The organism is Cryptosporangium sp. NPDC051539, from assembly GCF_044454545.1.
Lineage (GTDB): Bacteria > Actinomycetota > Actinomycetes > Mycobacteriales > Cryptosporangiaceae > Cryptosporangium.
On the sequence record NZ_JBITDV010000001.1, the window covers coordinates 766340 to 878875 of the forward strand.

At 72.0% G+C, this 112536-nt stretch carries 101 protein-coding genes, 1 tRNA gene and 3 pseudogenes (2 of these 105 only partly in view); 40 read left to right on the forward strand and 65 right to left on the reverse strand.

The features are described 5' to 3' along the window. On the reverse strand, positions 1–1240 hold the 5' portion of the coding sequence (locus tag ACIBZJ_RS03630; protein ID WP_395925060.1) for an ABC transporter substrate-binding protein. It extends 284 nt beyond the left edge of the window; the window shows 1240 of its 1524 coding nt (coding positions 1–1240); its start codon is at positions 1238–1240; its stop codon lies beyond the left edge, outside the window. Between the two features lie 175 nt (positions 1241–1415). Here ACIBZJ_RS03630 and ACIBZJ_RS03635 point away from each other — a divergent pair, with 175 nt between their 5' ends. Both ACIBZJ_RS03635 and ACIBZJ_RS03640 read left to right on the forward strand, forming a co-directional pair. Beyond that, positions 1416–2159 carry a FadR/GntR family transcriptional regulator gene (locus tag ACIBZJ_RS03635; RefSeq protein ID WP_395925062.1) on the forward strand — a complete coding sequence of 248 codons (744 nt, stop codon included), beginning with the start codon at positions 1416–1418 and terminating at the stop codon, positions 2157–2159. Positions 2160–2259: 100 nt separating this feature from the next. Next, positions 2260–3576, forward strand: coding sequence for an IS701 family transposase (locus ACIBZJ_RS03640; RefSeq protein WP_395925064.1), 1317 nt, complete (start codon positions 2260–2262; stop codon positions 3574–3576). Positions 3577–3600: 24 nt separating this feature from the next. Here the strand turns inward: ACIBZJ_RS03640 and ACIBZJ_RS03645 are convergent, their stop codons facing one another. The 10 genes from ACIBZJ_RS03645 to ACIBZJ_RS03690 all read right to left on the reverse strand — a co-directional run bounded on the left by ACIBZJ_RS03645 (position 3601) and on the right by ACIBZJ_RS03690 (position 13852). Then, positions 3601–4482, reverse strand: coding sequence for an alpha/beta fold hydrolase (locus ACIBZJ_RS03645; protein WP_395925066.1), 882 nt, complete (start codon positions 4480–4482; stop codon positions 3601–3603). A 193-nt stretch (positions 4483–4675) separates the two neighbouring features. Next, a complete protein-coding gene (locus ACIBZJ_RS03650) occupies positions 4676–5455 on the reverse strand; it encodes an HpcH/HpaI aldolase/citrate lyase family protein (RefSeq protein WP_395925068.1) in 780 nt (259 codons plus the stop codon). A 41-nt stretch (positions 5456–5496) separates the two neighbouring features. After that, on the reverse strand, positions 5497–6354 hold the full coding sequence (locus tag ACIBZJ_RS03655; protein ID WP_395925070.1) for a Gfo/Idh/MocA family protein: 858 nt from the start codon (positions 6352–6354) through the stop codon (positions 5497–5499). 72 nt (positions 6355–6426) lie between these two features. Then, entirely contained in the window at positions 6427–7674 is a 1248-nt protein-coding gene (locus ACIBZJ_RS03660; protein WP_395925072.1) for a DUF3500 domain-containing protein, read from the reverse strand. Positions 7675–7710: 36 nt separating this feature from the next. Then, on the reverse strand, positions 7711–8925 hold the full coding sequence (locus tag ACIBZJ_RS03665) for an acyl-CoA dehydrogenase family protein (protein WP_395925074.1): 1215 nt from the start codon (positions 8923–8925) through the stop codon (positions 7711–7713). Positions 8926–8930: 5 nt separating this feature from the next. Continuing rightward, a complete protein-coding gene (locus ACIBZJ_RS03670) occupies positions 8931–9425 on the reverse strand; it encodes a flavin reductase family protein (protein WP_395925076.1) in 495 nt (164 codons plus the stop codon). A gap of 119 nt (positions 9426–9544) precedes the next feature. Next, positions 9545–10882 (reverse strand): PucR family transcriptional regulator, encoded by a 1338-nt coding sequence (locus ACIBZJ_RS03675; protein ID WP_395925078.1) that lies wholly within the window; start codon positions 10880–10882, stop codon positions 9545–9547. 136 nt (positions 10883–11018) lie between these two features. Continuing rightward, positions 11019–12389, reverse strand: coding sequence for an amidohydrolase family protein (locus ACIBZJ_RS03680; protein WP_395925080.1), 1371 nt, complete (start codon positions 12387–12389; stop codon positions 11019–11021). Between the two features lie 89 nt (positions 12390–12478). Further along, a complete protein-coding gene (locus ACIBZJ_RS03685) occupies positions 12479–13588 on the reverse strand; it encodes a response regulator transcription factor (protein ID WP_395925082.1) in 1110 nt (369 codons plus the stop codon). A 54-nt stretch (positions 13589–13642) separates the two neighbouring features. Then, positions 13643–13852: a hypothetical protein gene (locus ACIBZJ_RS03690; RefSeq protein ID WP_395925084.1), complete on the reverse strand. Its 210-nt coding sequence runs from the start codon at positions 13850–13852 to the stop codon at positions 13643–13645. A gap of 103 nt (positions 13853–13955) precedes the next feature. Between ACIBZJ_RS03690 and ACIBZJ_RS03695 the strand changes: the two genes are divergently transcribed. Beyond that, complete coding sequence (locus tag ACIBZJ_RS03695) at positions 13956–15005, forward strand: aldo/keto reductase (protein ID WP_395925086.1); 1050 nt, start codon at positions 13956–13958, stop codon at positions 15003–15005. A gap of 90 nt (positions 15006–15095) precedes the next feature. On the opposite strand, the gene ACIBZJ_RS03700 is transcribed toward ACIBZJ_RS03695, so the two are convergent. The 4 genes from ACIBZJ_RS03700 to ACIBZJ_RS03715 are packed head-to-tail and all read right to left on the reverse strand — an operon-like array spanning position 15096 to position 18238. Continuing rightward, entirely contained in the window at positions 15096–15464 is a 369-nt protein-coding gene (locus ACIBZJ_RS03700) for a cupin domain-containing protein (RefSeq protein WP_395925088.1), read from the reverse strand. Positions 15465–15483: 19 nt separating this feature from the next. Then, positions 15484–16392 carry an alpha/beta fold hydrolase gene (locus ACIBZJ_RS03705; protein ID WP_395925090.1) on the reverse strand — a complete coding sequence of 303 codons (909 nt, stop codon included), beginning with the start codon at positions 16390–16392 and terminating at the stop codon, positions 15484–15486. Positions 16393–16404: 12 nt separating this feature from the next. Beyond that, positions 16405–17364 (reverse strand): alpha/beta hydrolase, encoded by a 960-nt coding sequence (locus ACIBZJ_RS03710; protein ID WP_395925092.1) that lies wholly within the window; start codon positions 17362–17364, stop codon positions 16405–16407. 40 nt (positions 17365–17404) lie between these two features. Continuing rightward, a complete protein-coding gene (locus ACIBZJ_RS03715) occupies positions 17405–18238 on the reverse strand; it encodes an alpha/beta fold hydrolase (RefSeq protein ID WP_395925094.1) in 834 nt (277 codons plus the stop codon). A gap of 176 nt (positions 18239–18414) precedes the next feature. Here ACIBZJ_RS03715 and ACIBZJ_RS03720 point away from each other — a divergent pair, with 176 nt between their 5' ends. Next, a complete protein-coding gene (locus ACIBZJ_RS03720; RefSeq protein WP_395925096.1) occupies positions 18415–18792 on the forward strand; it encodes a response regulator in 378 nt (125 codons plus the stop codon). Beyond that, positions 18776–19465, forward strand: coding sequence for a LuxR C-terminal-related transcriptional regulator (locus ACIBZJ_RS03725; protein ID WP_395925098.1), 690 nt, complete (start codon positions 18776–18778; stop codon positions 19463–19465). The genes ACIBZJ_RS03720 and ACIBZJ_RS03725 overlap by 17 nt, the downstream gene beginning before the upstream one ends. An 11-nt stretch (positions 19466–19476) precedes the next feature. Here ACIBZJ_RS03725 and ACIBZJ_RS03730 read toward each other — a convergent pair whose 3' ends face one another. The 5 genes from ACIBZJ_RS03730 to ACIBZJ_RS03750 form a co-directional block, all read right to left on the reverse strand. After that, complete coding sequence (locus ACIBZJ_RS03730; protein ID WP_395925100.1) at positions 19477–21648, reverse strand: GAF domain-containing protein; 2172 nt, start codon at positions 21646–21648, stop codon at positions 19477–19479. A gap of 88 nt (positions 21649–21736) precedes the next feature. After that, positions 21737–22126 (reverse strand): hypothetical protein, encoded by a 390-nt coding sequence (locus tag ACIBZJ_RS03735; RefSeq protein ID WP_395925102.1) that lies wholly within the window; start codon positions 22124–22126, stop codon positions 21737–21739. Between the two features lie 106 nt (positions 22127–22232). Then, positions 22233–23390 (reverse strand): serine hydrolase domain-containing protein, encoded by a 1158-nt coding sequence (locus tag ACIBZJ_RS03740; RefSeq protein WP_395925104.1) that lies wholly within the window; start codon positions 23388–23390, stop codon positions 22233–22235. Positions 23391–23465: 75 nt separating this feature from the next. Next, positions 23466–24047: a QsdR family transcriptional regulator gene (locus tag ACIBZJ_RS03745; RefSeq protein WP_395925106.1), complete on the reverse strand. Its 582-nt coding sequence runs from the start codon at positions 24045–24047 to the stop codon at positions 23466–23468. A 59-nt stretch (positions 24048–24106) separates the two neighbouring features. After that, positions 24107–24928, reverse strand: coding sequence for an SAM-dependent methyltransferase (locus ACIBZJ_RS03750; protein WP_395925107.1), 822 nt, complete (start codon positions 24926–24928; stop codon positions 24107–24109). A gap of 214 nt (positions 24929–25142) precedes the next feature. On the opposite strand from ACIBZJ_RS03750, the gene ACIBZJ_RS03755 reads away from it, so the two are divergent. Beyond that, the gene (locus tag ACIBZJ_RS03755; RefSeq protein WP_395926009.1) at positions 25143–25949 is read left to right on the forward strand and encodes a MarR family transcriptional regulator; all 807 of its coding nucleotides are present in this window, start codon (positions 25143–25145) and stop codon (positions 25947–25949) included. 291 nt (positions 25950–26240) lie between these two features. Continuing rightward, positions 26241–27596, forward strand: coding sequence for an MFS transporter (locus ACIBZJ_RS03760; protein ID WP_395926011.1), 1356 nt, complete (start codon positions 26241–26243; stop codon positions 27594–27596). Here ACIBZJ_RS03760 and ACIBZJ_RS03765 read toward each other — a convergent pair. The 6 genes and pseudogenes from ACIBZJ_RS03765 to ACIBZJ_RS03790 all read right to left on the reverse strand — a co-directional run bounded on the left by ACIBZJ_RS03765 (position 27590) and on the right by ACIBZJ_RS03790 (position 34428). Continuing rightward, positions 27590–28483: a TIGR03854 family LLM class F420-dependent oxidoreductase gene (locus ACIBZJ_RS03765; RefSeq protein WP_395925109.1), complete on the reverse strand. Its 894-nt coding sequence runs from the start codon at positions 28481–28483 to the stop codon at positions 27590–27592. The genes ACIBZJ_RS03760 and ACIBZJ_RS03765 overlap by 7 nt on opposite strands. Beyond that, entirely contained in the window at positions 28480–31326 is a 2847-nt protein-coding gene (locus ACIBZJ_RS03770; protein ID WP_395925111.1) for a glycoside hydrolase family 2 TIM barrel-domain containing protein, read from the reverse strand. Before ACIBZJ_RS03770 ends, ACIBZJ_RS03765 begins: the two co-directional genes overlap by 4 nt. A gap of 84 nt (positions 31327–31410) precedes the next feature. Next, positions 31411–31977, reverse strand: a pseudogene (locus tag ACIBZJ_RS03775) (class I SAM-dependent methyltransferase); the annotation flags it as partial. 35 nt (positions 31978–32012) lie between these two features. Beyond that, positions 32013–32450 carry an N-acetyltransferase gene (locus ACIBZJ_RS03780; protein WP_395925113.1) on the reverse strand — a complete coding sequence of 146 codons (438 nt, stop codon included), beginning with the start codon at positions 32448–32450 and terminating at the stop codon, positions 32013–32015. A 17-nt stretch (positions 32451–32467) separates the two neighbouring features. Then, a complete protein-coding gene (locus tag ACIBZJ_RS03785) occupies positions 32468–32596 on the reverse strand; it encodes a hypothetical protein (protein ID WP_395925115.1) in 129 nt (42 codons plus the stop codon). Between the two features lie 65 nt (positions 32597–32661). Next, positions 32662–34428 (reverse strand): thiamine pyrophosphate-dependent enzyme, encoded by a 1767-nt coding sequence (locus tag ACIBZJ_RS03790; RefSeq protein WP_395925117.1) that lies wholly within the window; start codon positions 34426–34428, stop codon positions 32662–32664. A gap of 73 nt (positions 34429–34501) precedes the next feature. Between ACIBZJ_RS03790 and ACIBZJ_RS03795 the strand changes: the two genes are divergently transcribed. Then, the gene (locus ACIBZJ_RS03795) at positions 34502–34939 is read left to right on the forward strand and encodes an RDD family protein (protein ID WP_395925119.1); all 438 of its coding nucleotides are present in this window, start codon (positions 34502–34504) and stop codon (positions 34937–34939) included. A gap of 22 nt (positions 34940–34961) precedes the next feature. Here ACIBZJ_RS03795 and ACIBZJ_RS03800 read toward each other — a convergent pair whose 3' ends face one another. Both ACIBZJ_RS03800 and ACIBZJ_RS03805 read right to left on the reverse strand, forming a co-directional pair. Beyond that, complete coding sequence (locus ACIBZJ_RS03800) at positions 34962–36545, reverse strand: diguanylate cyclase domain-containing protein (RefSeq protein WP_395925121.1); 1584 nt, start codon at positions 36543–36545, stop codon at positions 34962–34964. Positions 36546–36617: 72 nt separating this feature from the next. Continuing rightward, entirely contained in the window at positions 36618–37001 is a 384-nt protein-coding gene (locus tag ACIBZJ_RS03805; protein WP_395925123.1) for a hypothetical protein, read from the reverse strand. Between the two features lie 165 nt (positions 37002–37166). Between ACIBZJ_RS03805 and ACIBZJ_RS03810 the strand changes: the two genes are divergently transcribed. Next, positions 37167–38477 (forward strand): citrate synthase, encoded by a 1311-nt coding sequence (locus ACIBZJ_RS03810; RefSeq protein ID WP_395925125.1) that lies wholly within the window; start codon positions 37167–37169, stop codon positions 38475–38477. A gap of 192 nt (positions 38478–38669) precedes the next feature. On the opposite strand, the gene ACIBZJ_RS03815 is transcribed toward ACIBZJ_RS03810, so the two are convergent. Continuing rightward, on the reverse strand, positions 38670–39302 hold the full coding sequence (locus ACIBZJ_RS03815) for a GntR family transcriptional regulator (RefSeq protein WP_395925127.1): 633 nt from the start codon (positions 39300–39302) through the stop codon (positions 38670–38672). Between the two features lie 73 nt (positions 39303–39375). On the opposite strand from ACIBZJ_RS03815, the gene ACIBZJ_RS03820 reads away from it, so the two are divergent. From ACIBZJ_RS03820 to ACIBZJ_RS03835, 4 genes are all read left to right on the forward strand, one after another. Then, positions 39376–39876: a YbhB/YbcL family Raf kinase inhibitor-like protein gene (locus ACIBZJ_RS03820; protein WP_395925129.1), complete on the forward strand. Its 501-nt coding sequence runs from the start codon at positions 39376–39378 to the stop codon at positions 39874–39876. A 1445-nt stretch (positions 39877–41321) separates the two neighbouring features. Continuing rightward, a complete protein-coding gene (locus tag ACIBZJ_RS03825) occupies positions 41322–42194 on the forward strand; it encodes an amino acid ABC transporter permease (protein ID WP_395925131.1) in 873 nt (290 codons plus the stop codon). Continuing rightward, a complete protein-coding gene (locus ACIBZJ_RS03830) occupies positions 42191–42970 on the forward strand; it encodes an amino acid ABC transporter ATP-binding protein (RefSeq protein ID WP_395925133.1) in 780 nt (259 codons plus the stop codon). The genes ACIBZJ_RS03825 and ACIBZJ_RS03830 overlap by 4 nt, the downstream gene beginning before the upstream one ends. A gap of 9 nt (positions 42971–42979) precedes the next feature. After that, positions 42980–43972 carry a transporter substrate-binding domain-containing protein gene (locus tag ACIBZJ_RS03835; protein WP_395925135.1) on the forward strand — a complete coding sequence of 331 codons (993 nt, stop codon included), beginning with the start codon at positions 42980–42982 and terminating at the stop codon, positions 43970–43972. Here the strand turns inward: ACIBZJ_RS03835 and ACIBZJ_RS03840 are convergent. The 8 genes and pseudogenes from ACIBZJ_RS03840 to ACIBZJ_RS03875 form a co-directional block, all read right to left on the reverse strand. Beyond that, a pseudogene (locus ACIBZJ_RS03840) lies at positions 43938–45001 on the reverse strand (LLM class flavin-dependent oxidoreductase). The gene ACIBZJ_RS03835 and the pseudogene ACIBZJ_RS03840 sit on opposite strands and share 35 nt — an antisense overlap. Beyond that, positions 44998–45867 (reverse strand): alpha/beta fold hydrolase, encoded by an 870-nt coding sequence (locus ACIBZJ_RS03845; RefSeq protein WP_395925137.1) that lies wholly within the window; start codon positions 45865–45867, stop codon positions 44998–45000. The pseudogene ACIBZJ_RS03840 and the gene ACIBZJ_RS03845 overlap by 4 nt, the downstream one beginning before the upstream one ends. 66 nt (positions 45868–45933) lie before the next feature. Further along, positions 45934–47514 carry a Na+/H+ antiporter gene (locus ACIBZJ_RS03850; RefSeq protein WP_395925139.1) on the reverse strand — a complete coding sequence of 527 codons (1581 nt, stop codon included), beginning with the start codon at positions 47512–47514 and terminating at the stop codon, positions 45934–45936. A 40-nt stretch (positions 47515–47554) separates the two neighbouring features. Beyond that, a complete protein-coding gene (locus ACIBZJ_RS03855) occupies positions 47555–49267 on the reverse strand; it encodes an allophanate hydrolase (protein WP_395925141.1) in 1713 nt (570 codons plus the stop codon). Next, a complete protein-coding gene (uca, locus tag ACIBZJ_RS03860) occupies positions 49264–52806 on the reverse strand; it encodes an urea carboxylase (RefSeq protein WP_395925143.1) in 3543 nt (1180 codons plus the stop codon). Before uca ends, ACIBZJ_RS03855 begins: the two co-directional genes overlap by 4 nt. Next, positions 52803–53426 carry an urea amidolyase associated protein UAAP2 gene (locus ACIBZJ_RS03865; RefSeq protein WP_395925145.1) on the reverse strand — a complete coding sequence of 208 codons (624 nt, stop codon included), beginning with the start codon at positions 53424–53426 and terminating at the stop codon, positions 52803–52805. The genes uca and ACIBZJ_RS03865 overlap by 4 nt, the downstream gene beginning before the upstream one ends. Further along, a complete protein-coding gene (locus tag ACIBZJ_RS03870) occupies positions 53423–54244 on the reverse strand; it encodes an urea amidolyase associated protein UAAP1 (protein WP_395925148.1) in 822 nt (273 codons plus the stop codon). The genes ACIBZJ_RS03865 and ACIBZJ_RS03870 overlap by 4 nt, the downstream gene beginning before the upstream one ends. A 127-nt stretch (positions 54245–54371) precedes the next feature. Further along, positions 54372–55043, reverse strand: coding sequence for a helix-turn-helix domain-containing protein (locus ACIBZJ_RS03875; RefSeq protein WP_395925150.1), 672 nt, complete (start codon positions 55041–55043; stop codon positions 54372–54374). 144 nt (positions 55044–55187) lie between these two features. Between ACIBZJ_RS03875 and ACIBZJ_RS03880 the strand changes: the two genes are divergently transcribed. Further along, entirely contained in the window at positions 55188–56747 is a 1560-nt protein-coding gene (locus tag ACIBZJ_RS03880) for an APC family permease (protein WP_395925152.1), read from the forward strand. Here the strand turns inward: ACIBZJ_RS03880 and ACIBZJ_RS03885 are convergent. The 5 genes from ACIBZJ_RS03885 to ACIBZJ_RS03905 all read right to left on the reverse strand — a co-directional run bounded on the left by ACIBZJ_RS03885 (position 56744) and on the right by ACIBZJ_RS03905 (position 61541). Beyond that, positions 56744–57121, reverse strand: coding sequence for a peptidoglycan-binding protein (locus ACIBZJ_RS03885; protein WP_395925154.1), 378 nt, complete (start codon positions 57119–57121; stop codon positions 56744–56746). The genes ACIBZJ_RS03880 and ACIBZJ_RS03885 overlap by 4 nt on opposite strands. A 109-nt stretch (positions 57122–57230) precedes the next feature. Further along, a complete protein-coding gene (locus tag ACIBZJ_RS03890; RefSeq protein ID WP_395925156.1) occupies positions 57231–58070 on the reverse strand; it encodes a hypothetical protein in 840 nt (279 codons plus the stop codon). 152 nt (positions 58071–58222) lie between these two features. Further along, on the reverse strand, positions 58223–59221 hold the full coding sequence (gene gap, locus ACIBZJ_RS03895; protein WP_395925158.1) for a type I glyceraldehyde-3-phosphate dehydrogenase: 999 nt from the start codon (positions 59219–59221) through the stop codon (positions 58223–58225). 69 nt (positions 59222–59290) lie between these two features. Beyond that, positions 59291–60244: a GlxA family transcriptional regulator gene (locus ACIBZJ_RS03900; RefSeq protein WP_395925160.1), complete on the reverse strand. Its 954-nt coding sequence runs from the start codon at positions 60242–60244 to the stop codon at positions 59291–59293. Next, complete coding sequence (locus ACIBZJ_RS03905; RefSeq protein ID WP_395925162.1) at positions 60237–61541, reverse strand: MFS transporter; 1305 nt, start codon at positions 61539–61541, stop codon at positions 60237–60239. The genes ACIBZJ_RS03900 and ACIBZJ_RS03905 overlap by 8 nt, the downstream gene beginning before the upstream one ends. A gap of 60 nt (positions 61542–61601) precedes the next feature. Between ACIBZJ_RS03905 and ACIBZJ_RS03910 the strand changes: the two genes are divergently transcribed. Next, on the forward strand, positions 61602–61919 hold the full coding sequence (locus tag ACIBZJ_RS03910) for an ArsR/SmtB family transcription factor (protein ID WP_395925164.1): 318 nt from the start codon (positions 61602–61604) through the stop codon (positions 61917–61919). Position 61920: 1 nt separating this feature from the next. Here the strand turns inward: ACIBZJ_RS03910 and ACIBZJ_RS03915 are convergent, their stop codons facing one another. Together ACIBZJ_RS03915 and ACIBZJ_RS03920 are read right to left on the reverse strand one after the other, a co-directional pair. Further along, positions 61921–63138, reverse strand: coding sequence for an MFS transporter (locus ACIBZJ_RS03915; RefSeq protein WP_395925166.1), 1218 nt, complete (start codon positions 63136–63138; stop codon positions 61921–61923). A gap of 50 nt (positions 63139–63188) precedes the next feature. Beyond that, positions 63189–63854, reverse strand: coding sequence for an ankyrin repeat domain-containing protein (locus ACIBZJ_RS03920; protein ID WP_395925168.1), 666 nt, complete (start codon positions 63852–63854; stop codon positions 63189–63191). Positions 63855–63985: 131 nt separating this feature from the next. On the opposite strand from ACIBZJ_RS03920, the gene arr reads away from it, so the two are divergent. Further along, positions 63986–64438, forward strand: coding sequence for an NAD(+)--rifampin ADP-ribosyltransferase (gene arr, locus ACIBZJ_RS03925; protein WP_395925170.1), 453 nt, complete (start codon positions 63986–63988; stop codon positions 64436–64438). A 277-nt stretch (positions 64439–64715) separates the two neighbouring features. Here the strand turns inward: arr and ACIBZJ_RS03930 are convergent, their stop codons facing one another. Both ACIBZJ_RS03930 and ACIBZJ_RS03935 read right to left on the reverse strand, forming a co-directional pair. Beyond that, on the reverse strand, positions 64716–65195 hold the full coding sequence (locus ACIBZJ_RS03930; protein WP_395925172.1) for a Pycsar system effector family protein: 480 nt from the start codon (positions 65193–65195) through the stop codon (positions 64716–64718). Between the two features lie 247 nt (positions 65196–65442). Further along, positions 65443–66588, reverse strand: coding sequence for a cellulase family glycosylhydrolase (locus tag ACIBZJ_RS03935; RefSeq protein ID WP_395925174.1), 1146 nt, complete (start codon positions 66586–66588; stop codon positions 65443–65445). A gap of 241 nt (positions 66589–66829) precedes the next feature. Between ACIBZJ_RS03935 and ACIBZJ_RS03940 the strand changes: the two genes are divergently transcribed. Further along, entirely contained in the window at positions 66830–69091 is a 2262-nt protein-coding gene (locus tag ACIBZJ_RS03940; RefSeq protein ID WP_395925176.1) for a putative bifunctional diguanylate cyclase/phosphodiesterase, read from the forward strand. 33 nt (positions 69092–69124) lie between these two features. On the opposite strand, the gene ACIBZJ_RS03945 is transcribed toward ACIBZJ_RS03940, so the two are convergent. From ACIBZJ_RS03945 to ACIBZJ_RS03960, 4 genes are all read right to left on the reverse strand, one after another. Then, on the reverse strand, positions 69125–69577 hold the full coding sequence (locus ACIBZJ_RS03945; protein WP_395925178.1) for a hypothetical protein: 453 nt from the start codon (positions 69575–69577) through the stop codon (positions 69125–69127). 220 nt (positions 69578–69797) lie between these two features. Beyond that, complete coding sequence (locus tag ACIBZJ_RS03950) at positions 69798–70811, reverse strand: ABC transporter substrate-binding protein (protein ID WP_395925181.1); 1014 nt, start codon at positions 70809–70811, stop codon at positions 69798–69800. A gap of 10 nt (positions 70812–70821) precedes the next feature. After that, the gene (locus tag ACIBZJ_RS03955; protein WP_395925183.1) at positions 70822–71709 is read right to left on the reverse strand and encodes an ABC transporter permease; all 888 of its coding nucleotides are present in this window, start codon (positions 71707–71709) and stop codon (positions 70822–70824) included. Then, positions 71699–72520, reverse strand: coding sequence for an ABC transporter ATP-binding protein (locus tag ACIBZJ_RS03960; protein WP_395925185.1), 822 nt, complete (start codon positions 72518–72520; stop codon positions 71699–71701). The genes ACIBZJ_RS03955 and ACIBZJ_RS03960 overlap by 11 nt, the downstream gene beginning before the upstream one ends. A 122-nt stretch (positions 72521–72642) precedes the next feature. Between ACIBZJ_RS03960 and ACIBZJ_RS03965 the strand changes: the two genes are divergently transcribed. Both ACIBZJ_RS03965 and ACIBZJ_RS03970 read left to right on the forward strand, forming a co-directional pair. Continuing rightward, positions 72643–74223 (forward strand): ATP-binding protein, encoded by a 1581-nt coding sequence (locus tag ACIBZJ_RS03965; protein ID WP_395925188.1) that lies wholly within the window; start codon positions 72643–72645, stop codon positions 74221–74223. Beyond that, positions 74220–74882 carry a response regulator gene (locus ACIBZJ_RS03970; RefSeq protein ID WP_395925190.1) on the forward strand — a complete coding sequence of 221 codons (663 nt, stop codon included), beginning with the start codon at positions 74220–74222 and terminating at the stop codon, positions 74880–74882. Before ACIBZJ_RS03965 ends, ACIBZJ_RS03970 begins: the two co-directional genes overlap by 4 nt. A gap of 42 nt (positions 74883–74924) precedes the next feature. Here the strand turns inward: ACIBZJ_RS03970 and ACIBZJ_RS03975 are convergent, their stop codons facing one another. Continuing rightward, positions 74925–75392 carry an RICIN domain-containing protein gene (locus ACIBZJ_RS03975; protein ID WP_395925192.1) on the reverse strand — a complete coding sequence of 156 codons (468 nt, stop codon included), beginning with the start codon at positions 75390–75392 and terminating at the stop codon, positions 74925–74927. A gap of 104 nt (positions 75393–75496) precedes the next feature. Between ACIBZJ_RS03975 and ACIBZJ_RS03980 the strand changes: the two genes are divergently transcribed. Together ACIBZJ_RS03980 and ACIBZJ_RS03985 are read left to right on the forward strand one after the other, a co-directional pair. Further along, complete coding sequence (locus ACIBZJ_RS03980) at positions 75497–76159, forward strand: TMEM175 family protein (RefSeq protein WP_395925194.1); 663 nt, start codon at positions 75497–75499, stop codon at positions 76157–76159. 9 nt (positions 76160–76168) lie between these two features. Then, a pseudogene (locus ACIBZJ_RS03985) lies at positions 76169–76570 on the forward strand (epoxide hydrolase); the annotation flags it as partial. Here the strand turns inward: ACIBZJ_RS03985 and ACIBZJ_RS03990 are convergent. Beyond that, positions 76539–76961, reverse strand: a complete 423-nt coding sequence (locus ACIBZJ_RS03990; RefSeq protein WP_395925196.1) for an iron chaperone — start codon at positions 76959–76961, stop codon at positions 76539–76541. The pseudogene ACIBZJ_RS03985 and the gene ACIBZJ_RS03990 sit on opposite strands and share 32 nt — an antisense overlap. Before the next feature lie 142 nt (positions 76962–77103). On the opposite strand from ACIBZJ_RS03990, the gene lysX reads away from it, so the two are divergent. After that, positions 77104–80403 carry a bifunctional lysylphosphatidylglycerol synthetase/lysine--tRNA ligase LysX gene (lysX, locus tag ACIBZJ_RS03995; protein ID WP_395925198.1) on the forward strand — a complete coding sequence of 1100 codons (3300 nt, stop codon included), beginning with the start codon at positions 77104–77106 and terminating at the stop codon, positions 80401–80403. Next, positions 80400–80831 carry a hypothetical protein gene (locus ACIBZJ_RS04000; RefSeq protein WP_395925200.1) on the forward strand — a complete coding sequence of 144 codons (432 nt, stop codon included), beginning with the start codon at positions 80400–80402 and terminating at the stop codon, positions 80829–80831. The genes lysX and ACIBZJ_RS04000 overlap by 4 nt, the downstream gene beginning before the upstream one ends. On the opposite strand, the gene ACIBZJ_RS04005 is transcribed toward ACIBZJ_RS04000, so the two are convergent. Further along, positions 80814–81587, reverse strand: a complete 774-nt coding sequence (locus ACIBZJ_RS04005; protein ID WP_395925202.1) for an SGNH/GDSL hydrolase family protein — start codon at positions 81585–81587, stop codon at positions 80814–80816. The genes ACIBZJ_RS04000 and ACIBZJ_RS04005 overlap by 18 nt on opposite strands. A gap of 169 nt (positions 81588–81756) precedes the next feature. Between ACIBZJ_RS04005 and ACIBZJ_RS04010 the strand changes: the two genes are divergently transcribed. From ACIBZJ_RS04010 to ACIBZJ_RS04020, 3 genes are all read left to right on the forward strand, one after another. Then, on the forward strand, positions 81757–82974 hold the full coding sequence (locus ACIBZJ_RS04010) for a SpoIID/LytB domain-containing protein (RefSeq protein ID WP_395925204.1): 1218 nt from the start codon (positions 81757–81759) through the stop codon (positions 82972–82974). A 69-nt stretch (positions 82975–83043) separates the two neighbouring features. Continuing rightward, entirely contained in the window at positions 83044–84531 is a 1488-nt protein-coding gene (locus ACIBZJ_RS04015) for a GGDEF domain-containing protein (RefSeq protein WP_395925206.1), read from the forward strand. A gap of 15 nt (positions 84532–84546) precedes the next feature. Next, the gene (locus tag ACIBZJ_RS04020; protein WP_395925208.1) at positions 84547–85563 is read left to right on the forward strand and encodes a threonine aldolase family protein; all 1017 of its coding nucleotides are present in this window, start codon (positions 84547–84549) and stop codon (positions 85561–85563) included. A 25-nt stretch (positions 85564–85588) separates the two neighbouring features. On the opposite strand, the gene ACIBZJ_RS04025 is transcribed toward ACIBZJ_RS04020, so the two are convergent. Beyond that, the gene (locus ACIBZJ_RS04025; RefSeq protein ID WP_395925210.1) at positions 85589–85930 is read right to left on the reverse strand and encodes a hypothetical protein; all 342 of its coding nucleotides are present in this window, start codon (positions 85928–85930) and stop codon (positions 85589–85591) included. On the opposite strand from ACIBZJ_RS04025, the gene ACIBZJ_RS04030 reads away from it, so the two are divergent. Beyond that, positions 85913–86428 (forward strand): SRPBCC family protein, encoded by a 516-nt coding sequence (locus ACIBZJ_RS04030; protein WP_395925212.1) that lies wholly within the window; start codon positions 85913–85915, stop codon positions 86426–86428. The genes ACIBZJ_RS04025 and ACIBZJ_RS04030 overlap by 18 nt on opposite strands. On the opposite strand, the gene ACIBZJ_RS04035 is transcribed toward ACIBZJ_RS04030, so the two are convergent. From ACIBZJ_RS04035 to ACIBZJ_RS04055, 5 genes are all read right to left on the reverse strand, one after another. After that, entirely contained in the window at positions 86395–87171 is a 777-nt protein-coding gene (locus ACIBZJ_RS04035; RefSeq protein WP_395925214.1) for a GntR family transcriptional regulator, read from the reverse strand. The genes ACIBZJ_RS04030 and ACIBZJ_RS04035 overlap by 34 nt on opposite strands. Before the next feature lie 169 nt (positions 87172–87340). Further along, a complete protein-coding gene (gene iolD, locus ACIBZJ_RS04040) occupies positions 87341–89266 on the reverse strand; it encodes a 3D-(3,5/4)-trihydroxycyclohexane-1,2-dione acylhydrolase (decyclizing) (RefSeq protein WP_395925216.1) in 1926 nt (641 codons plus the stop codon). A 9-nt stretch (positions 89267–89275) separates the two neighbouring features. Then, positions 89276–90181 (reverse strand): deoxyribose-phosphate aldolase, encoded by a 906-nt coding sequence (locus ACIBZJ_RS04045; RefSeq protein ID WP_395925218.1) that lies wholly within the window; start codon positions 90179–90181, stop codon positions 89276–89278. After that, a complete protein-coding gene (iolC, locus tag ACIBZJ_RS04050; RefSeq protein WP_395925220.1) occupies positions 90174–91124 on the reverse strand; it encodes a 5-dehydro-2-deoxygluconokinase in 951 nt (316 codons plus the stop codon). Before iolC ends, ACIBZJ_RS04045 begins: the two co-directional genes overlap by 8 nt. Positions 91125–91244: 120 nt before the next feature. Continuing rightward, positions 91245–92537 (reverse strand): MFS transporter, encoded by a 1293-nt coding sequence (locus ACIBZJ_RS04055; protein WP_395925222.1) that lies wholly within the window; start codon positions 92535–92537, stop codon positions 91245–91247. 86 nt (positions 92538–92623) lie between these two features. On the opposite strand from ACIBZJ_RS04055, the gene ACIBZJ_RS04060 reads away from it, so the two are divergent. Genes ACIBZJ_RS04060 through ACIBZJ_RS04070 form a run of 3 tightly spaced genes read left to right on the forward strand, consistent with a single transcriptional unit; the run spans position 92624 to position 94412 of the window. Continuing rightward, positions 92624–93061, forward strand: a complete 438-nt coding sequence (locus ACIBZJ_RS04060) for a MarR family winged helix-turn-helix transcriptional regulator (RefSeq protein ID WP_395925224.1) — start codon at positions 92624–92626, stop codon at positions 93059–93061. After that, positions 93061–93552, forward strand: coding sequence for a universal stress protein (locus ACIBZJ_RS04065; RefSeq protein WP_395925226.1), 492 nt, complete (start codon positions 93061–93063; stop codon positions 93550–93552). Before ACIBZJ_RS04060 ends, ACIBZJ_RS04065 begins: the two co-directional genes overlap by 1 nt. 41 nt (positions 93553–93593) lie before the next feature. Continuing rightward, on the forward strand, positions 93594–94412 hold the full coding sequence (locus tag ACIBZJ_RS04070; RefSeq protein WP_395925229.1) for a mycofactocin-coupled SDR family oxidoreductase: 819 nt from the start codon (positions 93594–93596) through the stop codon (positions 94410–94412). Between the two features lie 46 nt (positions 94413–94458). Here the strand turns inward: ACIBZJ_RS04070 and ACIBZJ_RS04075 are convergent, their stop codons facing one another. Continuing rightward, on the reverse strand, positions 94459–96042 hold the full coding sequence (locus tag ACIBZJ_RS04075; RefSeq protein WP_395925231.1) for a methyl-accepting chemotaxis protein: 1584 nt from the start codon (positions 96040–96042) through the stop codon (positions 94459–94461). A gap of 227 nt (positions 96043–96269) precedes the next feature. Between ACIBZJ_RS04075 and fdh the strand changes: the two genes are divergently transcribed. The 3 genes from fdh to nrfD are packed head-to-tail and all read left to right on the forward strand — an operon-like array spanning position 96270 to position 101466. After that, positions 96270–99542, forward strand: a complete 3273-nt coding sequence (gene fdh, locus ACIBZJ_RS04080; protein ID WP_395925233.1) for a formate dehydrogenase — start codon at positions 96270–96272, stop codon at positions 99540–99542. Beyond that, positions 99539–100435, forward strand: coding sequence for a 4Fe-4S dicluster domain-containing protein (locus ACIBZJ_RS04085; protein WP_395925235.1), 897 nt, complete (start codon positions 99539–99541; stop codon positions 100433–100435). Before fdh ends, ACIBZJ_RS04085 begins: the two co-directional genes overlap by 4 nt. Continuing rightward, positions 100432–101466 carry an NrfD/PsrC family molybdoenzyme membrane anchor subunit gene (nrfD, locus tag ACIBZJ_RS04090; RefSeq protein ID WP_395925237.1) on the forward strand — a complete coding sequence of 345 codons (1035 nt, stop codon included), beginning with the start codon at positions 100432–100434 and terminating at the stop codon, positions 101464–101466. The genes ACIBZJ_RS04085 and nrfD overlap by 4 nt, the downstream gene beginning before the upstream one ends. Here the strand turns inward: nrfD and selD are convergent. Continuing rightward, a complete protein-coding gene (gene selD, locus ACIBZJ_RS04095; RefSeq protein WP_395925239.1) occupies positions 101406–102392 on the reverse strand; it encodes a selenide, water dikinase SelD in 987 nt (328 codons plus the stop codon). The two genes, nrfD and selD, sit on opposite strands and share 61 nt — an antisense overlap. Before the next feature lie 56 nt (positions 102393–102448). On the opposite strand from selD, the gene ACIBZJ_RS04100 reads away from it, so the two are divergent. The 5 genes from ACIBZJ_RS04100 to ACIBZJ_RS04120 all read left to right on the forward strand — a co-directional run bounded on the left by ACIBZJ_RS04100 (position 102449) and on the right by ACIBZJ_RS04120 (position 106779). After that, the gene (locus tag ACIBZJ_RS04100) at positions 102449–103129 is read left to right on the forward strand and encodes an NADPH-dependent F420 reductase (RefSeq protein ID WP_395925241.1); all 681 of its coding nucleotides are present in this window, start codon (positions 102449–102451) and stop codon (positions 103127–103129) included. 37 nt (positions 103130–103166) lie between these two features. Continuing rightward, positions 103167–103259, forward strand: a tRNA-Sec gene (locus ACIBZJ_RS04105). Positions 103260–103311: 52 nt separating this feature from the next. Continuing rightward, positions 103312–104631 (forward strand): L-seryl-tRNA(Sec) selenium transferase, encoded by a 1320-nt coding sequence (gene selA, locus ACIBZJ_RS04110; RefSeq protein WP_395925243.1) that lies wholly within the window; start codon positions 103312–103314, stop codon positions 104629–104631. Continuing rightward, positions 104619–106478, forward strand: a complete 1860-nt coding sequence (selB, locus tag ACIBZJ_RS04115; RefSeq protein WP_395925245.1) for a selenocysteine-specific translation elongation factor — start codon at positions 104619–104621, stop codon at positions 106476–106478. Before selA ends, selB begins: the two co-directional genes overlap by 13 nt. A 64-nt stretch (positions 106479–106542) precedes the next feature. Further along, positions 106543–106779 (forward strand): hypothetical protein, encoded by a 237-nt coding sequence (locus ACIBZJ_RS04120; protein WP_395925247.1) that lies wholly within the window; start codon positions 106543–106545, stop codon positions 106777–106779. A 38-nt stretch (positions 106780–106817) separates the two neighbouring features. Here the strand turns inward: ACIBZJ_RS04120 and ACIBZJ_RS04125 are convergent, their stop codons facing one another. Continuing rightward, a complete protein-coding gene (locus ACIBZJ_RS04125; RefSeq protein ID WP_395925249.1) occupies positions 106818–107234 on the reverse strand; it encodes a rhodanese-like domain-containing protein in 417 nt (138 codons plus the stop codon). A gap of 64 nt (positions 107235–107298) precedes the next feature. Between ACIBZJ_RS04125 and ACIBZJ_RS04130 the strand changes: the two genes are divergently transcribed. Beyond that, positions 107299–107979, forward strand: a complete 681-nt coding sequence (locus tag ACIBZJ_RS04130) for a TetR/AcrR family transcriptional regulator (RefSeq protein WP_395925251.1) — start codon at positions 107299–107301, stop codon at positions 107977–107979. A 60-nt stretch (positions 107980–108039) separates the two neighbouring features. Further along, the gene (locus tag ACIBZJ_RS04135; RefSeq protein ID WP_395925253.1) at positions 108040–109218 is read left to right on the forward strand and encodes an FAD-dependent oxidoreductase; all 1179 of its coding nucleotides are present in this window, start codon (positions 108040–108042) and stop codon (positions 109216–109218) included. A 7-nt stretch (positions 109219–109225) separates the two neighbouring features. On the opposite strand, the gene ACIBZJ_RS04140 is transcribed toward ACIBZJ_RS04135, so the two are convergent. The 3 genes in view from ACIBZJ_RS04140 to ACIBZJ_RS04150 are tightly spaced (at most 4 nt apart) and all read right to left on the reverse strand, a layout consistent with a single transcriptional unit that may run on beyond the window. Continuing rightward, entirely contained in the window at positions 109226–109993 is a 768-nt protein-coding gene (locus ACIBZJ_RS04140; protein ID WP_395925255.1) for an SRPBCC family protein, read from the reverse strand. 4 nt (positions 109994–109997) lie between these two features. Further along, on the reverse strand, positions 109998–110846 hold the full coding sequence (locus tag ACIBZJ_RS04145) for an FAD binding domain-containing protein (protein ID WP_395925257.1): 849 nt from the start codon (positions 110844–110846) through the stop codon (positions 109998–110000). Next, on the reverse strand, positions 110843–112536 hold the 3' portion of the coding sequence (locus ACIBZJ_RS04150) for a xanthine dehydrogenase family protein molybdopterin-binding subunit (protein WP_395925259.1). Its footprint extends 802 nt past the window's final position; 1694 of the gene's 2496 nt are visible here — the last part of the coding sequence; its start codon lies off the right edge, out of view; its stop codon occupies positions 110843–110845. Before ACIBZJ_RS04150 ends, ACIBZJ_RS04145 begins: the two co-directional genes overlap by 4 nt.

A 112536-nucleotide genomic window follows, 5' to 3' on the forward strand; every position in this document is an offset into this window, starting at 1 on the left:
CGTGGGCGATGACCGACATGTCGAAGTCGTGCTTGGTGAACACCTGGTCGAGCCACGCCGCCGGGAACTGCAGCACCGAGATGGTGGCCGTGATGCCGACCTTGGCCAGGTCGGACTTGACCACCTGCGCGGACGAAACGGCGTAGGGCAGGTTCGGGATCTTGAAGGCCACCGTCGGGTTCTTCACCCCGGACTGCGCGATCAGGGCCTTCGCCTTCGCCGTGTCGTAGGGGTAGGCGTCGGACAGGTCCTGGTACCACGGGTCGGTCGGCGGGACCATGCTGCCGATCAGCGAGCCGTAGCCGCCATAGGCCGCCTTGACCAGCGCCTTCCGGTCGATCGCATAGTTGACCGCCTGGCGCAGCGCCTTGTTCGTGAAGACACCCTTGGCGTTGTTCATCGAGAGCACGACCTCGCCGTTGGTCGTGCCCTGGGCCACCGTCAGATCGGACTTGCTCTTGAACTGCCCCAGGGTGTCGGGCGTCTGGAGCGCGATGATCCCGTCGATGCCACCGGAGAGCAACGCGCTGTTCTCGGCGTTGGTGTCGCTGTAGTACTGGAATTTCACGGTCTTGAGCTTGGGCTTGGTGGCCCAGTAGTCGCTGCGCGCGGTCAGCACGACCGAGTCGTTCCGGTTGAACTGCGTGACGGTGTAGGGCCCGGTGCCGATCGCCGTGTTGGCCAGGTCGGTCACCGCCTTGGGGTCGAACATCGCGCCGACCCGGGTCGTCATCCGGAACAGCCAGTCGTTGCTGGGCTGCTTGAGCACGACCTTGACCTCGGTGGGTGAGACCACCTGCACCTGGTCTACGACGTCCAGGTAGGCCTTGAGCGAGATCTTCCAGGCCGAGCTCTTCACCCGCTCGATGCTGAACTTGACGGTGTCGGCGGTGAACTTGTCGCCGTTCGAGAACGTCGCGTCCGGCTGGAGCTGGAAGTCGTAGGTCTTGTTGTCGGGCGAGACCGTCCAGGACTTGGCCAGCGAGCCGACGATCTTGCCGTCCGGGCTGAGCTTCACCAGGCCCTGATAGACGTTGTCGAGCAGTACCTGGGGGATCGCCGCCCCGTCGGTGGTGGTGAAGTCCAGGTTGTCGGGCGCGGCGGTGAAGCCGAACGTCGCCGTGGTCTTCGTGCTGGTCGAGCCGCTGCCGGACGAATCGTCACCGGCCGAACAGGCGGTGGCGGCCAGGCACAGCGCTAAGGCCCCGATCGCCGTGCTCAGCACTCTCCGTGTGGCCAAGGCTACACACCTCCACAACGCCTTCACTGGTCAGACCAGTCCACTAGGGTGTTGGCCGAAAGCCTGGCACGCGGTGGAATTCGGGTCAACGATCAGACCTGTCCCCACCGATGACAATTCCGTTTCGCTATTTGTTACGCACCGATTACCGCGCACGGAGGGAGGCGAGCGGTCGATGTTCGAGCCGGTCCGGCCGGTCCGGGCCTACGAGCGGGTCGTCGAGCAGATCGAGTCCGCACTCCGGCGGGGAGACCTCCGCGCCGGGGAACGGCTGCCCAGCGAGCGCGAGCTCATGCGCCAGTTCCAGGTCTCCCGCTCGACGGTCCGCGAGGCGCTGCGCGTCCTGGAGAGCAACGGCCTGCTCCGCTCCCGGCAGGGTGACCCACAGGGCGCCGAGTTACTGCCGCTGAGCCCCGACACCCTGCGCCGCCCGATGGACAAGCTGGCCCGCTCGGGCGAGATCTCGTTCGAAGATCTCCTGCAGTTCCGGATCCTGCTCGACGGCGCGGCCTCCTATCTGGCCGCGCGGCTGCACGACGAGACCCAGATCGCCGCGATCCGGTCCGCGCTCGAGCGGCTGCACAGCACCGTCGGCGCCGGCCGCACCGCCTGGAGCGAGGCCGACGTCGCCTTCCACGACGCGATCGCCCAGGCCACCGGCAATCCGCTGCTCCAGATCTGCAGCGCGGTGGTCCGCTCGGTAGCCACCGGCATGATCGAGTCGGAGATCGCCGAGGCGGGAGACAGCGCGGGGCTGATGGATCGGTGGGTGCGCCAGCACAGCCGGCTGTTCGAACTCATCGACGCGCGCGACGGCGTGGAGGCCGCCGCCCAGGCCCGCCGCGACCTGCTCGAGGAGTACGGCGTCCACCTGCCGGCCGACCGCAGGCAACTCCTCGCCGACTGGATCGGGTCTTAGTACTCCAGCCGTAAGTCCTGGGATGGCGGCAGGGCGGTCCGGGACGTAGGACGGCCACCGGTGATCCTCGTCAGTTGTGTCGACATCGGACGATCAAACGGTGGCCGCTGGCCACAGGGTAGGACCCGCACGCTGGGAAACGGAAACCGACCTGCTCTTCACCCGGGTCGCTCCCCGGTTCCCACGCTCGACGACCCTGCGCCGGGCCCGCGCGTTCGCCCTCGGTCTGCTGGCCGAGCTGCCCCGCAAGAACTGCTGGACCCTGGCCGAACACGCAGGCGACCCTGATCCCCATGGCATGCAGTACCTGCTGGCCCGCGCCGTGTGGGACACCGACGGAATGCGTGATGACCTGCGCGGATACGTCACCCAACACCTCGGGGACCCCTCCGGTGTCCTCGTGGTGGACGAGACCGGCGACCTGAAGAAAGGCACCCACACCGCCGGGGTCCAGCGTCAATACACCGGCACCGCCGGCCGCATCGAGAACGCGCAGGTCGCCGTGTATCTGACCTACGCCGGCACCAGCACCACCGGCGCGCCCGGGCACGCGATGATCGACCGGGAGCTCTACCTCCCGAAATCCTGGACCCAGAACCCCGAACGATGCGCCGCCGCCGGAATCCCCGATGACATCGCGTTCGCGACCAAACCCGCACTGGCCACCACCATGCTCGCCCGTGCTCTGGACGCCGGAATCCCGGCGTCATGGGTCACCGGAGACGAGGTCTACGGCGCCGACCCCCACCTACGGGCCGCCCTGGAAGACCGCCAGGTCGGATACGTCCTGGCCATCGGCTGCAACCGGCAGGTCCCCACCGCCCTGGGCCCGGTCCGCGCAGACGCCCTGATCAAAACCGTCCCGAAACACGCCTGGCAGCACCTCTCGGCCGGACCCGGCGCGAAAGGCCACCGCTTCTATGACTGGGCGCTGATCGACCTGCCCGCACCGCCCAGCGCCACGGGCCGCTGGTGGCTGCTGGCGCGCCGCAACCATCGCACCAGTGAACTGGCGTTCTACCGCTGCTACGCACCCCGACCGGTTCCACTGCTCGAACTGGTCCGCGTCGCCGGACGCCGATGGACCGTCGAAGAGTCCTTCCAAGCCGCCAAAGGCCTCACCGGTCTCGACCAGCATCAGGTCCGCCGCTGGCTGTCCTGGCGCCGCTGGACACTCCTGGCGATGCTCGCCCACGCCCTACTCGCCGTGCTCACCGCGACCGAACACGCCGCGGCTCCGCCGCCGGACGGCATGATCCCGCTGACCTGCAACGAAATCGCACGACTGTTCAACCGGATCATCATCAACCCCACCCGCCGAATCCAGGACCCCTGGACCTGGGCAACCTGGAGACGACGCCACCAACACCGCGCCCAAACCAGCCACTACCAGCGCCAACACACCGCCAGACCATAACCACAGCGACTTACGGCTGGAGTATTAGGCGTCCAGGAACTCGCCGAGGGCCGCGGCCAGGGCGGCGGGTTGCTGCTCCTGGACGTTGTGGCCGGCGTCGATCTCGACGATCGTGGCGCGCGGCACCCGGGTGCGGAACTCGTCGACCGTCGCCGGGCCGAGGTAGCCGTGTGCGCCGCGGACCAGCAGGACCGGGACCTCGGAGTTCTCGAGCGCGGGCCACAGATCGCGGAAATCGACGTCGAGCCGGCCGCCCGGCGGAGGGCTGGCGAAGTGGTGCTTGAACACGATCGTGCCGTCGGGGCGCACCCGGGTGTTCAGCGCCACTCCCCGGGCCAGCGCCGGCCGGGAGGAGCCGATCCCCGCGGCCAGCGCCATCTCGACCACCTCGTCCCGGGATCCGAACACGAGCGGACCGCTGAGGAAGTCGCGGACCTGGGCGGAGTCTTCCGGCCGCAGGCCCGGGCTGACGTCGACCAGTACCAGCCGCTCGACCAGGTCGGGCCGCGCCTCCAGCAGGGCGGCGCCGGTCAGGCCACCGAGCGACTGGCCGACGACGGTCTGACGCGTCCCGGGCCCGACGGCGTCGAGGACGGCGGCCACCGCCCCGGCGTTCGGACGCGGGGCGTAGTCGAAGTCGTCCCGCCACTCGGAGTCACCGTGGCCGGGCAGATCCAGCGCGAGGGCGGGCCTGCCCAGCGCGAGCAGCGTCCCGTCCCAGGTGTGGGCGTTCAGGCCGCCGCCGTGCAGCAGCGTCAGGCGCGGGTCGTCGCCCCACCGCAGGGCGCTGACCGCGCCGGCCGGGGTGCTGACGCCGAAGCGGCGGACCGTCGGCAGGACCGCCGGGGCGCCCACCTCGGCCGCCTCCTCGGCGAGATACGAGAACTCGTCCGGCTCGTCGCTCACGTCGTGCCCCCTCGACCGGTCGGGTCATTCGCCGACCGGAGCCTAGCCGGGCCCGCCGGAAGCGCCCGAGGTCGTGGCCGCGCTACTGCGGGAGTGGTGGCGCGGCTGAGCCGTGGGCGCCCGCAAAACCGGGGTCACCTGGTGTCCGGCGGCCCGCGCGGCGACGTCGAAGCTGGTGACCTTGCGGGACATGTCAGTAGCCGGTGCCGTTCGGGGTGGCCCGGGAGTCCTGGAGAGCCAGACGGGCGCCGGCCCGCAGCAGGGCCAGGTCGTTCCCGGGGGTGACGAAGTCGTAGCCCAGCGCCGTCAGACGTGCGGCCACCTCACCGTCGGGACAGAACGTGCCCGCGTAGATCCCGGCGTCGTGGGCGGCCCGGAGGATCGTCTCCCAGGCCCGTTCGACCTCCGCCGGTGGTGGCACCTGGCCGGGCCGGGCGCCGAGGGCGAGCGCCAGGTCGTTCGGGCCGACGAACAGCCCGTCGAGACCGGGGGTGGCCGCGATCGCGTCGACCGCTTCCAGCCCCGGCGCCGATTCGATCATCGCCCACGCCATCAGCGTGTCGTCCGCTCCGTCGACGTAGCCGGGACCGCCGTACAGCAGTGCGCGCCCCGGCCCGAAGCTGCGCCGCCCGGCCGGTGGGTAGCGGCACGCCGCGACGAACGCCTCAGCGTCGGCCGGGCTGTCGATGCCCGGGCAGATGATGCCGTAGGCGCCCGCGTCGAGCAGTTTGCCGATCACCGCCGGGTCGTGGCTCGGGCAGCGGGCGAACGGCTCGGCCGGCCCGGCGCTGATCGCCTGGAGCAGACGGATCGCGGTGTCGACGCCGAACATGCCGTGCTGGAGGTCGACGGTCACGGAGTCGAACCCGGCGTGCGACAGCGCCTCCGCGACGTACGGGCTGTCGTTCGACAGCCAGGCATTGACGGCGGTGCCGCCACCGCTCAGCAGGGTTCGAACCGCACTTGCGCGCATCTGAGGCTCCTTGTTCGGACTACGTATGCGGAGCGCGGCGGTCAGAGCGCGGCCTGGGCCGCGGCGAGGAGCCGCTGCAGCCGGACTCCGCGGTGGACGTCGCTCGCCGGGCTCCGGCCGCCGGCGACCGCGTCGCCGAACGTCTCGGCGATCCGGCGCTGGATCGTGGTGGGGAACTCGGCACCCGGGTCGCCGAGGACGATGCGCCCGGCGTCGGTGATCGCCTCGCACTTCAGCGGTCCGTGTGCGCCCGGCGTCGCGATCGAGAGAACGGCGGAGCTGACCGCGCCGCCCTCGTGCTCGAGCGTCACGGCGGTGACCGCGCCGGCCCGGCGGGCGTGCACGACCGTCGCCGGTCCGGCGGCGGCCTCGAGCAGGTCGAAGACGTGCGGCCCGACGTCGTGGAGGGCCGCCTCGGGCTGCCGCCAGGGTGTGGCGAAGAACGAGCCGGGCATTGCGCCGCTGCCGACGAACTCGGCGCGCAGCACGCGCGGGCCGGCGCCCCTGACCTCGTCGACGAACGCCGGCACGGCGGACGACCAGCGGTTGGTCAGCATGAGCTGGGTGACCACCCCGGCGTCGTCCGCCGCCGCGGCGATGCGCTCGGCGTCCTCGACGGTGAACGCGAGCGGCTTCTCGAGCAGCAGGTGCTTCCCGGCCGCCGCCGCTCGCGGCGCGAGTTCGGCCTGCACGTCGGGAGGAACCGCGAACGCCACCGCGTCGCAGGTGTCGAGGAGCGCGTCGAAACTGCCGGCGACCGGAACCCCGAGTTGTGCCGCCGCCTCGGGGCGCCGCGCCCAGACCGCGACGAGCGCCGTCCCCGGCCCTGCCGCCAGCAGCGGCCCGGTGAAACTCGTCGCCCAGGGTCCGGCGCCGACCAGGCCGACACGCACCACCATCGAAACCGGACCTCCCGATAAGTTTCGCTCGATCGTATCGTCCGGGGCCGATTCCCCACCGCGACGGCGAGGTCAGCCGGTTCCGTGGCCGCCGGTGTCGCCGTGGTGGAGCCGGTAGTGCTGGGCGAGCAGGTCGCGTCCGTAGTCGTTGCCGTTGGGCGCCCGCACGATCGTGTGGACGTGGAAGCGGGCCGGTTCGGGGTTGGTGAGGAAGACACCGGGATGGTTGTCGTACTCGACCAGGAGCACCGGGGAGTGGATCCGGTAGTAGAACGCGCACTCGTCGTCGTGGCCGCCGCGCCAGGCGAACCGCGTCTCGCCGAAGTGCTCCCGGACGAGCGCCAGCATTCGTCCGGCCTGACGCGCCGGCAGGCGGTCCAGGTACACCCGGATCAGATCCACCAGACCGTCCCGCTGGCCGGGCGGCAGGCTCGCCGCGACGATCCCCTCCGGAGGCAGGACGAGGTTGTCGGCGCCCGCTCCGGCCAGATGACGCCCGTTCCAGGGGCCGGCCAGTTCGGGCGGCAGGTCCCGGGCCCGCAGCGAGGACCCCAGCAGGAACTCCTCCTCGCGATGGGGATCCAGGGACCGGCGAAGCGCCAGGCCGGTCTCGGTCTCCGCGTCGAAGGCCCGGAGTCCCTCGAACCGTCCGGTCCCGGTCGTCGGCTCGGCTCCGAGGAAGACCGGGGCGAGAACGACCTGGCCTCCGACGAAGACGCAGTGCAGGTCCACGTGATGACCCATCAGCTGCCATCCCCACGGGGAGTCCTCCGAAGGGGTGCCGAAGACCGTGAACCAGTAGGCGAACTCGGTCAGCGTGTCCTGGTAGTCGCCGATCAGCTCGCCCAGGTTCGCGTTGAGGGCCATCGCGGCCCTCACCTGGGCGTAACCGGCCGGACTGAGGCTCTCTTCGAGCACGGTGAGCGCCCGGTCCCGGTCGGCCCCGGCGAGACGTTCCAGACGCAGGCCCTTGGGGTGCCAGGTGGGGATCGCGTTGGTCCACAGCCGCCACTCCGGAGCGTCCATGGGCAGTGCCCCGACCACCCGCTGGTGCGGCGCCAAGCCGTCCAGGTACGACCGGGCCGCCTTGACCGCCCAGTGCGGAGCGCTCCCGGCCCGATCGAGGTCGTAGAGGCCCCGGCGAGGCGTGCCGGTCTCGGTGACGCCGACGTAGGGATCGAGGTGGTGGCGGTGGCCCGCGGTCAGCGCGAGCGCGGCCTCGGGGGGCAGCAGGTCGTCGTAGAGATGGGAGTCGACGACGGGCAGGTCGCCGCGAGCGGCCGGCACGGGGAAGTTCGCCCCGCGGTGCTGAGCAGACATCGGTGTCCTTGTCAGTAGGTGCGGCGGGGCGCCGCCTCAGACGAGCGCGGAGACGGTGCCGCGGATGCCGAACAGCGCCTTCCCGTAGATCTCGGCCGCCACCTCGGGGTTGAGCACGGCGTGCCGGCTACCGGTCTCGACGTCACGCCAGAGGCGCTGCAACGGGTTGGCTTCGCTGAAGCTCGAAGCGCCCTGGGCCGAGCAGACGATGCGGACCGCCTCGCGGGCGTGGACCGCCGCCATCCCCGCGTCCATCCGCATCCGGGCCCGCGCGTCGTAGCCGGGGAACACTCCGGCGTGGGCCGCCTCGTCGATGTCGGCGGCCGCTCGGTACGCGTGCAGCGCCGCGGAGTCGACGAGCGAGGCCGCGTGCGCGGCGGCGAGTTGGACGGTGGGCGCTTCGGCCTGGGTGGCGTAGTTCGTCAGCGTCAGACCCCGTCGCGGTGCCTTCTCCGCCAGCAGGTCGACGGCGGCCGTGGCCAGACCCAGATGGGGTCCGGTCAGCAGCAGCGCGGCCACCGGTACGAACGGCGCCCGGTAGAGCAACTCGTCGGTGAACGGCGTGGCGTACCGGCCCTCGACCGCGTCGGGGATCGACAGGAAGCGGTGCGCCGGTACGAACAGATCCTCGCCGACGAGGGTGTTCGACGCGGTGCCGCGCATGCCCGACACGAACCAGGTGTCCTCGACGACCAGCTCCGACATCGGTGCGAGCACGATGCCGACGGCGTCCGACGTGCCCGCGGCGTCCGGGCGGACGACTCCGAGTACCGCCCAATCGGCGTGGGTGCACCCCGAGGCCGGGGCCCAGCGCCCGCTCACCCGGTATCCGCCGTCGACCGCGTCGGCCGTCCCCGAGGGTGTCACGACGCCGGCGATCCGCGCGTCGGGACGCTCGCCCCAGATGTCGTCCTGGGCCTGCACGGGGAACAGCCCGGCGAACCACGCCGACGCGTTCAGCAGCGAGGCCACCCAGGCGGTGGAGCCACACGCCCGTCCGAGCTCCCGGCTGACCTCGATGATCGTGCGGAAGTCGGTCTGCCGGCCGCCGTAGCGGGCCGGCTGCAGGAGACCGAGCAGGCCGGCCGAGGCCAGCGCGTCGATGTTCGACGTGGGCACCGCGCGCTCGCGGTCGGTCCGGTCGGCCTCGGCGGCCAGTTGCGGCCGCAGGGCCGCGGCGCGTTCCACCAGGTCGGCCCGGAGCTTGCGGACGGCGTCGGTCGTGTGGGGGGCGTCCAGCGTGATCGTCATCGTCCTCAACTCGCCACTGCGAGCAGGGAGTGGGTGCCGAAGGCCCGGCGCGCGTAGACGAGCGGAGCCGTGGCGCTCGACTCGGCCTCGTCGACCCGCATGACGAGCAGGACGTGGTCACCGCCGTCGACGTGACGGTCGACCCGTCCGGCCGTCCAGCCCGCCGATCCGGGCAGGTGAGGCAGCCCGGCCCGGACGGTCCACGGGATGCCGTCGAACTTGCGCCCCGGCCCGTCGCTCCGGCGCGCGAACCCGGACGCCAGCTCCTGCTGGTGGGCGGCGAGGATGTTCACGCCCACCCGGTCGCCCGGCCGGAGGTGGGTCAGCAGGGTCGACGTGCGGTCGAGCGCGAAACTGACCAGTGGAGGATCGAGCGAGAGCGAGGCGAAGCTCGACACGGTGCTGCCGTGCGGCCGCCCGTCGGCTCCGGTCGTCGTCACCACGGTGACCGGAGCGCACACTCCGCTCATCAGCTCGACGAAGGTTTGGCGGTCGATCATCGTTGGCCTCCCGGTGCGGTTCGATCGTGTACGTCGAAGTACACAGCGACGTCCGGGGCGACCGCTTGGTCTGCCGACTCAGGTTTTCGACCGGCCGTTGGTCTGCCGGCTCAGCCGGTTCACGGGTCGGCGCCGACCGGCCCGAGCACCGCGTCGCCCAGCTCTTCGACGAGCGTGAGCGCGGTGTAGAGCGCGAAGCGGCGGTCGTCGACGTCGTGCCCGAGTACGTCCTCGGCCCGCTTCACGCGGTACGTCACCGTGCCCCGGGCGACGTGCAGGCGTCCGGCGACGTCCACGATGCTGCGCTCGGCGTTGATGTAGTGGTACAGCGTGGTCCGCAGTGCCTCCATCGCCGGGCTGCGTGCCGCGAGCCCGCCGAGCTCGCGTCGCACGAGGTCGGTGGCGGCCTCGAGGTCAGTGGTCAGCAGCGCGACGGCGGCGACGTCGGCGTAGGTGGTCGCGGAGCGCGGGGGCCGCCCGCCGGCCCGCCGCAGCCGCTCGAGCCGCTCGGCGTGTCCGGCCTCGCGGTGGGAGCGGCGGAAGCCCGCGACGCCGTCGGCCGGAGTGCCGAAGGCCGCCTGCACCCGTCGGTGGGAGAGCGCTTCGGTGACCTCCTCCCACGAGTCCGTCCGGCGGGTCCCACCGGGAGACACGGTCCCCCAGGCCCACAACCGGCCCGTGGTCACGGGGACGACGAGCGTGGTGGTGGCACCGCGGGCCCGCAGCGCCTCGATCGCGGCCCGCTGCAGCGTGGAGTCGCCGTTCGACGCCTCCGACCACACCACCACGGCCTCGTGGTGGCGGGTCAGGTCGTACCCGAGCACCCGGGACGCTTCGCCGTGGTCAGGCGTCCGGGTGTCGTCGAGGAGGGAGCGCACGAGGTCGGCCCGGGCCGCGGCGACGCTCGTGCTCCACGCCTCGTGCTCCACGAGGTAGGTGCGGATCATCGCGTCGGCCAGGCCGTCGACGGAGGAGAACAGATCGCGCGAGACCGCGGTGATCTCCCCGGCCGCCGTGTCGGGGTCGACCAGCTCGGCGCAGGCCTGCAGGAACGCCTCGGTCGTGGCCGCGTGCCCGACCCGGACGCCGCGCAGTACCTGGTCGAGCGGGACCGCGCGGTGGACCAGTTCGCGGACGCTCTCCAGCGTCGCCGCACCGGCGGGTGCGGCGGCCGCCGGCCCGTCCACGAGCGTGAACAGCACGTGCAGCGTGGTCGCCTCGTTGCCGCGGCGAAGCATCTCGACGGCGGACGGGCTACCACCGAGGGCCGGCACCTCGCTGACGATGCGGCGCACGACCTCGGTGTTCAGTTCGATCGCCCAGCCCACCGGGCCCGCGCCGACTCGCGCGACGGCGGCCTCCACGATCGCGGCCGGGGACACCGCCCGGTCGACGTCGACCTGGCCCCGGGGCCGCAGACGGGCAGCCCAGGGACGTCGCCAACCGGTCTCGGCCACGCTGCCTCCCTGGGGAACCAGACCGAACCTATCTCTCCTCCCGGGAGCCGGGAGCCGGGCGCCGGGAGCCGGGCGCCGGGAGCCGGGCGCACGGCGGCCCTCGGCCGTTCCGGGCCCCGGGTGGTGAGGGGCCGGCTCAGTGCGCGCCCGGTAGCTCCAGCGAGCCGGCGAAGCGCAGGCTGTCCACGTCGACGCCGACCTGCTTCAGCAGCCGGTCCCGGCTCTCCTCCGCCTGCCGCGCCAGCTCGTCGCGATTCACGCCGAGCACCTCGCCGGCCCACTTGCGGGGAACGCCGTCGACGACGACCGCGGTGACGTCCTGCGATTCCGCGTAGCCGGCCACGGCGCCGAGGTACGACGCGATCGGGCGCAGCCGGGCCAGCGAGAACACCGTGAGGTCGGCTTTCGCGCCGGGCGCCAGCACGCCGATCGTCCCGGACAGACCCGCGGCCCGCGCGCCGCCGACGGTGGCCGCACGCAGGGCGTCACGCACGCCGTAGGGACGGGGTGCGTCCGCGGCGCCGGTCCCGGCCGCGGCGTACGCCTGCCCGCGCTGGGTGATCAGCAGCGTGCGCAGCTCACCGAGGATGTCGCTGCCGTACTCGAACTCGTTGTCGGTGCTGATCGCCTCCTGGACGCCGAAGCGGTTGGCGGTCAGCACCGGGCCGGCGGCGGCGAGCCCGTAGTGCGGGTCGGATCGCGGCACCAGCGCGATCGCGGCACCGCTGGCGGCGATCGCCTGCCAGTGGCTGTCGGCCAGTCCGAGTACGTGGTCGAGCGTGACCTGGGGACCGAGCAGTTCCGTGGTCATCACCGCGTCGAGGTCGCCCATTCCGGCGATCGTCTCGGCGACGAGCCCGACGCCGTTCTCGGCCGCGAACCGCAGGCCGGCCACCGACGGGAAGAGTTCCATCAGCCGTACGTCGATCCGGGGGTCCGCCGCGCAGTGGTCACGCAGGTCCAGCACAGCCCGGTGCAGGTGGGCGTCCGGGTGCCCGAGGCCGACACCGGCGGCGACGACCGCGCGCAGCCCGGCCTCCCGCAGCGCGTCGACGACGGCCTGGCCGTGCTCGAGGCTGCGCACGTTGTGGCTGTTGTCGACGATCGTGGTGACGCCCTGTTCGAGGGCGCGGGTGGCGGTGACCCGCTCTCCGATCGCCATGTCCTCCGGCGTCATGAGAGGGGCCAGCGTGGTGTGGGTCAGGTTGAGGTACGCCATGATCTCGCTGTCGGGCGAGACACCGCGCAGAGCGCCTTCCCACGCGTGCACGTGCCCGTCGACGAGGCCCGGGGTGATCACGGTTCCGGTCGCGTCGATGACCAGCGCGTCGTCGGCGACCGGCGATCCGGCCGACGGTCCGACCGCGCTGATCGTCGATCCGGTGACGACGACGTCGCCGACGAAGTCGCCCGCGGCCGGGTCCATCGTGATCACGCCGGCGCCCGCGAAGACGACGGTCCGGCCCGGCGTCCACTCCTCCGGAACGTGCCGATCGAAGATTTCCACTGCGTTCCTCCGGGGGTTGGTCGTGGCCTCCACCCTGGAACGCGTGCGGAGCGGACGTCACCCCCCATTTGCGGGGTGGGCCGGCGCCCTCACCACTCGACCTGGTCGGCGCTCTCGTGGAGGGGGTGCTGGTAGTGCTCGGCGAACAGGTTCGCGACCAGCTCGCCCCGGCTGCTCACTCCGACCTTCGAGAAGATGGTCTTGAGGTAGTCCCGCACCGTGTGGGGCGACAGGAACAGTTCGACGGCGATCTCCTGGCTGGATAGCCCGCGCGCGACGGCCCGCGTCACCTGCTGCTCGCGCGGGGTCAGCGCGTACGCCGCCACGATGATCGGCGCGATCTGCTCCGAGCGCGCGGGTTCGACGGTCACCGCCGTCGGTCCGGACGCGTCGTCCGGACCGCGCAGGCAGGAGGCGTGCAGCACGAGCCAGCGACCGGACGCCGCCCGCAGCCGGGTCGCGGCGGGACCGCGATCCCGGCCCTGGACGACGGCGGTGGCGCGGGCGATGACCCCGTGCACGGGCGTCATCGTGGCCGGGAACGCCCGCCATTCCGGGCCGCCGATCTCCTCGAACAGCAATTCGGCCTGGGCGTCCAGCGACAGCAGGGTGCCCGGGCGGTCGAACAACGCCGTGCCGGGGCCGCCGGCCGGGGCCGGGCGGCGCTCGGCCGTCGCGAAGGCACGCAGGGCGTGCGCGACGGCGGGTGCGATCCGCTGGATCTGATCCCGGTCACCCTTGGTGAACGGGGCGCGCGAGCGGTCCCGGTAAAGGTCGAGGACGCCCCAGGTCGTCGTCCCGAGCCGGAACGCGGCCCGGAGTTCGTCGCCGTACCCCTGCGGGGCCAGGTACTCCCGGTAGCGGGCGCTGTCGGCGGGCCGATCGTTTGTGGTCTCGTACAGCGTCGCGACGCCCTGGGAGCTGCGGGCCACGTCCCGGAAGAGCAGGGCGTCCTCGACCAGGCACTCCCGTTGCCAGTAGGTCTCGCAGTGGCCCGGCTCGATGTTCTCCACCCGCACGGCACTGGTGCCGAGGAGGGTGGCCGGGTCGGTCGCGAACCACGCCGACCCGTCGAACGGGACCAGCTCCCGCAACTGCTCGGAGACGATCTCGAACAGGGCCAATGCGGATGGGGCGCCCCGGCAGGCTCGGGTCAGCGCGTCGGCCCTGCGCTCGCGCGTCACGCTCAGTGCGGTCATCCCCCCATTGTCGGCCGCGGTGCCGGGATTCCGGCGGCACCGCGGAAAACAGCTTCAGGTGGCCAGCACTCCGCCGTCGACGTAGAGGTCGTGGGCGTTCATCCCGGTGTTGCGGAGCAGGAACTCGGTGGCGTCGGCGATCTCGGCCATCGTGACCAGCCGGCCGATCGGTGTCTGCGCCGAGCGCGGCGGGTTCGGCACGTCCCGCCACCGGGGGCTGTCGCCGATCAACCCGGAGTGTCCGCGGAGCAGCTCACCGCGCATCTCGCCCGGCCCCTGCGAGCGATCCTCCTGGAGTGAGGCCGAGACAACCGGAGAGATCTCCGTTACCGTAGTGGAGATCTCTCCACTACGAAGGAAGCCTCGCATGCGCTACCACAAACTCGGCTCCACCGGTCTCGACGTCTCTCCGGTCGCCATCGGCGCGATGACCTACGGCGACCCGAATCGCGGCCACCCGGTCTGGTCGCTGGACGAGGAGGCCAGCCGTCCGCTGATCCGGCACGCGCTCGACGTCGGCATCAATTTCTTCGACACCGCGAACCTGTACTCCTACGGCTCCAGCGAGGAGATCGTGGGTCGTGCGCTCCACGACTTCGCGGATCGCGACGAGGTGGTCATCGCCACCAAACTGCGCCACCCGATGCGGCCGGGGCCCAACGGGCGGGGGCTGTCGCGCAAGGCGATCATGACCGAGGTCGAACACAGCCTGCGTCGCCTGCGCACCGACTACATCGACCTCTACCAGATCCACCGCAACGACCGCGCGACGCCGTGGGAAGAGACGCTGGAGGCGCTGAACGACCTGGTCAAGGCGGGCAAGGTCCGCTATCTCGGAGCGTCGTCGATGCGTACCTGGGAGTTCGCCAAGGCCCTCACCCTGCAGAAGCAGCACGGCTGGGCACGATTCGTGTCGATGCAGGACCACTACAACCTGCTGGCTCGCGAGGAGGAGCGCGAGATGATCCCGCTCTGCCTCGACGAGGGCGTCGGCACCCTGATCTGGAGTCCGCTCGCCCGGGGACGGCTCGCGCGGCCCTGGGACGAGGCCACGTCCACGGCCCGGGCCGCGACCGACGGCGCTTACGCCGACCTGCTCTACACCCCCACCGAGGACGCCTCCAACCGGGCGATCATCGACGCGGTCGGCACGATCGCCGCCGAGCGCGGCGTCAGCCGGGCGCAGGTCGCGCTCGCCTGGCTGCACAGCCGGCCGGTGGTCGCCGCGCCGCTGGTCGGCGCCAACACCGTCGCGCAGATCGACGACGCCGTCGCGTCGCTGGAGATCCGGCTGACCGACGAGGAGACCGCGTCCGTGGAGCGGCCGTACACGCCTCGGTACGACTTCCAGGGCATCTCGGACGAGGCCGAGATGCAGAGGATCCGGGAACAGGTCCCCGGCTACGCCAACGCTTAGTCCGGCCGCTCCCCCGTGCGGGCGCGGTCGTCGCACAACCGGCAGCACGGCCCGCCCGCCGCGCGCCGGAGGGCCGTGGTGCCGCTTCGTTCACCGGACGAACGTCGCCAGCGGTTGTCCGGTCTCGACGAGGTAGGTCGACAGCATCAGCCCGGTGCCGGGGCCGAGGTCGGTGGCGTTGTGCGGGGTCCGCGGCGGGATCAGGAAGCCGTCACCCGCCTGCAGGGTGAGCGTCGCTTGGTCGCGGATCTCCATCCGGACCGTCCCGGCGACGATGTAGCCGACCTCCTCGCCGGGATGGACGTGCCATCCGGACTCGACTCCGGCGGGGATCTCGGTGCGCACCTGGACGATGTCCCGGCCCGGGATGGACGAGCTTCGTCGCAGGGTTTCGGTGCGCTTCAGGGTGGCGGCGAGCTCATCGGCCGGCTGCCCGTGTTCGACGGCGTCGGAGGACATGGCTGAACCTTTCCGGAGGTCAGGAGATCGGGAAAGCCGAGGGACGCCGCTGGAGGAACGCCGACAGGGCTTCCGCGGTCGCCTCGGGTTGGTCTTCGACCAGGAAGTGGCCGGCCGGCACCGCGTGACCGGTGACGTCGTCGGCCCAGGGCCGCCACACGTCGAGCACGTCGCCGTAGAAGCGGGGCAACGCGCCGTCCGCGGCCCACAGCGCGAGCAGTGGACACGCGATCGTGCGGACGCCCCGGTCGGCGTCGTCGTGGTGCCGGTCGACGGTCGCGCCGGCCCGGTAGTCCTCGCAGACGGCCTCGACGGTGCTCACGTCGTCGAGCAGCGCTCGGTAGCCGCGCATCAGCTCGGCCGGGTACCTGTCCCGTGCACGCCCGAGGCCGAGAGCCCGGACGTGGAAATCGAAGAACGCGTCGGGGTCGGCGGCGATGAGACGCTCGGGCAGCGGTGCGGGCTGTGCGAGGAAGGCCCAGTGCCAGTACCCGAGGGCGGTCCGCGCGTCCGCCCTGGCCCACACGTCGCCGGTGGGCACGACGTCGAGGACGGCGGCGGCGCCGACGTGGTCGGGGTGGTCCAGCGCCATCCGGTAGGCCACCCGCCCACCGCGGTCGTGGCCCGCGACCGCGAACCGCTCGTGGCCGAGCAGGCCCATGGCTCGGACGAGATCAGCGGCGAGCGCCCGCTTGGAGTGGGGTGCGTGGTCGGCCGCGGGTACGGGACGAAAGGACGCCCCGTACCCGGGCAGGTCCGCCACGACGACCGTGAAGCGGTCGGTGAGCAGATCCGCGACCGTGTGCCACATGACGTGCGTCTGGGGATACCCGTGCAGGAGCAGCAACGGCGGGCCCTGGCCGCCGGTCCGGGCGAAGATGCGTCCCCGCGCGGTCTGCAGGCCGTGCTGCACGAAGCCGTCGAACATGACCCGTCCCGCTCACTTCTCGGCGAGCGCCGCGCGCAGGAAGCTCGTGGCCTGCTCGACGGCGGCTCGGGTCGCGCGGGTGTCGGTGAGGGAGTTGAGCAGCATGAAATCGTGCACCGTGCCGTCGTAGCGCACGGTCGTGATCGACACCCCGGCGGCGCGCAGCTTGGCCGCGTAGGCCTCGCCCTCGTCGCGCAGGACGTCGGCTTCGTCGACGAACAGCAGGGTCGGGGGCAGCCCGCGGACCTGCTCGATCGTGGCCTGGTTCGGCGAGGCGGTGATCTCCGAGCGCTGCGGCTTCTCGGGCGCGTAGGCGTCCCAGAACCACTCCATGGAGGCCCGGGTGAGGTAGTACCCGGAGGCGAACCGCCGGTAGGAGTCGGTGTCCATGGCCGCGTCGGTGACCGGGTAGTACAGCGACTGCTGCACGAACGTGACATCCCCGCGCTCCTTGGCCATCAGGGCCAGCGCCGCCGCCATGTTGCCGCCGACGGATTCGCCGGCCACCGCCATCCGGCCGGCGTCCAGACCGTGTGCGGCACCCTCCCGGGTGATCCACCGCGCCACCGCGTAACCCTGTTCGATCGCCACCGGGTAGTGCGCTTCCGGGGAGGGCGTGTACTCGACGAAGGCGACGGCGGCGTGCGCACCGACCGCGAGTTCGCGGACGAGCCGGTCGTGGGTCCCGGCGTTGCCCAGGATCCATCCGCCCCCGTGCATGTAGACGACGACCGGCAGCACGGGCCCGGCGTCGAGCGGTTTGACCAGCCGGACCCGGACGTCGCCGACGGCGGCCGGGACGGTGATCCACTCGTCGTCGACCGGCAGCTTCTCGACCGGTGCGGCCTGCAGGTCGACGAGGACCTGGCGGGCACCGTCGGGTCCGAGATCGACGAGGAACGGGGGCTTGGCAGTGGCCTCCACCAGTTGCTGAGCGGCGGCTTCCAGGACGACGGCGGGGTGCTCTGACATCGATCTGCTCCTTGGGGAATTGCCGGACGGCGAGGGTGGTCTAGCGGGCGAGGAACGCGAGCAGTTCGCGGTTGACTTCCTCGGCGTGGCTCAGACAGAGCAGGTGCGGGCCGCCCTCGATCTCGACGTAGTGCGCGTCCGGCAGCGCGGCGTGCATCCGGCGCCCCTGTCCCTCGATCGACAGGATGCGGTCGGCGGTGCCGTGCAGCACCAGCGCCGGGACGTCGACGCGTTTGATGTCGTGGTGGAAGTCGTCGAGCCAGGTCTCGGGGCAGGCCCAGGTCGCCTCCGGTGAGGCGTCGGCACCGGCGTTCCACAGATTGCGCACGGCTTCCTCGCTGACGCGCGTGCCGAGCAGTTCGTCGAGGTTCAGCATGTCGCCGATCAGCCCGGTCAGCCAGGCCGGCCGATCGTGCAGGATCGCCTGCTGGACGCCGTCGACGCCGGCCCGGTCGACGCCCAGCGGGTTCTCGTCGGACTTGACGAACGAGGGCGCGAGGCTCTCGATGAACACGCACGACCGGAGGCGCTGGGTGCCGTTGACGCCGATGTAGCGAGCGACTTCCCCGGTGCCCAGGGAGAGCCCGACCAGCGTGACGTCGCGCAGGTCGAGCGTGGTCAGCAGCGTGTCGAGGTCGGCGGCCAGCGTGTCGAAGTCGTAGCCGACGGAGGGCCGGCCGGAACGCCCGAACCCGCGCCGGTCGTACGTGATAACCCGATAGCCGGCCGCCAGCAGCGGGTGGACCTGGGGCTCCCAGGAACGGCTGTCGAACGGCCAGCCGCTGATCAGGACGACGGCCGGTCCGCTTCCGTGGTCTTCGTAGTACAGATCGATGGAGGTCGTGTTCTCGGTGCCGACGGTCACGGTGGACATGTGCGCTCCTCGGTCGTTCGGGGTGGTTCAAACCTGGCAAACGCCGGGTACGCGGACCAGGGCGGTTGACCCGAAGACCGAGGGGGCTCGCCGGGTGTCGTCCCGGCCGGTGGCCCGGAAGCCGTTTCCGGCTAGCCCTACCGCCACCACCCGCGCCACGCTGTAACGATGAACGGATGCTGGGCTCAATCCTCGTCGTCGACGACGACGCACCACTCCGGGAACTCCTCGTGCGCATCTTGCGGAGCTGGGGGCATACGACGATCGGCGAAGCCGGGTCGGTCGCCGAGGCACTCGACTACGCGGACGCCCGACGTCCCACCGTCGCGCTGGTCGACGTCGGTCTGCCGGACGGTGACGGGTTCTCCCTCACCCGCCGGCTCCGGGCCAAGCCGTCGATCCAGCGCGTCGTCCTCTTCTCCTCCGACGCCGACCCGGCGAACGTGGCCGCCGCCGCGCGGGCCGGAGCGGCCGGGTTCTTTCCGAAGGACGAGCTGCTGAGCCCCGCGTTGCAACGACTTCTCGAGGATCGAGCCGATGACGAAGAGCGCTGAGGTCGCCCGTCCGCTCCGCGTCGCGATCGGCGAGGACGACGTGCTGCTGCGCGAGGGCGTCGCCCGGATACTCACCGACGCCGGCCTCGAGGTCGTCGCCCTCTCCGGCGATGCCGACGACCTGCTGCGGCGCAGCCTCGCCTATCGTCCCGACGTCGTCGTCACCGACGTGCAGATGCCACCGAAGCGGGAGGACGACGGCTTACGGGCCGCGATCCAGCTGCGCCGCCGTTCACCGGGGATCGGTGTGCTCATCCTGTCGCAGTTCTGCGAGCCGGCCTACGTGGCGGATCTGGTCGGCGAACGGCCCGAAGGGGTCGGATACCTGCTCAAGGAACGGGTCGGGGACGTCACGGCCTTCGTCGACGCCGTCCATCGCGTCGCGGCCGGCGGCAGCGCGCTGGATCCCGAAGTCGTCGCCCGGATGCTCGGGCGCCGCGTGCAGGACGGTCCCCTGCGACTCCTCACTCCTCGCGAGCTGGCCGTGCTCGCCGCGATGGCCGAGGGACTGTCCAATCAGGGTGTCGCGGAGAGCCTGCTGATCAGCGCCGCGTCGGTGGAGAAGCACGTGACGGCGATCTTCCGCAAGCTGCGCATCGCCCCCGTGGACAGCGAACACCGCCGCGTCCAGGCGGTGCTCACGTATCTGCGCGCGGCCAACCGCCCACGATGAGCCCGGCGGGTTCACCCGGCAGCGGACGACCCGGTGCCGGCGGCAGGCGGGTCGCCGACCGGTAACGTCGCCTCGATCGTCGTTCCCTTCCCCGGCGGGCTGCTCACCCGCAGCCGGCCACCGCCCGCCTCGACGCGATCGAACAGGCCGGTCAGACCGGATCCCCGTCCGGCCTCGGCACCACCCTCCCCGTCGTCGCGCACCTCGATGCGGATGGCGCCCGCGCTGAGCTCGGCGCGGATCCAGGCCCGGCCGGCCTGCGCGTGCTTGACGACGTTCGTGAGCGCCTCGGCGATCACGAAGTAGGCCGTGGTCTCGACCTCCACCGCCACGCGCGGCACGTCGACGAGGGCGTCGACCGGCAGCGGCAGGTCGGCCAGGAGTGATTCCACCCCGCCGCGCAGGCCGCTGCGTGTCAACGCCGCCGGAAGGATCCCGCTGACGATCTCCCGTAGTTCGGTGGTGGCCCGCTGGGCGTGCTTGAGTGCCTCCTCGACCCGATCGACGCCGGTCGGCAGGTCGCCCTGGGCCAGAGCCAGCCGCGCCAGCTTCAGCGTGATCACGGTGTGGACGAGGCGTTGCTGGGCGCCGTCGTGCACGTCGCGCTGGAGCCGGCGACGGGTCTCGTCGGCCGTCGAAAGGACACGCGCGCGGGACGCGACGAGCTGCGCGCGGCTCGCCGCGTTGCTGACCGCGGTACCGACCAGATTGGCGAACCGCTGCAGGCGTTCTTCGGTACCGAGCTCCAGCGGTCCGTCGGCCGAGGTGGCGGTGAGCATGCCCCAGACGCGGCTCTCCACCGCGATCGGCGCCGCGACCGCCGCGGACAACCCGAACTGGACGGCGAGTTCGGCGTCGGGCTCGGTGCGGTAGTCGTCCACGCGCACGGCACCCGCCGAGCGCCGGACGCGGTCGGGCAACGTGCCCGGCTCGTAGTCGAGGTGTGTTCCGGGCGGCGCCGGCCCGCCGCTCCGGCTGATGACGATCAGCGCCTCGTCTTCCTCGAAGCGCACGAGGGTCATCGGCCGGCCGCCCAGCAGCTGCCGCGCCTCGTCGGCCACGGCCGCGAACACGGCGTCGGACGGTTCGCCGCCGGCGACCTGCTGGGCGACGCGCAGCAACGCGGCCTGTTCGTCGGCGAGCGCCTGGACGTCGGCCCGGGCCTGGGAACTGGCGATCGCCGTGCCGGCCAGCCCGGCGAAACTCGAGAGCTTCTCCTCGATGAGTGGCGGCAGCGCGTGTCGTCCGGCCGCGACCAGGACGCCCCACAACCGGTCCTCGGCCAGGATCGGCGCGGCCGCACTGGACAGGTATCCGCGGCCCGCGGCCAATTTCGGCCAGGCTCCCGACACGTCCGGCAGCCGGTTCGTCCGGGCCGGACGGCCGGTCCGCCACACCCGCTGGGTCGCGCCGTCGCCGGCGGCCGGTGCCCGCATTCCCACCGTGACGCCCTCCGGCGGATCGTGGATCGCGACGACCTCCGTCGCCCCGTCGGGCGCGAACCGCAGCAGCGTCGTGAACGCGACCCCGACGAGTCCCGCCGCCTCGGTGACGACCGCCTCGAACACCTCGCCGGGCGAGGCGTCGTGCGCCGCGAGCTCGGCCACCCGCCGCAGCGCGGTCTGCTCGGCGGCGAGCTGCTCGATCTCTTCGCGGCTCTGGGCGATGGCGATCGCGCTGGCCAGCAACTCCGTGAACGCGGCCAGCTTTTCCTCGGTGCCCGGTGGATACGCGGTACCGTCCGTCGACCCGACGGCGGTGAGACCCCACACCTCCGCGTTGACCACCACCGGGGCGCCGACCGACGACCGCCAGCCCCAGCCGCGGATCATCTCGGCCAGCGAGCCGGAGGCGTTCGTGTAGGTCGCGGTGCGGCTCGGGCGGCCGGAGTCCCAGATCGACCGGGCCAGGGTCCCGGTGCCGAACGGATGACCGACCTCGATGTTCTGGTATCCGGTGTGCTCGTTCCAGCGGCCGATGATCGTGACGGTCTCGTCGCCGTGCAACCGCACCAGGGCGGCATCGGTCGCCGGCATCGACAGGCCCAGCTCGGTGACCAGCGCCTCGAAGATCTCCGCTCGCTCGGCGCCCTGGGCGACCAGCGTGGCGAGCCGCCGCAGGGCCGCCTGCTCGGCGGCCGAGCGCCGGGGACCGTCGGAGTCGCGACTCGTGATCGGTTCCATCAGCCCACTCGTGAGCGCGGCCGGCGAGGTACGCGAGCCTGTGCGAGGAATGTATCCACCGGCTCGGTTCCCGGGGACGGAAACTCGCTCAGTAGCCGGGTTTCTCGCCCCAGCAGTACTCGAGGCTGGCCGGCAACAGCAGCATCACCACGAGCAGCGCCCCGATGGCGAGGCCGGCCGCGCCGACGATCCGTCCGACGTTCGAGTCGTCGCTGCCGGCGACGAGGTTCAACCCGCCCAGCAGCATCAGGAGGACGCCGAGCGCGAGCGCGACGCCCGAGCCGATCCGGGTGCCCTGCCACACCGCCACGCCGAGCACGAACGTCAGGAAGATCGTGAAGACGTTCAGGCCGCCCCTCCCGGCCTCACCGACGACGGCGTTGACCAACGACCAGGCCACCGATAGTCCGAGCGTCAGTACCGCGACGACGATCGAGGCCGGACGGCGGCGCACGGTAGGCAGCGGCGGAGGCGTCATGGCCGGTCATCATGCCCCATCACCACCGTCCTGTCCCGACCGGGCCGATCGCGGTCCGAAGTGTCGCGTCCGGACTCCCGCCGGGGCGCGGGGACTCGTGCCGCGGTCAGCCCGCTGCCGCGGCGCAAGCGGCGATGACCTCGCAGTAGCCGGCCGACACCGCGGAGCCGATCACCCCGGGCTGCATCTGGTTCATCAGGTAGCTGATCGTCATCCGCCGGTCGAGGTCCATGATGACCAGCGAACCGCCCCAGCCACCCCAGAAGCACACCTTCCCGGCCGGGACGAACGACGTGCCTTCGGGCTCGGGAAGGGCGTACCCGATCCCCCAGCGGAGCGGGATGCCCAGGAAGAGGTCGATGCCGTGGGCCTGCTCGTCGAAGATGAGTTCGATGGTCTCGGGCCGGAGTAACCGCACTCCCCCGGTGACGCCTCCCAGGGCCAGCGCCGACATGATCCGGGCCACCGAGTGGGCGTTGCCGTGCCCGTTGCAGGCGCCGTTCTCGGCCGCGAGCCACTGCGGGGTGTTGGCGATCGCGGGGTCCTGGAAGGAACCCGTCAACGTCTTGAAGAACACGCTGTCGGGATCCGGAGCGGGCAGGTCGGCCGGGGCCGCGGCGGCGGCGGTGGGGGCCAGCATCGTGGCGATGCGTTCGCGGTCGGCCGGTCGGGCCCCGATCCGGAAGTCGGCCCCGACCGGGCCGGCGATCTCCTCGGCCACGAAGTCGGTCAGGCTCCGGCCGGAGACCCGGCGCACCAGTTCGCCCACCAGGTGCCCGAAGTTGCTGGCGTGGTAGCCGCTCGCGGTGCCGGGCTTCCACCAGGGCGGCTGGGCGGCGAGCCTGGCGGTGGCCGCGGCGACGTCGTAGCTGTCCTCCGCCGCGAAGGGCTGCTCCCAGGCCGAGACGCCGGAGGTGTGGCTGAGCAGGTGTCGCACCTCGACCGATTCCTTGCCGTTGGCGGCGAACTCGGGCCAGTAGCGCGAGACCCGCTCGTAGGGGTCGAGCAGGCCGCGGTCGACGAGCATCAGCGCGGCCAGGCTGGTGACGGTCTTGGTCGAGGACCAGATCGTGACGATCGTGTCCTCGGTCCACGGCTGGGTACGGGCCGCGTCCCGATGACCGCCCCAGAGGTCGACGACGTTCTCGCCGTCGATGTTCACGACGAGGCTCGCGCCCACTTCGACGCCGTCAGCCAAGTTCTTGGCCAGCGCGTCGCTCACGGCGGAGAAGCCGTCGGTGACGTGGCCGTGCACCTCGGTCATATCCGTATCCCCTCGCCGGGCCGTGCGATGCAACGTTTGCTCAAACGTTGCACCCCCACGGTGGCATGACCTGCGTCACACGGTCAAGGGTGCGGAAACGTCGTCGACACGCAGCACCGCCGCGACGGCGGTCTCGACCTTGGCGGCATCGGGCTCGTCGCCGGTGATCAGGTCGGCGTAGATGAACGACTCGATGATCCGCACGATGAGGTAGGCGAGGTCGTTCGTCCGGAGCGGATGGGTCAGCTCACCGCGGGCGCACTCCTGTTCGAGCACGCGGGCGAACTCGTCGACGACCCGCCGCTGCACCGGGCTGGCCTTGGTCGTGATGAGACGGAGCGCACGCTCGGGCTCCCGCCGCATGAACTCCCGGTAGTACGACGCCCCGATCAGCGCGGCGGCGTACTCCCCCGCGATCCGGGCGACGCGCCGGCCGCCGGTGCCCTCGGCACCCACGACGATCGCGGAGAGCGTGGGGTCACTGAGCGAGATCAGGATGTCGACCAGGAGCTGGTCCCGGTTGCCCAGCCACCGGAACAGCGTGCTGCGGTCGACGTCGAGCGCGGTGGCGAGGCTTTTCAGGTCCACCCGGTCGCCCGCCATGAACGTCCGCCGCGCGAGCCGGAACGCGTCGGTGGCGGCGGGCCGGGCGTTCACGCGCGTCCACCCGGCAGCGCCTCCGCGGCGGAGAGGGACATGCCGCGAATTCTAGGGCGTCAGGGTTTGGCGGCCACGGCGCCGTACTCGTCCACCTCGCGCAGCAGAGCGGGATCTTCGTCGGCGGCGGGGCGCCAGCGACCGCACGGGACCAGGCCCGGGTCGAGGACGTTCAGGCCGGTCAGGAACTGGGCCAGCTGGTCGGGGTGGCGCAGGTGGTACGAGAGCGGCGCGTTCGCGTTCCAGACGCCGATCGCCTCCTCGAACGCCGGCCCGTCGATCACATTGGTGCCGTCGGCCGTCACCAGGTAGCTGCCCGACGGCAGGGCATCCATCAGACGGCGGACGATCGACACGGCCTCGTCCAGGTCGGGGACGTGACCGAGGATGTTCATCAGGATCAGCGCGACCGGCTGGGTCAGGTCGAGCGTGGTCCGGGCCGCGGCCTCCAGGATCGTGTCCGGCGCCCTCAGGTCGGCGTCGATGTACTCGGTCGAGCCGGTCGCCGTGCTGGTCAGCAGCGCCCGGGCGTGCACGAGGACCAGCGGGTCGTTGTCGACGTACACGACCTTGGCGTCGGGCGCGGCGGCCTGCGCGACCTGGTGCGTGTTCTCCGCCGTCGGGATGCCCGTGCCGATGTCCAGGAACTGGCGCACGCCGGCTTCGGCGGCCAGATGGGTCACGGCCCGCTTGAGGAAGGCGCGGGACGTGCGGGCCACCACGGTGATGTCCGGGTACAGGTGGGCGAAGTCGTCACCCACCGCGCGGTCGATCGCGAAGTTGTCCTTCCCACCCAGCCAGTAGTTCCAGACCCGCGCCGAGTGCGGCACGCTCGTGTCGATCTTGGTGCTGGCGGCGGCTTCAGCCTCGCTGTCGGTCACGGCCGGTCCTCCCGAAGACGGTTCAACGACGGCGCCGCCGAGCCTACCGGCCGTCCGCGTTCCACTCAGGACCGCGCTCCGATTTCGACGCACCCGAAAAGCTACCGGCGTGGCTGTCGGAGCCGGGCGGCCCGGCTCGTAGTAGGGATGACACGACCTGCCGAGACCACGGAGCCACCTCATGACCCGCACCAGTCCCCGGACCGCCCGCCGCATGTTCGAGCTGCTGGAGCCGATCTGCCTCGTCACGTTCCTGGCGGACGAGTGCAACGAGGAGCTGGCCGCGCTCGGTCACCCCACCTACTGGGACGGCTACTTCGCCAGCCGGGCCGCGCCGCTGGGGCGGGTGCCGGCGGAGGTCGTCCACGCGGCGTTCTACAACTTCGCCGACGGTGAGGCCGCGCGGCATATCCCGAGCGCGTGGGAGACGATCCCGGCCGAGGCCTCGGTCGCCGCGCGGGAGCGGGGCAGCGCGGCGTCGGTGCGGCGGATCCTCGGCGCCGAGCTGGCCACCTCGCCGGGCCTGCTGCGCGCTGCCGACCTCACCACCACGGCCGCGACCGGCGCGTCCACCGAGGGCCGGATGATGTATGCCGGGATGCGCACGCTCGCGCTGCCCGTCGACCCGGTCGCCCGGCTGTGGCACTCGGCGACCATGCTGCGCGAGCACCGCGGCGACGGGCACATCGCCGCGCTCCTCGGCGCGGGCATCGGCGGCACCGAGGCCCACGTGCTCGGCGCGCTGGACGCGGGCATCCACCCGGCCGAGTCGTTCGGGCGCATCCACCATCTGCCGAAGAAGCGGCTGGCCGCGGTCATGGACGGGATGCGCGAGCGCGGGCTCCTCGACGCCGACGGGCGGTTCACCGACGCCGGCCGGGAGACCAAGGCGCGCATCGAGGCGGTGACCGACGAACTCGCCGCCCCGCCGTACGACGCGTTGTCCCCGGAAGAACTCGACGATCTGGCCGCCGAGCTCGCACCGATCACCGCGACGCTGACGGCCGCCGGATCGCGATGACGGCGGGCTGACAGGCGCGGGGAACGGCTGACAGCGACGTGTGCGCGGGGTGACAGGCAGGGCGGTCAAAGTGGTCGGCGGGGCGCACCAGGCCTCATGACCGATCAGTGTCTGCCGATCACCGAATGTACGTCTCCTGCCGAGCTGAGAGCGGCGTTCGCTACGAAGGGTCCACCCGTGACTACCTCCCCGCCCGACGTCGCCCTACCGGTCCGCACGTCGCACACCTACCGGTCGCTCGGCGCGGCCTGGATCCCGCTGGCCGCTCTCTGCCTGGCCTTCTTCGTCGAGATGGTCGACAACACGTTGTTGTCGATCGCGCTGCCGACGATCGGCCGCGATCTCGGGAGCGGCACCACCGCACTGCAGTGGGTCACCGGGGCATACTCGTTGACGTTCGGCGGCCTCCTGCTCACCGCCGGGTCGATGGCCGACCGGCTCGGGCGGCGCCGGGTCCTGCTGGTCGGGCTCACGGTGTTCGGCCTGCTCAGCCTGGCGGTCGTCGCGGTGTCGGAGAGCTGGCAGCTGATCGCGCTGCGAGCCGGACTCGGTATCGCCGCCGCGGCCATGGCGCCGATCACGAACTCGCTGGTCTTCCGCCTGTTCGACGACCAGACGCTGCGCATGCGGGCGATGACCGTGATGATCATGGTCGGCATGTCAGGGTTCGTGCTCGGCCCGTTGCTGGGTGGTACCGCGCTGGCCCACTTCCAGTGGCAGTGGCTGCTGCTGGTCAACGCTCCGATCGCGCTGATCGCCTGCATCGGCGTCCGGCTCGGGGTGCCGGCCGACCGGCGCGAGGACCTGACCGACGACAAGCTCGATCTGCCCGGCGCCCTGCTCAGCGTCACCGCCATCGGGCTCGCGTGCTACTCGCTGACCAGCGGCATCGAGCACGGCTGGGGCTCCGGGATCACGCTCGTGTCGTTCGCCGGTGCGGTCGCCGCGGCGGTCGGGTTCGTCTGGCACGAGCGCCGCAGTGCGGCCCCCATGCTCGACCTGAGCCTGTTCTCGAACGGCACCGTCCGGGGTGCGTCGATCGCCCAGATCGGGACGTCGATCGCGATGGCCACCGTGATGTTCGGGCTGATCCTGCACTTCCAGTACGCCTACGGGTGGAGCCCGGTGCGGGCCGGCCTGGCGAACCTGCCGATCATCGTGACGATGCTGGCGGCGACCCCGCTGTCGGAGTGGCTCGCGAAGCAGTTCGGCCACCGCGTCGCCGTTCTGGTCGGTGCGGTGTTCCTGGCCGGCTCGCTGGCCGGGCTCTCCTGGGGTGTCGACCACGGGTACACGGTCATCGCGGTCTGCATGGTCGCGATGACGATCGGGCTGCGCACGGTCATGACGATCTGTGCCATCGCCCTGGTCGACGCGATGCCGAGCAACCGCACGTCGATCGGGACCGCGCTCAACGACACCGCGCAGGAGGTCGGGACGAGCATCGGAACCGCCCTGATCGGCACGTTCATCGCCGCGCTGGTGACCACCCAGCTACCGGCTGGGGCCTGGAGCGAGAGCCTGGTGGCGTCGTTCTTCCACGGCGAGCGGATCACCTACGCGGTCGTCGCGGTGATCGTCGGCGTGGTCGCGGCGGCCGGTGCGCTCACGCTCACCAACTCCCGCTCGACCGAGGAACCTCACTGAGACGCCGGAGTCTCCAGCGGCCGGGCGTGCTGGACGAACTCGTCGAGGAAGGCGTCCCACCCGTCCGGGCCGATCACCGGGTAGAGCACGAACTTGGTCACGCCGGCCAGGACGTACCGCTCGACGGCGGCCCGGATCGCGGGCCAGCCGACCGGGACCAGCTCGGCCGGGTCCACGTCCGGGCGGCGGGCTTTCAGGGCGGCGGCCGTCGCGTCCGGGAGGGCGCCGAACGCGACCGGGAGGCTCAAGCCGAAGTGGTCCTGCTCGATCTCCCGGCCGGCGTTCGCGGCGGCCCGGTTGATCGCGGCGATACCGGCCCGGGTCTCGGCCGCGGTCAGCCTGCTCGCCAGCCAGCCGTCGCCGTAGCGGCCGACCCGCTCCAGGGCGGCGGGCACGGCCCCACCCAGCCAGAGGTCGGGCGGCCGGGCCGGACGCTCCCCGAGGCCGATGTTCTCGAACGCGAAGAACTCACCGCGGAACGTCACGGTCTCCTCCGCGAGCAGCCGGCGGACGACGGCCAGCGCCTCGTCGAACACCGCACCGCGCCGGCCCGGCGGCACCGGGAACGCACTCCGCTCGGATTTCCGCGCCGGTCCGAGCCCGACCGCCGGCAGCACCCGGCGGGGCGCCAGCAGCGCGAGCGATGCGAGTTCCTTGGCGAACAGCACCGGGTTGCGACCGGGCAGCACGACGACGCCGGTGCCCACTTTCAGGCGCGACGTGCGGGCCAGCGCGAACGCCATCCCACTCATCGGCTCGACCGACGGCGCCGAGAGCTGCTCCGACAGCCACAGCGAATCCACCTCGAGCCGCTCCAGCGAAGCCACCAGCGGGCCCAACCCCGCGGCCGGAAGCGTCCCGGTGCCTACTCCGATGCGTACCTTCACCCCGCCGAGGATTCCAGAAGCAGCGACACCCGGCCCGGCCGCGCCGGCAGCCGGTACCGCGGCAGCACCCCGACCCCGCAGGTCGCCGTGCCCAGCCCGGATTGCGCCAGGTCGAGCGACACGTACGTGTTCCCGTCCGCGACCAGGTCGGCGTGGTGGGTGGTGGCGGCCAGCGTCTTCCGGCTCCACGGCGAGACCGTGACGGCGATCTCGGGGACTCCGCCCTCGACGACCCTGACGCCCAACCGGCCCGCGGACGTGGAGATCGACGCCTGCCGCACGCCGCGCCTGGCCCCGCTCTCCTGCGGCCGGACGTACGGCGTGAACAGGTCGTTCGCGTCGGCGTGGTGCCGGCCGAGGTACGCACCGGCGGCCAGATCGGGGTAGGCCGGGCCGGGACCGAGCCCGAACCAGTCCAGGCCGGTCGGGCGGCCCGGCAGTACCAGGTCGAGACCCAGCCGCGCCCACTCGACCGGCCAGAGCCCGCGTGGCGTCATCGTGACGTCGAGCAGCAGCGCGTCCGGACGCACCTGGCACCAGCGGAACTCGGCGTCGAGCGCGAAGTCCCGTCCGGGCGGCGCGGTGCGCAGGCGCGTCCGCAGCGTGCCGTTCTCGTCGGTGGCCGAAACCAGCCGGGTGCGGAGCCGGTCGATGCCGGCCTCGGCCCAGCGTTCGGCGTACGGAGGGAGGTCGGGCTCGTCGCGGCCGGGGTACCGGTCGTTGTCGGTGGGCGCGCGCCAGAGGCTGGGGATCGGGCCGTCGAGGCGCAGGCCGCCGAGCGCCTGCAGGCGCATCGAGACCGGGTCGAACGCGCTGCGGACGGGCGCGGCCGTGGTGGCCGGCCGGGCCGTGGGCCGGACGTCGGCGCGCTGTCCGCGCGCGACCACGTGTCCGGCGTCCGCCCAGGTCGTTGCGTTCGCCAGGGTGGCTTCGACGGTGAGAACCGGGCCGGTGGCCGGAAGCGGGACCTCCACGGTCTGCCCGGGCAGCACCGCAGGCACGTCCAGGGTGCCGGAGCCACCCTCGTCGGTGCGCCAGACGAACCGGAGGCCGCTCAGGTCGATCAGGTCGTAGCGGTTGTGGACGCGCACGGACGCGTCGGTGACCTCGATGCGGACCGGCGCGTACCAGTGCGCGAGCGCGACCAGGCCGGGGCGGGGCTCCCGATCGGCGCTGACCAGTCCGTCGATGACGAAGTTGCCGTCGTGGGTCTCCTCGCCGAAGTCGCCGCCGTAGAGGACGCGGCCGTCCACGGTGAGGCCGTGCTCGATCCACTCCCAGACGAAGCCACCGGCCAGGCGCGGATAACGGTCGAAGAGCTCCTGGTACTCCTGCAGCCCGCCGGGGCCGTTGCCCATCGCGTGCGCGTACTCGCACTGGATGAACGGCAGCGAACGGCGGTGGAGCTGGGCCGGGGTCGCGTCGAACGACGCCGGGGTGAGCACTTCCTCGCCGATGGCCCGCACCTCGGCGTGGGTCGCGTACATGCGCGAGTACACGTCGACGTAGGTGCAGTCCCAGTCGTGCTCGTAGTGGATGAGCCGGGACGGATCGAACGCCGCCGTCCAGGCGGCCATCGCCTCGAGGTTCGCGCCGTGCCCCGACTCGTTGCCGAGCGACCAGAACAGGACGCTGGCGTGGTTCTTGTCGCGGTGCACGGTGCGCTGCATGCGATCGAGGTAGGCGGACTCCCACTCCGGGTCGTCGCTGGGGTTGTCGCGCCAGTCGACCTGGACGAAGCCGTGGGTCTCCAGGTCGCACTCGAGGATGACGTAGAGACCGAGTTCGTCGGTGAGGTCGAGGAGGCCCGGATGGGGCGGGTAGTGCGAGGTACGGACCGCGTTGATGTTGTGCCGCTTCATGAGCTCGAGCTCGGCCCTGGCCTTCTCGAGCGGCACCGCCCGCCCGTGCGACGGGTCGTGCTCGTGACGGTTGACGCCGCGGAACCGGAGCGGCTGTCCGTTGAGGAGCAGGACGGAGTCGCGCACCTCGACGCGGCGGAAGCCCAGGCGGAGCCGGACCTCTTCGTCCGGGGTGGAGAGGGTGGCGTCGTAGAGGCGGGGGGTCTCGGCCGACCAGGGTTCGACCCGGCCGGTGGTGAGCGTGGCGCTGCCGTCGATCTCCTGCGTGATCCCGAGGTCCGGGATCGAGAGCCGGGCCCGGCCGGGGCGGCCGTGCGGGTCGGTGAGCGTCAGTTCGAGGGTTCCGGAGCCGGTTTCCGGGTCGTAGTCGGCGACCGCGAAGACGTCATAGATTCCCATGTCGGGCACCGCGACCAGCTCGACGTCGCGAAAGATGCCGGGGAGCCACCACATGTCCTGGTCTTCGAGGTAGCTGGCGTCGGAGAACTGGGCCACCCGGACCGCGAGCGTGTTGCCGGTTGGGCGCAGGCGGCCCTTGACGTCGAACTCGTGGGTCAGGCGGCTGCCGCGGGTGGTGCCGAGCCGGTGCCCGTTCAGAAAGACCTCGGCCGCCGACTCGATGCCGTCGAAGCGCAGGACCGCGCCGTTGAGCAGCGCCGGGCCGGCGTCGAACACCAGCCGGTAGTCGCCGATCGGGTTCTCGTCCGGTGGGTTCGGCGGATCGATCGGGAGCGGGAACCGGACGTTCGTGTACGCGGGGGCGCCGTGACCCTCGAGGACCCAGTGCGCCGGGACCGGGATCGTGGTCCAGCCGGTGGCGCGGTAGTCGTCGCGCTCCCAGCCGTCGTCCGGGGCCACCGCGAGGCCGCGGGAGACGCGGAACTGCCAGGCGCCGTTCAGGCTCTGGCGCGCGCCCGAGGAGTTCAGCCGGGCTCGCGGGACGAGTGCCCCTACGCCGGGGCCTTTTCGTGCGATGTCCATGGGTCGTTCTCTCCCGCCGGAGTTTCGGCTTTCGCGTCAGTAAGGGTCACATACCTCGCGGTTCGGGCAGACAGGGAGGTCGGATCAGCCGCTCACCACGAGCACGAGCGAGCCGTCGAACGCCGGCCGGGTCCGGAGGTGGCCGAGGTCGCGGTCCCAGCTCCCGTTCTCCAGGTCGGACGCCAGACGAGCCACGTAGTCGCCCGCGGTCGTCTCGTCCACGAAGCCCCACGCGGAACACGACGTACGGGCCAGCGGGTCGAGCAGCATCTCCGGACGTCCGTAGTAGGCCTCGTTGAAGCCGTCGGTGCAGTCGAGCGGTACCGGGACCCCGACGACCTCGACGGCGCCGAGCACGTCGGCGATCGTGTCGATCGGCGGGTACCGGCGCGCCTCGGTGCGGATCACCTCGGGGGCGTAGTCGGCCAGCCAGAACCGGTGCAGCAGGGCGGGGTCGCTGGTGAGGATCGCGATCGGACCGCGGGTCACCCGGCGCATCTCGCGCAGGCCCCCGGCGAGGTCTTTCCACTGGTGGACGCTGAACCTGGTCATGGCCGCGTCGAATCTCCGGTCCGGGAAAGGGAGCTCCTCGGCCACCGCGTCGACCGCCGGAGCCCGCGTCGCCGGACGCTGGGCGCGCATCGGCGCTGCCGTCGGCCCTCCGGGCGATCGTCACGTCCCGGACGCTATCGCGGGGCGTAGAGCACGCTCTCGAACGGCCACTCGTCGCTGAGCCAGCCGGACACGGTCTCGTAGAGCACCGGGTCGAGCGCCGCGCGGTCGGCCCGCACCCAGGACCGGACCGACGCGCTACCGGGGGTCGCGCCCGGATAGACATACACGCAGCCGATCACGTCGTCACCGTCGAGCACCGAGTACGTGAAGCCTTTCCGCTGCGCGAAGTCGGCGGCGTGACGCTCGAGATCGTCGCCGTTCTCGGCCAGCGACATGGACTTCGGCCAGCTCCGGCCGGCGAAGCCCGGCGTCTGCCGGATGTGCTCCATGCTGGACGTCCACGCGGCGTAGTCCCGCTCGTTGTGCCGGACGCCCAGCGGCTCGAGGCGGAACCCGGCCCCGGCCGGCGGGCTCGGGGGTTCGAACCCGTCCGCGACGAAATCTGCCATGCCGGCGACCCCCGGACCTAGCGCCGCACCAGCGCGGCCAGCCCGACGACGACGGCGTCTTCGGCGAGCGCCGCCGGGAGCGCCGCTGCCGTCAGACCGGTCATCGACCGTCCGCCGGTCACCACACCCACCAAGAACGACCGCACGATCACGACTGACCCTCTCTGTTCCGGTTCCGCTTACCCGGCCGGGGCCGGAGGAAACCGGCCCGCTACCGGCCCAGCTGGCTGATCTTGTCCTTGAACAGGGTCGTCGCGGTCGCGATCTTGTTCGGCTGCCCCTTCAGCCACGCCTGCGCGAACTTCGACGCCTGCTCGTACCCGACCTTGCCCGGCAGCGGCGGCTCGTCCGGATTGACGTCCACATCGACGAGGGCCGGACCGTCGAAGGCGAGCGCGCCCGCGATCGCCTCGCGCACCTCGGAGCCCTCGGTGACCTTCCGGCCGTATCCGCCGCAGGCGGCGGCCCAGGCGGCGAAGTTGCCCTCCGGACGAGGGAACCGCACGCCGTGCTCGGGGTAGCCGAGGATCATCTGCTCCCAGAGGATCTGCCCGAGCGAGTTGTTGTTGTTGATCACGACCTTCACCGGAAGCCGGTGCTGCACGGCGGTGAGGAACTCGGCCATCAGCATCGCGAACCCGCCGTCGCCGACGTACGCGATCACCTGCCGGCCCGGGTACGCGTGCTGCAGCGCCAGCGCGTACGGCAGGCCGACGGCCATCGTCGCGAGGTTTCCGGACAGGTAGAACTCGCGGCCGCCGCGGATCGTCCAGTGCCGGGCCGCCCAGGTCGCGATCGTGCCGGAGTCGCAGGTCAGGATCGCGTCGTCGGTGGCCAGGTCGTCGACGACCCCGATCGCGTACTGCGGGGCGATCGGCGAACGGCTGCCGTTCTCCAGGTCCTCCATGTCCTCGCGCCAGTCGCGCATCTTGCCCTGGTACTTCTCCAGGTGCTTGCGGTCGTCCTTCCGGTGCACCAGCGGCAGGAGCGCGCTCAGCGCTTCGGCCGCGTCGCCGATCATCGGCACCTCGGTCGGGAGGCGGGCGCCGGCCCGCGCCGGGTCGGCTTCGATCTGGACGACGCGCACCGTGCCGGGTTCGGGCAGGTGCTTCGTGTACGGGAAGTTCGTGCCGACCATGAGGAGCGTGTCGCAGTCCTCGACCAGCTCCTCGCCGGGCTTCGTGCCCAGCAGCCCGATGCCGCCGACCGCGAACTCGGAATCGTCGGGGATCACGGCCTTGCCGGGCAGCGTCTTGATCACCGGGGCGCCGAGCGCGTCGGCGATCGCCAGGACCTCGTCGCGGGCGTGGCGGGCGCCCGCACCGGCGAGGATCGCGGGCTTCTCCGCCGCGTTCAGTACCGCGGCGGCCGCCTGGAGGTCGTCCTCCCGGGGGCGTCCGGGCGCCGGGCGGAAGATCGGCGCCGACGCCGGGGGGTTCGCGGGTGAGACGTGCGCGTACGGGTCCGCGTCCGCGTCCGCGACCTGGACGTCGTTCGGGAACGTCAGGTGCGCGACCCCCCGCCGGGCGTACGCGGTCCGGATCGCGTTGTCGACGACGCCCGGCAGCTGCGCCGGGTTCGTCACGACGAGGTTGTACTCGGTCACGTCGGCGTAGAGCTGATCGAGCGCGACCTCCTGCTGGTAGCCGCTGCCGAGCACGCTCGTCTCCTGCAGGCCGGTCAGGGCCAGGACCGGCGCGTGGTCGAGCTTGGCGTCGTACAGGCCGTTGAGCAGGTGGATGCCCCCCGGCCCGGAGGTCGCGAGGCAGACGCCGAGCTTGCCGGTCGCCTTCGCGTACGCGGTGGCCATGAACGCGGCCGCTTCCTCGTGGTGGACGAGGACGAACTTCACCCGGTCGGAGTGGCGGCGCAGGCCCTCCATGATCCCGTTGATGCCGTCCCCGGGCAGCCCGTAGACCGTGTCCACGCCCCACTCGGCCAGCCGCTCGACAAGCACTTCCGCTGCGATCCGTCCCATCCCTAGCAGATACCGAACTCACGCCGAACCAAACATGGTGAACCGGCGGCGGCCGGTATTCGTGGTGGGTCGTGTGCGACAAGTCGACGAAACGGTGTGGGCCGAGCTCACGCCCGAGGCCTCGCCGGCCGGGCGCCCGGCCCCGCTCGTCCGGCGGGTGGCCGCACGGACGATCGACTTCGGTGTCTGGCTCGGCGCGTTCTACGGTTTCACCACGGTCGCGGCCGACGCCCGGCTCGACGCGCTCGTGCTCGTCGTCTGGGGAGTCGTCTGGCTGGTGCTCCCCCGCGGCGCCACGGCAGGCAAGCGCCTGTGCGGCCTCCGGGTGGCCCGCACCGACGGCACCCTGCTGACACTCCGGCGCGCGCTGCTGCGCGAGGCGTGCGTGATCGTCAGCTTCGTGATCCCGGTGATCGGCGTGCTGATGGTGCTGGTGATCCTCAACGACCCCCGCCGCCAGGGCCTGCACGACAAGCTGGCCGACACGCTGGTCACGCCGCAGCCGCTCTGACACGTCCGCCCGGGCTCGGGTCTCAGGCCCCCACGTACCGGTTCTTTCCGGTGTTCTTCGCCTCGTACATCGCCGCGTCGGCTTCGCGGATCAGGTCGTCGGCGCGGGCGCCGGGGGCGCCGATCGCGATGCCGACGCTGGAGGACACCCAGGCCCGGTCTCCGTCGATGTCGATCGGCTCCTGGACGTCGGCGAGGACGCGCTCGGCGGCGGTCCGGGCGTTGGCCGAGGTCGTGAGGCCCTCGAGCAGGATCGCGAACTCGTCACCGCCGAACCGGGCGACGGTGTCGACGGCCCGTAGCCCGTTGCGCAGCCGCTCGCCGACCTCGAGCAGCACCAGGTCACCGGCCCCGTGCCCGAGCCGGTCGTTGACTTGCTTGAACCCGTCGAGATCGATGAACAGCACGGCGAGCAGGCCGCCGCTGCGGGCATGGATGTCCAGCGCGTGGATCAGCCGGTCGTAGAACAGCGTCCGGTTGGCCAGGCCGGTCAGCGGATCGTGGAACGCGAGATGGTGCAGCTCCTGCTCCCGCTCGCGGAGCTGGGCCTCGACGTGCTTGCGCCGCGCGATGTCGAGCCGGAGGGCGGCGGTGGCCTGATCGACCTGCTGCAACGCGCGGCTCCGGCTACCGGCCAGTGCGCCGGTCAGCACCCCGAGCATGAGCGTCAGTGCGGCTCCCGCGGCGAGCGTGAAGCGGCTCATCCCCCGGTCGGTGGCCGCCAGCAGGCGGGTGGTGGGCCAGGTCGTCAGCTCCCACCTCCGTTGTCCCAGCACGAGGACGCGATGCCGGACGAGCTCGTCGTCGTGCACGCGGATGCCCGGCGAGGCGGTGGAGATCACCGGGACCCTCCCACCGGCCTCGGTGAGGCGGACGTGCACGGCTCCCTGGCTGCGGTCCAGCAGCGTCTTGGCCAGGAAGTCCTGGCCGCGGACCGGCATCACCATCCAGCCGATGAACACGTCGGGCGCGGTCGAGCCGAGCCCGGAGTGGACCGGCACGACGAACAGCACCGAGTTCTCCCGGACGCCGGGCGGGACCGCCTGGTCCTGGATCAGAGGGAACGAGGGGCTGATCGCGAGCGCGCCGGACTGCTGCGCCTCCCGCAGGGCGAGCGCCGGTTCGGCGCGCTGCGCGAGGTCGACGCCGGGCAGGCCGGAGTATCCATCGAAAGCACGTTCGAAGACGACGAAGGCATGGCGGGTGGCGCCGGGCGACGGGCGCAGCGTGAGGCCGGTGGCCCCGCCGGAGCGCCACCTCCGCTGGAGGGCCGGCACCTGGGCAGTGCTGGCGGGCACGGCGAAACCGATTCCGGCGGAGCCGGTGAGCCAGCTCGTCTCCAGGCCGGCGGTGATTTTCGTGAAGTCGTCGCCGCGCAGTTCCGACTGGGCGCCGACCGACGACGCGAGGCTCTGCAGCGTTTCGCCGTAGCGCCCGGTCCGGTCGCTGACCGCCCCGGCGATCCCGTCCGCGTAGCGGTCCATGACCTGCCCGGCGTAGTCGTTCTCGGCCCGGTCGACCGCGTCGTACGCGCCGAACGTGACGAGGGCACCGGCGAGCATCACGGCAGCGACCAGCGCCAGCCCCGCTCGCCCCCGCTTTCCCACGAGCTACCTCATCGGCACCCGCGCCCGCGCGTTGACCGATCTGTCAGAACGCGACGGGTTGTCCGACTCTCGCTAGGTCTTGCCCCGGCGGCGACCGGCCTCGACCAGGCGCTCCCAATCCTCCGCGTTGGCGTAGAGCCGGTAGGCCTCCAGGTGTTCGTCCCCGCCCGGCTTCTTGACGACCAGGTGGCTCCCGTCCACCACGATCCGGTCGCGCGGCCGCAGCGGAACCGTGGTGAGACGTACACCGTTGAACACTCTGATCTGCGTGTCGGTCAGCACCACGCACGGCAGCCGCACGTACATGACGGCGACCAGCACTGCGACGACGACGGCGGCCAGCACCGGGTAGAAGGCGCCCGGTTCGTCGAGTAAAAGCACAAAATCGACCACTAGCAGCACTACTGCGACCACCGAAAACGTCACCGGGAGCCACCGAGCGAACCGGACTCTCATGACCGCCCACAGTAGACCGTCCCGAGTTCCCGGATGCGGCGCCCGTCACACCTGGGTACCCGGATATGGCCCGGTCCGCCCCCGACCTGCAACTCTGGACAGCGATCGTCGATTAGTCCGGTGTTCGTGCACCACCCCGCTCGACACCATCTTCCGGGAGGACCCATGACGGAAGCTCGATCGCTGCAGCCCGAGCCCGCTTACACGCTGCGTTTCGGCGAAGACAGCCTTCCCCTAGAGGTGCGCGAGGCCTCCGAGGGTGCCGACGGTCTCGACATCGGCAAACTCCTCTCGAAAACCGGCAAGGTCACGCTCGACACCGGTTTCGTCAACACCGCGTCCTGCACGTCCGCGATCACGTACATCGACGGCGACGCGGGCATCCTGCGTTACCGCGGTTACCCGATCGAGCAGCTCGCCGAGAAGTCGACGTTCCTCGAGGTCGCGTATCTGCTGATCCACGGCGACCTGCCGACCGAGACCGAGCTGACCGAGTTCACCGACTCGATCAAGGAGCACACGCTCATCCGCGAGGAGATGCGGCGCTTCTTCGACGGCTTCCCCCGCGACGCGCACCCGATGGCCGTGCTGTCGTCCGGCGTCAGCGCGCTGTCGACGTTCTACCAGGACGCGCTCGACCCGTTCGATTCCGGCCAGGTCGAGATCTCCACGGTGCGCCTGCTCGCGAAGCTGCCCACGATCGCGGCGCACTCGTACAAGAACTCGATCGGCCACCCGACGCTCTACCCCGACAACTCGCTCTCGTACGTCGAGAACTTCCTCCGGATGACGTTCGGCCTGCCGACCACCCCGTACGAGATCGACCCGGTCCGGGCCCGGGTGCTCGACATGCTGTTCATCCTGCACGCCGACCACGAACAGAACTGTTCGACGTCGACCGTGCGGCTGGTCGGGTCGAGCCAGGCGAACCTGTTCGCCTCGGTCTCCGCGGGCGTCAACGCGCTGTTCGGACCGCTGCACGGCGGCGCGAACGAGGCCGTGCTGACGATGCTCAACCGGATCAACGAGGACGGCGGCGACGTCAAGGCGTTCGTCCGGGCGGTCAAGGACAAGTCGGCCGGCACCCGTCTGATGGGCTTCGGCCACCGCGTCTACCGCAACTACGACCCGCGGGCCGCCATCGTCAAGAAGGCCGCCCGGGACGTCCTCGAGCAGATGCACCGCGCCGATCCGATGCTCGACATCGCGATGGAGCTCGAGGAGATCGCACTCTCCGACGACTACTTCGTCGAGCGCAAGCTGTACCCGAACGTGGACTTCTACACCGGGCTCATCTACAAGGCGATGGGCTTCCCGACCCGGATGTTCACGGTGCTGTTCGCGCTGGGCCGGCTGCCCGGCTGGATCGCTCAGTGGCGCGAGATGATCGACGACCCGGCGACCAAGATCGGCCGCCCGCGGCAGATCTACACCGGCGCGACCGAGCGCGACTACCTCCCGTTCGAGAAGCGCTGATTGGTCGGTGCGGCCCGGCGTGCACGGATGCGTCTGTGACACGCCGGGCGCCGCGTCGCTGACGTCGGCCGCGGGGTTCGGCCCGGTGTTCTAGGTTGCGGGGCCGCGGGTAGCCGGGAGGCCGCGCGGGGCCGCAGGCCGTTGTGGGGCCGCGGGTGGGCGCGGGGCCGGGGCGGCCCCGCGTGGGCGCGGTTAGTCGTGGTCGCGGAGTGCGGCGGCGGTTGCGCCGAGGTGGCGGTCGAGAAGCGCGGCGGCGGTGTCGGCGTCCCGGGCCAGCGCGGCCTCCTCCAGCGCCAGATGCTCGGCGAGAGCGTCCCGGTTCGGGTTGCCGTGCGCCGACCAGCGACGGGCCAGTTCCCCGGCCAGCCACAACCGATCGAACATATCGAGCAGCACCGCGTTGCCGCACCCGTCGAGCAGCGCCCGGTGGAACGCCCGGTGCGCCTCCGACCATTCCACCCTCACACGCTCGCCGTCGTACGCCTGCGTCCGCGCGAGCCGGTGGTGCGTCGCCCGCACCCGCGTCTCCCACTCGAGGTCCCCGCGAGTGATGGCCAGCCGAAACGCGGCCGGCTCGACCGTCCGGCGGGCCTCGGCGATCTCCTGCCAGCGCCGATCGGACTGGCCCGGCACCGCGAATCCCCGGTTCGGCAGGCGGTCGGCCAGCCCGTCCCCGACCAGTCGGACAAGAGCTTCGCGCACCACCGCCAGGCTGACGCCGTGCCGGTGGGCGAGCTCCTGCGGCTTGAGCGCCTCTTCCGGCGCGAACTCACCCAGCAGGATCGCGTTCCGAAGATCGGTGTACACGCGGCCTGACAAACTCATGCCGGTCACGATAGACCATCGTCCAGATAATCGATTATTAGTGATACGGTCGATCTTGACGAGAGGAACTCACATGACCGGCAACGATCCGTTCGCCCGCTTACCCGAGGCGGCCACCTTCAGCCTCACCAGCACGACGATGGGCGGCGAGCTACCACTCGGGCACGACGTGTCACCCCAGCTGTCCTGGACCGGGGCGCCCGAGGGCACCAAGAGCTACGCGGTCACGATGTACGACCCGGACGCGCCGACCGGTTCCGGCTTCTGGCACTGGGCCGTGGCCGACCTCCCCGCCGCGGCGACGTCCCTGCCGGAGGATGCGGGCGACGACACCGGCTCCGGACTCCCGGCCGGCGCCTACCAGCTACCCAACGACGCCCGGGTCGCTCGCTTCCTCGGCGCCGCCCCGCCGCCCGGCCACGGACCGCACCGCTACTTCGTGGTGGTGTCCGCACTCGACGTCGACCAGATCGGCGTCCCGGCCGACGCGACGCCCGCGATGCTCGGCTTCCTGATCGCCGGCCACGTCCTCGCCCGAGCGGTGTTGACCGCGACGGCCGAGAACCCGGCCTGACCGTTCGGATTTGCCTACCTGAGGTAAGCGATTCGGAGGGTGACACGGTCTCCGCGCGGCGCCTCGGGATGCCTACCTTAGGTAAGTGAATCGGAGGCGGCCGAGGCCCTGCGCGGCGCTTGAGATGCCTACCTTAGGTATGTGAATCCGAACCGGCGGAGGATCGGCCTGGCGCATGGGATGCCTACCTTAGGTATGCGTCGGACCGGCGGCGCTCCCCGCGTGGCGCGGCGGAACTGCCTACCTTAGGTATCCGAATTGGAACGGCGGGGAACCCCTCCGGCCTGCCGGCCTGCCGTCCTGCCGTCCTGGGTCCTGGGTCCCGGGTCCCGGGTCCTGGGTCCCGGGTCCCGGGTCCCGAGTCCGATACTGCGGCGCGCTCGCTGCGGCGCGCTTTCGCCTCTGCGCCGGCGACTGGCACGGCTTCTTGACGCCCGAGCCCCTGGGCTTGGGCGCTGGCTCCTCGCGGTTTTCTGGACGGTTCGCCGGCGGGCGGGCGTGGGCAGCTTCCTGGTCGTGATCCCGGCCGTGGCCTGTTCGTCGGCGTCGGCGCCTACGCCTCCGCGGCCCGGCCCCGCGCCCGGATCAGCTCTGCGCGCCCGGGGCGGAGCGGCCGGAACCGGCCAGCCTAGGGCGACCCTGTTGACGCTCCTCGAAAGTCGGCTGCTGGCGCGCCATCGGCCGGACTTCGACCAGCGCTGACGGACCCGAGCTCCCGCCGTTCCTCGCCGCAGCCAGGACGGGCTCGGCCGGAGCAAGGCACCTGACCGAGTCGGACCGAGCGGAGCCCACTCGCCGGAACCGGCGGAGCCAACCTCGTCGGAACCGGCGGAGCCCGCTCGACCGGCTCGGCAGCGCCGTCACCGCCGCGCTCCTCGCAGTGCCCACGGCAGCCACACGCCAGCGGCGGCCCCCACATCCAGGGCAACCGCCGGTCGGCACCATCCCGCCAACCTCGCCCAGAGCGCCTCTAGCCATAACGGACTCCCCCGGCGCCCGCACAGCAACGCCTCCCCGCCGGCCGCCGCAGCCCCCAGAGCCCGCGCACCCCCGCAGCCCCTCAGAGCCCGCATACCCACAACGCTCGAGAACCGGCCGCCACGAGCGCGCCCCCAACACCGCCAGACCGACCCGCCCGGCGACCGCTCGCGACACCCCGTCCCGGCAGACACGACACCGCACCGCACCGCACGGCACTGCTCGGCACGACACCGCACGGCTCGGCACCGCACGGCACGGCCCGCACGCCCGTCAGCACGGCGGCTGACGCCACACGCTCACAGCACCATCCACCAGCACAAACCCACCCCACCAAGGCCGCCACCAAAACCTTTCACCACCCCCGGCCCACCCAACCCCCAATACCTAGTAATCCCATCGGCATTGACAACTATCGAGCCCGCTAGTTATATCCCAGTCCTAAGTCGACGTGTGGAGACGTGCCGATGACAGAGACTGTGGACCGCCCGGCGGTGGAGGCGACACCGCTCACCGCGCAGCGGGTGCTGCCGCTCCGGCGCCCAGGACGGTGGATCGCCACCGCGATCGTGCTCGTGGTCGTCGCGCAGGTCGTGCACGGGCTGATCACGAACCCGTTCTTCCAGTGGGACCGCTTCGGCTACTGGTTCCTCCGGCCGGTGATCCTCGACGGACTCGTCATCACGCTGAAGGTCTCGGCCCTGAGCGCGGTGTTCGCGCTGATCGGCGGCATCGTGCTCGCGCTGATGCGGCTCTCGGAGAACCCGGTGCTCAACGCGGTCAGCTGGGCCTACATCTGGCTGTTCCGGTCGATCCCGCTGATCGTCCTGCTGCTGATCCTCTACAACTTCGGGGCGCTCTACCAGACGCTCAGCCTCGGGGTCCCGTTCGGCCCGGCGCTGTTCACGTTCAACGAGCAGCGACTCGCGACCGACCTCGCGATCGCGGTCGTCGGCATCAGCCTGAACGAATCGGCGTTCGCGGCCGAGGTCGTGCGCGGCGGGTTCCTCTCGGTCGACCAGGGTCAGCACGAGGCCGCGTCGGCGCTCGGACTCCCGCGCGCCTACCAGTTCCGGCGCATCGTGTTCCCGCAGGCGCTGCGCGCGATCGTCCCGCCGTACGTGAACCTGCTGATCGGCCTCGTCAAGGGCACGTCGCTGGTCTACTACGTATCTCTTCTGGACCTGTTCGGCTCGGTCGAGTCGCTCGGCAGCACGTACCCCGGCGACATCGTGCCGCTGCTGATGGTCGCCACGGTCTGGTACCTGATCCTGATCAGCCTGGTCTCGATCGTGCAGCACTACGTCGAGCGGTTCTCCGCCCGGGGGACGTCGCGATGACCGGGGCCGGCGTGGAGATCGTCAACGCGCACAAGTGGTACGGCACCCACCGCGTGCTCGACGGCGTCGACCTGACCGTGCAACCGGGCCAGGTCGCGGTCATCCTCGGGCCGTCCGGATCGGGCAAGTCCACGCTGCTCCGGGCGATCAACCACCTGGAGAAACTCGACGTCGGTCACGTCAGCATCAACGGCGAGCTCATCGGCGTCCGCAGAATTACGGACGGACGGCACCGGGACCGGCTGAAGGAACTGCCGGAAGGCGTGATCCGGCGGCAGCGCCGACGGATCGGGTTCGTGTTCCAGAACTTCAACCTGTTCCCCAACCTGACCGTGCTGCACAACGTCGCCGCCGCGCCGGTCGCGACCGGCGCGGCCGGGAAGGCCGACGCCGCGGCGCTGGCCCGCGACCTGCTGGCCCGCGTCGGCCTGTCCGACAAGGCGGACGCCTACCCGAGGCAACTCTCGGGTGGCCAGCAGCAGCGGGTGGCGATCGCGCGGGCGCTGGCCCTGCGGCCGGGCGTCCTGCTGTTCGACGAACCGACCTCGGCGCTCGACCCCGAGCTCGTCGGCGAGGTGCTCAGCGTCATCAAGGACCTCGCCGCGACCGGCACCACGATGATCGTCGTCACCCACGAGATCGGCTTCGCCCGCGAGGTCGCCGACCTCATCGTTCTCCTCGACGGCGGCCGCGTCGTCGAGCAGGGCTCACCCGCGCGGGTGTTGGACGACCCGGAGCATCCCCGCACGGCTGAGTTCCTCAGCCGGGTCCTCTGAAGGAGACGCATGCCCACATTCACCCGCCTCGCCGCCGTCGTGGTGCTCGCGGCGGCGGTCCTGACCGCCTGCTCGAGCAACGACACCGCCGGCACCGCGGACGTCGGTCCCGGCCAGGTCGTCGTCGGTGCGCTCTCCAACGGCGCGGCGCGGGAGGTCACGCTGTCGGTGCCGCAGGTCGACTCGATCCGGGCGCAGCTCCCCGCGGCGATCCGCGACAGCGGGACGTTCACGATCGGTCTCGGATTCCTGCCGTCCGGGTCGCCGCCGCTCGGCTACGTCGGAGCGGACCAGAAGACGCTGACCGGGTCCGAACCCGACCTCGGGCGCCTGGTCGCGGCCGTGCTCGGCCTGAAGCCGCAGCTGGCCAACGCCACCTGGGACAACCTGTTCGTCGGCCTCGACAGCGGGAAGAACACCGCCGGCTTCTCGAACATCACCGACACCGAGAAGCGCAAGGAGAAGTACGACTTCGCCTGCTACCGCAAGGACAACCTCGCGTTCGAGGTGCCGGCCAAGAGCACCTGGAACTTCGACGGCAACTACCAGAACCTCTCCGGGCTGACCGTCGCCGTCGACTCCGGCACCAACCAGGAGAAGATCCTGCTCGAGTGGCAGAACAAGCTGAAGGCCGACGGCAAGACGCTCACCGTCAAGCGCTACCCCGACCACAACTCGGTCCAGCTCGCGCTCGACTCCGGCAAGATCGACGCGTACTTCTCGCCGAACCCCTCGGTCGCCTACCGCGCCGCCCAATCCCAGGGCAGCCCGGCCGCGACCCGCAGCGCCGGGCAGTTCTCCGGTGCCGGCGCGACTCTGCAGGGCCTGATCTGCGCGACGACGAAAAAGGACAACGGGCTGATCGGGCCGGTCGCCGCCGCGATCAACTACCTGATCGACAACGGCCAGTACAGCGCGCTGCTCGCCGCCTGGAACCTGACCGACGAGGCCGTGACGAAGGCCGGGATCAACCCGCCGGGGCTGCCGCTGACGAACGCCTGAGCAGCGGCAGCAACTGCCGGCCCTGCCGCTCGACCTCCCGCAGGTACGGGGTGTCGGAGAGCAGGAAATGCGTGACGCCGAGCGCCCGGTAGCGGGTGAGCGCGGCCGCCACCTCCGGCGCCGAGCCGACCAGCCAGGTCGTGCCGGCCCCGGCGGCGCCGTAGCGGCCGGGCGCGGTGTAGAGGTTGTCGTCGAGGACCTCGCCGCGCTCGGCCAGGCCGATTAGCCGCTGCTGGCCGACGGCCTGGCCCCAGTCCTTGTCGCGGGCCACCCGGCCCGCCGCCATCGCGGCCACGCGTGCCTCGGCGTCGGCCCAGGCCTCGTCGCCGGTGTCACGGACGACCGTCGTGACACCGCAGGCCGAATTCCAGCGGGGCGTGCTCGCGTCCCAGCTCGGCGGAGAGGCGGCGGAGCCGCGCGATGCGCTCGCGGACGTCGTCGAGCGGCTCGCCCCAGAACAACTGCACGTCGGCCTCGGCGGCCGCGACGCGCTCGGCGTCCGGGGACGCGCCGCCGAAGTAGAGGGGCACGGGCGCGGCCGGCCGCTGGGCGAGGGTCGAGCCGGTGACGCGGTGGTGCTCACCGTGCTCCGTCACGTTCTCCTCGGTCCAGAGTCATGCGCACGATCCGCAAGAACTCCCGGGTCCGCGCGTAGCGGGCGTCGCGGCCCTCCGGCCGGTCGCCGTAGGCCGCCGGGCTGTCCTCACCGGACACGACGTTGACCAGCACCCGGCCGCCGGAGAGGTGGTCGAGCGTCGCGGCGGCGGACGCGAACCGGGCCGGGTGCCAGTAGCCGGGGCGGGCCGCGATCAGCGGCCGGAACGTCGTCGTGCGGGCGGCGAGCGCGGTCGCGACCGTGAACGTGTCGGGGCGGCCCCAGCCGGTGCCGAGGAGTGCGCCGCCCCAGCCGGTCTCCTCGATCTTCCTGGCCTGCGCGGTGAGCGTGCCGAGGCTGTTGTGGGCCTCGGTCGTCACGTCGCCGCGGTGCCCGGCCCTGGCTTCGTTCGGGATGTACCAGAGGAACGTCACCGGTGCGTGGCGAGGTCGGCGACGATGGCGTCGAAGGCGGTGATCACCAGCGAGAGGTGGCCTTCGGCCTCGTCGAGGTGGACGGTCGCGCCGGGGACGTGGTCGGCGAGCCAGCGGCCGTGAGCGAACGGGACCATCCGGTCCTGGGCACCCTGCCAGATCGCGACCGGGGTGGTGAGCGCGTCCAGGTCGAAGCCCCAGCCGGTGACGAACGCCAGGTCGTCGTCGCGCCAGCCGTCGACGCCCGCGGAGACCGCGGCCCGGAACATGCCCGCGGTGTAGTCGGCGAACGTGTCGGTGAGCGCCACCTTGTCGACGTCGCTGACCAGGTCGCCGAGCGCGGCGCCGAGCTGGTCGCCACGGACGTTCGCCAGGGCCGGGACCTGGGCTTCGAGGAACGCGGTGAGTTCCGCCGGGCCGGTGGCCGCCGCCCCGAACTCCTCGATGTTCTCGGCGCCCATGCCGGCGAGCCAGTCCAGGCCCTCGGCGTCGTACGGGGCGACGCCGGCGATCGTCGCGGCGGCCGCGCAGCGTCCGGACAGGAGCGTCGCGCAAGCCAGGGCGTGCGGACCGCCGCCGGACCAGCCGACGGTCAGGAAGCGGTCCGCGCCGAGCGCGTCGAGCAGCGCGGCGACGTCGGCCGCGACGGACGCGACCGTGCGTCCGGGCTGCGCCGTGGACCCGGCGTAGCCGGGGCGGCTCGTCGTGACGACGCGGAGGCCGTTGCGGGCGGCGGCGGTGACGATCGGCTCGTAGAGGGAGGCCGCCGAGGGCGTGCCGTTGTGCAGGACGAGCGGCCGGCCGCCGGCGGGGCCTTCGACGAGGTATTCGAGGTTCCGCCCGTCGGGCAGCCGCAGGATCGTCATGACTCGAACATAGCGGGCCGATCGGCCCGCCAGACGTCGTTCGAGGCGCCCCGGGACGACCGCGGGTCACGTCGGGCGATGGCGGGCCAGGTGCGACTTCTCCACGTCCAGGTCGGCCTGGATCCGGCGGAGCACGTCGTCGTCGATGTCGTCGGCGTCCCGGAGGCGGACGATCGTCGCGTGCTCCTCGGCGATCAGCGCGAGCCGCAGGTCGAGGTACTGGGTCTCGTCGTCCGAGGCGGACCGGTCGTCGGCGTCGTCGGTTTCGCCGGCGCGGAGTGCCCGCAGGTGCCGGTCGTACTCGGTGCGGACCTGGTCGACGACCGCATCCGGCGGATGCAGACGTTCCACCACCTGCGGGAGAGCGTCCAGGGCGGCCTGCACCGCGGCGATCTCGGCCCGGCGGAGCTCCCCCGGGCCGTCCGGGCGCAGCCCGGCCCAGCGCACGACGCCGGGCAGCAGCGGCGCCTGCACGAGCAGGGTCACCGCGATCACCCCGGCGGTCACGAACACGATCAGGTCCCGGTCGGGGAACGGCGTGCCGTTGTCGAGCAGTTCGGGCACGGCCAGCGCCGCCGCCAGCGACACCGCCCCGCGGAAACCCGCCGCCGCCAGCACGGTCCGCGGCCTCGCGGTCATCCGCAGCCGGCGCTGCTTCGGCCGGTGGTCGAGCAGCCGGATCACGTACGGGCTGGTGAAGAAGAAGAGGAACCGCGCGAGCACCACCGCTGCCGACACCGCGAGCACCGCGGTCAGGCCGCGCGTGAGCCCGGTGCTGGTCAAGCCACGGACGGCGCCGTGGATCTGGATGCCGATCAGCACGAACAGCGCGCCGTTGAGCAGCGACGTCACGAACGTCATCACGGTGTGCACGTGCTCCCGGGCGTCCGCCGGGAAGTGGCGGGGAGACACCTGGCTGACCCAGAGACCGCTCACGACGACGGCGAGCACGCCGGAGGCGTGCACCTGCTCGGCCAGCAGGTACGCCCCGAGGGGCGTGACGAGGGCCAGCAGGTTGTGCTGGGCCGGGTCCCGCAGACGGCGGCGGACCAGCAGGCTGAGCCAGGTGATGAGGGCACCGACCGCGATGCCGCCGCCGTAGGCGACGCCGAACATTTCCCCGAGCCGGGGGACGCTGAAGTGCTCGTCGCCGACCGTCACGGCGACCGCGAGCCCGTAGATGACCAGCGCGGTGCCGTCGTTGACCAGGCTCTCGGCGCGCATCATCGTCGCGACGCGGCGCGGGAGCCCGCGGCCGAGGACGCCGACCGCGGTCGCGTCGGTCGGGGCGACGGCCGCGCCCAGGACCCAGGCCGGGCCCCAGGGCACGCCGAGCAGGTGCGCGGTCACCGCGACCAGCGCAGCCGTGGCCGCGACCAGGACCGTGCTGGTCAGGACGATGATCCGCTGGTTGACGCGGATCTCGCGGAGCGAGGAGGTGAACGCCTCCCAGTACAGCAGCACCGGCAGGAACAGCAGCAGCACGACGTCGGGCGGCAGTTCGATCTCGCGCAGCGGCGGCAGGAACCCCAGCAGTACCCCGCCGACGAGCAGCACGGCCGGTGGCGCGACCCGGATCCGGCGCGCGACGTAATTGCAGACCAGGATCGCGAGGCCGACCGCGACGAGAAGCTCCAGGGCGGTCATCCGCGGGCCCGGTCATCCTGGAGTGGCACGTTCACGGCGGCTACCCAATCACACCGGTGTTCGCCGAGGTCCGTCCGACTCGCGCGGCCTGGGCCGACGGCCAGGAGCCGTAGGCGGTGATGTCGAGGGCGGTCTCCGTCGCGATCACCTCGGTCAGGAAGCCACGGACGGTCCGGCCGTCGGCGAGCGTCACCGCGCCGATCGTCATCGGCTGCGGGAGCGCGGCGACGAACGTGCCGAAGCCGGACGCCGGAAGACGCCAGACCTCTCCGGCGATCGAAGAACCGCCGGCCGTGCGCAGCAGGCCGGGTTTCGGGGGGATCGTGTCCAGCGCGTAGAGCCGGTAGTCGGCGGTGGTCGCGGCCGGGCCGACGCAGGAACCGCCGGCCGAGACCAGCTGGTGGTTCAGCGGCTGACCCGACAGGTGGGCGCCGACGACGAACAGGTCGACGGGCGGGTCGGCCAGGACCTGGGCGAGGGCCACCAGCGTCCGGTCGCTGAACGCCGGACCGGTGAGCATGACCCCGAACGGGAGGCCGTCGACGATCCCGGCCGGCACCGCCAGTGAGGCCATGTCCAGCAGGTTCGCGAAGTTGGTGTAGCGACCCATCCGGGCGTTCGCACCGATCGGGTCCTCGGCCACCTGGGCCAGGGTCGGGTGCCAGGTGGTGGTCGGGGTCAGCAGCGCGGTGGCACCGGCCAGGGCGGCCCGGCCCGCGGCCCCGAGTTCGTCGAGACGCTGCCGGTCGCGGAAGGCGTCGGCGGCGGTGAAGCGGGCGCCACCGAGGATGATTCCGGCGACGGCCGGGTCGAGGTCGGTGCCGACGAGGCCGGGGTGCGCGGCGATGTGGTCGCCGACCGCGGCGGTTCGCTCGGCGACGAACGCACCCTGGTAGAGAAGCGACGCCGCGTCCAGCAGCGGGGTGACGTCCACCTCGACGATCTCGACGCCGGCGGCGCGGAACCGGCCGACGACGTCGGCGAACGCCGAGGCCCAGCCGTCGGCGAGCCCGGCGAGGTGCTCCGCGGCCGGAATTGCCAGCCGGGGCGTTCCCGCCGGTCCGGCGGCCGTGCCCTCGGGCGCCGGCCAGCCCGGCGGGGCCGGAGCGTCCGGACGGGCCAGCGGATCGATCCCGTCCGGCCCGCTGAGCAGCTCGATCGTCCGGCGGGCCAGGCGCAGGTCGCGGGCGAACACCGTGACGCAGTCCAGGCTGCGGCAGGCGGGAACGACTCCGGTGGTCGGCACCAGCCCGCGGGTCGGCTTCACGCCGACCAGGCCCTGCAGCGCGGCCGGTACCCGGCCGCTGCCTGCGGTGTCGGTGCCGAGCGCCAGGTCGACCAGCCCGAGCGCGACCGCCACCGCCGACCCCGAACTCGACCCGCCGGAGATCCGCGCCGGGTCGAACGCGTTGCGCACGGCCCCGTACGGGCTGCGCGTGCCGACCAGGCCGGTCGCGAACTGGTCGAGGTTGGTCACCCCGAGGATCAGCGCCCCGGCGGCACGCAGCCGCGCGACCGCTGTCGCATCGGCCGCCGGGGTGTAGGCGTAGGACGGCGCGGCCGCCGTCGTCGGCAGCCCGGCGACGTCGATGTTGCCCTTCACCGCGGCCAGCAGGCCGGCCAGCGGCAGGGCCGGATCGATCGACGCCGCCTCGGCCAGCACCTCTTCCTCCGGCCGCAACGCGATCCACACTTCCGGTCGGTCGACCTCGGCGATCCGCGCATAGGCGGCCCGGACCCGATCGGCGATCACGCGGCCACCTCCGACCGCAGCCGCACCGCGAACAGCACCTGACCAGCCGACACCGAGTCGCCGGGCGTCACGTAGATGTCCACGACCTCGCCGTCCGAGGGCGCCGTCACCGGTGTCTCCATCTTCATCGCTTCCAGTGCCAGGATTCGGTCCCCGCCGGTCACGGCGTCGCCGGGCCGGGCCGAGACCTGCCAGACCGTCGCGCCGAACGGTGCGGTGACCGCGATCGCTCCCGCCGGGACGGTGACCGGATCCGCGGCCGCCACCGGGGCCGGTTCCGGCCGGACGTCGAACTCCCCGGACGCGTGCCAGCGGTCCTTCTCGGCCGCGAACGCCGCCGCCTGGGATTCGCGGAAGGCCGCGATCGAGTCGGCGTGGGCGTCCAGAAAGGCTTGGTGCGACGCGAGGGAGAACCATCCGTCGGACGTCTCGAACTCGGCGCGCCCGGCGTCGGTCTCGGCGCGCAGCTCGAGCAGTTCCTCCCCCGTCACCGGGTACCACTCGATGCGGTCGAAGAACCGCAGCGCCCAGGGCCGGTCGGTGAACAGGCCGCCGCGCCGGAACCGGTTCCAGACCTGCACGGTGCGGCCGACGAACTGGTAGCCGCCCGGCCCCTCCATGCCGTAGATGCACAGGTAGGCGCCGCCGATGCCGACCGAGTTCTCCGCCGTCCAGGTGCGGGCCGGGTTGTACTTCGTCGTGACGAGCCGGTGCCGCGGATCCAGCGGGGTCGCGACCGGGGCGCCCAGGTAGACGTCCCCGAGGCCGAGGACCAGGTACTGCGCGTCGAACACGGTCCGGTACACGTCGTCGACGGAGTCCAGACCGTTGATCCGCCGGATGAACTCGATGTTCCACGGTGTCCAGGGCGCGTCGTCCCGGACCCCGGCCATGTACCGCTCGATCGCCAGCCGGGTGGCCGGGTCGTCCCAGGACAGCGGCAGCCGCACCCGGCGGGACGGCACGATGAGGTCCGCGGGCAGCGAGTCGTCGAGCTCCCGCAGGAGGCCGACCAATCGGCTCGCCCGCCCCAGGGTGTGGACCTGGAGCGACCGGATGCCCGGCGTGAGGTCGATGATCCGCTCGGGCCTGGCCGCCTCCAGCGCGGTCATCAGCGCGTGCACCCGCATCCGGAGGCCGAGGTCGAGAACCTGGTCGCCGTACTCGATCAGGAGGTTGTCGTCGCCGTCCCGGCGGTAGGTGACCGACGGGCGTCCCGGCTGCGCCGGGACCCGGGCCAGCACCCCGTCGTCCCCGTCGCCGGTGGCTCCGACCAGGGCCGGGGCCGTCGCGTCGGCTTCACGCACCCGGACGAAGCGGACGGTGTCACCGGGGCGCAGCTGACCGGCCTTCCACATCTCTCCGCTGGCGACGACGGCCGGGCAGACGAAACCGCCGAGGCTCGGACCGTCGGGCCCGAGGATGATCGGGGTGTCGCCGGTGAAGTCGATCGCCCCGACCGCATAGGGCGTGTCGTGGATGTTCGACGGGTGCAGCCCGGCTTCGCCACCGTCGCTGCGGGCCCACTCCGGCCGCGGCCCGATCAGTCGGACGCCGGTCCGGGCGGAGTTGAGGTGGACCTCGTAGCCGGTGGCGTAGAACGTGTCGAGGGCCGCGCGGGTGAAGAACTCAGGCGCCGCGTGCGGGCCTTCGGTGACCCCGATCTGCCAGCTGTGGGTGTAGGTGGGGCGATCGTCCACCGGCGCGGGGACACCGGTCGCGAGCGAGCCGATCCGCAGGACGTCGCCGGTGTGGAGGGCGCGCCCGCCGTGCCCGCCGAAGCCGCCGAGGGTGAACGTCGACGCACTGCCGAGGTAGTCGGGCACGTCGATCCCCCCGCGCACGGCCACGGCCAGGCGCAGTCCCGGCCCGGGAGCCGTTCCGATGCCCAGCACCCCTCCGGCGGGCACGGAAACCGGCTCCCACATTCCCACCGGCGCGCCGTCGAGCGTCACCGGTGCCGGTGCGCCGGTGACACAGACGACCGTCTCCACCGAGAACCGCAGCGTCGGACCGGTCGCGGTCACCTCCAGCCCGGGCGCGCGCTCCGGGTTGCCGACCGCCCGGTTCGCCGACCGCAGCGACACCGGGTCGAACGGCCCCGACGGCGGCACCCCGACCTGCCAGTGCCCCAGCCGGCCGGGCAGATCTTGCACGGTCGTGAGCGCGCCGGGCTCGAGGACGTCGATCCGGGGCTCGGGGTCCGCGGTGACGTCCAGCGTCGACGTCGAGTGGGTCGCCTCGCGCAGCGGCGCGCCATCGGTGAGCGCGCGGAGCAGCCCGAGGTTCGTGACGAGCCCGTCGACGCGGCTGGCGCCGAGCGCCGTGCGCAGCCGATCCAGCGCGATGTCCCGGGTGGGACCGGCCGCGACGACCTTCGCGAGCATCGGGTCGTAGTGCGGCGTCACTTCGAGCCCGGTTTCGATCCAGGCGTCGACGCGCACGTCCGGCGGGAACTGCGCGCGCGTGACCAGGCCCGTCGACGGTGAGTTGCCCTTGTCCGGGTCCTCGGCGTAGACCCGGGCCTCCACCGCGACCCCGGTCGGCGTCCAGGTGCGCGCGAAGAACTCGTCCAGGGCGTCGCCCCGGGCGAGGCGCAGCATCGCGTCCACCAGATCGACGCCGTAGGCGAGTTCGGTCACCGGATGCTCGACTTGCAGCCGGGTGTTGACCTCGAGGAACGAGGCCTCCTCCCGGAGCGGGTCGTAGACGAACTCGACGGTGCCGGCCGACCGGTAGCCGACGGACGCGGCGAGTGAGGCGGCCGAGCCGGCGATCTCGGCCCGGACCCGGTCCGGCAGCGACGGCGCCGGAGCCTCCTCGATGACCTTCTGGTTGCGCCGCTGGAGCGAGCAGTCGCGATCGCCGAGCACCGCCACCCGGCCGGATCCGTCGCCGAACACCTGCACCTCGACGTGGCGAGCCGGGCGCACCAGCCGCTCGAGGAACACCCCGGCGCTGCCGAAGGCCGCCGCGGCCTGCCGGGCCACCCGGTCGTAGGCGGCCCGGACCTCGGGCAGCGTCGCGCACGCCTGCATACCGATCCCGCCACCACCACCGGTGGCCTTCACCATGACCGGCAGCCCGATCTGCCCGGCCGCCGTCACGGCCTCGTCGGCCGACGCCAGCAGACCGGTGCCGGCCATCAGGGGGACGCCGGCCCGCGCGGCCAACCGGCGGGCCGTGTGTTTCGTGCCGAAGACCTCGATCTGCTCGGGGGTCGGTCCGACGAACGCGATCCCGGCCCGCTCGCAGGCGCGGGCGAAGTCCACGTTCTCGGAGAGGAACCCGTAGCCGGGGTGGAGAGCGGTCGCGCCGGTGGTGGCCGCGGCCTCGAGGATCGCGTCGGTGCGCAGGTAGGAGTCGCGCGCCGGGGCCGGGCCGAGCCGGACGGCCAGGTCGGCTTCGCGGACGTGCGGCGCGGCCCGGTCGGCGTCGGAGTAGACGGCCACCGTGGTGAGGCCGAGCGCGCGGGCCGAGGAGATGATCCGCCGGGCGATCTCGCCCCGGTTCGCGATCAGCAGGGTGTCGAAGCTCATGGCGCCGTCACGATCATGCGGAGGGGGGTGGGGTCGAAATCGTTGCAGGGGTTGTTCATCTGCGGGCAGTTGCTGACGATGACCAGCACGTCGACGTCGGCGCGGAGCGCGACGCGCTTGCCGGGCCCGGAGATGCCGTCGACGATGCCGAGCGTGCCGTCGGCCTCGACCGGGACGTTCATGAACCAGTTGAGGTTGGAGACGAGGTCTCGGGCACCGAGCCCGTGGCGGGCGGCTTCGGCTAGGAAGTTCTCCCGGCAGCCGTGCTGGTACGCGGTGTGGTGGCCGTACCGGAGCGTGTTCGACTCCTTCCCGCAGGCGCCGCCGATCGTGTCCTGCCGGGCGACCTCGTTGCCGACGACGGTCATCAGCGGGTTGCCGAACTGACTGCGCAGCACCGTGCCCTCGCGCACGTAGGCGTTGCCCTGCCAGGTCAGCGTGTCCGGGACGCTGTAGCGCTCGGACCGGTCGGCGTCGGAGTAGATCAGGCAGTCGGCGGACTGGTTGCCGCCGACGTCGACGATCGTCAGGACGTGCCCGGCGGCCACGACCGCGGACCAGGGCGCCCGGGGCGCGACGTGGTCGTCGCGCACGACCGGGCCGGGGACCAACGCGTTCATAACCCTCGCGCCTCCGCGTAGTCGGCCGTGTTGAGGTAGGCCCGGTAGGTCTCCGGGGTGGCGGCCTGGTCCGGGCCGGTGGGCGTCGCCTTCCAGGCGTGCACGCGCAACGGGCCGACGGTGAAGGCCTCGCGGGGGTCCAGCGGATGGGCGGTGTTCGCGATCAGGACGATCAGGGGCAGCTCGGCGAGCAGATCGACGTCTGCCGGGCCGCTGCTCCCCAGCCAGCGGAAGCCTCCGTCCTCCTCGACCCGGACCCCCTGGAAGAACGACACGCTCGGCGGCAGGTCCCGCGGCCCGAGGCCGTGCTTGGCCCCCGCCAGCGTGAACAGTGCCCGCCCCGACGGGCTGGGCCCCTCGGGTGCGGCGTCGCCGTACTTCCGCGCGTTCCAGGCGTCGGACGACGTCCCGCAGAACGCGTCGTGCCGGGCGGACGAGTCGGCGACGATCGTCGCGAGCACGCGTCCGTCGCCGGAGAGCAGCGGGTGTCCCGCGCCGAGGTAGGCCTGCCACGGGATCTTCTGCGTGTCGGCGACGTTGAGCCGCTCCCACGGGGCGACCGCGGAGTGGAGGAGGACGTGCGCGCAGGCGTCGCCGGTGACGTCGGTGAGCCGGATCCGGGTGCCGCGGGCGACGACCTTCGACGTGTAGCCGCCCGGGGCGACGGTCTCGGCCCAGGTGAGCGCGGACTTCTCGACGTCCGGCGGAGCGAACGGGGAGGTCGAGGCGGGCAGGTACGGCATCCAGTCGGCGCTGGTGCCGCCCTGCGCGCGGGCGTCGTCACGGGCGGCGGACACAGTGGACGTGTCGCGGGTCATGCGGCGCCCCCAGGGAGATATCTGTCGACTGACAGAAATCACCCTGCGGCCCGCGGGTTTCGCCGGTGTTTCCCGATTGCTACGTTCCCCGGACGTCGCTGGACGCGCCGGGGCCGGCGCCGGCGGGTCAGACCGCGGTGGTGGCCGGGGTGAGCCCGGTCAGCAGCGACGCGCCCGCGGTGGCCGCCTCGGCGGCGACCGGGCCGGTGAGGCCGGCCAGGCCCAGACACGCATGGGCGATCTCCACCGCGAGGCCGGGCCGCGGCGGCAGCGTCGTCACCATCTCCACCACGTGCAGGCAGGCCGCGCCGAGCGCGTCGGGTCCCACCGGGTGCCCGGCCGGGGCGGCCGCGGAGGCGAGCTCGGCGTAGATCGCCTGCAGCTGGGCCCGGTGCTCACGGAACGACGCGAATGCGGGCGCCGTCCGCACCTCGGGAGCCATGTACAGCGTGGCCACGCCCAGCGGGCCGGCCTGCAACGTGCCGACGTCGCGCACCGCCAGCGCGTACAGCGCGGCGGCCGCGGTCGGCGCGGCGGTGCGGATCGCGCCGACCAGGTCCAGCGTCGGGCGGACCGAGGCCTCCAGCAGCTCCAGCAGGATCTCGTCCTTGCCGGGGAAGTAGTAGTACAGCGAGGCCTGCCGGACGCCGACCCGGTCGGCGATCGCGCGGGTGGAGGTCGCCGCGAACCCGGACTCGCCGAACAGCGCCGCCGCCGCGTCGAGGATCTCCTGGCGGGGCGTCCGGTCGGGGTCCTGCGTCCCCCGGGCCCGCGGGCGCCCGGCGCGGTTGCTACTCACGGTGCCGATGCTGCCATGGTCCGTCGGCCGGGGGGCGGGCCCGGTCATCGGGATTTAACCGACCGGGACTTCGCCCGGAACACACCCGCCCCACTCTCATGGCCAATAACTGTCGCCCGACAGAAATCACCCGGAGGTGGAGTGGTGAGCGCACCCGCGGACACGCCTACGACGACCAGAAGCCCGATCGGGTACGAGCAGGAACTGCACCGCGGGGTCGGCACGTTCGCGTCCTTCGCCGCCGGCTTCTCGTTCGTCTCGATCCTGACCACCGTGTTCCAGCTGTTCGGGCTGGGCTTCCTGCTCGGCGGCGCGTCGTTCTTCTGGGCCTGGCCCGCGGTCTTCGTCGGCCAGTTGTTCGTCGCGCTGTGCTTCGCCGAGCTGGCCGGACGGTGGCCGGTTTCGGGCGCGATCTTCCAGTGGTCGAGCCGGCTGGCCCGGACGTCCTGGGGGTGGTTCACCGGCTGGATCATGATCATCGGGCAGATCCTGACCGTGGCGGTGGCCGCGATCGCGATCCAGGCCGTGCTGCCGGCGATCTGGTCGGGCTTCCAGCTCGTGGGCGGCTCGGGTGCCGACCCGTCGATCCTGTCGGAGACCGGCGCGAAGAACGCGGTCGTGCTCGGCATCATCCTGCTCGTGATCACCACGCTGGTGAACATCCTCGGCATCCGGCAGATGGCCGCGACGACCAGCGTCGGCGTCGCGATCGAGATCGTCGGCGTGGTGATCCTGATCGGAGTGTTGTTCGCGCTGTCCGAGCGCGGCCCGTCGGTCGTCCTGCACACCACCGGCTGGGAGGGGTCCGGGAACTACTTCTTCGCCTGGCTGGCGTCGTCGCTGATGGCCGCGTACGTCATGGTGGGCTTCGACTCGGCCGGTGAGCTCGCCGAGGAGACCCACTCGCCGCGCAAGACGACGCCGAAGACGATCCTGCGTGCACTGACCACGTCGGGCCTCGGCGGCGGGCTGCTGATCCTGGGCGCGCTGATGGCGGCGCCGAGCCTCACCGACGGGAACCTCTCGTCGCTGGGGTTGTCGTGGGTGATCACCGAGCGGCTCGGCGACGTGTTCGGCCGGCTGCTGCTGTGCTGCGTCGCGGTCGCGGTCTTCGCCTGCACGCTCGCGGTGCAGACGTCCGGAGCCCGGATGACGTACTCGATGGCCCGCGAGGGCGCGCTGCCGTTCTCGAAGGCGCTGGCCCGGGTCTCACCCCGCACCGGCACTCCGGTCATCACGTCGATCGTGGTCGGAGCCGGCGCGGCGATCGCGCTGGCGGTCAACGTCAACTCGACGACGATCTTCACCGCGCTGTCCAGCATCTGCATCGCGATGCTCTACATCGCCTACCTCGGCGTCACGCTGCCGCTGCTCGTCGTCCGGATCAAGCACCGCAACACCGACCACTTCCCGGCCGGCCACGACGAGGACGGGAAGCCGCTGTTCTCGATGGGACGCTTCGGCATCCCGGTGAACGTCGCCGCGGTGATCTACCAGGCGATCATGATCGTCAACCTGATGTGGCCGCGGCCGGAGATCTACGACCTGTCCACCGGCGGGAACTGGCTGCTGCAGTACAGCGCGGTGCTGTTCGTGGGAGCGGTCGTCGCGGTGGGAGCCGCCTACTTCGGTGGGAAGCGACTGCACCACCGCATCGACCTCACTCACATCCCGCACACCCACCTGGCCACCGAAGACGCCTAGGGCTGAACCCGCAGCGGGGGCCAGGACTCCGGGCCGATCTTGCCGTCGACGTCCAGGTCGTAGCCCCAGCCGCTGTTCATGTCACTCTGGAACCTGCGGGCCGCGGCCTGGGAGGTCGGCCCGAACACCCCGTCGATCGTGCCGGGGTTGTAGCCGTAGTGCTTGAGCAGGCACTGCGCCTCGATGCCGGACGACGACACCCCGGTCGTCGAGGGCTGCACGGTCGTGCCGGAGTAATAACCGGCCTGCCAGTACCCGAACGAGTTGCGCGAGTAGTGGCAGGTGTAGGCCGCGGCGGCCGGGCTCGCGGGCAGCACGGCGATTCCGCCACCCAGGGCGAGGGCGATCAACGCCACAGCGATGCGCTTGCGCATGATGGTGTCACTCCAGCTCTGTTCCCGCCGCGCCGAACGGCGCGGCGGGACGAGCCTCCGATATCGGTCTTGCGGAAATCTTGCGCGTTATTGCGCCATTTCGGGTGACTCAGGCGTTGAGCAGCTCGTACGCGCCCGGCGGCGTGGCCGCGATCTCGCTGTCCTTCGGCGTGGTCACCGGGGTGGCCGTGCCGTAGTCCGAGAGCGTGATCGTGTACGTGTAGGCCTTGTTCTTCGCGCTGGCCGGGACCTGCAGCACGACCTCGGAGGTCCGCCCCTCGGCGTCGAGCTTCGCGGTGAACGGCACCGCGTTCGCCTTCGGGCCGAGCGCGGTGATGATCTCCTCGTCGACCGCCTCCGAGTCACGCGACTTGGTCAGATCGAGCGTGCCGCTGAACGCGCCCGGACCGGCGTCCTTCGCGTCGACGACCGCGCCGAACAGCACTTCGACGCCGGCCGGGTCTTCGCTGTCGAGGCCCCACTCGATCGGGTATTCCTCCTTGTTCTTCAACTTGGACGGATCGATCTGCATCCACTTGTCGGGCAGCGACGGCAGGCCGGTGACGTCGTCGGTGTCCTCGAACGCGACGTGCAGCCAGGAGTCTTTGGCGATGACCCGGAAGTCCATCTTCATGACGAACTTGGGGTCGGCGTTGGTCACCACGGCCCGGCTCTCGGACGACTTACCGGGCGGATTGACCACACCGGTGATGTCCGGGGTGCCGTCCGGGGCGCCGGTGTTCTTCTGGGTGAACGCGTACGGGCCGGTGTCCGACGTCGGGACCGAGGCCAGCAGCTTCTCCTGGGGCGTCTCCGGTGACTTGGCCGCGGTGGCCGCCTCCTCGGCGGCGTCCTGGATCGCACCACATCCGGTGGCCACGAAGGCGCAGAGCACGAGCGCGACGACGGCGCCCCGCGTGCGGAGGCGGGGCATGAACGCTGGAGACATGACTTCCTTACTTCGGGAGCGGGCCGGCGGCGGTTCACGCCGTCCGACCTGGGGAGAGGAGGACGGCGGAAGCCTTCCGAACCCCACTGCCGATCGGCTGCGGAGTCGCTGCCGATCGGCTGCCGACCCGCGGACGCGGGCATCTCCGCCGCTCAGGCGCCGGCCAGGAGTCCCAGCGTGTCGACGACCCGGTTGCTGAAGCCCCACTCGTTGTCGTACCAGGCCACCACCTTGACGTGCCTGCCGTCGACCCGGGTCAGCGCGGAGTCGAAGATCGACGAGGCCGGGTTGCCGGTGATGTCGGACGACACCAGCGCGTCCTCGGAGTACTCCAGGATCCCGGCCAGCGCTCCGTCGGCCGCCGCCCGGTAGGCGTCCAGCACCTCGTCGCGCGTGACGTCGTCGCGCACCACCGTGTTCAGCTCGACGAGCGAGCCCACCGGCACCGGTACCCGGATCGAGTCGCCCGACAGCTTGCCCTCCAGCCGAGGCAGCACGAGCCCGATCGCCTTCGCGGCGCCGGTCGTGGTCGGCACGATGTTGATCCCGGCCGCGCGGGCCCGTCGCGGGTCGCGGTGCGGACCGTCCTGCAGGTTCTGCTCCTGCGTGTAGGCGTGCACGGTCGTCATGAACCCGTGCTCGATGCCGGCCAGATCGTCGAGCACCTGGGCCAGCGGCGCGAGCGCGTTCGTCGTGCAGGACGCGTTCGACACGATCGTGTGGACGGCCGGGTCGTAGGCGTCGGTGTTCACGCCGTAGGCCAGCGTCACGTCGGCGCCGTCCGAGGGCGCGCCCACCAGAACCCGCGCGGCTCCGGCGTCCAGGTGAGCCCGAGCCGCTTTCGCGGACGTGAACCGTCCGGTGGCCTCGAGGACCACGTCGACGCCCAGCGCGGCCCAGGGCAGCTGGGCCGGGTCGCGCTCGGCCAGCACCCGGATCCGGCGGCCGTCGACAACGAGGGTGTCGCCGTCGGCCCGCACCGGCCGGCCGAGCCGGCCCGCGGTCGAGTCGAACGCGAGCAGACGCGCGAGCGCCGCCGGTTCGGTCAGGTCGTTCACGGCGACGACGTCGAGGTCGCTGTCGCGCTCCAGCAGCGCCCGGAGCACGTTGCGGCCGATCCGGCCGAATCCGTTGATCGCGATTTTCGTCATGCCGCCAGCGTCGCGGCCGGCACCCCCGGACAGCAGTGGCGAGAGCGCCACGGTTCGAAAGGATCTCGCCTACACGCCCCTCGTGAACGTCCGGCGGTACTCGCTCGGGGTCGTGCCGAGGATCCGCCCGAAGTGCAGACGCAGGTTCGCACCCGTACCGAGTCCTACGTCCGCGGCGACCTGCTCGACGCCACGCTCGGAGCGTTCGAGCAGCTCACGGGCCAGGTCGACGCGAGCGCGCATGACCCACTGCATCGGCGTGTAGCCGGTCTCCTCGACGAACCGCCGCGAGAACGTACGCGCGGACACCGCGGCGTGGGTGGCGAGGGTCTTCAGGGTGAGGGGCTCGGCCAGGTGGTGCAGCGCCCACTCGCGGGTGGCGGCGAACTGCTCGCCGCGCGGCTCGGGCACGGACCTCGGCACGTACTGCGCCTGTCCCCCGCTGCGGTACGGCGCCGAGACCAGGCGCCGGGCCGCGTGGTTGGACGCGGCGACCCCGAGGTCGCTCCGCAGGATGTGCAGGCACAGGTCGATCCCCGAGGCGGCTCCGGCTGAGGTCAGTACGGTCTTCTCGTCCACGAACAGAACGTTTCCGTCGACGTCGACCCGCGGATATTTCGCGGCCAGCGCACGGGTGTAGTGCCAGTGGGTCGTCGCGCGTCTGCCGTCGAGCAGGCCGGTCGCGGCGAGCGCGAACGCGCCGGTGGAGATCGCGGCGAGCCGCGCGCCGCGGGCGTGCGCCGTTCTCAGCGCGTCGAGGACGCCGGTCGGCGGTTCGTCCCGGTCGGGCTGCCGGTAGCCCGGAATGAAGACGATGTCGGCCCAGCTCAGCGCATCCAGGCCGTCGGCGACGTGGTACGAGAGCCCGTCACCGCCGGCCACCAGGCCGGGTTCGACGCCACAGACCCGGACCTGGTACGGCATGCTCGGCCGGGTCGTGAACACCTGCGCGGGGATGCCGACGTCGAGCGGCTTCGCGCCCTCGAGCACGAGCACCGCGACCCGGCGGTCGGGCTCAGTCACCGAGCCGGGTGCCGGGGGCGGCACCCGCGTTGCCGAACTGCTCCGTCGTCCTCATCCGGGTATTGTCCGACGCCGGGGCACGATCGGGCCGCCGCTCCGGCGGTACGGGGCTCCGCTCCGGCGGTACGGGGCTCCGCTCCGGCGGTACGGGGCGCCGCTCCGGCGCCGTGAGCACGGTGAAGACCAGCGCCACGACCGCGACGGCGGCCGCCACCAGCGGCACCCATCCCACCCCGGCCGAGGCCACCACGCCGCCGCCGAGCGCGGCCCCCACACCGCTCCCCACGTAGATCATCGAACCGTTCAGCCCCAGCGCCACGGTCGCGGCCGCTCCACCCGCGGCGAACACCCGCGTCTGCTGCGGAGTCACCTGGAACGACCCGACCAGCCCGATCCCCACCAGCGCGACGATCGCCGCCGCCAGGTTCATCCGGACCGCCCACAGCACCACCATCGACACCGCGCTGACGCTCAGCCCGAGCGCGATCACCCGCAGGCCGCCCCACCGATCGGCCAGCGCGCCCACCACCCGGTTGCCGACGAAGAACGCCACCCCGAACACGATCAGCGCTACCAGCACCGACGAGGCCGACGCGCCCAGGATCGGCGCCACGTAACTGAGCACCGCGAACTGCGGCACCAACTGCAGCACGGTCGCGCAGAGCAGCAGCAACATGGCCGGAGTGGCCAGCAGCCGGAACCGCTCCCCCAGCGTCGCCGACGGCAGCCGCACCGCAGGCAGGAACACGGTCAGCACCGCCGCGACCGCCGCCAGTCCCGCGATCACCCACATCGCGGCCCGCCACCCGATCTGCTGCCCCACGAGCACGCCGAACGGCACCCCGGCCACCGTCGCCAGGCTCGCCCCCGCACCCACCACGGCGAGGGACCGGGCCCGCCGCGCCGGCGGCGATAGCACCCCCGCGACCGCGAACGCGTTCGCCTGGAACCCGGCCGCGCCGAGCCCGGACAGGATCCGCCCGGCCAGCACGACCGGATAGTTCGGACCGGCCGCCTGCGCGGCCATCCCGATCAGGAAGACCGCCATCCCGGCGCCGAGCACGATCCGCCGGTCCAGCCGCCCGGTCGCCGTCGCGATGACCGGTGACCCGATCGCGTACGCGATCGCGAAGGCCGTGGTCAGCTGACCGGCCTGCGCCACGCTGACGTCCAGATCCCTGGCGACGTCCGGCAGCAGGCCGGCGAGCACGAAACCGTCGGTCCCGAGGACGAACGTGCCGACGGCGAGCAGCGCGAGCCGCAGGGTCAGCTCGGAATTCGATGACGATCGAATCATGAACTCCACGCTAGGCTAGACTTCGATGAGCGTCAAAGTCTTAATTCGCGGGTGGTGAAGATGACGCGCACGCTCCCGGAACCGGCCGTCGACGAGCTCGACCTCACGGCGATCCTGGGCGCGCTGGCCGACCCGGCGCGGCGGTCGATGCTGACCGCGATGTACCGCGGCCCGGAGCCGATCGACTGCAGCGCGAGCACCTGGTGCGCCGGCCTCGGCCTGACCCCGCCGACCGTCTCGCACCACTTCCGCACGCTGCGCGAAGCCGGGCTGACCCGTACCGTCGTCGACGGCCGGGCCCGCGTCATCACGATCCGCCGGGGCGACCTGGAAGACCGCTTCCCCGGCCTGCTGGACGCCGTCCTGGGCCGCGGCTGACTCAGAGCGCGAACTGCTCCCGGGGCGCGCGGCTGAGCGTGCGCCAGACCGCCAGAACTCCGATCGCGACGACGCCGGCCGCCGCCGGGGCGACCGCGGTCACCCCCGCGTACTCGGCGAGGAACCCAGCCCCCAGCGCGCCGAGCGGCAGGGCGCCCCAGACCAGGAACCGGTGCACGGCGGTCACCCGTCCGAGCATCTCGTCGGGCACCGCCGCCTGCCGGTACGAGAGCGCGACGATGTTCAACAGCGTGGCCGCCGCACCCCAGATCGTCAGCCCGGCCGCGGTGACCGGCCAGTTCGGGAACGCGCCGACGGCCGCGAACGCGACCGCGATCACCGGACCGGCGAGCAGGCAGATCGCGCGGCGCTGCCCGGCGCCGGACAGCCGGTCGGCGACCGCGCTCGCCACCAGGCCGCCCACCGACCCCACCGCGACCAGCACCCCGTAACCGATCGCACCGGCGCCGAGCCGCTCCTTCGCCAGCACCACGAGGACGGCCAGGAAACCGCCCCCGGCCAGGTTCAACGCGACCGACAAGAGCGAGATCGCCCGGACCGTCGGCGCCCGGAAGAACCACCGGCCACCGGCGAGCAGGTCCAGCCGGATCGAAGCCCGCTCGGACGCGGTCCCCGGGCGCGCCGAGGGCGCCCGAACCGTGAGCCCGAGCAGCCCGAACGCCAGCAGGAACGCGGCCGCGGTGACCGCCGTCACGAGGACGGCGGCCACCGCGAACAGCACCCCGCCGATCAGCGGACCGGCCAGCTCGGCCATCGAGATCTCCCCGAACAGCAGCCGCGAGTTCGCCCGCTGCAACTGTTCCCTCGGCACGATCGACGGAAGGGCGCTGTGCGCGGCGATGTCGAACACGACCTCGCAGGTGCCGAGCACGAACGCCACGACCACCAGCACCGGGATGCCGACGAGGTCCAGCGCGACCAGGACGGCGAGCGCTCCGAGCGTCACCGCTCTGGTCAACTGGGTGGCGACCATGGCCGCCAGCCGCGGCCAGCGGTCCAGCAGGACGCCGGCCACCAGCCCGAACACCAGCCAGGGCAAGCCACCGGCCGCGGCGACGACCGCCACGCCCCGCGGCCCGGCGGCCAGGCTCGCCGCCAGCAGGGGCAGCGCGGTCGCCCGCAGCCCGTCGCCCAGCGCGGAACTCGTCCAGGCCGCGAGGTAGCCGGCGAACGCACGGTTCGCCCGGGTACGGATCATCTACAGCGCCGGGCCGACCGGGCCGGCAGCGATGTCGGGGCGCTGACGCGTCATCGAGGCCAGTGTCCCCTGGCGACCAGCGCGTTCCGCAGGCCCGGGCTACGGACCCGGTCGGCGACCGCGACGCCGCGCCGGTCGACGTCGGACAGGCTCGCGCCCGCGGCCAGCAGCATCTCGACGATCTCGAGCCGGAACCCGCCGGTGTCCGCGGTGCCGCTCGCGCCGGAGCCCGCGACCGCCAGGTGCAACGCGGTCGACCCGCCCGCCGAGGTCGCGGCCCGCGGATCGGCACCGGCCGCGAGCAGTGCCGCCACCGCTGCCGGGCTCCGCGCCCGCACCGCCCGGTGCAGCGCGGTCACCCCGCCGCGATCCGGCCGGTCGACCACGGCTCCGGCGTCGACCAGCACGCGGACGACCCGCCGCTGAGCATCCGGATGCCACACCGGCGAGGACGGTCGCGGATCGCAGGCGTAGTGCAACGACGTCGCGCCGCGGCGGTTGACCGCGTCGGCCGACGCCCCGAGAGCCAGCAACGCCCGGGCCGCCTCGTACCGCAGTCCCGCCGCCGCGAGGTGCAGCGGGGTGTCTCCGCGATAGAGCGCGTGCCCCACCTCGGGTACCAAGAAGTCGTGCTCCACACGGTCCGAGACCGCGTCGGCGAGCACGGCGATCCCGGCGGCGTCGTCCGCGAGCACCGCCCGATGGACCGGTTCCATCGCTCCCCCTACTCCGAGGCGAGGAAGGCGCGCAGCGCGAGCGCTGCTCGTCGGTCGATCTTTCACCACCGGAGCCCTCCCCGGGGTGGGAGCACGGGTAGCAGTCCGGGTTCGCACCCTAAGATGGGTCGATGCCCGATGCCGATATCCCGGTCACTTACGCCCGGTACGCCCAGATCGAAGGCCCGTTCTACCACGGGACCAAAGCCGCACTGGCCGAAGGCACCGAACTCGTTCCCGGCTTCACCTCGAACTTCCAGGACGGCCGGGTCTCGAACAACATCTACTTCACCACGCTGGTGGAAACCGCCGCCTGGGGCGCCCAGCTCGCCAGCGCGCTGGGCGGCGAAACCACGCGGGGGCACATCTACCTCGTCGAACCGCTGGGTCCGTTCGAGGACGACCCCAACGTCACCAACAAGCGCTTCCCGGGCAACCCGACCCGGTCCTACCGCACCCGCCACCCGCTGCGCGTGGTCCGCGAGCTCGACGAGTGGCAGGAGCACTCCCCCGAGGCGCTGAAGACCATGCTCGACGGCCTCGCCCGTCTCCGCGCGCAAGGCCTCGACGTCATCGAAGACTGATCCCCCGCGGCCGGATCTCCGGCGCGGCCGACGGTCGGAGCGGACGCGTCCGGTTGCGAACCGGGCGCGGAGGCCCGTTCAGAGAACGATGGCAGCCGAGACGACGACGATCCTGGCCCGGGCGGCGGCACTGCACCGCGCCGTGCTTGCCGCCCGGTGCCGCACGGAGCTGCGAAGACAGGCCGCCGACCGCCTGGTGACGCGAGCCCGGCTGGCCGAGCACACCACCCGCCTGGCCTACGAACGAGTGGTGGACGCCCGCGGACGGGCGGTGGAGCTAGAGGAGCACCCCCAGCGCCACGGCCGCGCCGATCGTCAGCGTGCCGGCGATCAGCAGGTCGACCGCCCAGCGCACCCAGCGGTACTTGGTCCGGGCCAGCACGGCGAGAAGCCGCAGGTGCCGGACGAGCGCGCCGGTGGCGAACCCGGCCGGGCTGACCGCGGCCACGATCGCGGTCTCGCCGAGGGCCGCGAGCGCGGTGAATGCCGCCGGGTCGGGACGCAGGCTGGGCCGGATCGCCCGGAGCAGCAGGAGCAGTGAGCCGCCGAGACCCGCCATCCCGGCCCACACCAGCAGATCGGCGATCCCGGCGGCGATCCGGCCCGAAGCCAGCAGCGCCGTCGCGGCGGTGAGGAGCAGCCCCGCGACGGTCGCGAGCGTATTGATCTTCGAGTCCACCCGAGCGAGTTCCGCGCGCACGTCCTCGGCGGCCCGAATCAACTCGGCGCGAGCACCGTCGTCGGAAGGGAGGGTCATCGCCCGATTTCCTGATCGAGTTCGTCGGTTGCCGGACCGGACGTCAACGTGGGCACGGATCGGCTCCTCTGGTCGGCAGCGCTGGGGCTCACAGGACCAGGGTCGGAGACTCGCGGTCGAAGTTCTGCCCAGAAATGCGCACAGCGGCAGATCAGTCAGCGAACTTTCGGTGCGCGGGTTCGGCGGCGCGACAGCCTGCGGACGGCGTGGTGGAGCGCGATCGCCCGGGCGGCTGAGGGAACCCCGGTCAGAGCTTCTGCCGGGACCCGAACTGACGACGGAGGTCACCCAGGGCCTTGAGCTGAGCCTTGGCCGTGCCGTCGGGCTCGATCATCCGGAAGCCGTACTGGTGGCCGTAGCTGTCCGACGGCGTCTTGTACGCGCAGTACACCACCGCCAGTTTCACCTGCGGCCACTGCTGCCAGGCCAGGTGGAACGACCGGGAGAGGTAGGACGCGGCCGTGGCGTCGTCGGGCACGCCGAACAGCCAGACCTGGTTGGCGGGGATGCCCTCGTTGGAGTGGACGCTGAACCCGAACTCGGTCCACCAGATCGGCTTCGCGCCGTCGCCGCGGGCGGCCATCAGGTTGATGATCGCCGGCATGTTCGTCATCCGGGCCTTGCCGGTGATGTCCGTGGACTCCGGCGGCTTGGTCTGGTTGCCCTGGTAGGGGTGGACGCCCATGATGTCGAAGTAGCCCTTGGCGCCCAGGTCGTAGCAGTCCTTGATGAACCCGTCGTCGGTCTGGCTCGGGCCGGCGAAGATCACCGGCAGCGACGCCCGCCCGGCCTTGATCGCCGCGTAGGACGCCTTCAGGATCGGCACGTACTTGACCGCGCGTTGGTAGGCGTCGCCGATGCCGCAGAACTCCGACAGGTTCGGCTCGTTCCAGACCTCGATCGCGGCGAGCTTCGAACCGTAGGTGCCGGCCAGGAACGTCAGCCAGGGCTTGATCGCGTTCGGGTCGGCCGGGTACTGCTTGACCTCGCTGCCGGTGCCGGGCCGGGACCACGCCGGTGACTGGTGCACGGTGAGGAAGATCTGCATCCCGCGGGCCCGCACCGCGTCGATCACCGCGGTCAGGCGCTTGTGGTACCACTGGTTCGCGTCCGGCGCGGCGCTCGTCGGCTGGCCCGACGACCAGCCGACGTCGGTACGGATCATCTGGACGCCCTGCGACACGAGCGTGTCGAGGTGCTTGGTGAACATCGCGTTCGGCGACGTCCCGTTCCAGTACATCTCCCAGGTTCCGTGGAACTGGGCGCCGACGACCGGCGGCGCGGCGTTCGGCACGACGGCGGCGGCCGCGGCCGGGTCGCCCAGCAGAGTGGTGATACCGGCCACGACGGGAGCCGCGACGGCTGCGGCCTTGAGCAGTGAGCGACGGTTCACGGTGGGCTTCTCTCCAGTACCTCGGGTTGCTACCGGGAGTCCGATCGGCACCGTCCGGTGCGCGACGACGAGCCGTACGGGAGCGCGACGGTTGCGAGCGGCATCCCCGGGAATGGACGGTCACCGGCGAGGTGGCGCACCGGCCCGTCGGGTCTCGGCGCGCCACGTCGGCACTTCGGCCCCCGCGATCACCGGGCGTGCACTAGCGTCACGTGGACCGCCGACGGCACAGGAGGCGACCGTGCCCGACGTCGAGCATCCGCGCGGCGGACGCTGGCCCCTGCGCGTGTCCGGCACCCTCGTCCTGATCAACGTCGTCTGGCTGACGCTCGGCCTCGCCCACCCGTGGGCGCATCCGGTCGGCGGGTGGGTGTCGCTGCCGGTCGGCGTGGTGCTGGCCGGGCACGCCTGCTGGCAGGTCACCCGCCTCCCGGCGCTCGATCCGGTGATCCGGCGCTTCTGGGGCTACCTGGCGCTCGCCTGCGGACTGCTCGTCGCCGCCACCGTGTCCAACATCGCGGACGCGCTGGGTCCGCCGACCCCGTCGCAGCGCATCGGCCCGCTGACGCTCATCCTCTACGTGTCCGTGCTCGCCGTCGTCCTGTGGGCGCTGCTGCGGCTGCCCCCGTGGCAGCGCAGCCGCAGCGACTGGATCCGGTTCGGACTCGACGCCTGCATGGTGCTGATCACGGTCGCCGCGCTGCTCTGGCACCTCTCGCTCCGCAACCACGAGCGGTGGATCACCCAGACCGGTTCGTCCGGGGCCATGCTGGCGATGACCGGGCTCGCGGTGCTGTCGATCGCGACGTTCGTCAAGGTGGCGTTCGCCGGCATCGGTGGCCTCGACCGGCGCGCGATCTACGTGCTGGCCGCCGGTTGCGCGATCAGCGCGGCGGTCGGTTCGCTCTCGCCGTTCCTGATCTCGCGTCCGTACCTCTCGACCAGCATGGTCGCGGTGCCGGTGGCCGCGTTCAGCTGCCATCTCGCGGCCGTGCGTCAGCGGCGCGCCACCGGGACGTCGGCGGTGCCCTCGCGCCGGGTCAGCGTGATCCCCTACCTCGCGGTGGCCGTCGCCGAGTGCCTGCTGCTGGCCACCGGCACCGCCGATCGGACCGAGACCGCGATCCTGGAGCTCGTCGCGGTGGCGCTCACCTCGGTGGTCGTCGTCCGGCAGGTGCTCGCGCTGAACGACAACAACCGGCTGCTGGCCACCGTGGACCATCAGGCCACGCACGACGCCCTCACCGGAATCGCCAACCGGGCACTGCTCGACCGGCACCTCCGCGCGCTGCTGGCCGAGCGGCGCTCGTTCCACCTGGTCCTGCTCGACATCGACGACTTCAAGGACGTCAACGACCGGCTCGGCCACGGTGTCGGCGACGCGCTGCTCGGCGTCATCAGCGGCCGGCTGACCGTCGTCGCCGGCGACCTCGGCCTGGTGGCCCGCCTCGGCGGCGACGAGTTCGCGATCGCGGTGCCGGCCGACGCCGACGTGGAGGACCTGGTCGAGCGGATCCTCGTCGCGATGCGGGAGACCGCCCGGCTGTCCGGCCAGACCGTCGTCACCCGCACCAGCATCGGTCTCGCGACCAGCCGGGACGGCGACGACCCGGGCGAGCTGCTGCGCCGGGCCGACGTCGCGATGTACGCGGCGAAGGCCGCCGGTGGCGACCGAAGACACTGGTTCGACGAGGCACTCGACCGGGCGGCCGAGGAGAGCGCCGCGCTCTCCGCCGACCTGCGCACGGCGGTCGCGGACGGCGAGCTCCTCGTACTGTTCCAGCCGATCGTCGATCTCGCGACCGAGGCGACCGTCGGGGCCGAGGCGCTGGTCCGGTGGCGGCACCCGGTACGCGGCGAGGTCTGCCCGGACGTCTTCGTGCCGCTCGCCGAACGCAACGGGACGATCGTCGAGCTGGGGTTCTGGGTGCTGGGGCAGGCCTTCCGGCAGGCCGCCGCCTGGCAGCGCCGCTTCGGCGAGGACGCCCCGGCCAAGATCAGCGTCAACGTCTCGGCCCGGCAACTGGCCGAACCGGATTTTGTCGGCCGTGTCGACGCGATCCTGCGCGCGACCGGCGCCGACGCGGCCCGCCTGGTGCTCGAGGTCACCGAGTCCGCGGTGTTCACCACCGACGTCGCGGTTGCGCAGCTCCACGAGCTGAAGCGCCTCGGGCTCCGGGTCGCCCTCGACGACTACGGCACCGGGCACTCGTCGCTCAGCCTGCTCATCGACTGCCCGGTCGACCTGTTGAAGGTCGACAAGTCCTTCGTCAGCGGTCCCACCGCCGGGAGCGCGGGCGCGATCATCGCGCGGAACCTCATCGGGTTCGCCGACGATTTCGGTCTCGAGGCCGTTGCCGAGGGCATCGAGACCGCGGAGCAGGCGGCCTGGCTGCGTGGGGCCGGCTACCGGCTCGGCCAGGGATACCTGTACGGACGCCCGATGCCTGCCGCCGACCTCGAACCGCGCTTCGCCCGCAAGCCGATCGCGGCGCCGTCGTAGGGCCCGCCGGTGCCCGCCGCGCGACCGGGCCTCTTACGTGAAGAGGCGGCGCTTGGCGTCCTCGAACTGGTCGCGGCTGATCTCGCCGCGCTGAACGAGCTGCCAGAGCCGGCGGAGCTCCTCTCCCGCGTCGGCGGGAGCGGGCGAGACCGGCGGACGCGGCGAGTGGATCGCGTCCCGGGCGGCGTTGATCGCGCCGACCAGCACGGCCAGCGAATCCTGCTGGTTGCCCTTGAACGCGATGTTCAGCGACGGCCGGTCGTCGCCCCGGGCGTACTCGATCCGGAGGTGACGGCCGCCGAAGCGCGCGGCCTTGATCTCGACGTCGGTGATGTCTTCGATCGGCGCGCGCCGATCACCGGGCCTGCTGAGCTGGCCGGGGTCTTGGATCGTGACCCACGCTCCGTCGTACGTGATCTGCTCGGACCGCCCCTGCACCACGAGCGGGTGCTGGGGGGTGGGCGATAGCGGCGAAGGACCCGTCACGCAGGCGAGGTTAGGGGCCCGGGAGCGACCCCCGGCGGGATTCCCAGGACAGTGGACGAGTGGCGAAAAAGCGCAGGCCAAACAGCCTGAACACTTGACCCGTTCACCGCTTGCGCACCAATCGCAACACGGTGTATACGGAGCGCTACCGAACCTCGGGGCAGAGCTAAGTGTAGGGCCGCGGCGGGCACCGTCCAAAACGGCCGGTGCCCGCCGAGGATCAGGCGGCGGCCTTCTTCACGAATTCGGTCGTGTAGGTCTTCGACAGGTCGACCGTGTCCTTCTTCCCCCGGACGTTGGGCGAGAACGTCGCCAGCACCTCGAGCACGTTCCGGGCACCGTCGGCGTCCATCACGCCGTCGTCGGTGAACATGCCCTTGCTGTCGTTTATCGACTTCGCGTACAGCGCCGGGTCGTCGCCCGCGTACTGCTTCGGCATCTTCGCCGCGATCTCGTCGGCCGAGTGCGCGTTGATCCAGCGCAGTGTCTTCACGAACGCGTTCGCGAGTTTCTGCACGGTCGCCCGGTGCGCCGACACGTACGCGCAATCCATGTAGAGCGAGCTGGCCGGGTAGAGACCGCCCAGCGCGGCGCGGGTGCCCTCCTCGGTCCGCATGTCCAGCATGACCTTGCCCTTGCCGCTGGTCAGCAGCCGGGCGATCGTCGGGTCGGTGGTCATCCCGGCGTCGATCCCGCCGTTCTCGATCGCCGCGATGAACGTCTGCCCGGCTCCGGCCTTGACCGTCGTGTAGTCGGACTTCGTCAGCCCGGCCCGGGCCGCCAGGGCCTGGGTGAGGAAGTCGGTCGAGGATCCCGGGCTGGTCACGCCCAGGCGTTTGCCCGTGAAGTCGGCCGGGGTCTTCATGGTCTGATCGGCCGCCATCACCTCGGCCTCACCCGGCACGTCGGCGAACTGGACGACGCTCTGCACGCACTTGCCCTTGGTCTGCAGGTCGACGGTGTGGTCGTAGAACCCGACGACGCCCTGCACGTCGCCGGCGATCAGCACGTTCTCGGCCTGCGCACCGGCCGGCTCGGTCAGCAGCTTCACCGAGATCTTCTGGTCGGCGAAGTACCCGAGTGACTCGGTGAGCTTCGCGGGCAGGTAGATCACCTTGTCGATCCCGCCCACCATGATCGTCACCTGCTCCGAGCCACCGGTGTCACCCCGCGAGTCGCGGCACCCGGTGAGCGCCAGCGCGAGTACCAGTCCCACTGCCATCATGCGACGCATCCGAAGCTCCTCAAACCATGACTTCGACGTTGGTGGACGGCGGACGCCAGGCCAGCAGACGGCTCTCCAGCCGGGTGAGCAGCCACTCCGCCAGCAGCGCGATCACCGTGATGACGACCATCCCGGCGTAGATGCCGGCGGCGTCGAACGTGCCCTGGGCGTTGTTGATCAGCAGTCCGAGGCCCTTGTCGGCGCCGGTGTACTCGCCGACCACCGCGCCGATCAGCGCGAACCCGAACGCCACGTGCAGCGAGGCGAGGATCCACGACGTCGCGCTGGGCAGCACGATCGTGAGCAGCACGGCCCGCGGCGACGCCCCGAGGATCCGGGCGTTGTCGACCAGCGTCTTGTCGACCTCACGCGCGCCCTGGAACGCGTTGAAGAACACCGCGAAGAACACCAGCACGACCGCGGTCGCGACCTTGGACGAGAGCCCGAGCCCGAACCAGATCACGAACAACGAGGCCAGCACGATCCGCGGGATCGCGTTCGCGGCCTTGATGAACGGCGCGCACACCTCGGCCAGGAACCGGCTCCGTCCGAGCAGGACACCCAGCACCACACCGGCCACCGCGCCGATCACGAACCCGGCCACCGACTCCTGCAGCGTCACCCAGATCTGCAGCCAGATCGAGCCGAACGCGGTGCCCTCGCTGAACCACTCGACCAGCCGCCTCCAGATCGCCGACGGCTGCGAGTAGTAGAACGGATCGATCAGGTACCGGGCCGAGAGCTCCCAGCTCGCGAGCCAGGCGGCGACGAGCGCGACCCGGGTTCCCCACACCCGCACGGCGTGCCGCCGTCGCGCGGAGCCCACGCGCGGCGCGGACGCCGCACCCGGCGGAGCGGTAACCGGCTCCGTGGCCTCGGTCCCCGGTGACTTCGGCTCAGGCGACACGAGCCGCTCCCCTCGCGCGGGTGATCTCGACCTCTTCGCGCAGCGAGTCCCAGACCCGCCGGTAGACCTCGAGGAACGACTCCTCCAGCCGGATCTCCTCGACCTTGCGCGGCCGCTCCAGCCCGACCGTCAGGACGTCCTTCACCGTGGCCGGACCGGCGGTCATCACGACCACGCGATCGGCCAGCGCGATCGCCTCGGTCAGGTCGTGCGTGACGAACACGACCGCCGCCCGGTGCTCCGACCACAGCTGCAGGAGCAGGTCCTGCATGTGTTCGCGGGTCTGCACGTCGAGCGCGCCGAACGGCTCGTCCATCAGCAGGATGGCGGGCCGGTTCACCAGTGTCTGGGCGAGCGCGACCCGCTTGCGCATGCCACCGGAGAGCTGGTGCGGGTAGTACTTCTCGAAACCCGCCAGCCCGACTTTCGCCACCCATTCGCGAGCCTGGTCCCGGGCGGCCTTCTTCGCGGTACCCCGGTACCGCGGCCCGGCGGCCACGTTGTCCAGCACGGTCCGCCACGGCAGCACCGCGTCCTGCTGGAACATGTAGCCGAGGCCGGGCGGGATCCCCCGCACCGGCGTCCCGGACACCTCGACCGTCCCCTCGGTCGCCGGGGCGAGGCCGGAGATGAGCCCGAGGGTCGTCGACTTCCCGCACCCGGTCGGGCCGACCACGCTGACGAACTCCCCGGCACCCACGTCGAACGTGACGTCGTGGATGGCCGTGTGCCTTTCGCCGTCCCGATTCGCGAACGCTTTCGTGGCGGCCCGGAGCGCAATCACTGAGCTACTCGGTGTGAGCTGGGTCATGGCGCAGGACCGTAGGGATGTTTCGGGCGGTTGAACATCCTTGTGCGCGTTGCCCGGCGAACGCCGCACAAGTCGCGTTCTGCGCGTTCTGCTCACCGGTGAATTGGCCGTAGGGTTCCGGCATGGTGAGGCGAGTCCCGCGCTTCGCGACTCAGGTGCTGCTGCTCCAGGTCGCGATCCTCCTCCTGGTGGTCGGGGCCGGCTCCGCGCTGGTCGCCGTGCTCCTCCGGCGGACGCTCGAGCACCAGTACGAGGCCCGTGCGCTGGCGATCGCCCAGTCCGTGGCCTCCGACCCGTCGATCGCGAGCCACGTGGCCGCCCACGATCCGGCCCGCGTCCAAGCCTTGGCGGACGACGTCCGGCGGCGCACCGGCGCGTTGTTCGTCGTGATCACCGACGATCGGGGCATCCGGTACTCGCACACCGACCCGGAGCGGATCGGCGAACGCGTGAGCACGGATCCGAGCGGGCCGCTGTCCGGGCGGGAGGTCGTCGCGGTCGAGCGCGGCACGCTCGGGCTGTCGGCCCGGGGCAAGGTCCCGCTCTACGCCGGGCCCGGCCGCACGATCGTCGGCGAGGTCAGCGTCGGCATCGCGTTGACCGAGGTCACACAGGCGACGGCAGTGCTGTTCCGGACCGCCGGGATCGTCACAGGGGTCGCGCTGCTGGCCGGCATCCTCGGCGCGGTCGCGCTCGCCCAGAGGCTCCGCCGCCAGACCCTCGGCCTCGAACCGACCGACCTCGCCGACCTGCTCCGCGAGCGCGAGGCGGTGATGCACGGCATCGCCGAGGGTGTCGTCGCCGTCGACCGCGCCGACCGCATCACGGTCTGCAACGGTGCGGCCGCCGACCTGCTCGGCGGGCCGATCGCGCCCGGCACCCCGCTCGAGGCCGCGTCCCTCCCTCCCCGCCTGCGGACGTTACTGAGCACGACGGATGCGCACGGGGCCCTCGTCGTCGCGGGCGAACGACTGCTGGTCGTGACGGCGGGGCCGGTGCAGCACGGCCACCAGGATCTCGGCCGGGTCGTCACGCTGCGCGACCGCACCGAGGCCGACGCGCTGTCCCGCGAGCTCGACATGGTGCGGACGCTCTCGGACGCACTGCGCGCGCAGTCCCACGAGCACACGAACCGGCTGCACACGCTGGCCGGGCTGCTGCACATCGGCGAGGACGAGGAGGCGCGGAGCTACCTGGGTGAGCTCAACGGCAGCACCGACCCGGACGGCCGGGTCCGCGACCCCTACCTGCGGGGTGTGCTGTCGGCGAAGACCGTGGTCGCCGCCGAGGCCGGCGTCGCGCTGAGGCTTTCGGACGAGACGTACCTCCCGGCCCGGCTGCACGCGCCGCTCGACGTCATCACGGTGCTCGGGAACCTGGTCGACAACGCGGTGCGGGCCGCGCGGCTGGGCCACCGTCAACCGGCCTGGGTGGAGCTGACCGTCGTGTCCGAGCAGGACACGTTGCGGATGGTGACGGTCGACAGTGGCGACGGCGTGCCGGCGCAGGCGTCCGAACTGGTCTTCGAAGACGGGTACACGACCGCGGGCGCCGACCGGGACCGGCCGCACGGCCTGGGGCTGGTGCTGGCCCGGAGGGCGGCCCGGCGTCACGGCGGAGACGTCGTGCTGGCGCGGGCGGCCGGACTCGACTGCGGCGCGGTGTTCGAGGCGCGCCTGCCCGGGGTGGTGGAGGTGCCGTGATCCGGGTGCTGGTCGTCGACGACGACTACCGGGTGGCGGAGTTGCACGCGCGCTACGTCCGGGAGACGCCGGGTTTCACGGTCGTCGGGGTCGCGCACAGCGGCGCCGAAGCGCTGGCCGCGGTACCGGGGGCCCGGCCGCACCTGGTGCTGCTCGACCAGTACCTCCCGGACGCGTTCGGCACCCGGCTGGCCGGCTCGCTGAACTGTGACGTGCTCATGCTCACCGCGGCCGGTGACGTCGCCACCGTGCGCGAGGCGTTGACCTGCGGGGTCGTGAACTACCTGGTCAAACCGTTCACTCAGGCCGCGCTGGCGGAGCGCCTGCGCGCCTACTCGCGCTACCGCGACCACCTGCGCGGCGACCGGGTCCTCGACCAGCGCGAGATCGACCGCGCCGTGCGCCTGATGCGCGGCGGCGACCGCCTCGACGCCGGGCTGCCGAAGGGCCGGTCCGAGCACACCGCGCGGCTCGTGTCGGGCGCGGTCCGGGACGCGGACTCGCCGGTCTCGGCCGCCGAAGTGGCGACCGAGCTCGGCCTCTCGCGGGCGACCGCGCAGCGGTACCTGTCCGATCTCGCGGCCGACGGCCGGATCGTCATGACGCTCCGCTACGGCTCGACCGGCCGCCCGGAACACCGCTACACCTGGAAGTCCTAGCCGAGGGAAGTCCTGGCCGAGGGAAGTCCTGGCGTGAATCGCCTAGTACTGGCCGGTGGCCGGGGTCCAGCGCTGGTAGCTGCCGCCGTTGCAGCCCAGCGTGTAGACCCGGCCCTCGGTGTTGCTGTCCAGGCAGAAGCCGGTGGAGAGGTTGCGCCAGGTGCGCTGGTTGCCGTGGCGCTCGCGGACCCAGGTCTGGTAGTTCCCGCCGTTGCAGCCCAGCGTGTACGCCTTGCCCTCGGTGTTGCTGTCGAGGCAGAAGCCGGTGGCGAGGTCGCGCAGCGTGTAGCCGCCGTCCACCGGCCGCAAGACCCACTTCTGGAAGCTGCCGCCGTTGCAGCCGAGCGCGTAGACGTTGCCCTGGCCGTTGCTGTCCAGGCAGAAGCCGGTCGCGAGGTTCGTGTAGGTGTTGTAGGTGCCGGCGAGCGCGGCGCTCGGAGCGAGCTGACCGGCCGCGACCGCCGCCGCCGCGAGCGCCCCGCCGACGACGGCCCGAGTGAAGATGCGCATGACAATACCCCCATGGATACGACATATCGGTCGTGAAACGGGGCAATTGTCGCACTAAGGCCCACCGTTCCGTGGCCCTCCGGTGGGCGGGATAATCGTCGGCCGTGCAGGCAGCGGAACGCATTCCCCCGGGGCTGACGCCCGAACGCCTCGGCTTCTTCACCGACGCCGTCTTCGCGATCGCCATGACGCTGCTGGTCGTCGACATTCCCAAGCCCGAAGGCGGCCCGGAGTTCGACACCGCGGAGGCGGGCCGGGCCGAGGCCGCCGGCAATCTCCTCGACTTCCTGGCCGGCCGGCTCAGCTCGTTCGGCGCGTACCTGCTGGCGTTCGCGATCCTCTGGCTGGTCTGGCGGCAGCACCACATCCTGCTCGACCGCCTCACCCGGACCACACCCCGGCTGGTCACCCTCCACCTGCCGCTGCTCCTGCTGGCCGGGTTCCTGCCCTACCCGACGGCCGTCCTGGGCCACCACGTCGGCAACCCGACCGCGGCCGGGTTCTACGCGGTCAGCACCGGCGCGCTGCTGCTGGCCCGCTCGGCGGTGCAGAGTCAGCCGCTGCGCGACGGCCTGCTCCCCGAAGGATCGAACCTCGTCGCGTACCGTCGGGACGCCCGCGCGTCCTGGGCGGTCGGCTGGTACTTCCTGGCCACGGTGCTGCTGTGCTGGTGGGCGCCCTGGACCCAGATCGCCTGGTTCGCCGCACCGCTGGTGCACTCGCTCTTCAGCCGGCGGCTCCCGCTGACGATCTACCACGACTTCTGAGGAGGAGCGTCCGGAGTCAGCCGCTACCTGGCCCTCGACCACCCCCGGCCGGGTCGTCGCCGTCCACCGCACCGACGGCGGCCTGCCCGTCTGGACCGGCGACCCGGACGACCTCACCGCTGGCTCACCGGGACGATCGGCTCGTCGATGCGGATGTACCACGCCAACGCCGGCATCCCCCGCGACCAGCACGCTCGCCGCGTCGAGACGCCGTCCGGCTTCTCACTGTTCCCGGGCGACACCGCGCGCCCACCGAGGGCGTGGCTCGAACGCACGACCAACCTGGTTCACCTGAACCACCTCGACCGGGGCGGCCATTTCGCACCGTTCCGAGGAGCCCGAGCTCTACGCCGCGAGCTCCGCGACTTCTACCGCCCGTTCAGGCGATCGCGGCCCGCACCAGCTCGGTGATCCGTTTCTCGACCTCGGGCGACCACGCCGCCAGCGCGTACGACGTCGGCCACATGTCGCCGTCGTCGAGGTGCGCGTGCTCCTGGAACCCGAGCGTCGAGTAGCGGTATTTGAACTTGCCCGCGTGCTGGAAGAACACGACGACCTTGCCGTCGGCGTTCGTGTACGCCGGGAAGCCGTACCAGGTCTTCGGCAGCAGCTGCGGTGCCGCCGCCGACACGGTCACGTGCACCCGCTCGGCGAGCTCGCGGTCGTCCGGGTCCATGCCGGCGATCGCGTCGAGCAGCTGCTGCAGGCCGTCGGCTTTCTTGGCGCCCTTCTTGCCCTCGGCGCGCAGTTCCTCCGCGCGCTGCTTCATCGCTGCCCGCTCTTGGGCGCTGAAGCCGTCCATCGTCGTGGTTCCTCTCTGCCTGCGGTCACCGTCCTCCCAGACGCTAGGCGCGGCCCGGGCGGCGGCGCTTCTCGATTCCTGACCGCCTGCACCCGCCGGGTCGCTCGTCCGGACCCGAGCCCCACGGTGAAACACTGCATCGGTGGACGCGGAGACAGCCAGACCGCAGCATTGGGCCGACGCGGTGGCCGCCTGGTCCGGACGGATCGTCACGATCGCCGGGGCCTGGCTCCTGATCAGCCTGCCGCTGCGGCACGCGCGCTGGCCGCACTGGATCGACTACGCGTTCGGGCTGCTGAACGTGCCCACCACCCGCAGCCTGTTCGTCGTCGTCGGGTTGTTGCTGCTCGGCAGCGCGCTGCGCCGCCGGCTGCGGGCCGCGCTCTGGCTGGCGATCGCGGTCCAGGTGATCGCGGCGCCGACGCAGGTGCTCGTGGTGTGGATCGCGGCCGCGAACTGGGCCGACCTCGCCGCCACCGACCTGGACCTGACCCGGGCCGAGGTCGTGCTCACCGGCGTCTCGGCGGTGGTCGCCCTCGCGCTGGCGGTGCTGCTCTGGCGGGCCCGCGGTGCGTTCCCGGCCCGCCTGGCCCCGTTCTCGCGGCGCGCCGCGCTCGGCGTGCTCGCCAGCGGCCTGATCGCCGCCTGGGCCCTCACGCTCGGCCTGACCGAGCTGTTCCCGCGCACCCTCGACGGCTTCCGCGAGAAGCTGACCTGGACCAACCGGTCGGTGTTCGGCTTCACCGCGGCCGGTGACCGGGCCGGCCTCAACGGCCACTTCGGCCACCACTGGATCGCGGTCATCGGTGGCACCGCGTCCGCGATCGCGCTGCTCGCCGCCGTCGCGGTCTTCCTGCGCGCGGCCCGGGCCGCTCAGTACCTCGGGGCGGACGAGGAGCTGAACGTCCGCCGGCTGCTCCTGGAGAGCGGCGACCGCGACTCGCTCGGCTACTTCGCCACCCGCCGCGACAAGTCGGTGATCTTCTCTCCCGACGGCCGGGCCGCGATCACCTACCGGGTCGTCGCGTCGGTCAGCCTGGCCAGCGCCGACCCGATCGGGCACCCGGCGTCCTGGCCGGCCGCGATCGAGGCCTGGCTCGCCGACGCCCGCGGGCACGGCTGGTTCCCGGCCGTGCTCTCGGCGAGCCAGGCCGGCGCGAGCGCCTACGTCGGCGCCGGGCTGAAAGCGCTGAGCCTCGGCGACGAAGCGATCGTCGAGGTGGAGGACTTCACGCTCGACGGCCGGACGATGCGCCCGGTCCGCCAGGCGGTCACCCGGATCCGCCGCGCCGGCTACACCCTCAACGCCCGCCGCCACCACGAAGTCGACCCCGACGAGTGGCCGCACCTGGAGCTGAAGGCCGAGGCCTGGCGCGGTGACGCCCCCGAGCGCGGCTTCTCGATGGCGCTCGGCCGGTTCGGCGATCCCAGCGACGACCGCTGTGTGCTGGTCACCGCCCACGATGCGGACGGCGAGGTCCGCGGCCTGCTGTCGTTCGTGCCGTGGGGCGCCCGCGGGCTCTCGCTCGACCTGATGCGCCGCGACCGCGAGGCCGAGAACGGACTCAACGAGTTCATGGTCGCGGGCCTGATCGAGGCCGCACCGGGCCTGGCCGTCCGCCGGATCTCGCTGAACTTCGCGATGTTCCGCGCGGTGTTCAGCTCGGCCGACCAGGTCGGCGCGGGACCGGTGACCCGGCTCACCGACGCGGTGCTCTCGGTCGCGTCCCGGTTCTGGCAGCTGGAGTCGCTGTACCGCTCGAACGCGAAGTACCTGCCGACCTGGCTGCCCCGGTTCGTCTGCTTCGACTCGAGCCTGACGCTGACCCGCGCGGCGATCGCGGCCGGCATCGCCGAGGGATTCCTGCCCGCCCTGCCCCCGCGCGGGCGCGCGCCGGAAGACGGGTTCGCCGACGAGGTCCGCAAGCAGGACGACGAGCTGCTCCGCCCGGCCCGGCCGCAGTACCGGCTCAACCAGCAGCAGAGCGCCCGCCGCGCGAAGGCCGAACAGCTCGCCGCGGCCGGTCACGACCCGTATCCGGTGACGGTCCCCCGCAACGCCACGCTGGCCGAGGTCCGCGCGGCCCACGACGGCCTGGCCCCGAACCACCGCACCGGGGTGCGGGTCAGCGTCACCGGCCGCGTCCGGGCACTGCGCGACCTCGGCGGCGTCAGCTTCGGTGTACTCCAGGACGACGGGGTCACCCTGCAGGTCATGCTGACCGCCGACGGCACGCCGCAGAGCGTCCGCCAGTTGTGGAAGCAGACGGTGGACCTCGGCGACCACGTCGGCGTCACGGGTGAGGTCGTCACCTCGGAACGCGGTGAGCTGTCGGTCCTGGCGGACGACTGGACGATGGCGGCCAAGTGCCTCCGGCCGCTGCCGGACGCGCACGCCGGGTTCTCCGACCCGGAGGCCCGGGTCCGGCAGCGCTACCTCGACCTCCTGGTCAACGCGGACGCGATGCAGGTGTTGCAGCAGCGCAGCGTGGCCGTCCGGGCCCTGCGGGACGGACTCGCGACCCGCGGATTCACCGAGGTCGAGACGCCGATGCTGCAGGCGGTGCACGGCGGCGCGGCGGCCCGGCCGTTCCGCACGCACATCAACGCCTACGACACCGACCTGTACCTGCGGATCGCCCCGGAGCTGTACCTCAAGCGGCTCTGCGTGGCCGGGATGCCGAAGGTCTTCGAGCTCAACCGCAACTTCCGGAACGAGGGCGTGGACGCGACCCACAACCCGGAGTTCACCTCGCTGGAGGCCTACCAGGCCTACGCCGACTACACCGACATGCGGGAGCTGACCCGCGCGCTGATCCTCGAGGCCGCGGTCGCGGTGCACGGCGCGCCGATCGCGATGCGGCCGGACGGCCCGGTCGACCTCAGCGCACCCTGGCCGGTGGTGACGGTCCACGACGCGATCAGCCGGGCGACCGGCGCCACGCTCACACCGGACACGCCGCTGCGCGTCTTCCGGGACGCCTGTGCCCAGCACCACGTCCATGCTCCGGCGGACGCGACGCCCGGCGAGCTCGCGGCCGAACTGTACGACGCGCTCGTCGAGAAGAACACGACCTATCCGACGTTCTACACCGACTTCCCGCTCGACACCTCGCCGCTGACCCGGGTCCACCGGAGCGACGCCCGGCTGGCCGAACGCTGGGACCTGGTCGCGTACTCGGCCGAGCTGGGCACCGCGTACTCGGAGCTGGTCGACCCGGTCGACCAGCGGGAACGGCTCACCGCGCAGTCGATCAAGGCGGCCGCGGGCGACCCGGAAGCGATGCAGATCGACGAGTCGTTCCTGACCGCGCTGGAGTACGCGATGCCCCCGACCGGGGGGCTCGGGCTCGGCGTCGACCGGCTGGTGATGTTCCTGACCGGCACGAACATCCGGGCGACGCTGGCGTTCCCGTTCGCCCGCCCGGCCCCGTCGCCGTGAAGGGCCCGCGGCTGCGCTTCCTGGTCGTGCTGACGCTGGCCTGCCTGGTGCTGATCCCGTGGACGATCCTGCTCGGGCTGACGCTGCCCGACGAGCACACGTCCCGGCGCTGGCCGCTGACCTGGGTCGGGTTCGACGTGGTGCTGATCGGGTGCCTGGGCACGACGGCCTGGATGGCGTACCGGCACCGGCTGGCGGTGGTGCTCTGGGCGATGCTGACCGGAACGCTGCTGCTCTGCGACGCGTGGTTCGACATCACGACCGCGACCGGCGACGAACTGCTGGCGAGCATCCTCGAAGCGGTGGTGGCCGAACTGCCGCTGACCGGGTTCCTGTTCTACGTGGCCCGTCGCGTCCTGCTCCGGACCGTCCGTCCCGGGCCCGGCCGCCGCCTGTCCCAGCTGCCGGTGTCAGGCACTGCGGATTAGCTCGCCGGCGATCGCCCGCATGCCGGCGGCGTTGGGGTGGAATCCGGCGCCGGCCCGGCGGGCGTTCGGGATGAAGCCGTTGACCCAGGGCTCGGGCGTGCCGATGCCGTGACCGGCGCTGAGTACCGACGCCCGGACCAGCCCGGCCCCGGTCGCCTGGGCGGCCACCGCGAACGACCCGGACACCCGGCGGCCGAGCGCCCGCAGCGCCCGGCGCTGGGGTTCGGTGAACGGCGCCTCGGGCCCTAGCGGCGTCTTCTCCTCGAGGATCGTCAGGTAGTCGACCAGCACCACCCGCGCACCGGGCGCCCGCTCGTGCACCGCGTCCACGATTCGCCGGAGCCCGTCGACCACCAGGTCGGGGTCGGCGACCGGCACCGGCCCGCGGGCCAGCCGCGTGCCGAGCGCCCGCGACCACCAGCGCCGCTGCAGATGGTTCGCCCAGGCCAGCCGCATCATCGTCGCGAGGTAGCCCAGGTCGTTGCCGCCGACCGTCACCGTGACCAGGTCCGCGGTCTCGGGCACGCCGGTGATCTGCGGCGGGAACGTGGAGCGGGCCACCCGCTGCGGCTGGTCGAGCACCGTCGCGGTCGTCGCGCCGGAGACGGTGAGGTCGGTCAGCTCGGCGCCGAGAGCCTCCGCGAACAGGTGCGCGTAGTTGGCGCCGGAGCGGCCCGCGGACGCGTTCACGACCGGCGGGATGCCGGGCCCGGCCGCGAACGAGCTGCCGAGTGCGACGACGTGTCGGTAGGTCATGCGGCCCATCTGATCAGGCGCAGCCGATCAGTTGCCGTTCGGGTGCGCCTCCGGAGGGTGCGGGTTGCGGACCCGCCGGCCCGCTCATTTCGCAACCGAACGGGCCGACACCTCACTCGTGGACGTCGATTCCACGCCTGGAGCTGTCCCCGACCGACGTGAGGTACTCATGGCCCGCCGACTTCTTCCCGCCGCACTGGCCGCCGCCGCAGTGGCCGGCGCGCTGGCCTGCGTCGCTCCTGCCGACGCCGCGGTCGCGACCGCCAACCTCGCTCCCAGCTCGGCCCAGGGCATCACGATCTACGGTGCCGGCTACGGGCACGGCCGCGGGATGAGCCAGTACGGCGCCCAGGGTGCGGCCAAGAAGGGTCTCTCGTCGGCGAAGATCGTCGCGTTCTACTACCCCGGTACGACGCTGGCCGCGAAGGGCAACCCGACGCTCCGCGTCCGGCTCTCGGCGATCGACAACGGCCACTTCACGCTGGTTCCGACCACCGGCGCCACGGTCTCCGGCGTGGTCGCGACGGCCGGCAACGGCACGAAGGTCTCGCTCCCGGCCCGGGCCAAGTGGCACGTCGCCCGCAGCGGCGCCAACTACGTCGTCCAGGAGCCGGTGACGGCCACCACCTGGCGGACGACGTACACGCTGCGCGCGCCGGTCACCTTCAGCGGGCCGTCGGCGCTGCGCGTCGCCTACAGCAAGGCCAAGACCGACTGCCGCGGTGGCGGCAGCGTGACGTTCGCGGGATCCCTGCAGGCGGCGGTCTCCGACAACGCCTCCCGGTTCCTGGCCCGGATGCCGATCGACACCTACCTCCGCGGTGTCGTGGCCTCCGAGATGCCCTCGAGCTGGGCCCCGGCCGCGCTGCAGGCCCAGACGATCGCGGCCCGCACCTACGCGACCGCCAAGATCACCGCGTCGCGCTACTACGACGTGATCGACACCCAGGCCAACCAGTGCTGGGACGGCCAGACCTCGGAGACTGCGGCGACCGACGCGGCGATCAAGGCCACCGCGGGCAAGGTCCTCACGGTCAACGGCAAGCCGATCAGCGCCGAGTTCTCGTCGAGCAACGGCGGCTTCACCGCGCCCGGCGGCGTCGGCTACCTGGTCTCCAAGGCCGACCCCTACACGTCGCCGACCGTCTGGACGAAGGTCGTCTCGCCGTCGGCACTGGCGGCGCTCGACGGCCCGCTCGGTCTGACGACCGTGACCTCGGTGAAGGTGATCAAGCGCAGTGGCGGCGGACGCTGGGGCGGACGCGCGGACGCCGTGCAGCTGATCGGCACCAAGGCCGGCGGGAAGGCCGCGACGGCCTCGATGACCGCGACGTCGTTCCGGGTCAAGCTGGACCTGAAGAGCAACTATCTGGGGTTCACCCAGTAATTTCGCTACCGTCCATTAACCTGAGCCACAGTGGCTTCTTCCCTGCGAGCTGAAACCGATAATCAGCGGATGAGACGTGTCCCGGCAGCACTCGTACCGGTTTTCGCCGCGCTCTGCGGCGCGCCGGGCGCGTTCCTGCCGGGGAGCATTTTCGCCCACGTGTCCTACCTGATCGGCTTCAGCGTCCTGGTCGGTCTGAGCTGGGGCCGGTTACGGCAGATTCCCGCTCCGGCCCGGCGGGGGTACGGCTACATCGCCGTCGCTCTCACGGTCTGGCTGGCCGGCGATCTGTTGCACGACGTACTGGAGTGGCTGATCGGCCCGCTGGGCGACGTGACGCCGTCCGACGTTCTGTGGGTCAGCGGCTATCCGCTGCTGGGGTTCGGGCTGATCAAGCTGGTCCGGCTCCGGGCCCCGGTCCGGCTCCGCGAGGGCTGGCTCGACGCGCTGGCGATGACCACGGTGCTCGGCTGGATGTGCTGGCAGTTCTTCATCCTGCCCGCGGTCGAGGCCGAAGACCTGTCACTCAAGACCGTGTTCGCGGTGTTCTACCCGCTGGGCGACGTGGTGTTCTTCGCCGCCGCCGCGATCCTGGTGCTGGCGCCGGGGTCGAAGCGCGGCCCGATCCGGTACCTGGTCGCCGCGCTCGCGCTGTCGCTGATCGGCGACATCTGGATCTCGATGACCCCGGCGCTCTTCAGCGACCTGTCCCGCGCGGCCCAGGCCGACCGCTACGACGGCGTGCTGCTCACCGCCAACAGCCTGTTCGTCGCCGCGATGGTCCACCGCGACGCGGCCCGCATCGCCGAGCCCGACACCGCGCGCGAAGACCGGCTGCACCCGGCCCGGGTGGTGTTCCTGGGCATCTCGCTGGTGACGCTGCCGATCTTCGCCGGGCTCCAGCCGTTCCACTCGCTGGTCAGCCGCGTCTCGCTGCTCGTCTCCATCGCGGTGCTCACCGGTCTGATCCTGTCCCGGTTCCTGCTGGTCGTCCGGGAACAGGAGTCGATCCGTGCGATGCTGGCCCATCAGGCCCACCACGACCAGCTGACCGGGCTGGCGAATCGGCAGGCCCTGCACGCGGCGCTCGATCTGGCGCTCAACCGGGCCGCCGACCTGGGTTCGGTGTACGGGCCGGTGATCCTGTACATGGACCTCAACGGCTTCAAACAGGTCAACGACCAGCACGGACACGCCACCGGAGACCTGGTGCTGGCCGAGTTCGCCCGCCGGCTCTCGTCCGAGTTGCGCACCGGCGACGTCGCGGCCCGCCTCGGTGGCGACGAGTTCGTCGTCCTCGCGGAGAACATCGCGAACGCCGGCGAGGCGGAAGCGCTCGCGGAGCGCCTGCGCGGTCTGACGGCCGACCCGATCACCCACTCCGAGCGGTCCCTGCGGATCGGCGTCAGCGTCGGTGTGGCCGCGGCCGGTGATTTCGAACATCCGGACGCCGACGGGCTGCTCGCTGCGGCCGACAGCCGGATGTACGCGCACAAGAGCCTCCGCCGCCGGGCCGCGCTCCCGCCGGGGGCGACGACGAAGCTCGTTTCGGCGTAGCCGAAGCTGGAGGGCGTGACCAGCTTCGCCAGCGACAACTATTCCGGCGTCCACCCCGAGATCCTGGCCGCGCTCGCCGCTGCCAACGAAGGCCATCAGCCCAGCTACGGCGGGGACGTCTACACCTCGCGTCTGCAGGACGCCGTCCGGGAGGTGTTCGGGCCGCCGGCCCGCGTCTACCCCGTCTTCAACGGTACCGGGGCGAACGTGGTCGCGCTCTCGGCGGCCTGCGACCGCTGGGCCTCGGTCATCTGCTCGTCGTCCGCCCACATTCACGTGGACGAGTGCGGAGCGCCGGAGAAGGTGGCCGGCATCAAGCTGCTGCCGGTGCCGGCCGAGCACGGAAAGCTGACCGTCGACGCGATCCGGCGCGAAGCCCGCGGATTCGACGACGAACACCGGGCGCAGCCGCAGGTGGTGTCGCTGACCCAGTCGACCGAGCTGGGCACCGTCTACACACCGGACGAGATCGGCACGATCGCGGAGTTCGCGCACGCCCACGGGATGCGGGTGCACGTGGACGGCGCCCGGCTCGCCAACGCCGCCGCGCATCTGCGGGTGCCGCTGCGGGCGTTCACCACCGACGTGGGCGTCGACATCCTGTCGTTCGGCGGCACCAAGAACGGGGCGCTGCTGGGCGAGGCGGTCGTCGTGCTGAACCCGGAACTCGATCGCGGGATGGCGTACCTGCGTAAGTCGGCGATGCAGCTGGCGTCGAAGATGCGGTTCGTGTCGGCGCAGTTCCTGGCGCTGTTCGAGGGCGATCTGTGGCTCCGGAACGCGTCGCACGCGAACGACATGGCGGCGCGGCTGCACGAGCGGGTCCGCGACCGGGTCGAGGTGAGCCACCCGGTGCAGGCGAATGCCGTCTTCGCGCGGGTGCCGGAGGCGGCGCTGGCCGAACTGCATTCGCGGTTCCGGTTCTACGACTGGGATGAATCGGTCGGCGAGGTCCGGTGGATGACGTCGTTCGACACGACCCCCGAGGACGTGGACCAGTTCGCCGAGGCGGTGCGGGCCGCGCTGGCCTGAGGCCGGAGCGGGGCAGGCCCCGTCGTCATGCGGACTCCTCGGTCAGCAGAGCGGCCAGCACGAGCTCGCGGTACGCCGCGTCGTCGATGATCCGGCCGGGAGCAGTATGGCGCAGTTGCAGGTGTCCCAGATAGGCGGTGTAGGCCAGCTGTGCCCGCCGCGCGGCCTCCTCGTCCGCGAACCCGGACGAACGCAAGACCGACGCGATGTACGCGATCCGCTGCGCGGTCACCCGGTCGGGTACCGACGACACCTCGGCGATCACCTCCGACGTGTGCCTGCTCTCCCACCGCGCCAGCATGGCCTCGACCAGCGCGTCCCGGTTCGCGAAGTGCCAGTAGAAGCTGCCATGATCCGGAACACCCACGCCCGCACCCTGGACTGCCCCGCCCCGACGGCGGGTGCACTCCTCGACACCGTCTCCGGCCCCGAAGACGCGCTCTGGCCCGCTCCGCAGTGGCCCCCGATGCGTCTCGACCGGCCCGTGCAGGTCGGCGCGTCCGGCGGCCACAGCAGAATCCGCTACGCGGTCAGCGAGTACGAGCCGGGCCGCCGGGTCCGCTTCGACTTCGCGCCGGGCTTCCCGGCCCGGGGCTGGCACGAACTCCGGGTCGAATACGTGGGCGCCGAGCGCTGCCGCCTGGTCCACGACATGGCGATCACCCCGCGCGGCTCGATGCGGCTGGCCTGGCCGCTGGCGATTCGCTGGCTGCACGACGCCCTGCTCGAAGACCTCCTCGACACTGCCGAACGTGCCACGACCGGCCACGTCCGGACGCCGAACCGCTGGTCACCGTGGGTACGGCTGGTCCGCGCCGCGATGAACAACCCTCAGTTGTCGACCAAGGTGATCTCGAACGCGTAGAGGTCGGGCCGGTAGCAGTGGTGGCCGAATTCGACGACCTTGCCGACGTCGTCGTAGGCGGTGCGGTCCATCGTGAGCACCGCACCGTGACGCTTGATCTCGAGTAGTCGCGCCTCCTCCGCCGCCGCCGGACGCGCACCGATGCGCTGCCGCGCCACCCGGATGTGCGTCCCGCGGCCACGGAGGAGCTGGTAGAGGCCGCGCGTCGTCAGGCCGTCGGCGCTGAGCCCGGTGAACTCCTCGGGCAGATAGTTCTCCATCACCGCCAGCGGCACACCGTCCGACAGACGCAGACGCCGCAGGTGCAGCACCGGGGAGCCGACCGCGACCGCGAGCCTCCCCGCGACCTCCTCGTCGGCCGGACCGACCTCGTGCGACAGCAGCGTGGTCGCGGGTCGCTGGCCGCTGCGGTCGAGGTCTTCGTAGAGGCTGGTCAGCTCGACCTTGCGGGTGACCGGACCGTGCACCACCTGGGTGCCGATCCCGCGCCGTCGCACCAGGAGCCCCTTGCTCACGAGCTCCTGCATCGCGCGCCGCACGGTCGGCCGGGACAGGTTCAGACGCTCGCCGAGCGCGATCTCGTTCTCCAGCCGCGTTCCCGGGGGCAGCCGGCCGTCGAGGATCGCCTGCTCGAGGCGGGTCGCGATCTGGAAGTAGAGCGGGATCGCGCTGCCGCGGTCGATGTCGAGGAAAAGGTCTTCCGGCAGCGGCGCAGACGTGTTCGCCTCAGCGGGAGCCGCCATGTTCGGGCCTCTCTCGAGCTGACCGACCTCGGCCTTTGTCACAAGATTCTGACATTTCCCGGCAACCCGGCCGCGCGCAGGTCCACTCCGGCCTCCGCGCGGAGCGCGACGCCGCGCCGGCGTGCGGCTGCACGTCGGCCGGCGCGGCGACCGGGCCTGCCGCCGGGGTTCAGCCGAGCAGGGGGCGCTGGTGTTTGCGCTGCTCCACGTACTCGGCGCGCGCCTGCTCGGTGCTCGCGGACTCGGAGACCTGGGCGACCGGGACGTCCCACCAGCCCTCGCCGTCCGGCCCGTACCGGAACGGGTCGGACTCGATGTGGATGAGCGTGGAGGTCACCGCGGCTTTCGCCGCCTTCACGGCCTCGCCGAGCTCGGCGACGGCCTTCGGCCCCGGCGCGATCTCGATCACGTCGATGCCGTAGCTCCGGGCGTTCGCGGCCAGGTCCACCGTGGTCAGGAGTTCGCCGGACTCGAAGTTCCGCGCGTCGCGGTCGAGGTACCGGTAGCGGGTGCCGAAGCGCTCCGAGCCCACGGTCTCGGACAGGTGACCGATCGAGGCGTACCCCTGGTTCTGAATCAGGACGACGACGATCTTGAGGCGTTCGGCGACGGCGGTGGCCAGCTCGGAGTGCAACATCAGGTACGAGCCGTCGCCGACCAGCACGATCACGTCGCGGTCGTCGTCCAGGGCTTGCAGGCCGCGTTTGACGCCGAGCCCGCCGGCGATCTCGTAGCCCATCGTCGAGAACGCGTACTCGACGTGGTAGCCGAGCACGTCCCGGACCCGCCACAGCTTGTGCAGGTCACCGGGGAGCGAACCGGCCGCCTGCACGACGACGTCCCGCGGGTCGCTGGCCGACTGGACCGCGCCGATGATCTCCGCCTGCCCCGGCCGCCCGGACCCGGACGGCGCCGGTGCGGACGGCGCCAGTGCGGCGTCGGCGAGAGCGTCCCAGTGCCGCTTCTCCCTGGCGATGGTGGCCGCGTAGTCGTCGGAGACGGTGGCGGCGCCCTCGCGGAGGGCCCGGAGCGTCTCGCGCGCGTCCGCGACGACCGGGAGCTGCGTGCCGTGCTTGTAGGCGTCGAAAGCGGCCACGTTGATGTTCACGAACCGCACGCCCGGGTGCTGGAACGCGGTCCGGCTCGCGGTGGTGAAGTCGCTGTACCGGGTGCCGATCCCGATCACGACGTCCGCGTCGGCGGCGAGCCGGTTGGCCGCCGTCGTCCCGGTCGCGCCGACGCCGCCGAGGTACTGCGGGTGGTCCCAGTTCAGGGCGCCGCCCCCGGCCTGGCTGGTGCCGACCGGTATGCCGGTGGCCTCGACGAACTCCCGCAACGCGTCCTCGGCGCCGGAGTAGATCACCCCGCCGCCGGCGACGAGGAACGGCCGGGCCGCGCCCCGAATCGCGGCCGCCGCCCGAGCCAGCGCCCCGGGCTCGGGCACCGGCCTGCGGAGGTGCCACTCCCGGTCGGCGAGGAACTCCACCGGCACGTCGAGCGCCTCCGCCTGCACGTCCTCCGGCAGGGCGATCGTCACCGCGCCGGTCTCGGCCGGATCGGTGAGCACGCGCATCGCGGCCAGCGCGATCGAGTAGAGCTGCTCGGGACGCTGCACCCGGTCGAAGAACCGGGACAGCGGCCGGAACGCGTCGGTGACCTGGAGACCGAGGTCGTGCGGGAGCTCGAGCTGCTGCAGCACCGGGTCGGCGACCCGGGTCGCGAACGTGTCGCTCGGCAGGAGCAGGGCCGGTAGGCGGTTGGCCGTGGCCAGCGCGGCACCGGTGAGCATGTTCGCCGCCCCCGGCCCCACCGACGCGGCACAGGCCAGCGTCGCCCGCCGCCGGTGCACCCGGGCGAACCCGACCGCCTGGTGCACCATCGCCTGCTCGTTGCGGGCCTGGTGGTACGGCAGCAGGTCGGGTTGCGACGCGTTGTACTGCTGCAGCGCCTGGCCGAGACCGGCGACGTTGCCGTGGCCGAAGATCCCGAGTACCGCCGGGATCGCGCGTTCGCGGACGTCGCCGTCGACCGTCCACTGGTGGGCCAGGAACTCGACCAGCGCCTGGCCCACCGTCATCCGGCGAGTGCTCGACATTCGGGGTCCTTATCCGTGAACGAGGGAGGCGGCGATGTCGACCGCCTGCTGGACGTCGTCGTCCTGGGGGTAGAGCAGCGTGCGGCCGACGACGAGACCGTGCACACCGGGGAGAGCGAGCGCGTCGCTCCAGGCCGCGTACGTCTCGGCCGGATCACCACCGCCCTCGCCGCCGAGCAGGAGCGTCGGCAGCGTCGTGGCCTCCAGCACGCGCTCCATGTCGGGCACCACCGGCAGCTTGAGCCAGGTGTAGGCCGACGAGCCGCCGAGACCGGCCGCGATCGCCACCGAGGTGATCACCGCGTCGGTCGACAGGTCGTTGACGACCCGCCGATCAGCCCACTCGCTCATGAACGGCTCGAGCATGATCGGGAGCCGCCGGCGCGCTGCCGCCGTGACCGCCCGGGCCGTCGACTCCAGCGTGCGGGCGGTACCCGCGTCGTCCAGATTGATGCGGACGAGCAGCTTCGCGGCGTCCAGACCGGACGTGGCCATCGACTCGACGTCGTGGCCGGTGAACCGGTCGTCCATCTCGAACACCGCGCCGCGCAGGCCACCGCGGTTCATCGAACCGACGGCGATCTTGCCGTCGAGCGCACCGAGCAGCGCGAGGTCGTCGAGGACGTCCGGCGTGCCGAGGACGCCGTCCACCCCGGGCCGGGAGAGCGCGAGCACCAGCCGCTGCAGCAGGTCGTACCGGTTGGCCATCGCCATCGGGTCCCCACCGACGCCGAGCGCACCGCGCGCGGGGTGGTCGGCCGCGACGATGAACAACCGCCCGTCACCGGCCACCAGCGGGCGACGGCTCCGCGCGCCGAACGCGTCGGCCACCGCGTGCGGGTTCGCGTGGCGCGCCCGGCGCAGCGCGGCGAACGCGTCCTCGCTGATCAGGGGGCCGGTCCGGAGATCAGGCATGGACACGGCCGAGCTCCGTCACGACTTCTCCGGTGGTGGGCATCGCGGTCGAGCACTCCCGGCGGCCGGCCACGATCGCCCCGGCGACGTTCGCGAACCGCAGGATCCGCACCAGCGGCCAGCCCTCCAGCAGCCCGTGGCACAGCGCACCGCCGAAGCCGTCCCCGGCACCGAGGCCGTTGACGACGTCGACCGGGTACGGCGGCACCTCGACGGTCTCGTCGCGCGTCTTGGCGAGCACGCCACGCGGGCCCTGTTTGACGATCGCCAGCTCGAGACCGCGCTCGAGCAACGCGTCCGCGGCCCGCCGGGGATCGGTCTCCCCCACCGCGACCTCGCACTCCTCGCGGTTGCCGACCGCGACCGTCACGTGCCGCAGTGCTTCGCCGACCTCGGCGGCGGCGGCCTCGGGCGAGGACCAGAACATCGGGCGGTAGTCGAGGTCGAGCACGGTCAGCGGGGCCCGGCCCCGGGCCGCCCAGGCGGCGTGGTGGGTGTCGCGGCTCGGCTCCCGGGAGAGGCCGGTGACCGTCGACCAGTAGATGCGGGCCTCCGCGATCGCGGTCACGTCGAGGTCGGACGTGGTGAGCATCAGGTCGGGCGCGATCGGGTCGCGGTAGAAGTACAACGGGAAGTGGTCGGGCGGGAAGATCTCGCAGAACGTGACCGGAGTCTTCAGGCCGCCGACCGTCGTGACGAGCCGGTTGTCGACGCCGAGCCGGTCGAGCTCCCGGCGGGCGTACCGGCCGAACGGGTCGTCGCCGACGCCGGTGATCACCGCGCTGCGCCGCCCGTGCCGCGCGGCGGCGACCGCCACGTTCGTGGCGCTCCCACCGAGGTACTTGCCGAACGTCTCGACGTCTTCGAGGCCGACGTTGTCCTGTAACGGGTAGAGGTCGACGCCGATCCGGCCGATCGTGACCAGGTCGAACGGTGTGCCCATGAAGTCCCACCTCCTTTGTCCTGACAAACTAACAATGCTGACAGGACGGGACAAGACCTAGCCACACCACAAAGCCGGGGAGTCACCCTGGGTGACTCCCCGGACTCGACCGCCGAACGGCTACCGCTGGGGCGCGCGCTCCACCTCGAGCTCGTGGTCGATCGCGTCCGGCGCGCCGCCGAACTCGTCCGCGATCTCACCGGCGACGTCGTCCGACGCTCCCGCGTGCCCGGCCGCCAGGCCGGCGTCGGCCCGGGCCAGTTCGAGGTGGCCGGTCGCCAGCACCGCCACACCGGCGAGCACGGCCACGGCACCGACCACGAACGGCACGTGGATGTTCCAGTGGTCGACCATCTTCCCGGCGACGTACGGCGCCAGGCCGCCGCCGATGAACCGCAGGAACCCGTACGCCGCCGACGCCACCGGGCGCTCGACCGGCGACACGAGCATCACCGCCTGCGTCGTCAGCGTGTTGTTCATCCCGGCCACGATCCCGGACGCGATGACGCAGGCGATCACCACCCAGCGCACGTCGGTGAACAGGCCGATCAGCAGGATGAGCACGGCGAACGCGGTGAGCGCCCCGTACAGTGACGGCGCGGTCCCGAACCGCCGCTGCAGCCACGGTGCGCCGGTCACGGCGAAGAACGCCAGCAGCAGACCCCAGGCGAAGAACACGAAGCCGAGGTGGATCGCGTCCAGCTCCATCGGGTACGGCGCGTACCCGAGCATCGTGAAGAAACCCCAGTTGTAGAACACCGCGGTGAGGCCCATCGTCAGCAGGCTGCGGTGCCGCAACGCCTTGACCGGCGCGAGCAGCGACGTCTTCCGCGCGGGCCGCTGGATGTCCTCGACCATCGTCACGGTGGCCAGTAGCGCGATCGCCATCAGCACCGCGACGCCGAAGAACGGCCCCCGCCAGCTGAGGTCACCGAGCAGGCCGCCGATCAGCGGGCCGGCCGCGATCCCCAGCCCCAGCGCCGCTTCGTAGAGCACGATCGCGCCCGCGAACCCGCCGGACGCCGACGCGACGATGACCGCCAGCGAGGTGGCGATGAACAGCGCGTTGCCCAGGCCCCAACCGGCCCGGAAGCCGACGATGCCCCCGATCGAGCCCGACAGGCCGGCCAGCGCGGAGAACACGACGATGAGCACGAGACCGGCGATCAGCGTCCGCTTCGCGCCGATGCGGCTGGCGACCCAGCCGGTGAACAGCATGGCGACGGCCGTGACCAGGAGGTAGCTGGTGAACAGCAGGCTGACCTGGCTCGGCGTGGCGTGCAGCTTCTCCGACAGCGCCGGGAGGATCGGGTCGACCAGGCCGATGCCCATGAAACTGACGACGCACGCGAACGCGACCGCGTAGACGGCCTTCGGCTGCTTGAACAACGTGCCACCGGAAGCAGTGCTCACCGGATCACCTCCAGGCCACGACAATAAGTTGCCCCACACAACGATAAGAGCATAACGAGGTTATGGAGAGAGTGCATAATCACGTTATGGATGCCACCGCCGGGACGCAGTTGATGCCGGTACTCGCGCAGCTGATCCGGGTCGTCAGGCAGACCGACGCGCCCGACGGGCTCAGCCTGGTGGCGCTGGCGGTGCTGCGGCGGCTGGAGGCCGGCGGCTCCGGCCGGATCAGCGAGCTGGCCCGGGTCGAGCGGGCGTCGCAGCCGGGGATGACGCAGCTGGTCGGTCGGTTGGAGCGGGCCGATCTGGTGCGGCGGGTCCCCGACCCGCACGACGGACGCGGGGTCCTCGTCGAGCTCACCGACGGCGGCCGGGCGCAGCTCGCCCGTACGCAGGCCGGGTACGCGGCCACACTGGACACGCTGCTGAGCCGCCTCGACGAGGACGACCGCGCGGCGATCGCGGCGGCGCTACCGGCGCTCGGCCGGCTGGTGCGCGCCGACACGCCGGTCCGGAGTGCGTGATGGGCTCGTGGGGGCCCGAGCCGGAGGCGTTCGAGCTCGGCACCGACGGCCCCGGCACGATCGTCGTCGGGCTCGACGACTCCCCCTCGGCGTTACGGGCGCTCGCCTACGCCGCCGGGCTGGCCCGCCGGAACGGCAGCACGCTGGTCGCGGTGCACGTCCGGGAGCCGGGCTCGGCCGCGCTCGGCTGGAGCGCGTGCGCCGCGGCCGGCGCGTCGAGCCTGCTCGCCCAGGCCGCGTACGAGGCGCGCGACGCGGTCGTCGCCGCGCTGCGGTGCGAGGTGGCGCACCTCGCCGAGCAGTGGGGCGTCCGTGTCCGGCTCGTCGTCCGGGACGGCGATCGCCTCAAGGCACTGGCCGCGGCCGCCACCGAACACCACGCCGACGCGCTGATCGTCGGCACCTCCACGCGAATCGGCTCCCGCCTGGCCGGATCGCTGGCCGTCCGCCTGGTCCGCCGTCGCAACTGGCCTGTCACGATCGTCCCTTGACGCTCGATGCCCGGGCGCCACCCCGGTCCGAGGAGAAGCTCATGGGAACACTCGAAGGCAAAGTCGCCTTCATCACCGGCGCCGCCCGCGGGCAGGGCCGCAGCCACGCGATCCGCCTGGCCCGGGAGGGCGCCGACATCATCGCCGTCGACCTGTGCGCGCAGGTGGACACCGTCGCGTATCCGATGGCCACGCCGGACGACCTGCAGGAGACCGTGCGGCAGGTGGAGGCGCTCGACCGGCGGATCCACGCCGTCCGCGCCGACGTCCGCGACCTGGCCGCACTGAAGTCGGCCGTCGCCGACGGGCAGGCGCAGCTCGGTCCGGTCGACATCATCGTCGCCAACGCCGGGATCGTGGCTTTCGGAGCCACCGGCACGACCGACGAGCAGGCGTTCCGCGACGTCATCGACATCAACCTGATCGGCGTCTGGAACACGGTGACCGCCGCGGTGCCGAGCCTGATCGAGAAGGGCGCCGGTTCGGTCGTGCTCACCAGCTCCACCCAGGGTCTGAAGGGCACCGGCGGCAACGGCGGCGGCGGCAGCTCGGCCTACGCCGCCGCCAAGCACGGCGTCGTCGGGCTGATGCGGACGTTCACCAACTGGCTCAGCCCGCTCGGCATCCGGGTCAACTCGATCCACCCGACCGGCGTCAACACGCCGATGATCGTCAACGACGTGATGGCCGCGATGTTCGCGGATCCGACCGCGATGAGCGACGCGGTCAGCAACCTGATGCCGGTGCCGATGGTCGAGGCGATCGACGTCAGCAACGCGATCGCGTGGCTGGTCAGCGACGAGGCCCGCTACGTCACCGGCGTGACGCTGCCGGTCGACGCCGGGTTCAACGCGAAATAGCCCCCAGCCCTGCCGGACGGCCCACCGGTACCGCAGGATCGCCGCCTCAGTACTGCAGGCCGGCGAGGCTGGTGCGGACCGCCGACGCGATCCCGGTGAGCCGGGTCGCCGTGTCGGCGGCCGTAGCCGCCCCCTGCGTGGTCTGCGCGGCGATGTCCGCGACCCCGGACACGTTGTCGCTGATGTCCCGCGACCGGGTCGCCACCTCGTTCACGTTCCGGCTCATCTCGGTCGTCGTCGCCGACTGCTCCTCGACCGCGGCCGCGATCGTGCTCTGGGCGTCGTTGATCCGGTTGATGACGTCGGTGATCTCGGCGATCGCGGTGACGGCCGCCGACGAGTCCCGCTGGATCGCCGACACGCGTTCGGCGATGTCCTCGGTCGCCCGCGCGGTCTCCTGCGCGAGGTCCTTGACCTCGTTCGCGACGACCGCGAACCCCTTGCCGGTCTCGCCGGCCCGCGCGGCCTCGATCGTCGCGTTCAGCGCGAGCAGGTTGGTCTGCTCGGCGATCGCGGTGATCTGCCGTACCACGGTGTTGATCTCCTCGGACGAGTCGCCGAGCTGCCGCAGCACCGACTCGGTTTGGGCGGTCGACTGCACCGCCGAGGACGCCACCGACGCCGCCTCGCTGGTGTTGCGGGCGATCTCGGCGATCGACGCGCCGATCTCGTCCGAGCCGCTCGCGACCGTGAGGATGTTCTGCGTGATCGTCTCCGACGCCGAGGACGCGGACTCCGCGCGCGCCGCCGACTCGTCGGCATTGCCCCGTAGCTGGGTGGCGGTCGTCGTGAGCTCCGCGGACGCCTCGACCAGCGCCGACACGTTGCCGTCGACGTCACGCAGCACCGCCGCCAGGCGGTCGTTGGCGATGTTGAGCGCCGAGTTCATCCGGCCGATCTCGTCGGACGTGGTGACCTCGACGCGTTGGTCCAGCCGGCCCTGCGCCATGCCCTCCAGCACCGAGACCGTGCGTCCGAGCCCGCGGGCGATCGACCGGCCGACGAGTAGCGCCAGCGCCGTCCCGACCAGCATTCCGAGCACGATCAGCCCGATGATCAGCGTCCGGGCCGAGGCGTACGCGCTCTTGGCCGCCTCCATCGTCGACGCCGCGTCGGTGTCCTCGATGGTGCGCAGGTCCTGCAGCGCCGCCTGCATGCTGCGCGCCAGCGGGGCGGCCTTGGCGTCGCGCAGCGTGAGGAACTGTACGTCCTCGTTCGCGACCGCGAGCGGTACCAGCTGACTGTCCCGGACCTCGCGGTACGAGGCCAGCGCGGTGGCGAACGCGTCCCGGGCCTTCTCGCGGCCGATCATGTCGGTCGCGGTGTAGGCGGCCCAGTTCTTGTCCAGGTCCGCGTCGGCCGCCGCCATCGCCGTCCGCGCGGCTGCCATCCCGGCCGCGTCCGACGAGATCAGGAGGTTCAGCAGCTGGAGCCGCGCCTCGCGGAACTGGCTGTCGACCGTGCCGAGCTCGAACACCGCCTGCAGCGAGTCTCGGTACATGCCTTCGATCCGGTCCTGCGCGCGCCCCAGCTGCATCAGCCCGACCACTCCGACGACGAGCAGCAGGACGCACACCACGGAAACGACGGCGAGGAGCTTCCGGGACACCGGCAGATTGCCGAACTTCATCGTCAGCCCCTTCGGAAACGGCGGTTTGTTGTCGAATCGGCACCTCGCCGGTCTCCCTGAGACGAATCGAGCGCCTCAGCGTCGCCCGGTCCGGCCTGTACGCGCCGGTCGGCGCCACCGGCCCGGCGAGGGACCGGCCGACCGCGACACCCGGCGGCGCGGCCGCGTGATCCGGAACACCGGCCCCGGCAGGTTTGGCCCGCACGACCGGTGGCATTCTGGCGTCCGTGGGCGTCCGTGAGTGGTTCGAGAGCTGGCCGGTCTACCGCCAGCTCACCGGACCCGATCCTCTAGGCCGCGGCGCGGCGACGCAGTCCCCGCGCTCGAAGAACCTGACGCCACGCACCAGCGACGCCGACCGGGTCGCACACTCGGTCTGTCCGTACTGCGCGGTCGGCTGCGCCCAGAACGTGTTCGTCACCGACGGCAAGGTCGTGCAGATCGAGGGCAATCCCGGCTCTCCGCACAGCCGCGGTCGCTTGTGCCCCAAGGGTTCGGCCAGCAAGCAGCTGGTCACCGGCGCGCACCGCGAGCAGAAGGTCCTCTACCGGGCTCCGTACGCGACCGGCTGGACCGAGCTCGACCTCGACACCGCCATGGACATGGTCACCGACCGGTTCCTGGACGCCCGGCAGCGCGGCTGGCAAGACACCGACGAGAACGGCCACTCGGTCCGGCGGACGCTCGGCCTCGCCAGCCTCGGCGGCGCGACCCTCGACAACGAAGAGAACTACCTGATCAAGAAGCTGTTCACGGCCGCGGGCGCGATCCAGATCGAGAACCAGGCCCGGATTTGACACTCCTCCACGGTCCCCGGTCTGGGGACCTCGTTCGGGCGCGGCGGCGCGACCAACACGCAGCAGGACCTGGCTAACGCCGACTGCATCGTCATCATGGGCTCGAACATGGCCGAGGCCCACCCGGTGGGCTTCCAGTGGGTGGTCGAGGCCAAGAACCGCGGCGCGCGGATCATCCACGTCGACCCGCGGTTCACCCGGACGAGCGCGCTGGCGCACCAGTACGTCTCGCTGCGGGCCGGCAGCGACGTCGTCTTCCTGGGCGGCGTCATCAACTACATCCTCAGCAACAACAAGGACTTCCGCGAGTACGTCGCCGCGTACACGAACGCGGCCACTCTGGTGAGCGAGAAATACCGCGACGCCGAAGACCTGGACGGGCTGTTCAGCGGCTACGACCCGGAGACGGCCAGCTACGACATGACGTCGTGGCAGTACCAGGGCGCCGAGGAAGACCACGCGGCCGAGCACCAGAGCAGCGCGGAGGCCAAGGAGCAGGCGACCGGGCTGCAGCACGAGTCCGGCGGCCCGCCGCTGCACGGTCCGACGCACCCGCCGACCGACCCCACGCTGCAGGACCCGAACTGCGTGTTCCAGCTCCTCAAGCGACACTTCGCCCGGTACACGCCGGAGCTGGTGGAGGAAGTCTGCGGAGTGCCCCGGGAGGCCTTCGAGGAGGTCTGCGACGCCTGGACGTCCAACTCCGGGCGCGAGCGCACGACCGCGGTCGTGTACGCGGTCGGCTGGACGCAGCACACGGTCGGGGTGCAGTACATCCGGTCCGCGGCGATCATCCAGCTGTTGCTGGGCAACATGGGCCGTCCCGGCGGCGGCATCATGGCGATGCGCGGCCACGCGAGCATCCAGGGCTCGACCGACATCCCGACGCTGTTCAACCTGCTGCCCGGGTACCTGCCGATGCCGAGCGCGGGTACGCACACCGACCTGAAGACGTTCGTCGACAGCATCGTCGGCGACAAGCAGAAAGGCTTCTGGGCCCACGCCGACGCTTACACGATCTCGCTGCTCAAGGAGTACTGGGGCGCGGCAGCGACGGCCGAGAACGACTACTGCTACGACTACCTGCCCCGGCTGACCGGCGACCACGGCACCTACCGCACGGTGATGGACATGGTGGACGGAAAGGTCAGCGGGTACTTCCTGCTCGGCCAGAACCCGGCGGTGGGCTCCGCGCACGGCCGCCTCCAGCGGCTCGGCCTGGCCAACCTAGACTGGCTGGTCGTCCGCGACCTGGCGATGATCGAGAGCGCCACGTTCTGGAAGGACTCGCCGGAGATCGAAACCGGCGAGATCGTGACCGAGGAGTGCCGGACCGAGGTGTTCTTCTTCCCGGCCGCCGCACACACCGAGAAGGACGGCTCGTTCACGCAGACCCAGCGAATGCTGCAGTGGCGGGAGAAGGCCACCGAGCCGCAGGGTGACCAGCGGTCGGAACTGTGGTTCTTCTACCAGCTCGGACGGCGCCTGAAGGAGCGGCTGGCGACCTCCACCGACCCGCGCGACCGGCCGATCCAGGACCTGAACTGGAGCTACGGGGTCAAGGGCGACGAGCCCGACGCCGAGTCGGTGCTCAAGGCGATAAACGGCTACGACCTGCGGACCGGTCAGCTCGTCGACGGCTACCTGGATCTGAAGGCCGACGGCTCGACGGCATCCGGGTGCTGGATCTACTCCGGCGTCTACGCGGGCGGGGTCAACCGGGCCAACCGCCGCACCCCGCACGTCGAACACGAGTGGGGCTGGGCCTGGCCGTACGACCGGCGCATCCTCTACAACCGCGCGTCCGCCGACCCGCAGGGCCGGCCCTGGAGCGAGCGCAAGAAGTACGTCTGGTGGGACGAGGAGAAGGGCGAGTGGACCGGCCACGACGTCCCCGACTTCGAGAAGACCAAGCCGCCGTCGTACGTACCCGACCCGGACGCGACCGGCGTCGAGGCACTGCGCGGTGACGACCCGTTCGTCATGCAGGCCGACGGGAAGGGCTGGCTGTTCGCGCCCAGCGGCCTGCAGGACGGGCCGCTGCCGACCCACTACGAGCCGCACGAGTCGCCGTTCCCGAACGCGCTCTACCGGCAGGCCGCCAACCCGACCCGGAAGGTCTACGGCCGGACCGGAGATCCCGGCAACCTGGCGAATCCGTCTCCGCCGGAGAAGCACTCCGAGGTGTTCCCGTTCGTGCTCACGACCTCGCGGCTCACCGAGCACCACACCGCGGGCGGGATGAGCCGCACGCTGCCGTACCTGGCGGAGTTGCAGCCGGCGCTGACCGTCGAGGTCTCCCCCGAACTGGCCGCGGAACGAGGGCTGGAGCACCTGGGCTGGGCGACGATCGTCACCGCGCGGACGGCGATCGAGGCGCGCGTGATGATCACCGATCGGATGCGGCCGCTGCGGGTGCTCGACCGGACCGTGCACCAGGTGTGGCTGCCCTACCACTGGGGCTCGACCGGCCTGGTCACCGGCGACGCCGCGAACGACCTGCTCGGTATCGCGCTGGACCCGAACGTGCTGATCCAGGAGTCGAAGGTGGCCACCTGCGACGTGCGGGCGGGACGGCGTCCGCGCGGACCCGCACTGCTGGAGTACGTCCGGAACTACCGTGAGCGGGCGGGCATCACCGTCGAGACGGGGACGCACGTGCAGACCGGTGGACCGGCACACGTGGAGAGGACGGATCCGTGAGTCGTTCCGGAAGCCCGGCCGCCGACGCCGGATACGTCGACCCGCCACCACGCAAGGGGTTCTTCACCGACACGTCGGTGTGCATCGGGTGCAAAGCCTGCGAGGTCGCCTGCAAGGAGTGGAACGACGTCCCCGAGGACGGGTTCAACCTGCTCGGGATGTCGTTCGACAACACCGGGATGCTGTCGTCGGAGTCGTGGCGGCACGTGGCCTTCATCGAACAGTCACCCCCGGCGGCCCGGGAGCCGGTGGAGCAGACGCCGGTCGACATCGGGATGCCCGCGTTCTCCCGGCCCGGCGACGGCTCCGGCGCCGAGACCCGGCAGGACTTCCGCTGGCTGATGGCCTCGGACGTCTGCAAGCACTGTACCCACGCCGGCTGCCTCGACGTCTGCCCGACCGGCGCGCTGTTCCGCACCGAGTTCGGCACCGTCGTCGTCCAGCCCGACATCTGCAACGGTTGCGGCTACTGCGTGTCGGGCTGCCCGTACGGCGTCATCGACCGCCGCGAGGGTGACGGGCGCGCGTGGAAGTGCACGCTCTGCTACGACCGTCTGCGCGACGGCCAGGAGCCCGCCTGCGCGAAGGCCTGCCCCACCGACTCCATTCAATACGGCGATCTGGACGAGTTGCGGGCTCGCGCCGCCGAGCGGGTCGAGGCGCTGCACGCCGACGGCGTCCGGGAAGCGCGGTTGTACGGCGAGAGCCCCGACGACGGGGTCGGCGGCGACGGCGCTTTCTTCCTGCTCCTGGACGAGCCCGAGGTGTACGGCCTGCCGCCGGACCCCCACGTCCCGACCCGGGACGCCGGCCGGATGTGGAAGGCCGCCGGGCTGGCCGGCCTCGGCCTGGTGGGCGCGGCCGTCGCGGCCTTCGTGGGAGGGAAGCGGTGAGCGCGCAGGAGGGTCGTCGGCGCGGCGGCGGGAGGCGCGGCGGTGACGGCGGCCGGGAACAGTCGATGGTGCCGCGCGCGGAGTTCCGGTCGTACTACGGGCGGCCGGTGCTGAAGGCGCCGGTGTGGAAGGAAGACATCGCCTACTACTTCTTCCTCGGCGGGCTCGCGGCCGGATCCGCGCTGCTGGCCGCCGGAGCGGACCTCACCGACCGCCCGGCGCTGCGGCGCGGCGGACGACTCGGCGGCCTCGCCGCGCTGAGCGCCGGAACGTACTACCTGATCGTCGACCTGGGCCGCCCGGAGCGGTTCCACCACATGCTGCGGGTGGTCAAACCGACGTCGCCGATGAGCATGGGCACCTGGGCGCTGAGCGCGTTCGGCGGAGCACTCGGCGCGGCCGCGGTGTCCGAGCTGGTGCCGTCGCGATGGCCCCGGCTGCAGCGGTTCGCCCAGCTCGTGGCCCGGCCGTCGGGGCTCGCCGCGGCGGCGATCGCCCCGGCCGTGGCGTCGTACACCGCGGTGCTGATCTCGCACACCGCGGTGCCGTTCTGGAACACCGCCAAGGACGAGCTGCCGTTCCTCTTCGTCGGCAGCGCCGCCGCGAGCGGCGCCGGCCTCGGGATGATCGTCGCGCCCCCGGACCAGGCCGGCCCGGCGCGGCGGCTGGCGGTGCTCGGAGCGGGGCTGGAGCTGGCCGCGTCGCACCGGATGGAGGGCCGGCTCGGCCTGGTCGAGGGTGCGATCCAGGAGGAGAAGCCGAGGCGCTACTTCACCGCGGCGAAGGCGCTGACGATCGGCGGCGCGGTCGGTGCCGCGCTGCTCGCCCGGCGCTCCCGCACCGCCGCCGTGGTCTCCGGTGCCGCCCTGCTGGCCGGCAGCCTCTGCCAGCGCCTCGGCGTCTTCCACGCGGGCGTCGCGTCCACCGAGGACCCGAAATACGTCGTCGGCCCCCAGCGCGAGGCGCTGGCTCAGCGGAGCCGGAGCGAGACGCCCGGTTCCGCCGCCACCAGCCGGCCGATCACCGGGTAGCCGGGGAGCTCGCCGGCGACGAGCAGGCCTCCGGACGTCTGGGCGTCGGCGAGCAGCAGGGCCTCGTCTTCCGAGACCCGGCCGGCGTCGAGGTGCGGACGGACCCAGTCGAGGTTCCGCCGCGTGCCGCCGCTCACGAAGCCGTCGCGCAGGGCGTCGCGCGCGCCGTCCAGATAGGGCACCGCGGCGGCCTCGATCTCGGCGGTGACCCCGCTGGCCCGGGCCAGCTTGTGCAGGTGACCGAGCAGCCCGAACCCGGTGACGTCGGTCGCGCACGAGGCCCCGGCTTCGAGCGCGGCGACCGACGCCTTGTCGTTGAGCGTCGTCATCGCCTCGATGGCCTGCGGGAACACGTCGCCGGTCTGCTTGTGGCGGGAGTTGAGGACGCCGATGCCGAGCGGCTTCGTGAGCGTCAGCGGGACACCGGGCGCGCCGGCGTCGTTGCGCAGGATCCGCGCCGGGTCGACGAGGCCGGTGACCGCCATGCCGTACTTCGGCTCCGGGTCGTCGACGCTGTGCCCACCGGCGACGTGGCACCCGGCCGCGCGTCCGACGTCGAGGCCGCCGCGGAGGACCTCGCGGACCAGGTCGAACGGCAGCACGTCCCGCGGCCAGCCGAGGAGGTTCACCGCGACGATCGGGCGGCCGCCCATCGCGTAGACGTCCGACAGCGCGTTCGTCGCCGCGATGCGGCCCCAGTCGTACGGGTCGTCGACGACCGGGGTGAAGAAGTCGGCGGTGGCGACGACCGCGCCGGCCGGCGTGCGGACGACCGCGGCGTCGTCACCGTCGTCGAGGCCCACCAGCAGCTCGTGGTCGGAGTCCACCGGAGTTCCGATGAGCCCTTTGACCGCCTCCTCCAGCTCGCCGGGTGGGATCTTGCAGGCGCAACCGCCGCCGTGGGCGTACTGAGTCAGCCGGTACATGAAACCCACCCTATTCCGGGGGAATGGGCTTCGCCGCCGGGCGGTTTCCGCCTGACATGACGACGATCGGATTCATCGGCAGCGGAAACATCGGCAGCACCCTCGCCCGGCTGGCGGTCGGCGCGGGCCATCACGTCGTGCTCAGCAACAGCCGCGGCCCGGAGACGCTGACCGAACTGGTCGAGAGCATCGGTCCGCGGGCCCGGGCCGCGTCCGCGGTGCAGGCCGCCGCGATCGGCGACCTCGTCGTGGTGACGGTCCCGCTCAAGGCCTACCGCGAGGTGCCGGTGGAGCCGCTGCGCGGCAAGGTCGTCATCGACACGAACAACTACTACCCGGAGCGGGACGGCCGGATCGCTGCGCTGGACGACGAGTCGACCACGACCAGCGAGTTGCTGCAGGCGCACCTGCCCGAGTCGTTCGTCGTGAAGGCGTTCAACAACATCTATTTCCGGCACCTCGCCGGGCAGGCCGGTGAGGAGGGCCGCTCGACGCTGCCGATCGCCGGAGACAACGAGGGGGCGAAGGGCACGGTGACCGAGTTCCTCGACTCGATCGGATACGACGCCTACGACGCCGGTCCGCTGGCCGAGGGCTGGCGGTTCCAGCGTGACACCGCCGCATACGTGACGCCGTACGCCGGGCCGGAGAAGGACTTCGAGGGCGCGGGCCACCACGCCGGCGCCGACGAGCTGAAGGCGCGCCTGGCCGAAGCCGTGCGATACCGCGACCGGTAGCCTTCGAGCGTTCGGCTAGCCTTCGAGCGTCCGGCAGGGAGGCGTTCGGGTGGCTGGTGCCCCCCGCGGTCTTCAAAACCGTAGTGGCCGAGGATCTCGGTCAGGCGGGTTCGATTCCCGTCCGCCTCCGCCGATCAGCTCCGGCCCGGGTGTCGTCGTTGCCCGGGCCTAGTGTGGTCGGCGTGGATCCTCGCCGACTCATCCCGCGCACCGACGCGGCACTGGCCGACCCGCAGCTGGCCGGGGCGGTCGAGCGGCTGGGCCGTCCGCGGGTGAAGGCCGCGGTCGTCTCGGCGCAGGCCCGCGCACGGGCCGGGCTGATCCCGCCGGCGGAGGTGGTCGCCGAGGCCGTGCGGGGCTTGCCGCCACGGGCCACGTCGCTCCGGCCGGTGCTCAACGCGACCGGCGTGGTGCTCCACACGAACCTCGGCCGGGCCGTGCTCTCCGCGGCCGCGATCGAGGCGCTGGGGGCCGCCGCCGGCGCGACCGACGTCGAACTGGATCTCGAGACCGGCCGCCGGGCCCGCCGCGGTCGTGCGGTTCTGGCGGCGCTGGCCGCCGCGGTCCCGGACGCGGGTGGGGTGCACGTCGTCAACAACGGCGCGGCCGCACTCGTCCTGGCCGCGACCGCGCTCGCCGCGGGCCGGGAGATCGTGGTGAGCCGCGGCGAACTCGTCGAGATCGGTGACGGCTTCCGGCTGCCCGACCTGCTGGAGTCGACCGGCGCCCGCCTGCGTGAGGTCGGCACGACCAACCGCACGACGCTGGCCGACTACCGGTCGGCGATCGGCCCGTCGACCGGCTTCGTGCTGAAGGTGCACCCGTCGAACTTCGTGGTGACCGGCTTCACGTCCTCGGTGGACGTCGCCGCGCTGGCCTCGCTGGAGGCACCCGTCGTCGTCGACATCGGGTCCGGGCTGCTGACGCCGTCGTCGCTGCTGCCCGCGGAGCCGGACGCGGCCACGGCGCTGCGCGCGGGGGCGTCACTGGTGACCGCCAGCGGAGACAAGCTGCTCGGTGGCCCGCAGGCCGGGCTGCTCCTGGGCTCGGCCGAGGTCGTGGAGCGGCTGCGCCGTCATCCGCTGGCGCGGGCCCTGCGTGTGGACAAGCTGACGCTGGCGGCCCTGGAAGCCACCCTGACCGGCCCGGAGACCCCCACCGCCACCGCGTTGCACGTGGACCAGACGTCGCTGCGCGTCCGGGCGGAGACGCTGGCCGCAGCGCTGCGTGCGGACGGCATCCCGGCCGAGGCCGGCCCGAGCGACGGCGTCGTCGGCGGAGGCGGCGCCCCCGGGGTGGTGCTCCCTTCGGCCGCCGTCGTGCTCCCCGCCGCCTGGGCCGCGCCACTGCGCGCGGGTGACCCGCCGGTGGTGGGCCGGGTCGAACACGGCGCTCTCCTGCTCGACCTGCGCTGCCTCCCTCCCGCTGCGGACGACATCCTGCGCGCCGCCGTTCACACGGTGGCCGACACCGTGCCGACGGGCGACGGATGCACGTCCTAGCGACGGCCGGGCACGTCGACCACGGCAAGTCGACGCTGGTCCGGGCACTGACCGGGATGGAACCGGACCGGTGGGCAGAAGAGCGGCGCCGGGGCATGACGATCGACCTCGGGTTCGCCTGGACGCGGCTGCCCGGCGGGGCCGAGGTGGCGTTCGTCGACGTGCCGGGCCACGAGCGGTTCGTACCGAACATGCTGGCGGGCGTCGGGCCGGTACCGGCGGCGCTGCTGGTCGTGGCGGCGGACGGCGGGTGGATGCCACAGACCGCGGAGCACGTGGCGGCGCTCGACGCGCTCGGGGTGTCGCACGCCGTGCTCGCGGTGACCCGCAGCGACCTGGCCCCGCCCGGGCCGGCGATCACGTCGGTGTCGGAGCGGTTGCGCGGGACGTCGCTGGCCGGGTTGCCGGCCGTGGCGGTGAGCGCCACGACCGGAGCCGGCCTCGACGAGCTGCGGGCCCGGCTCACCGAGCTGGTGGCCCGGTTGCCCGCGCCCGACGCCGACGCGCCGGTGCGGCTCTGGGTCGACCGGGCGTTCACGATCCGGGGCAGCGGCACGGTGGTGACCGGCACGCTCAGCGCCGGGACGCTCCGCACGGGAGACGAGCTGTCGCTGAACGGGCGTACGGTGCACATCCGCGGGCTGCAGGCGCTCGGCGTACCCCACGAGACGGTGAGCGCGGTGGCCCGGGTCGCGGTGAACCTGCGCAACATCGACAAGGACGACGTCCACCGGGGTGATGCCCTGCTGACGCCGGGGCACTGGGACACGTCGTCGGTGATCGACGTCCGCGTCGACGGAGACGACCCGGCAAAGGCCCCCGGGTCGCTGGTCCTGCACCTCGGCTCCGCCGCCGTACCCGTCCGGATGCGCCCCCTGCACCCGGCCGCGGACCGGGCCGCGACCACGGACGGGGTAGCGACCACGGACGGGGTAGCGACCACGGAGGGGGTAGCGGACCGGGCGCGGTTCGCGCGGCTGGTGCTGTCCGGGCCGGTGCCACTGCGCGCGCACGACCGGGGGCTGCTCCGTGACCCCGGCGGACACCGCGTGATCGGCCGGGTCACCGTGCTCGACACCGCTCCGCCCCCGCTGACCCGCCGAGGCGCCGCCGCCGCCCGCGCCGCCGACCTGGCCGCGCTCGTCGCCACCGGCCGCACCGGCGCGGCGCCTCTGCTGCGGCAGCGACGGCTGGTGCGGGCGGCCGAGCTGCGCGGGCTGGGTGCTGCTCCCCCACCCGGCGCCGTCCGCACCGCCGAGTGGGTCGTCGAGGCCGATCACGCCGCGGAGCTGCGTGCACGCCTGCGGGAGGTGGTCGCCGAGCACCGGGCGACCGGCTCACTCGATCCCGGCCCGGCGGTGGCCGAGGCCGCCGCCGCGCTCGGGCTGCCCGACCGCACGATCCTGCTCGCGCTCGTCGAAGCCCCGCTCACGATCCGCGACGGTCGGGTCGTCGACCGCGACGCCCCCGCGACACTGCCCGCTCCGGTCGCCGCGGCACTGAGCACGCTCCGGGCCGATCTGCGCGAATCGCCGTTCGGCGCCCCGGAGACGAACCGGCTCACCGCGCTCGGTCTGGGCCCTCGTGAACTCGCCGCGGCCGAACGCGCCGGGGCGATCCTGCGTCTGGCCGACACCGTCGTCGTGCTTCCCGGCGCCGACGCCAGGGCCGCCGGGATCCTCGCCCGCCTGCCCCAGCCCTTCACCACCAGCCAGGCCCGCCAGGCTCTCGGCACCAGCCGCCGGGTGGTGCTCCCGCTGCTCGCTCATCTCGACCGGACGCTCCGCACTCGCCGTCTCCCGGACGACCGCCGCGAGGTCATCGCGAGCACCGGAGACCCCCGCTGATACACGTCGAGACGTTGTTCACGAACGCGGCCGAGCGTCTCGGAGCCCGATTACCGTCAGTGACATGACCCCCCGGACGGACCGCCTCACGGTCACCCAGTTCGCGCGCGAAGTCCTCGACCAGCGCAGCCCGCTGCTCTATGCGGTCGCGATCGTGCTCGGCGGCTCCCGCGCGGCCGACACGTACTCGGCCACCGTGAACGTCCCCGAGGCGTTACTCGTCGGTTCGGTCCTGGGCGTCGCGACGTTCGTCTTCATGTGCACGATCACCTGGTTCGTCCTCCGGCTGCGCAGCCGGTAGCCACCACCGATCGTCCACGAGCGACGCGCTGCGGGCGCTCAGCGCCGGACGTCCGCCGGACCGTCGGTGACCGGGAACCCGTCCGCGACCCAGGCCTCGACGCCACCGATCAGGTCGGTGGCCCGCCACAGACCCAGCGCGCGCAGGCTCGCGGCGGCGAGGCCGGAGCTGTAGCCCTGGCGGCAGACGACCACGACCTCGACGTCGTAGCCGGCCGCTTCGGGAATGTTGACGCCGCTGGCCGGGTCGAGCCGCCACTCCAGGACGGTCCGGTCGATCACGATCGCGCCGGGTAGTTCGCCCTGTTCCGCGCGTTGCGTCTCGGTCCGCGTGTCGACCAGCAGCGCGCCGCGGGCCATCGCGTCGCGAGCCTGAGCGGGAGTCACCCGCTCCAGGTCGGCCCGGGCCTTCGCCAGCAGTACGTCCACGCCGTCCGCGCGCCGAGTGAGTGACACGGGCCCATTCTGCCCCGCCGCTCCCACACTTGACAGAACGAACGCGTTCGTTACGATCGTGTTCATGCCTCCCCGCCGCACTCCGGCCAGCCGCCGCGACCGACCGGCCAAACCGCCGCTCAGCCGCGCGGGTGTCGTCGCCGTGGCGCTACGGATCCTGCGGGAGGAGGGCCTGGAGAAGGTCACCATGCGACGCCTGGCCGGCGAGCTCGACACCGGCCCGTCCTCGCTCTACGTCTACCTGCAGAACATGGCCGAGGTGCACGGCGCCGTCCTGGACGCACTCCTCGCCGACCTGCCGATGCCCGACCCGGCCACGACGAAGGATCCGCGCGGCGCCCTGACCGACCTGCTCACGGCCTACACCGGACTCCTCTTCGGCTACCCGAGCCTGGCCCGGTCCGTGCTCGCGCTCTGGCCGTCGGGCCCGAACTACCTCCGGCTGATCGACACCACGATCGCCCTGCTCGACGCTCTCGGGGTGCCGCCCCGGCAGGCGTCCTGGGGATTCGACGTCCTCCTGCAGTACGCCACCGCCACCGCCGCCGAGCAGGCCACCCGCGACGAGTCCGACGACAGCGACCGCGAGTGGGACGGCCTGACCGAGGCGATCGGCCGGGCCCCGGGCCGCGAGTACCCGGCGATCGCCCGGCACCGCGACGACCTCTTCTCCGGCACCCCCGAGCAGAAATTGCGGTGGACGCTCACCGCCCTCATCAACGGAGTCGCCGGCACGCCGGCCTGAGCCGGTTCGCGTGCCGTTGACGAACATGTTCGTTACGAACTCGTTCCGAGGAGGAACATCGTGCACGATCCCACCATCGCGATCGTCGGCGCCGGTCTCGGCGGCCTGACACTCGCCCGCGTCCTGCACGTCCACGGCCTCGCCGCCACCATCTACGAACTCGACGACTCGCCGGACGCCCGCACCCAGGGCGGCATGCTCGACATCCACGCCGACGACGGCCAGCTCGCGCTCCGCGCCGCCGGGCTCTACGACGGGTTCCGGGCACGCGTGCACCGCGGTGGTGAGGCCACCCGGGTCCTCGACCGGCACGGCGTCGTCCACCTCGACGAGCCCGACGACGGCGACGGCGATCGGCCCGAGATCGACCGCGGGCACCTGCGGCAGCTCCTGCTGGACTCGCTGCCGGCGGGAACGATCCGCTGGGGCCACAAGGTCACGGCCGCGGCCCCCCTCGGTGACGGACGCCACGAGCTGAGCCTGTCGGACGGCTCGACCGTGGTCACCGACCTGCTCGTCGGGGCCGACGGCGCCTGGTCGCGGATCCGGCCGCTGGTGTCGGACGCCGTGCCGCACTACTCCGGCGTCTCGTTCGTCGAGATCGATCTGCACGTCGCCGACCAGAAGCACACCGCGGCCGACCAGAAGCACACCGGGGCCGACCAGGAGCACGCCGGGCCGGCCGCGGTCGTCGGCGCCGGCATGCTGTTCGCGCTCGGCCCGGGCCGGGGCTTCCTCGCGCACCGCGAGACGGACGACAGCCTGCACGTCTACGCCGCGCTGCGGAAGCCGCAGGACTGGGCCGCCGGCGCCGGCTTCGGCGACCCGGCCCGGGCCAAGGCCGTGCTCCTCGAGGAGTTCTCCGGCTGGGCGCCGGAACTGCGCGGGCTGATCAGCGAGGCCGACGGCCCGCTGGTGCCGAGGGTGATCAACGCGCTGCCGATCGGCCATCGCTGGGACCGCGTCCCCGGCGTCACGCTGATCGGCGACGCCGCCCACCTGATGTCGCCGTTCGCCGGGGCGGGCGCGAACCTCGCCCTGTTCGACGGCGCGGAACTCGGGCGGGCGATCGTCGACCACCCGGGCGACCCGGAGGCCGCGCTGGCCGCGTACGAGCAGCCGATGTTCGCCCGGAGTGAGGACGCCGCCGCGGAGGCCGCCGCCGGCCTGGAAATCTGCTTCCGCGACGACGCCCCCCACGGCCTGCTCACGATGTTCGCCGGAGGCGGCCCGGCTTAGCCCGCGGTCACCGCCGGGATCTCCGGATCAGGCGGACGATCAGCACCAGCACGGCGCCGGCGGCCACCGCCTGCTTCCAGTACCGCCGGGCGAGCAGCGGCAGCACCGTGACGCCCAGATCGAGCGCCTCCGGCTCCGCCGGAACTGGCCGCGGCCCGACCCGCGTCCCCGGAGACCCGGCCGAAGAACCGGCTGAGCTGCCGGACCCGGCTGAGCTGCCGGACCCGGCCGGGCTACCGGACCCGGCCGGGTCCGGGGTCGTGGATCCCGCTCCGGCCGAGCCCGCCGGCTCGGCCGGACCGGGGTCCGGCGCGTCGGCGGCCTCCTGGCCGCCGCTCAGCTGCTGCTCCAGGCACGACACGAACTGTCCCAGCAGCTTGTCGGAGACGTCCTGGATCAGGCCGCGGCCGAACTGCGCCGGCTTCCCGGTGATCGTCAGCTCGGTCACGACCTCGATGTCGGTCCCGCCCGACGCTGCCGCCGACATCGTCAGCGCCGCGGTCGCGGACGCGGTCCCGTTCCCGCGCTTGTCCCGCCCTTTCGCCTCCACGACCAGCCGGTGCGCGTCCGCGTCCCGCTCGCTGAACGTCCCGCTGCCGTTGTAGACCAGCGCGATCGGCCCGAGCTTCACCTTGCACGACCCGGTGAACTCGTCCCCTTCCACCGACGACACCGCGGCCCCGGGGAAACACCCGGCCAGCCCGGCGACGTCCTGGAAGTGGGCCCACGTGTGGTCGACATCGGCCGGCACCCGGAACTGATGCTTCAGCTCCACCTGCTCACGCTCCCGCCGCCGCGAGCACGGCCCTCCGGGTGAGCACCCGCGCCAAGTGCTGCCGGTACTCCGCGTCGCCGTTCAGGTCGGACGGCGGGCTGGTCCCGTCGGACGCGTGCGCGGCCGCCGCAGGCACCGCGTCCAGGCCCGCGCCGGCCAGCGCCGCCTCGGTCGCCGACGCCCGCAGCGGCGTCGAGCCCATGTTCGTCAGCCCGATCTTCGCCGCCGCGATCGATCCGCCGTCCGCCTGCACGGTCGCCGCCACCGCCACGATCGGCCACTGGTGGGCGATCCGCACGAACTTCTCGTAGTGCGCTCCCCAGCCGGTGTGCTTGGGAATCCGGACCTCGGTGAGGATCTCGTCGTCCTGGATGGCGGTCTCGAACAGTCCGACGAAGAACTCCGACGCCGGCACGGTCCGGGTCCCGCCCGGACCGGTGATCACGAACTGGCCGTCCAGCGCGAGCACCGGCGCGCCGAGGTCGCCGGCCGGGTCGGCGTGCGCCAGTGCCCCGCCGAACGTCCCGCGGTGCCGCACCTGCACGTCGGCCAGGTGCTTCACCGCCGCGCTGATCAACGCCGCGTGCGACGCCACCAGCTCGGACGCGTCGACCTCGTAGTGCGGGGTCATCGCCCCGATCACGATCGCGTCGCCCTCGTCGCGGATACCCCGCAACGACGGGATCCGGCCCAGGTCGATCACGACCTCCGGCGCGTTGAGCCGCATCCGCAGCACCGGCAGCAGGCTCTGCCCGCCGGCCAGGATCTTCGCGTCGTCGCCGTGCTCGGACAGCGCCGCGACGGCCTCTTCGAGGCTGGTCGGAGCCAGGTAATCGAACTGCGCGGGAATCACTGCGCCGCCCCTTCCGTGCTCTGCGCGCCCGGTTCTTCCTGATTGCCCTGCGCGCCGTCGGCGTCCCCGAAGTGCGGCATCGCCGCACCCCTGGTCGCCGGATCGCCACCCTGGATCGCCTTCCACACCCGTTCCGGCGTGCACGGCATCTGCACGTCGTTCACTCCCAGGTGGCGCACCGCGTCCACCACCGCGTTCACCACGGCCGGTGTCGACGCGATCGTCCCGGCCTCGCCGACGCCCTTCGTGCCCAGCGTGTTGCTGGTGGCCGGCGTCGTCGTGTGGTCGATGTCGAAGCTGATCGTGTCCGCCGCCGTCGGCAGCAGGTAGTCCACGAACGACCCGCTCACCAGCGTGCCCGACTCGTCGTACACCGCCTCTTCCCACAGCGCCTGTGCGATTCCCTGCACCAGCCCGCCGTGCACCTGCCCGGAGACGATCAGCGGGTTGATCACGTTCCCGATGTCGTCGCAGGCGACGTACTTGCGCATGGTCAGCTCACCGGTCTCGGTGTCGACCTCCATCGCGCAGAGGTGCGTGCCGTGCGGGAAGCTGAAGTTCACCGGGTCGTAGACCGCGTCCGAGTCCAGCGACGGTTCCACCCCGTCCGGCAGGTTGTGCGCGGCGAACGTCGCCAGTGCGACCTCGGCGATGCCGACGCCCTGGTCGGTTCCCCGCACCGCGAACCGGCCGGCCGAGAACTCGATGTCGCCCTCGGAGGCTTCCAGCAGGTGCGCGGCGATGACCTTGGCCTTCTCGATCACCTTGTCCGCCGCCCGCACGACGGCTTCGCCGCCGACGACCAGCGACCGTGACCCGTACGTGTCCAGGCCCTTCACCGACACCTGCGTGTCGCCGTGCAGCACCTCGACGTCTTCGAAGGGGACGCCGAGCCGGTCGGCGACGATCTGGCTGAACGCGGTCTCGTGGCCCTGACCGTGCGGAGAGGCACCGGTGACGACCTCGACCTTGCCGGTGGGAAGCATCCGGACGCTGGCGGCCTCCCAACCCCCGGCCCCGTAGTCGAGCGTGCCCAGCACCCGCGACGGCGCCAGCCCGCACATCTCGGTGAACGTCGAGACGCCGATACCGAGCTGGACCGGGTCACCGGACTCGCGCCGGGCGGCCTGCTCGGCCCGCAACTCGTCGTACCCGAACATCTCGCGGGCCCGCGCCGTCGCCGCCTCGTAGTTGCCCGAGTCGTACGTCAGCCCGGCCACGGTCGTGAACGGGAACTCCTCGTGCGTGATCCAGTTCTTCTGCCGGATCTGCAGCGGATCCACCCCGACCTCGGCGGCCAGCTCGTCCATGATCCGTTCGATGCCGAACGTGGCCTCCGGCCGGCCGGCGCCCCGGTAGGCGTCGGTCCAGGTCTTGTTCGTCAGCACGGTCTGACAGGCGAAGTGGTACGCCGGGAACTTGTAGATCGCGTTGAACATGAACGCGCCGAGTACCGGAACGCCGCCGCCGACCAGCGCCACGTACGCGCCCAGGTCGGCGAGCAGCTCGACCTTGAACCCGGTGACCGTGCCGTCCCGCTCGGCCGCGAGCGTCAGCTTCTGCCACTGGTCGCGGCCGTGGTGCGCGGAGACCAGCGACTCCGAGCGGGTCTCGGTGTACTTCACCGGCTTGCCGAGCCGCCGGGCCAGCAGGAAGACGATGAACTCCTCCGGCGTCGACTGGAGCTTGC

What these genes read in the sequence shown, in the direction of transcription:
- ACIBZJ_RS03700 (WP_395925088.1), bottom strand. Translation starts at nt 15,464, where the DNA reads ATGTCCTCCGACGCCGTCGAACACGGGCAGCCGGCCGATGAGCTCGCC.
- iolC (WP_395925220.1), bottom strand. Translation starts at nt 91,124, where the DNA reads ATGGGCACACCGTTCGACCTGGTCACGATCGGCCGGATCGGCGTCGAC.
- ACIBZJ_RS03725 (WP_395925098.1), top strand. Translation starts at nt 18,776, where the DNA reads ATGACGAAGAGCGCTGAGGTCGCCCGTCCGCTCCGCGTCGCGATCGGC.
- ACIBZJ_RS03655 (WP_395925070.1), bottom strand. Translation starts at nt 6,354, where the DNA reads ATGGTGGTGCGTGTCGGCCTGGTCGGCGCCGGACCCTGGGCGACGAGT.
- ACIBZJ_RS03755 (WP_395926009.1), top strand. Translation starts at nt 25,143, where the DNA reads ATGTTCGAGCTGCTGGAGCCGATCTGCCTCGTCACGTTCCTGGCGGAC.
- ACIBZJ_RS03710 (WP_395925092.1), bottom strand. Translation starts at nt 17,364, where the DNA reads ATGTCAGAGCACCCCGCCGTCGTCCTGGAAGCCGCCGCTCAGCAACTG.
- ACIBZJ_RS04070 (WP_395925229.1), top strand. Translation starts at nt 93,594, where the DNA reads ATGGGAACACTCGAAGGCAAAGTCGCCTTCATCACCGGCGCCGCCCGC.
- uca (WP_395925143.1), bottom strand. Translation starts at nt 52,806, where the DNA reads ATGAGCTTCGACACCCTGCTGATCGCGAACCGGGGCGAGATCGCCCGG.
- ACIBZJ_RS03915 (WP_395925166.1), bottom strand. Translation starts at nt 63,138, where the DNA reads ATGATCCGTACCCGGGCGAACCGTGCGTTCGCCGGCTACCTCGCGGCC.
- ACIBZJ_RS03650 (WP_395925068.1), bottom strand. Translation starts at nt 5,455, where the DNA reads ATGCGCGCAAGTGCGGTTCGAACCCTGCTGAGCGGTGGCGGCACCGCC.
- ACIBZJ_RS04130 (WP_395925251.1), top strand. Translation starts at nt 107,299, where the DNA reads ATGCCTCCCCGCCGCACTCCGGCCAGCCGCCGCGACCGACCGGCCAAA.
- ACIBZJ_RS03735 (WP_395925102.1), bottom strand. Translation starts at nt 22,126, where the DNA reads ATGACGCCTCCGCCGCTGCCTACCGTGCGCCGCCGTCCGGCCTCGATC.
- arr (WP_395925170.1), top strand. Translation starts at nt 63,986, where the DNA reads ATGCCCGATGCCGATATCCCGGTCACTTACGCCCGGTACGCCCAGATC.
- ACIBZJ_RS04120 (WP_395925247.1), top strand. Translation starts at nt 106,543, where the DNA reads ATGACCCCCCGGACGGACCGCCTCACGGTCACCCAGTTCGCGCGCGAA.
- ACIBZJ_RS04075 (WP_395925231.1), bottom strand. Translation starts at nt 96,042, where the DNA reads ATGAAGTTCGGCAATCTGCCGGTGTCCCGGAAGCTCCTCGCCGTCGTT.
- ACIBZJ_RS03685 (WP_395925082.1), bottom strand. Translation starts at nt 13,588, where the DNA reads ATGACCGCACTGAGCGTGACGCGCGAGCGCAGGGCCGACGCGCTGACC.
- ACIBZJ_RS03770 (WP_395925111.1), bottom strand. Translation starts at nt 31,326, where the DNA reads ATGGACATCGCACGAAAAGGCCCCGGCGTAGGGGCACTCGTCCCGCGA.
- ACIBZJ_RS03660 (WP_395925072.1), bottom strand. Translation starts at nt 7,674, where the DNA reads ATGTCTGCTCAGCACCGCGGGGCGAACTTCCCCGTGCCGGCCGCTCGC.
- ACIBZJ_RS03975 (WP_395925192.1), bottom strand. Translation starts at nt 75,392, where the DNA reads ATGCGCATCTTCACTCGGGCCGTCGTCGGCGGGGCGCTCGCGGCGGCG.
- ACIBZJ_RS03870 (WP_395925148.1), bottom strand. Translation starts at nt 54,244, where the DNA reads ATGACCCGCGACACGTCCACTGTGTCCGCCGCCCGTGACGACGCCCGC.
- ACIBZJ_RS03810 (WP_395925125.1), top strand. Translation starts at nt 37,167, where the DNA reads ATGACGGAAGCTCGATCGCTGCAGCCCGAGCCCGCTTACACGCTGCGT.
- ACIBZJ_RS03825 (WP_395925131.1), top strand. Translation starts at nt 41,322, where the DNA reads ATGACAGAGACTGTGGACCGCCCGGCGGTGGAGGCGACACCGCTCACC.
- ACIBZJ_RS03670 (WP_395925076.1), bottom strand. Translation starts at nt 9,425, where the DNA reads ATGATCGACCGCCAAACCTTCGTCGAGCTGATGAGCGGAGTGTGCGCT.
- ACIBZJ_RS03815 (WP_395925127.1), bottom strand. Translation starts at nt 39,302, where the DNA reads ATGAGTTTGTCAGGCCGCGTGTACACCGATCTTCGGAACGCGATCCTG.
- ACIBZJ_RS03835 (WP_395925135.1), top strand. Translation starts at nt 42,980, where the DNA reads ATGCCCACATTCACCCGCCTCGCCGCCGTCGTGGTGCTCGCGGCGGCG.
- ACIBZJ_RS03845 (WP_395925137.1), bottom strand. Translation starts at nt 45,867, where the DNA reads ATGACGATCCTGCGGCTGCCCGACGGGCGGAACCTCGAATACCTCGTC.
- ACIBZJ_RS03930 (WP_395925172.1), bottom strand. Translation starts at nt 65,195, where the DNA reads ATGACCCTCCCTTCCGACGACGGTGCTCGCGCCGAGTTGATTCGGGCC.
- ACIBZJ_RS04035 (WP_395925214.1), bottom strand. Translation starts at nt 87,171, where the DNA reads ATGGCGGCTCCCGCTGAGGCGAACACGTCTGCGCCGCTGCCGGAAGAC.
- iolD (WP_395925216.1), bottom strand. Translation starts at nt 89,266, where the DNA reads ATGTCGAGCACTCGCCGGATGACGGTGGGCCAGGCGCTGGTCGAGTTC.
- ACIBZJ_RS03890 (WP_395925156.1), bottom strand. Translation starts at nt 58,070, where the DNA reads ATGTCTCCAGCGTTCATGCCCCGCCTCCGCACGCGGGGCGCCGTCGTC.
- ACIBZJ_RS03885 (WP_395925154.1), bottom strand. Translation starts at nt 57,121, where the DNA reads ATGCGCAAGCGCATCGCTGTGGCGTTGATCGCCCTCGCCCTGGGTGGC.
- ACIBZJ_RS03850 (WP_395925139.1), bottom strand. Translation starts at nt 47,514, where the DNA reads ATGACCGCCCTGGAGCTTCTCGTCGCGGTCGGCCTCGCGATCCTGGTC.
- ACIBZJ_RS03695 (WP_395925086.1), top strand. Translation starts at nt 13,956, where the DNA reads ATGCGCTACCACAAACTCGGCTCCACCGGTCTCGACGTCTCTCCGGTC.
- ACIBZJ_RS03910 (WP_395925164.1), top strand. Translation starts at nt 61,602, where the DNA reads ATGACGCGCACGCTCCCGGAACCGGCCGTCGACGAGCTCGACCTCACG.
- ACIBZJ_RS03960 (WP_395925185.1), bottom strand. Translation starts at nt 72,520, where the DNA reads ATGACCCAGCTCACACCGAGTAGCTCAGTGATTGCGCTCCGGGCCGCC.
- ACIBZJ_RS03830 (WP_395925133.1), top strand. Translation starts at nt 42,191, where the DNA reads ATGACCGGGGCCGGCGTGGAGATCGTCAACGCGCACAAGTGGTACGGC.
- selD (WP_395925239.1), bottom strand. Translation starts at nt 102,392, where the DNA reads ATGTACCGGCTGACTCAGTACGCCCACGGCGGCGGTTGCGCCTGCAAG.
- ACIBZJ_RS03740 (WP_395925104.1), bottom strand. Translation starts at nt 23,390, where the DNA reads ATGACCGAGGTGCACGGCCACGTCACCGACGGCTTCTCCGCCGTGAGC.
- selB (WP_395925245.1), top strand. Translation starts at nt 104,619, where the DNA reads ATGCACGTCCTAGCGACGGCCGGGCACGTCGACCACGGCAAGTCGACG.
- ACIBZJ_RS03705 (WP_395925090.1), bottom strand. Translation starts at nt 16,392, where the DNA reads ATGTTCGACGGCTTCGTGCAGCACGGCCTGCAGACCGCGCGGGGACGC.
- gap (WP_395925158.1), bottom strand. Translation starts at nt 59,221, where the DNA reads ATGACGAAAATCGCGATCAACGGATTCGGCCGGATCGGCCGCAACGTG.
- ACIBZJ_RS03820 (WP_395925129.1), top strand. Translation starts at nt 39,376, where the DNA reads ATGACCGGCAACGATCCGTTCGCCCGCTTACCCGAGGCGGCCACCTTC.
- ACIBZJ_RS03665 (WP_395925074.1), bottom strand. Translation starts at nt 8,925, where the DNA reads ATGACGATCACGCTGGACGCCCCCCACACGACCGACGCCGTCCGCAAG.
- ACIBZJ_RS03865 (WP_395925145.1), bottom strand. Translation starts at nt 53,426, where the DNA reads ATGAACGCGTTGGTCCCCGGCCCGGTCGTGCGCGACGACCACGTCGCG.
- ACIBZJ_RS04100 (WP_395925241.1), top strand. Translation starts at nt 102,449, where the DNA reads ATGACGACGATCGGATTCATCGGCAGCGGAAACATCGGCAGCACCCTC.
- ACIBZJ_RS03730 (WP_395925100.1), bottom strand. Translation starts at nt 21,648, where the DNA reads ATGGAACCGATCACGAGTCGCGACTCCGACGGTCCCCGGCGCTCGGCC.
- ACIBZJ_RS04030 (WP_395925212.1), top strand. Translation starts at nt 85,913, where the DNA reads ATGATCCGGAACACCCACGCCCGCACCCTGGACTGCCCCGCCCCGACG.
- ACIBZJ_RS04060 (WP_395925224.1), top strand. Translation starts at nt 92,624, where the DNA reads ATGGATGCCACCGCCGGGACGCAGTTGATGCCGGTACTCGCGCAGCTG.
- ACIBZJ_RS03965 (WP_395925188.1), top strand. Translation starts at nt 72,643, where the DNA reads ATGGTGAGGCGAGTCCCGCGCTTCGCGACTCAGGTGCTGCTGCTCCAG.
- ACIBZJ_RS03905 (WP_395925162.1), bottom strand. Translation starts at nt 61,541, where the DNA reads ATGATTCGATCGTCATCGAATTCCGAGCTGACCCTGCGGCTCGCGCTG.
- ACIBZJ_RS03720 (WP_395925096.1), top strand. Translation starts at nt 18,415, where the DNA reads ATGCTGGGCTCAATCCTCGTCGTCGACGACGACGCACCACTCCGGGAA.
- ACIBZJ_RS03715 (WP_395925094.1), bottom strand. Translation starts at nt 18,238, where the DNA reads ATGTCCACCGTGACCGTCGGCACCGAGAACACGACCTCCATCGATCTG.
- ACIBZJ_RS04015 (WP_395925206.1), top strand. Translation starts at nt 83,044, where the DNA reads ATGAGACGTGTCCCGGCAGCACTCGTACCGGTTTTCGCCGCGCTCTGC.
- ACIBZJ_RS04065 (WP_395925226.1), top strand. Translation starts at nt 93,061, where the DNA reads ATGGGCTCGTGGGGGCCCGAGCCGGAGGCGTTCGAGCTCGGCACCGAC.
- ACIBZJ_RS03950 (WP_395925181.1), bottom strand. Translation starts at nt 70,811, where the DNA reads ATGCGTCGCATGATGGCAGTGGGACTGGTACTCGCGCTGGCGCTCACC.
- ACIBZJ_RS03760 (WP_395926011.1), top strand. Translation starts at nt 26,241, where the DNA reads ATGGTCGACAACACGTTGTTGTCGATCGCGCTGCCGACGATCGGCCGC.
- ACIBZJ_RS03690 (WP_395925084.1), bottom strand. Translation starts at nt 13,852, where the DNA reads ATGCGCGGTGAGCTGCTCCGCGGACACTCCGGGTTGATCGGCGACAGC.
- ACIBZJ_RS04045 (WP_395925218.1), bottom strand. Translation starts at nt 90,181, where the DNA reads ATGCCTGATCTCCGGACCGGCCCCCTGATCAGCGAGGACGCGTTCGCC.
- ACIBZJ_RS03780 (WP_395925113.1), bottom strand. Translation starts at nt 32,450, where the DNA reads ATGGCAGATTTCGTCGCGGACGGGTTCGAACCCCCGAGCCCGCCGGCC.
- ACIBZJ_RS03790 (WP_395925117.1), bottom strand. Translation starts at nt 34,428, where the DNA reads ATGGGACGGATCGCAGCGGAAGTGCTTGTCGAGCGGCTGGCCGAGTGG.
- ACIBZJ_RS03635 (WP_395925062.1), top strand. Translation starts at nt 1,416, where the DNA reads ATGTTCGAGCCGGTCCGGCCGGTCCGGGCCTACGAGCGGGTCGTCGAG.
- ACIBZJ_RS04005 (WP_395925202.1), bottom strand. Translation starts at nt 81,587, where the DNA reads ATGACCTACCGACACGTCGTCGCACTCGGCAGCTCGTTCGCGGCCGGG.
- ACIBZJ_RS04010 (WP_395925204.1), top strand. Translation starts at nt 81,757, where the DNA reads ATGGCCCGCCGACTTCTTCCCGCCGCACTGGCCGCCGCCGCAGTGGCC.
- ACIBZJ_RS03990 (WP_395925196.1), bottom strand. Translation starts at nt 76,961, where the DNA reads ATGGACGGCTTCAGCGCCCAAGAGCGGGCAGCGATGAAGCAGCGCGCG.
- ACIBZJ_RS03920 (WP_395925168.1), bottom strand. Translation starts at nt 63,854, where the DNA reads ATGGAACCGGTCCATCGGGCGGTGCTCGCGGACGACGCCGCCGGGATC.
- ACIBZJ_RS03805 (WP_395925123.1), bottom strand. Translation starts at nt 37,001, where the DNA reads ATGAGAGTCCGGTTCGCTCGGTGGCTCCCGGTGACGTTTTCGGTGGTC.